The organism is Streptosporangium sp. NPDC002721 (genome assembly GCF_042888905.1).
GTDB lineage: Bacteria > Actinomycetota > Actinomycetes > Streptosporangiales > Streptosporangiaceae > Streptosporangium.
In genome coordinates, this window is the sequence record NZ_JBIAQI010000016.1 from 173015 (window position 1) to 255419 (window position 82405).

At 70.7% G+C, this 82405-nt stretch carries 70 protein-coding genes, 1 other RNA gene and 1 pseudogene (1 of these 72 only partly in view); 35 read left to right on the forward strand and 37 right to left on the reverse strand.

What is annotated here, in order from left to right; translation table 11 throughout:
- Window positions 1-86, forward strand: the 3' portion of a protein-coding gene (locus ACFYWM_RS23935) for a VOC family protein (protein ID WP_389917655.1). The gene continues 343 nt to the left of window position 1, outside the view; the window shows 86 of its 429 coding nt (coding positions 344-429); the start codon falls outside the window, past its left edge; its stop codon occupies window positions 84-86.
- A gap of 326 nt (window positions 87-412) precedes the next feature.
- Here the strand turns inward: ACFYWM_RS23935 and ACFYWM_RS23940 are convergent, their stop codons facing one another.
- Entirely contained in the window at window positions 413-868 is a 456-nt protein-coding gene (locus ACFYWM_RS23940) for a hypothetical protein (protein WP_389917656.1), read from the reverse strand.
- 212 nt (window positions 869-1080) lie between these two features.
- Here ACFYWM_RS23940 and fxlM point away from each other — a divergent pair, with 212 nt between their 5' ends.
- Window positions 1081-2253, forward strand: a complete 1173-nt coding sequence (fxlM, locus tag ACFYWM_RS23945) for a methyltransferase, FxLD system (protein WP_389917657.1) — start codon at window positions 1081-1083, stop codon at window positions 2251-2253.
- 197 nt (window positions 2254-2450) lie between these two features.
- Here fxlM and ACFYWM_RS23950 read toward each other — a convergent pair whose 3' ends face one another.
- On the reverse strand, window positions 2451-2876 hold the full coding sequence (locus ACFYWM_RS23950; protein WP_389917658.1) for a MarR family winged helix-turn-helix transcriptional regulator: 426 nt from the start codon (window positions 2874-2876) through the stop codon (window positions 2451-2453).
- A gap of 86 nt (window positions 2877-2962) precedes the next feature.
- On the opposite strand from ACFYWM_RS23950, the gene ACFYWM_RS23955 reads away from it, so the two are divergent.
- On the forward strand, window positions 2963-3784 hold the full coding sequence (locus ACFYWM_RS23955) for an SDR family NAD(P)-dependent oxidoreductase (protein WP_389917659.1): 822 nt from the start codon (window positions 2963-2965) through the stop codon (window positions 3782-3784).
- A gap of 135 nt (window positions 3785-3919) precedes the next feature.
- Here ACFYWM_RS23955 and ACFYWM_RS23960 read toward each other — a convergent pair whose 3' ends face one another.
- The 3 genes from ACFYWM_RS23960 to ACFYWM_RS23970 form a co-directional block, all read right to left on the reverse strand.
- A complete protein-coding gene (locus ACFYWM_RS23960; protein WP_389917660.1) occupies window positions 3920-4201 on the reverse strand; it encodes a tyrosine-type recombinase/integrase in 282 nt (93 codons plus the stop codon).
- Window positions 4161-4298: a hypothetical protein gene (locus ACFYWM_RS23965; protein ID WP_389917661.1), complete on the reverse strand. Its 138-nt coding sequence runs from the start codon at window positions 4296-4298 to the stop codon at window positions 4161-4163. Before ACFYWM_RS23965 ends, ACFYWM_RS23960 begins: the two co-directional genes overlap by 41 nt.
- Before the next feature lie 374 nt (window positions 4299-4672).
- Window positions 4673-5398: a FadR/GntR family transcriptional regulator gene (locus tag ACFYWM_RS23970; RefSeq protein ID WP_389917662.1), complete on the reverse strand. Its 726-nt coding sequence runs from the start codon at window positions 5396-5398 to the stop codon at window positions 4673-4675.
- 201 nt (window positions 5399-5599) lie between these two features.
- Here ACFYWM_RS23970 and ACFYWM_RS23975 point away from each other — a divergent pair, with 201 nt between their 5' ends.
- Genes ACFYWM_RS23975 through dgoD form a run of 9 tightly spaced genes read left to right on the forward strand, consistent with a single transcriptional unit; the run spans window position 5600 to window position 15417 of the window.
- Entirely contained in the window at window positions 5600-7888 is a 2289-nt protein-coding gene (locus ACFYWM_RS23975) for a beta-galactosidase (protein ID WP_389917725.1), read from the forward strand.
- Window positions 7888-8517 (forward strand): bifunctional 4-hydroxy-2-oxoglutarate aldolase/2-dehydro-3-deoxy-phosphogluconate aldolase, encoded by a 630-nt coding sequence (locus ACFYWM_RS23980; RefSeq protein ID WP_389917663.1) that lies wholly within the window; start codon window positions 7888-7890, stop codon window positions 8515-8517. Before ACFYWM_RS23975 ends, ACFYWM_RS23980 begins: the two co-directional genes overlap by 1 nt.
- Window positions 8510-9232 carry a sugar kinase gene (locus ACFYWM_RS23985; RefSeq protein WP_389917664.1) on the forward strand — a complete coding sequence of 241 codons (723 nt, stop codon included), beginning with the start codon at window positions 8510-8512 and terminating at the stop codon, window positions 9230-9232. Before ACFYWM_RS23980 ends, ACFYWM_RS23985 begins: the two co-directional genes overlap by 8 nt.
- Window positions 9229-10443 carry an ABC transporter substrate-binding protein gene (locus tag ACFYWM_RS23990; RefSeq protein ID WP_389917665.1) on the forward strand — a complete coding sequence of 405 codons (1215 nt, stop codon included), beginning with the start codon at window positions 9229-9231 and terminating at the stop codon, window positions 10441-10443. Before ACFYWM_RS23985 ends, ACFYWM_RS23990 begins: the two co-directional genes overlap by 4 nt.
- Entirely contained in the window at window positions 10440-11369 is a 930-nt protein-coding gene (locus ACFYWM_RS23995) for a carbohydrate ABC transporter permease (RefSeq protein WP_389917666.1), read from the forward strand. Before ACFYWM_RS23990 ends, ACFYWM_RS23995 begins: the two co-directional genes overlap by 4 nt.
- Window positions 11366-12214 carry a carbohydrate ABC transporter permease gene (locus tag ACFYWM_RS24000; RefSeq protein ID WP_389917667.1) on the forward strand — a complete coding sequence of 283 codons (849 nt, stop codon included), beginning with the start codon at window positions 11366-11368 and terminating at the stop codon, window positions 12212-12214. The genes ACFYWM_RS23995 and ACFYWM_RS24000 overlap by 4 nt, the downstream gene beginning before the upstream one ends.
- A gap of 9 nt (window positions 12215-12223) precedes the next feature.
- On the forward strand, window positions 12224-13483 hold the full coding sequence (locus ACFYWM_RS24005) for a cellulase-like family protein (protein WP_389917668.1): 1260 nt from the start codon (window positions 12224-12226) through the stop codon (window positions 13481-13483).
- Entirely contained in the window at window positions 13480-14238 is a 759-nt protein-coding gene (locus ACFYWM_RS24010) for an SDR family NAD(P)-dependent oxidoreductase (RefSeq protein ID WP_389917669.1), read from the forward strand. Before ACFYWM_RS24005 ends, ACFYWM_RS24010 begins: the two co-directional genes overlap by 4 nt.
- Window positions 14239-14271: 33 nt before the next feature.
- Window positions 14272-15417: a galactonate dehydratase gene (gene dgoD, locus ACFYWM_RS24015; RefSeq protein ID WP_389917670.1), complete on the forward strand. Its 1146-nt coding sequence runs from the start codon at window positions 14272-14274 to the stop codon at window positions 15415-15417.
- Window positions 15418-15556: 139 nt separating this feature from the next.
- Here dgoD and ACFYWM_RS24020 read toward each other — a convergent pair whose 3' ends face one another.
- Window positions 15557-16393 (reverse strand): SMP-30/gluconolactonase/LRE family protein, encoded by an 837-nt coding sequence (locus tag ACFYWM_RS24020; RefSeq protein ID WP_389917671.1) that lies wholly within the window; start codon window positions 16391-16393, stop codon window positions 15557-15559.
- A gap of 108 nt (window positions 16394-16501) precedes the next feature.
- Here ACFYWM_RS24020 and ACFYWM_RS24025 point away from each other — a divergent pair, with 108 nt between their 5' ends.
- The 3 genes from ACFYWM_RS24025 (at window position 16502) to ACFYWM_RS24035 (ending at window position 19250) form a co-directional block, all read left to right on the forward strand.
- A complete protein-coding gene (locus ACFYWM_RS24025; protein WP_389917672.1) occupies window positions 16502-16957 on the forward strand; it encodes a DoxX family protein in 456 nt (151 codons plus the stop codon).
- 378 nt (window positions 16958-17335) lie between these two features.
- Window positions 17336-18343 carry an ATP-binding cassette domain-containing protein gene (locus ACFYWM_RS24030; RefSeq protein WP_389917673.1) on the forward strand — a complete coding sequence of 336 codons (1008 nt, stop codon included), beginning with the start codon at window positions 17336-17338 and terminating at the stop codon, window positions 18341-18343.
- A 145-nt stretch (window positions 18344-18488) separates the two neighbouring features.
- Window positions 18489-19250 carry an ABC transporter permease gene (locus ACFYWM_RS24035; protein ID WP_389917674.1) on the forward strand — a complete coding sequence of 254 codons (762 nt, stop codon included), beginning with the start codon at window positions 18489-18491 and terminating at the stop codon, window positions 19248-19250.
- Window positions 19251-19468: 218 nt separating this feature from the next.
- Here the strand turns inward: ACFYWM_RS24035 and ACFYWM_RS24040 are convergent, their stop codons facing one another.
- The gene (locus ACFYWM_RS24040; protein WP_389917675.1) at window positions 19469-21454 is read right to left on the reverse strand and encodes a glycosyl hydrolase family 28-related protein; all 1986 of its coding nucleotides are present in this window, start codon (window positions 21452-21454) and stop codon (window positions 19469-19471) included.
- Between the two features lie 657 nt (window positions 21455-22111).
- Between ACFYWM_RS24040 and ACFYWM_RS24045 the strand changes: the two genes are divergently transcribed.
- Window positions 22112-22408 (forward strand): hypothetical protein, encoded by a 297-nt coding sequence (locus ACFYWM_RS24045; RefSeq protein WP_389917676.1) that lies wholly within the window; start codon window positions 22112-22114, stop codon window positions 22406-22408.
- A gap of 74 nt (window positions 22409-22482) precedes the next feature.
- Here the strand turns inward: ACFYWM_RS24045 and ACFYWM_RS24050 are convergent, their stop codons facing one another.
- A complete protein-coding gene (locus ACFYWM_RS24050; RefSeq protein ID WP_389917677.1) occupies window positions 22483-22614 on the reverse strand; it encodes a bacteriocin in 132 nt (43 codons plus the stop codon).
- Window positions 22615-22843: 229 nt separating this feature from the next.
- Between ACFYWM_RS24050 and ACFYWM_RS24055 the strand changes: the two genes are divergently transcribed.
- Window positions 22844-23956, forward strand: coding sequence for a PucR family transcriptional regulator (locus ACFYWM_RS24055; protein ID WP_389917678.1), 1113 nt, complete (start codon window positions 22844-22846; stop codon window positions 23954-23956).
- 37 nt (window positions 23957-23993) lie between these two features.
- On the opposite strand, the gene ACFYWM_RS24060 is transcribed toward ACFYWM_RS24055, so the two are convergent.
- The 4 genes from ACFYWM_RS24060 to ACFYWM_RS24075 all read right to left on the reverse strand — a co-directional run bounded on the left by ACFYWM_RS24060 (window position 23994) and on the right by ACFYWM_RS24075 (window position 28769).
- Complete coding sequence (locus tag ACFYWM_RS24060; RefSeq protein ID WP_389917679.1) at window positions 23994-25406, reverse strand: carboxylesterase/lipase family protein; 1413 nt, start codon at window positions 25404-25406, stop codon at window positions 23994-23996.
- Window positions 25407-25542: 136 nt separating this feature from the next.
- A complete protein-coding gene (locus ACFYWM_RS24065) occupies window positions 25543-26418 on the reverse strand; it encodes an alpha/beta hydrolase family protein (RefSeq protein WP_389917680.1) in 876 nt (291 codons plus the stop codon).
- Between the two features lie 407 nt (window positions 26419-26825).
- Window positions 26826-28187: a sensor histidine kinase gene (locus tag ACFYWM_RS24070; protein WP_389917681.1), complete on the reverse strand. Its 1362-nt coding sequence runs from the start codon at window positions 28185-28187 to the stop codon at window positions 26826-26828.
- A gap of 177 nt (window positions 28188-28364) precedes the next feature.
- Window positions 28365-28769 carry an SDR family oxidoreductase gene (locus ACFYWM_RS24075; protein WP_389917682.1) on the reverse strand — a complete coding sequence of 135 codons (405 nt, stop codon included), beginning with the start codon at window positions 28767-28769 and terminating at the stop codon, window positions 28365-28367.
- Between the two features lie 277 nt (window positions 28770-29046).
- On the opposite strand from ACFYWM_RS24075, the gene ACFYWM_RS24080 reads away from it, so the two are divergent.
- On the forward strand, window positions 29047-31443 hold the full coding sequence (locus ACFYWM_RS24080; RefSeq protein WP_389917683.1) for an ATP-binding protein: 2397 nt from the start codon (window positions 29047-29049) through the stop codon (window positions 31441-31443).
- 35 nt (window positions 31444-31478) lie between these two features.
- Here the strand turns inward: ACFYWM_RS24080 and ACFYWM_RS24085 are convergent, their stop codons facing one another.
- From ACFYWM_RS24085 to ACFYWM_RS24100, 4 genes are read right to left on the reverse strand one after another with little or no spacing between them, the layout of a single operon-like run.
- The gene (locus ACFYWM_RS24085) at window positions 31479-32000 is read right to left on the reverse strand and encodes a GNAT family N-acetyltransferase (protein ID WP_389917684.1); all 522 of its coding nucleotides are present in this window, start codon (window positions 31998-32000) and stop codon (window positions 31479-31481) included.
- Window positions 31994-32854, reverse strand: coding sequence for a phytanoyl-CoA dioxygenase family protein (locus ACFYWM_RS24090; protein WP_389917685.1), 861 nt, complete (start codon window positions 32852-32854; stop codon window positions 31994-31996). The genes ACFYWM_RS24085 and ACFYWM_RS24090 overlap by 7 nt, the downstream gene beginning before the upstream one ends.
- A 38-nt stretch (window positions 32855-32892) precedes the next feature.
- Window positions 32893-33480, reverse strand: coding sequence for a DUF6879 family protein (locus tag ACFYWM_RS24095; protein ID WP_389917726.1), 588 nt, complete (start codon window positions 33478-33480; stop codon window positions 32893-32895).
- 13 nt (window positions 33481-33493) lie between these two features.
- Window positions 33494-33634, reverse strand: coding sequence for a hypothetical protein (locus tag ACFYWM_RS24100; protein ID WP_389917686.1), 141 nt, complete (start codon window positions 33632-33634; stop codon window positions 33494-33496).
- 693 nt (window positions 33635-34327) lie between these two features.
- Here ACFYWM_RS24100 and ACFYWM_RS24105 point away from each other — a divergent pair.
- Both ACFYWM_RS24105 and ACFYWM_RS24110 read left to right on the forward strand, forming a co-directional pair.
- Complete coding sequence (locus ACFYWM_RS24105; protein ID WP_389917687.1) at window positions 34328-35227, forward strand: hypothetical protein; 900 nt, start codon at window positions 34328-34330, stop codon at window positions 35225-35227.
- Window positions 35228-35255: 28 nt separating this feature from the next.
- The gene (locus ACFYWM_RS24110) at window positions 35256-39749 is read left to right on the forward strand and encodes a hypothetical protein (RefSeq protein WP_389917688.1); all 4494 of its coding nucleotides are present in this window, start codon (window positions 35256-35258) and stop codon (window positions 39747-39749) included.
- 243 nt (window positions 39750-39992) lie between these two features.
- On the opposite strand, the gene ACFYWM_RS24115 is transcribed toward ACFYWM_RS24110, so the two are convergent.
- The 5 genes from ACFYWM_RS24115 to ACFYWM_RS24135 all read right to left on the reverse strand — a co-directional run bounded on the left by ACFYWM_RS24115 (window position 39993) and on the right by ACFYWM_RS24135 (window position 46068).
- Window positions 39993-40607 (reverse strand): FMN reductase, encoded by a 615-nt coding sequence (locus ACFYWM_RS24115; RefSeq protein ID WP_389917689.1) that lies wholly within the window; start codon window positions 40605-40607, stop codon window positions 39993-39995.
- Entirely contained in the window at window positions 40604-41686 is a 1083-nt protein-coding gene (locus tag ACFYWM_RS24120) for a CE1758 family FMN-dependent luciferase-like monooxygenase (RefSeq protein WP_389917690.1), read from the reverse strand. The genes ACFYWM_RS24115 and ACFYWM_RS24120 overlap by 4 nt, the downstream gene beginning before the upstream one ends.
- A gap of 288 nt (window positions 41687-41974) precedes the next feature.
- The gene (locus ACFYWM_RS24125) at window positions 41975-42535 is read right to left on the reverse strand and encodes an NADPH-dependent FMN reductase (protein ID WP_389917691.1); all 561 of its coding nucleotides are present in this window, start codon (window positions 42533-42535) and stop codon (window positions 41975-41977) included.
- Window positions 42536-42710: 175 nt separating this feature from the next.
- Window positions 42711-44945: a BTAD domain-containing putative transcriptional regulator gene (locus ACFYWM_RS24130; RefSeq protein WP_389917692.1), complete on the reverse strand. Its 2235-nt coding sequence runs from the start codon at window positions 44943-44945 to the stop codon at window positions 42711-42713.
- 292 nt (window positions 44946-45237) lie between these two features.
- Window positions 45238-46068, reverse strand: a complete 831-nt coding sequence (locus ACFYWM_RS24135) for an alpha/beta fold hydrolase (protein WP_389917693.1) — start codon at window positions 46066-46068, stop codon at window positions 45238-45240.
- 379 nt (window positions 46069-46447) lie between these two features.
- On the opposite strand from ACFYWM_RS24135, the gene ACFYWM_RS24140 reads away from it, so the two are divergent.
- Entirely contained in the window at window positions 46448-47425 is a 978-nt protein-coding gene (locus ACFYWM_RS24140; protein WP_389917694.1) for a sigma-70 family RNA polymerase sigma factor, read from the forward strand.
- Between the two features lie 352 nt (window positions 47426-47777).
- Here ACFYWM_RS24140 and ACFYWM_RS24145 read toward each other — a convergent pair whose 3' ends face one another.
- The 7 genes from ACFYWM_RS24145 to ACFYWM_RS24175 all read right to left on the reverse strand — a co-directional run bounded on the left by ACFYWM_RS24145 (window position 47778) and on the right by ACFYWM_RS24175 (window position 54941).
- Complete coding sequence (locus tag ACFYWM_RS24145; protein WP_389917695.1) at window positions 47778-49418, reverse strand: alpha/beta hydrolase; 1641 nt, start codon at window positions 49416-49418, stop codon at window positions 47778-47780.
- A 349-nt stretch (window positions 49419-49767) separates the two neighbouring features.
- Complete coding sequence (locus tag ACFYWM_RS24150) at window positions 49768-50145, reverse strand: GntR family transcriptional regulator (protein ID WP_389917696.1); 378 nt, start codon at window positions 50143-50145, stop codon at window positions 49768-49770.
- Window positions 50145-50957, reverse strand: coding sequence for a hypothetical protein (locus ACFYWM_RS24155; RefSeq protein WP_389917697.1), 813 nt, complete (start codon window positions 50955-50957; stop codon window positions 50145-50147). Before ACFYWM_RS24155 ends, ACFYWM_RS24150 begins: the two co-directional genes overlap by 1 nt.
- A 358-nt stretch (window positions 50958-51315) precedes the next feature.
- Window positions 51316-51710, reverse strand: an RNA gene (gene rnpB / locus ACFYWM_RS24160) — RNase P RNA component class A.
- Between the two features lie 233 nt (window positions 51711-51943).
- A complete protein-coding gene (locus ACFYWM_RS24165) occupies window positions 51944-53344 on the reverse strand; it encodes a bifunctional RNase H/acid phosphatase (protein WP_389917727.1) in 1401 nt (466 codons plus the stop codon).
- 23 nt (window positions 53345-53367) lie between these two features.
- On the reverse strand, window positions 53368-54108 hold the full coding sequence (locus ACFYWM_RS24170; protein ID WP_389917698.1) for a zinc ribbon domain-containing protein: 741 nt from the start codon (window positions 54106-54108) through the stop codon (window positions 53368-53370).
- Window positions 54105-54941: a Nif3-like dinuclear metal center hexameric protein gene (locus ACFYWM_RS24175; protein ID WP_389917699.1), complete on the reverse strand. Its 837-nt coding sequence runs from the start codon at window positions 54939-54941 to the stop codon at window positions 54105-54107. The genes ACFYWM_RS24170 and ACFYWM_RS24175 overlap by 4 nt, the downstream gene beginning before the upstream one ends.
- Before the next feature lie 230 nt (window positions 54942-55171).
- On the opposite strand from ACFYWM_RS24175, the gene ACFYWM_RS24180 reads away from it, so the two are divergent.
- The 5 genes from ACFYWM_RS24180 to ACFYWM_RS24200 all read left to right on the forward strand — a co-directional run bounded on the left by ACFYWM_RS24180 (window position 55172) and on the right by ACFYWM_RS24200 (window position 61001).
- Window positions 55172-56611 carry a flavin-containing monooxygenase gene (locus ACFYWM_RS24180; protein WP_389917700.1) on the forward strand — a complete coding sequence of 480 codons (1440 nt, stop codon included), beginning with the start codon at window positions 55172-55174 and terminating at the stop codon, window positions 56609-56611.
- 129 nt (window positions 56612-56740) lie between these two features.
- On the forward strand, window positions 56741-57772 hold the full coding sequence (locus ACFYWM_RS24185; RefSeq protein ID WP_389917701.1) for a dipeptidase: 1032 nt from the start codon (window positions 56741-56743) through the stop codon (window positions 57770-57772).
- Window positions 57773-57922: 150 nt separating this feature from the next.
- Complete coding sequence (locus ACFYWM_RS24190) at window positions 57923-59065, forward strand: hypothetical protein (RefSeq protein ID WP_389917702.1); 1143 nt, start codon at window positions 57923-57925, stop codon at window positions 59063-59065.
- Window positions 59062-60162 (forward strand): o-succinylbenzoate synthase, encoded by a 1101-nt coding sequence (menC, locus tag ACFYWM_RS24195; protein WP_389917703.1) that lies wholly within the window; start codon window positions 59062-59064, stop codon window positions 60160-60162. Before ACFYWM_RS24190 ends, menC begins: the two co-directional genes overlap by 4 nt.
- Window positions 60163-60398: 236 nt before the next feature.
- Window positions 60399-61001, forward strand: coding sequence for a TetR/AcrR family transcriptional regulator (locus ACFYWM_RS24200; protein ID WP_389917704.1), 603 nt, complete (start codon window positions 60399-60401; stop codon window positions 60999-61001).
- Here ACFYWM_RS24200 and ACFYWM_RS24205 read toward each other — a convergent pair.
- The 3 genes from ACFYWM_RS24205 to ACFYWM_RS24215 form a co-directional block, all read right to left on the reverse strand.
- Window positions 60946-61878, reverse strand: a complete 933-nt coding sequence (locus ACFYWM_RS24205; RefSeq protein WP_389917705.1) for a DMT family transporter — start codon at window positions 61876-61878, stop codon at window positions 60946-60948. The two genes, ACFYWM_RS24200 and ACFYWM_RS24205, sit on opposite strands and share 56 nt — an antisense overlap.
- A gap of 165 nt (window positions 61879-62043) precedes the next feature.
- Window positions 62044-63315, reverse strand: a complete 1272-nt coding sequence (locus tag ACFYWM_RS24210) for an MFS transporter (protein ID WP_389917706.1) — start codon at window positions 63313-63315, stop codon at window positions 62044-62046.
- A 170-nt stretch (window positions 63316-63485) separates the two neighbouring features.
- The gene (locus ACFYWM_RS24215) at window positions 63486-64952 is read right to left on the reverse strand and encodes a condensation domain-containing protein (protein WP_389917707.1); all 1467 of its coding nucleotides are present in this window, start codon (window positions 64950-64952) and stop codon (window positions 63486-63488) included.
- A 473-nt stretch (window positions 64953-65425) separates the two neighbouring features.
- Here ACFYWM_RS24215 and ACFYWM_RS24220 point away from each other — a divergent pair, with 473 nt between their 5' ends.
- Complete coding sequence (locus tag ACFYWM_RS24220; RefSeq protein ID WP_389917708.1) at window positions 65426-66022, forward strand: copper resistance protein CopC; 597 nt, start codon at window positions 65426-65428, stop codon at window positions 66020-66022.
- Complete coding sequence (locus ACFYWM_RS24225; protein WP_389917709.1) at window positions 66019-67050, forward strand: copper resistance D family protein; 1032 nt, start codon at window positions 66019-66021, stop codon at window positions 67048-67050. Before ACFYWM_RS24220 ends, ACFYWM_RS24225 begins: the two co-directional genes overlap by 4 nt.
- On the opposite strand, the gene ACFYWM_RS24230 is transcribed toward ACFYWM_RS24225, so the two are convergent.
- On the reverse strand, window positions 67008-68168 hold the full coding sequence (locus ACFYWM_RS24230; protein ID WP_389917710.1) for a hypothetical protein: 1161 nt from the start codon (window positions 68166-68168) through the stop codon (window positions 67008-67010). The genes ACFYWM_RS24225 and ACFYWM_RS24230 overlap by 43 nt on opposite strands.
- 262 nt (window positions 68169-68430) lie before the next feature.
- On the opposite strand from ACFYWM_RS24230, the gene ACFYWM_RS24235 reads away from it, so the two are divergent.
- Together ACFYWM_RS24235 and ACFYWM_RS24240 are read left to right on the forward strand one after the other, a co-directional pair.
- Window positions 68431-71148 (forward strand): CocE/NonD family hydrolase, encoded by a 2718-nt coding sequence (locus ACFYWM_RS24235; protein ID WP_389917711.1) that lies wholly within the window; start codon window positions 68431-68433, stop codon window positions 71146-71148.
- Complete coding sequence (locus tag ACFYWM_RS24240) at window positions 71145-72122, forward strand: ABC transporter permease (RefSeq protein WP_389917712.1); 978 nt, start codon at window positions 71145-71147, stop codon at window positions 72120-72122. Before ACFYWM_RS24235 ends, ACFYWM_RS24240 begins: the two co-directional genes overlap by 4 nt.
- Before the next feature lie 128 nt (window positions 72123-72250).
- Here ACFYWM_RS24240 and ACFYWM_RS24245 read toward each other — a convergent pair whose 3' ends face one another.
- A complete protein-coding gene (locus ACFYWM_RS24245) occupies window positions 72251-72418 on the reverse strand; it encodes a hypothetical protein (RefSeq protein WP_389917728.1) in 168 nt (55 codons plus the stop codon).
- 257 nt (window positions 72419-72675) lie between these two features.
- Between ACFYWM_RS24245 and ACFYWM_RS24250 the strand changes: the two genes are divergently transcribed.
- Complete coding sequence (locus ACFYWM_RS24250; RefSeq protein WP_389917713.1) at window positions 72676-74784, forward strand: ATP-binding protein; 2109 nt, start codon at window positions 72676-72678, stop codon at window positions 74782-74784.
- A 96-nt stretch (window positions 74785-74880) separates the two neighbouring features.
- Here the strand turns inward: ACFYWM_RS24250 and ACFYWM_RS24255 are convergent, their stop codons facing one another.
- Both ACFYWM_RS24255 and ACFYWM_RS24260 read right to left on the reverse strand, forming a co-directional pair.
- Complete coding sequence (locus ACFYWM_RS24255) at window positions 74881-75852, reverse strand: 4-epi-cubebol synthase (protein ID WP_389917714.1); 972 nt, start codon at window positions 75850-75852, stop codon at window positions 74881-74883.
- A gap of 71 nt (window positions 75853-75923) precedes the next feature.
- Window positions 75924-76316 (reverse strand): ankyrin repeat domain-containing protein, encoded by a 393-nt coding sequence (locus ACFYWM_RS24260; RefSeq protein ID WP_389917715.1) that lies wholly within the window; start codon window positions 76314-76316, stop codon window positions 75924-75926.
- Window positions 76317-76418: 102 nt separating this feature from the next.
- Here ACFYWM_RS24260 and ACFYWM_RS24265 point away from each other — a divergent pair, with 102 nt between their 5' ends.
- Both ACFYWM_RS24265 and ACFYWM_RS24270 read left to right on the forward strand, forming a co-directional pair.
- Window positions 76419-77327, forward strand: coding sequence for a proteasome assembly chaperone family protein (locus tag ACFYWM_RS24265; RefSeq protein WP_389917716.1), 909 nt, complete (start codon window positions 76419-76421; stop codon window positions 77325-77327).
- Window positions 77320-78414, forward strand: coding sequence for a Gfo/Idh/MocA family oxidoreductase (locus tag ACFYWM_RS24270; RefSeq protein WP_389917717.1), 1095 nt, complete (start codon window positions 77320-77322; stop codon window positions 78412-78414). The genes ACFYWM_RS24265 and ACFYWM_RS24270 overlap by 8 nt, the downstream gene beginning before the upstream one ends.
- Window positions 78415-78444: 30 nt before the next feature.
- Here the strand turns inward: ACFYWM_RS24270 and ACFYWM_RS24275 are convergent, their stop codons facing one another.
- On the reverse strand, window positions 78445-79242 hold the full coding sequence (locus ACFYWM_RS24275; protein WP_389917718.1) for a tyrosine-protein phosphatase: 798 nt from the start codon (window positions 79240-79242) through the stop codon (window positions 78445-78447).
- Between the two features lie 160 nt (window positions 79243-79402).
- On the opposite strand from ACFYWM_RS24275, the gene ACFYWM_RS24280 reads away from it, so the two are divergent.
- Window positions 79403-80275: a hypothetical protein gene (locus ACFYWM_RS24280; RefSeq protein WP_389917719.1), complete on the forward strand. Its 873-nt coding sequence runs from the start codon at window positions 79403-79405 to the stop codon at window positions 80273-80275.
- Between the two features lie 215 nt (window positions 80276-80490).
- Here the strand turns inward: ACFYWM_RS24280 and ACFYWM_RS24285 are convergent, their stop codons facing one another.
- Complete coding sequence (locus ACFYWM_RS24285) at window positions 80491-81768, reverse strand: RNA-guided endonuclease InsQ/TnpB family protein (protein WP_389917720.1); 1278 nt, start codon at window positions 81766-81768, stop codon at window positions 80491-80493.
- Between the two features lie 23 nt (window positions 81769-81791).
- Here ACFYWM_RS24285 and tnpA point away from each other — a divergent pair.
- Window positions 81792-82124, forward strand: a pseudogene (tnpA, locus tag ACFYWM_RS24290) (IS200/IS605 family transposase); the annotation flags it as partial.
- Between the last annotated feature and the right edge of the window lie 281 nt (window positions 82125-82405).

Here is an 82405-nt window from a genome sequence, read left to right on the forward strand (position 1 = left end):
CCGTCGAGGTGCGGACGGCGGAGGAGAACGGCGAGTATTGGACGGTGATGACCGACCCCGAGGGCAATGAGTTCTGCCTGCAGTAAGCATGCATTTCTACGCATACATCCTGCTGGTGGACGCATAGATTCATCGCTGTCCGGCTCCGTCCCCCGAATGCCGGACGGCGGTCCACGCTCCCAGGGCCGGAGGTGGAGGGCGGCCGATTCCGCCCTCCACCCACCCGGGCCCCGCGCCGGGTGTCCGTCCGTGTTCACCAGGCCGACGCCGGCCGCTCCCCGATCCGTGCCACGCGCGGCAGGTGTTCGTCCGCGTCCACCAGGCTGACGTCGATCACTCCCCACCCCGCGTCACACGTGGCGGGTGTCCGTCCGCGTTCACCAGGCCGACGCCGACCGCTCCCCGGCCCGTGTCACGCGCGGCGGGTGTGCCTCATCGTCCAGTTGGTCTCCCAGGTCTTCTCCCCGTCCGCGGAGAACGCCTGCTCCCACAGGGCCGAGGTCGGCGTGATCTCCGACCAGGTGTATCTCATCCGGATGGGCCTGCCGTCGCGGGTCTCGTCGCCGTGGAACACGCCCTTGCCGTCGGCGAACCTGCCGAAGACGGGGCTGTGCATGACCCCGGTCTCGCTGTCGACCCAGTAGATCGCCCACAGTTCGCGCGCGACGTCGAAGGTCCGTATCGACGCCCCCTTGAAGCCCTTGGTGGGGAAGGTGATCTCGTCGAAGACGCCCGCGCCGTCGAAGAAGCCGTGGCAGACGGCGACGCTGGGGAACTCCTCCCACTCGTCCTCCCCGCTCAGCGGTTTGAGGAGCCTGCGGTTGTCTATGTCCCAGGTGCCGTGCAGGAAGTCGAAGTCGCTGTTCATGCTGGGATGTTAGAGCCGTTTCCCCCGCATTCTCAGCCGATCGGGCACGAAGATCTCCCGCCCGTGCGGGCGTTGCGTGGTCCCCGCATGCGGGGTACCGTCACGGCCCTCGGGCTTCGTTTTTCCGTACGACGCCTGACGCAGCGACATTTTTCGCCTGACGGGGCATATAGCTCAGGCCACCACATACGCACACGGCATGGAGGTCGGCGATGACTGAGTGGCACGCGTTACGGGAAGAGCTGGTCGCGCAGGTACGCGCGCGCGGGATCAGCGAGGTCGTGGTCGACGCGTTGCGGGCGGTGCCGCGCCACGTGTTCCTGCCGGAGCTCTCGGCGAAGACCGTCTACCAGGACGACGCGATCGTGACCAAGCGCGACGCGGAGGGCCGTCCGATCAGCTCGTCCTCCCAGCCGGCGATCATGGCTCTGATGCTCGACCAGCTCGGCGTGGAGCCGGGGCAGCGGGTGCTGGAGATCGGCACGGGGACTGGCTACAACGCCGCCCTGCTCGCCCATCTGGTGGGGCCGGAGGGGCTGGTGGTGAGCGTCGACATCGACCCCGACCTGGTGGCGGCGGCCGGGGAGCATCTGGCGGTCGCGGGCCACCCCGAGGTGAGGCTGGTGTGCGGCGACGGCGCCGAGGGGTTCTCCCCCGAGGCCCCCTACGACCGGGTGATCGCGACCGTCGGCGTGTGGGATCTGGCCCCGGCCTGGCTGGACCAGCTCGCGCCCGGCGGGCGCCTCGTCGTCCCGCTGGACCTGCGGGGGGTGCAGCGCTCGGTGGCGATGGAACGGGACAACGGGCACTGGACGAGCCGTTCGGTGCTGCCCTGCGGGTTCATGCGGATGCGCGGCCCCTTCGCCGGTCCGGAGACGACGCTGGTGCTGGACCGGGAGTCCGACCTGGCGATCTCGCTGCCCGAGGCCGGCGAGATCGGCGACGTGCTGGGGGCGCTCGACGGGCCGGTGGTCGAGTTGTCCACCGAGATCAGCGCCAGCCTCTCCCAGCTCCTCGACGGATTGAGCCTGTGGCTCGCGGTGCACGAGCCCCGCTGGTGCACGATCTCGGAGGCACGGCCCGGGTGGCTGGCCTCGCCCCCGCTCGACATGACGGGGTTCAGGATGGCCGTCGGCATCGTCGAGCGCGACAACCTCTGCCTGCTGGAGCCGTCCCCCGACGGGACCCTGATCGCGCGCGGCCACGGGCCGGACAGGATGCGGCTGGCCCGCGAGATGGTCGCCCACATCCAGGCGTGGGACATGGCGGACCGGCCCATGACGACGGGCCTGCGCATCGACGCCTACCGGGGCGACCCGCCCGACGGCGGGCTGCTCATCCGCAAGCGCCACACCACGCTCGCCCTGTCCTGGAAGGACCTCTGACCGGCGTTCCCCCGTTTACGCGCCGCTGCGCCTGTGAGCTGTAGGTGGCGGCTGTGAACGATAGATGGCGGTTCGGAATCATCGACAGCGTAGGGGCCGCCGGTTTCTGCCCAACATGCTGTGCTTTGTCATTTTCTTTGCGCGACTCGGGATTAGTGCGGTCGGATCGCTGTGGGCTGGAGGAGTTATCTCTGGCCTTATTCGCGGGTGCGGCTCAGGACCCGCTGGAAGATCTCGGCGAGGCGGCGCAGGTCCTGCGGGTCGCAGTCGGCGAACGGGGTTTCGGCGAGCGTCACGCCGATGACGCGCTCGCGTACCCGCCGGCCCTGCTCGGTCAGCACGACGACCCGGGAACGCCGGTCGCCGGGGTCCACCACGCGCTCGACGTATCCGCGATCGGTCAGCTGGGTGACGACGAAACTGAGGTTGGGCGCGTTGCAGAACAGCCGGCCCGCCAGCACCCTCATCGACGGGGCGGGCTCTCCGGGATCGATCGCCCACAGGGCCTGCGCGGTCGCATGTGTGACCCGAAGCTCCTCAAGTGCCCTGGCGATGCGGTCACTGGTCAGCATGAAGACCTCGTGACTGGCCCGCACCACCTGCTCCAGCGCCTGGTTCGTCATCCCGCGAGGATAGCAGTTTGCTTCGAGTCTCGAAGCTGTTAGCCTGCTTTTGGTTCGAGACTCGAAGCAAATGAGGTGGGGCAGTCATGTACAGGTACCGCGGTGTCACCGCACTCGTCACCGGCGCGTCAAAGGGACTCGGCGCCGCCTACGCGCACGAACTCGCCCGGCGAGGGGCCCATCTCGTGCTCGTGGCCCGCTCCGGCGACGCGCTGCGCCGGGTCGCCGACGAGATCCGCACGGCACACCAGGTCCAGGTGACCCCCGTGACGGCCGACCTCGCCGACCCCGGCGGGGTGACGGCTCTGATCGCGGAGTTGGACCGGCAGGGCCGTACCGTCGATCTGCTGGTCAACAACGCGGGCGCGGGTGCCGTCGGCCCGTTCCTGAGCACCTCGCTCCAGCGGAACGTCGATTCGGTCGAGCTGAACATCACCGCCCTGATGAGCCTGACCCACGTGCTCGGCGGCCGCATGGCCGAGCGGGGGAACGGCGGAATCATCAACGTGGCCTCCACGGCCGCCTTCCAGTCGATGCCGTACCAGGCCAGCTACGCGGCGACGAAGGCGTTCGTGCTGTCGTTCACCGAGGCGCTCGCCGAGGAACTTCGCGGCACGGGAGTCCGTGTCATGGGAGCCCACCCCGGAGCCACCGACACGGGGTTCTTCGACCACTCCTCCGCCACCATGAACCCGGCCTTCACCGACGCGCCCGAAGGCGTCGCGGCCAAGACCTTCGACGCCTTCGCCAAGGGCGCCGTCAACTCCTACCCGGGGCGTACGATCAACAGGGCGGGGACGTGGGCCCCTCGCGCACTGCCCCGCACCACGGTCACCCGGCTGACCGGGCGCCTGAACCGGAGACGGGGCCTGCACCGCGCCCACGACATCGACAACGCGCGGCACTGAGATCGATCACCTGGCAATCGCCGCCCAGCGACCCGCTCAGACGCCCCGATCGGGTCTGAAGAGATCTTCGAGCGCGGGGTACGGGATGTCGGCAAGACTCGTGTCGCCAGGTACACGCGCTTGGGTTCGCCCAGCTCAGCGGTGCATCCATTGAGCGGTGAGGAGGTGGCTGACGGCGTCTTCGAGGTCGGCGCGGGTGGGCAAGATGTAGCGCCGGGTGGTGTCGTGCCGGGCGTGGCCGAGGATTTCGGCGGCGGCGACGATGTCGACGCCAGCGCGGAGCAGGTCGGTGGCCAGGGCGTGTCGGAGGATGTGGGCACGGACAGGGCGGGAGTGCCTGTTTCGTCGAGGACGCCGGCGTGGGTGGCGAGTTCGTTCATGACTGGTCGACCGCCTGGGTGGACAGGCGGCCGCCACGGCGGTTCACGGTGATCCGGTCGATGCGCCAGTGGCCCGCGGTGCGCGTCAGCTGGATCTCGCCGGCGGCGCCGTTGGCCCGCTTCCCCGGGGTCACGGCGATGGCGCCTCTTCCGCACCTGGAAGGACGATGACGAGCCGCGCCCACGACAAGGTCATCGTGGCCACCGGAGCCGCCCGCCGTTGAGGCAGAGCCCTGGCGGGCGCCGAAGGAGGCCGAGGCGCTCACCGCGCGAGCCTCCCACAAGGCATGTCACGGATGACCCGATGCGCCTCGATCAAGACAAAACCAATCACAAGCGCGCCGATCGACGCTTCCACAACACCCCGGGCCAACCTGGGGAGAAAAATCGGTGCCAAGTTCCTGAAAACCTGAGCGACTCAGACCAGGCCAGCTGCCGAAACGGGGCCGAGTAGCGAGAAAAGTCGCACGCACGCATCACGCCACGCCTCCGGCATCCGGCCGGCCGGTCAGCCCGCCGCGGACTCCTGCTCGGGCGCGTGCATCGTCTTGGCGATCTCGACGTCCTCGATCGACTTCTCGATGAGGGCGCGCATCGCCATCTCCGCGGCCCTGGCCTTCCTGCGCCGTACGGCCAGCAGGACCTCGGCGTGCTTGTCGGCCGACTCGCTGGTCAGGGTCGTGTGGACGAACTGGTCACGCAGCCGTAGGCCCACTTCGATCACCACGGACATCTGGGTGAGCAGTTCGTTGTGGGCGGCGTGCAGCAGCGCGGTGTGGAAGGCGAGGTCGGAGTCGATCTGGTGCTCGAGATCGCCCGCGGAGACGCGCATGGCGGAAAGGGCGTCCTCGAGGTCGGCGAGGTCCCTGTCGGTACGCCGCTCGGCGGCCAGACGGGCCACGGTGGGTTCCACGGTGAGGCGGACCTCGCCGAGCTCGTCGAGGAAGGCGTCGTCGACCCGGTGGGCGAAGCGCCAGCGCAGGACGTCGGCGTCCAGGAGCGCCCACTCGGTGCGGGGGGCGACGAAGGTGCCGCGCCTGGGGCGTGCGCCGACCAGGCCCTTGGCGGCCAGGACGCGGAGCGCCTCGCGGACGGCGGTGCGGCTCACGCCGAACTGCTCCTGGAGGGCGGCGACATCGAGATCGTCGTCAGGTGACAGTTGTCCGCCGACGATGGACGTGCCCAGGCTGACGACCACCCGGTCGTGAGCTCCCGTGCGGACGCTGCTTTCCATGGGGTGAATCATGTCATGCCCCTGGAGGGCATCCCGCGCCTCATCCGGCCTCCCCGATTGACCCAACACCATCAATAGTAGTATTTATTTTCTCTATAGTAGTACTGTTTGACCATGACATCTGACAGGGAGACGGTGAGGGCGGTGTTGCGACTCAGTGTTCCGGAACATTTCGAAGAGCCCCGGGCGGGACATCTGGCGATGGGCGAGGAGCCGGGGCGGCCGGATGCCCTCACGGTGAACTCACGCCATCTGAGCAGGGGCGGAGTGCCGTGGTTCCCCATCATGGGTGAGTATCACTTCAGCCGCTACCCCTGTGCCGAATGGCGCGAGGAGCTGCTGAAGATGCGGGCCGGCGGGGTGGGCGTCGTCGCCGCGTACGTCTTCTGGAACATCCACGAGGAGGTGCGCGGCCGGTACCTGTGGGACGGCGACCGCGACCTACGCCGGTTCGTCGAGCTGTGCGCGGAGGCGGGGCTCGACGTGGTGGTGCGCATCGGGCCGTGGGGGCACGGTGAGGCCCGGTACGGCGGTTTTCCCGACTGGTTGATGGCGGCCGACTGCGAGCCGCGCACCGACGACCCCCGTTACCTGGCCCTGGTCCGTCCCTGGCTGGAGCAGATCGGCGCCCAGCTGCGGGGGCTCACCCGCGCCGGCGGCGGGCCGATCGTCGCGGTCCAGGTGGAGAACGAGCTGTACGACCAGCCCGGTCATCTCCTGACGATCAAGCGGCTGGCCGGGGAGTGCGGCATCGACGCCCCCCTGTGGACGGCGACCGGCTGGGGGCACGCCCAGCTGCCGCCCGGCGAGGTGCTGCCCGTCTTCGGCGGCTACTCGGAGGCGGCGTGGGACACCGCGCACGACGGGTGGCCCGCCCAGAGCCGGGCGCACTACTTCTTCGGCCCCGGCCGCGACGACGACTCCATCGGCGCCGACCTTCGCGAGACGGGCGCCGCTCCCGGAGAAGCCACGGGCCGGCCCGCTTCGGCGGCCGGCGGGGAGGAGCACCTGGCCGACTACCCCTTCGCCACCTGTGAGCTGGGGGGCGGCATGTACACCTCCTACCACCGGCGCGCGATCGTCGCGGCCCGCGACCTGGCGGCGCTCGCCCTGGTGAAGCTGGGCAGTGGCTCCTCCTGGCAGGGCTACTACCTCTACCACGGCGCCTCGCAGAAGATCGGCGAGCTGTCGACGCTGCAGGAGTCGCACGCCACGGGCTATCCCAACGACTGCCCGGTGGTGAACTACGACTTCCAGGCGCCCCTCGGCGAGTACGGCCAGTTCCGCGACTCCTACCGGCACCTGCGCCTGCAGCACCTGTGGCTGGCCGGCGACGGGGCCGCCCTGGCGACGATGAGCCTGGTCATGCCGGACGACGCGCCGTCCGACACCGCCGACCGCGCGTCGCTGCGCTGGGCGGTGCGCTCCGACGGCGAATCCGGTTTCCTGTTCGTCAACAACCACCAGCCGGTCGAGACGCTGCCCGCGCACGACGACGTCCGGTTCGCGATCACGATCGGCGGCCGGGAACTGCTCGTGCCGTCGCGGCCGGTGTCGATCCCCTCCGGCGGCTACTTCGCCTGGCCGCTGAACCGGCCCCTGGGGAGCACCCTGCTGCGCTGGGCCAGCGCGCAGGTGGTCTGCGTCCTGGACGGACCGGAGCCGGTGCTCGTGCTGACGCGGACGGCGGGCCTGCCGGTCGAGCTGGCACTGGACGCGGCGACGGTCACCTCCGTCGACGGTCCCTCGACGGTGACGCGCCTGGACGACGACGTCCTCGTGTCGGACCTCGTCCCCGGCCTGGACCGCCTGCTGCGGATCACCGCGCCGGACGGCAGCAGCGCTTGCGTCCTGGTCCTCGACGAGGACGCGGCGCTGGCGGCGGTCCGCGCGCGGGTGGCGGGCCGGGACCGGCTGGTGGTGTGCGACAGCCCGGTGGTGCCCGACGGCGGCCGGCTGATCGTCTACGGTGAGGCTCCCCTCCAGGTCTTCCCGCCCCTGGACGTTCCCCTGGAGGCGGGCAGGGCCCGCCCGCCGGTCCCGGCCGAGGTCACCCACGTCGCCAAGGCCGGCCCGCCGCGGGCACCGGTGATCGACGAGGCGACCGGGCGCGCGTCCGCGCCGGTGGACGCGGACTTCGACGACGCGGCCGTCCACCACGTCACCGTGCCGGAGAGCGCGTTCGAGGGTGAGGAGGAGCTCCTCCTGCGCCTGGACTGGACCGGCGACGTCGGCCGCGCCTACATCGGCGGACGGCTCGTGGCCGACCAGTTCTGGTACGGCCCCGTCTGGGAGATCGGCCTGCGCCGCTTCCGCGACGAGGTCGTCGAGCACGGACTGGAACTGCGGTTGCTGCCGCTGGGGCCGGACGCGCCCGTCTACTTCTCCCCCGAGGTCCGCCGGGACGTCGGCCCCGAGGGGCTGGTGGAGCTGAGGTCGGCCCGGCTGGTACCGGTGACGCGCACCGTCGTCCCCGTGGCGGAGGCCTGATGAGCGTCCTGGAACGGGCGCTGGAGGCGTGCCCGATCATCGCGATCATCCGCGCGGACGGCGTCCGCCACGTCCCGGCGGTGCTCGGCACGCTGGCCGCCGGGGGGATCCGGGCCGTGGAGCTGACCCTCACGACCCCCGGCGCGCTCGGCGCGATCCGCGAGGCCACCACGAACGGGCCGCCGGGGCTGGCCCTGGGGGCGGGCACCGTCCTGGACGCCGAGGGCGCGCGAGCCGCGGTGGAGGCGGGCGCGGCCTACCTCATCACCCCGGCGGTGCTGCCCGAGGTGATCGACGAGGGACGGCGGCTGGGGGTCCCCGTGCTACCGGGGGCGATGACGCCCACGGAGATCCTCTCCGCCCATCGGGCCGGGGCGGCGATGGTCAAGGTGTTCCCGGCGCGCGAGGCGGGCGGCCCCTCCTACGTGCGGGCGGTACGGGCGCCGCTGCCGGACATCCCGCTGGTGCCCACCGGCGGGGTGGGCCTCCAGGACGTCCGCGCCTATCTGGAGGCGGGAGCCCGGGCCGTCGCCATGGGGGCGCCGCTGCTGGGCACCGCCTGCGCCGACGGCGACCTGGTGGCACTGGCGGCACGGGTGCGCCAGGTGACGGAGTACCGGCGTGACTGAGTTCGACCTGGTCACCCTGGGTGAGGCGATGGCCGTCGTCCGGGGCGCGGACGTCGGCCCGCTGCGGCCGGGTTTTGCCGCGCGGCTGTCGTTCGCCGGAGCCGAGGCCACCGTCGCGATCGCGATGAGCCGCCTGGGCCATCGCGCCGCCTGGTGCGGACGCCTGGGCACGGACCCGGCGGGCGACATGATCCTCGGCGGGTTGCGCGGGGAGGGGGTGGACGTCTCCACCGTCGGGCGGGAACCGGACGCGCCGACCGGCCTGCTGACGCGCCACCAGCGCGTCGCCGGGCGGACCACGGTGACCTACTACCGCCACGGCCAGGCGGGATCGCGCCTGGCACCGGGCGATCTGCCCGGATCGCTGCTGGGTTCGGCACGCCTGCTGCACGTCACCGGCATCACGCCGGCGCTCGGCGAAACGGCCGCCCGGGCGGTGGCCGAGGCCGCGGGGCTGGCCAGGGCGGCGGGCGTCACCGTGTCGTTCGACGTGAACTACCGCTCGAGGTTGTGGCCGCCCGGGAAGGCGGGACCGGTCCTGGCCGAGCATGCTGCTCGACACGCCCCTCCGGCGAATCCCCCATCCTCGAAGGAGTTCCAGATGACCGACGTATCGCGTCGCGTGTTCCTGCGCCGGACCGCGGCGGTCGGTGGCGGCCTGCTCGCCTCGGCCGCGCTCGCCTCTGCGGCGGGGAGAGCGGCTCGGCACCGGTGAGCACGGGCAAGGTCGAGCTGAACGTGTGGACGCACGACCCCGGTTACGTGAAGACCTTCACCGAGTACGCCAAGAAGCTCACCGACGCCCCGGGCGGCAGGTACGACTACACGCTGAAGTTCACCAACGCCGACAGCGAGGCGCTGGTCACCCGCATGATCTCTACCGGCGCGGCGGGCCGGGGAACGCCCGAGATGATCGGCATCGTCATCAGCGTCTTCCCGCGCGTCATGGCCGACGGCATCGGCGAGCAGTTGCTGGCACCGCTCGACGACCTGATCGCGCCCGTCAAGGACGACCTGCTGCGCACCGCGCCGTACACGATCGACGGGAAGGTGTACGCCCTGGAGTCCGACACCTGCCTGAGCGTCCTGTGCTACCGCGAGGACGAGTTCGAGAAGAACAAGATCCCCACCGACGTCGCGACGTGGGAGGAGTTCGCCGAGATCGGCGCCAGGCTGCACGAGAAGACCGGCCAGTCCCTGGGCATGGTCTCCACCGGTGACAACACCTCGATCACCAACCAGTACCTGCAGCTGCTGCTCCAGCGGGGCGGCGGCTACTTCGACCGGTCCGGGCAGCTCGTCCTCGACTCCCCCGAGGCGGTCGAGGTCCTGGAGTTCATGGCCAAGGGCGTCGCCAGCGGCTTCCTGATCGCGTTGCCCGACCCCTACGGCGCCCCCAACACGGCGGCGCTGAAGAACGACAAGCTCATCGCGACGGTCATGCCCAACTGGTACAACGTCTACGGCCTGCAGGCCAACGTGCCCGAGCAGAAGGGCAAGTGGAAGATCCGCAACCTGCCCGGGTTCGCCGGCGGCGGCCACATCTCCTCGGCCCTGGGTGGCACCGGCTTCGCCGTCCTCAAGGACAAGCCGGGCACCGCGGCCACGCTGGAGCTGCTCAGGCAGACCTACCTGACCCCCGAGGGCCAGATGGTGCGCTTCGAGAAGGGCGGCTTCCTGCCCACCCTCAAGTCGCTCTACAACGACCGGAAGCTGCTGGCCACCGAGGACGCCTACCTCGGCCAGCGCCTGTTCGACGTCTACACCCCGGCCGCGGCCGACAGCCCGACGTTCTACCAGAGCGAGAAGCTCAGCGTGCTGATCGAGGCGCTGGGCGGCCCGGTGCTGGAGACCCTGCAGGGCAAGAGGAAGGCCGCCGACGCCGTCAAGGAGGCCGTGGCCGCCTTCAAGAAGAACGGCGGATGAGGGTGACGGCGGTCCGCGAGGTCCGGGCGCGGCGTGCGGTCGTGCCCGCACGCCGCGTCCGGAGAGGTGGGTTCGCGCCCTATGCCTTCATCCTCCCCTTCTATCTGCTGTACGGGTTGTTCCTGCTGATCCCGATCGGCGTCGGCGTCTACCTGAGCCTCACCGAGTGGGCGGGCCTGGGGACCCCGACGTGGGTCGGCCTGGAGAACTACCGGCGGCTGCTGGGGGACGACAGCTTCAGGGTCGCGGTCGGCAACACGGTCCTGTACGTCGTCTTCTCCGTCGGGGTCGTCGTCCCGGTGTCGCTGCTCATCGCCCAAGCGCTCAACACCCGCAACCTCCGTGGCCGCGACTTCTTCCGGCTCACGTTCTTCCTGCCGGTCGTGCTGTCGCCGATCATCATCGCCCTGGTCTTCACGCTCATCTACGACCGTGAGTACGGCCTGCTCAACGCCGCCTTTCGCGGCTTCTTCGGCTGGGGCGGCATCGACTGGCTCGGGGAACCGAGCTGGGCCAGGCTCAGCGTGATGCTGCTGGTCCTGTGGCGCTGGACCGGCTACCTGACGATCTTCTTCCTGGCCGGGCTGAAGAACATCCCGCGCGAGTTCTACGAGGCCGCCTCCATCGACGGGGCCGGCCGGGCGCGCACGTTCTTCAGCATCACCCTGCCGATGCTGCGCCCCATCACCGCGTTCGTGGCCGTGACCGTGATGGTGGGCACCGCCCAGATCCTGGAGGAGCCGATGCTGCTGACCAAGGGCGGCCCCGGTGAGGCGACGCTGTCGGTCGCGATGTTCATCTACCGCGAGGCGTTCACCCGCCGGCAGCTCGGCTACGCCGCCGCGGCGGGCGTCGTCATGTTCGTGATCGTCTTCCTCGTCGGCCGTACGGCCAACTCGGTGTTCGGCGTGGGGAGGGAAAGATGAACCGCGGCCGTCCCCGCGAGGGGCGTCTCTCCGGGGGGCGCGGGCTCGTCTACGTCTTCCTGATCATGCTGGTGGTGCTGTTCGCGCTGCCGCTGCTATGGGCGCTGACGTCGTCGTTCAAGCCTCGCGGCGACATCTTCTCCTATCCGCCCCAGCCGCTGCCGATCCCGTTCACCTGGGACAACTACACCCGGCTGCTGGAGACGCAGCCCTTCTGGGGCTGGTTCCTGACCAGCACGGTCGTCGCGGTCGTCTCCACGGCGGTCTCGGTGTTCGTGTGCGCGCTGGCCGGGTTCGCGTTCGCCAAGTACCGGTTCCGGGGCAAGCGCTTCCTGTTCGACGTGATGTTCAGCTCGATGGCGGTGCCGTTCGCCGTGATCGTGGTGCCGCTCTTCGTGCTGCTGATCAAAGCGGGTGTCACCAACGTCTACTTCTCGCTGATCGTGCCCTGGCTCGCGCCCGCGTTCGGCATCTTCATGATGCGCCAGTACGTCGAGCAGTCCGTGCCCGACTCGATCCTGGAGTCGGGGCGTCTCGACGGCGCCTCGAAGTTCGGGGTGTTCCTGCGGATCGTGCTGCCCCTGCTGCGGCCCGCGCTCGGCGCGCTCGGCGTGTGGAGCTTCCTCAACAGCTACAACAGCTTCTTCTGGCCGCTCATCGTGGTGTCGGACCCGGCCCAGTACACCCTCCCGCTCGGCATCCAGGCCCTGTACGGCGCCGAGAGCCGGCAGGTGGACATGGTGCTCGCCGGTTCCGTGCTCGCCGCGATCCCCAGCCTGATCATGTTCCTGCTGCTGCGCAAGCAGCTCCTCGACGGCCTGACGGCGGGGGCCGTCAAGTCTTAGGAGAGACCCATGCCCATCCCCTCCCACCTGCCCGAACGCCTCGCGATCACCCTCTGGGACTTCATCTGGTACACCCGGACCGGCCCTGGCGAGCCCTTCGCCGACCTCGACGCCGCGTTCGCCCAGGCCGTCGCCCGCGGGTACAACACGGTGCGGATCTGCGCGATGCCCTACCTGCTGTTCGGCTCCGGCCTGGACACCGGGACGCTCACCTTCTCCCCCCTCGGCGAGTACGGCCGGCGCACCCGCTGGTACGACGTGCGCCACCGCACCGTCCTCGACGGCCGCCGTCACCTGCTCGCGCTGTTCGAGGCCGCGCGCCGGCACGACTGCCACGTGATCGTCTCCTCGTGGGAGTACCAGCAGAGCTCCGCCTTCCTCGACGACCCGTCCTGGTACGAGGCGCTGCGCGCGGTACCGGCGGCCGGGCGGGCGAACGCGCTCGCCGACGCGCTCGCCGATCTGGTGGACTTCCTCGGCGAGCACGGCCTGGCCGACCGCGTCGCCTTCGTGGAGCTGCACAACGAGATCCAGTCCACCTGGCTCACCGAGGCCCTGGAGCCGGGCGAGACACCCGTGCTGGGACTGCGGCCCCACCTCGAGGAGGCGATCGGCCGCTTCAAGGCGCGCCGCCCCGACGAGCTGGTCACCGTCAACTACGCCTGGGTGCCGGTCGGCGAGATGCGCGGCATCCCCGCCAACCTCGACGTGGCCGTCTTCCACCCCTACGTGTACGGCGTGATCGACGAGCTGATCGACACCTTCGCCCTGCGCGACACCGGCAGGCCGTTCCCGCAGGAGCGCGCCTTCCGCGAGCTGCTGCGCCCCGACGCCCCGCCGCTCGCGGAGTGGGGCCCGGACCAGGAGTGGCGCGCCTCGGCCACCGTCGTGCCGGCCCGCGAGATCTACCTGCACGACTGGTGCGACCCCGAACGCTTCGACCGGTGGCTGTACGACCGCTACGCCTTCTACCGGTACGGCATGGCCGAACGCCTGCGCATCTGGATCGACGCCGCCGCCGACCACGCGGCGGCCGCGGGGGTGCCGCTCGTGCTGGGTGAGGGCTACGTCGGCTACACCCCGCTGCTGGGCACCTTCGAGGAGGGGCCGGTCGGCCGGGCGATCTGCCTGGAGGCGATCGGGCACGCCGTGCGCGTCGGGGCCTGGGGCGCCGTGGTGTGCTCCAACGCCGCCCCCCACCATCCGATGTGGCAGGACGTCGAGCTGCAGGTCACCGGCACCCGCCTGCTGACGGGCGCCCGCTCGTGAACCGCTTCTCCGGTAAGACGGCCCTGGTGACGGGCGCGGCCTCGGGGATCGGCGCCGCCACCGCGCGGCTGCTGGCCGCGCAGGGCGCGCGCGTGCTGCTGGTGGACATCGCCGACGAGGCCGGTGAACAGGTCGCCGCGGAGATCAACGGCTCGGGGGGCGAGGCCGCCTACCTGCACGGCGACGTCGGCTCCGCCGCCGCGTGGACGGCGGCCCGCGACGAGGTCGCCCGCCGGTTCGGCCGGCTCGACGTGCTGCACGCCAACGGCCCCGGGCGGGTGGTGGACGCCCGCCCGCTCCACGAGATGCCCGAGGAGGACTGGGACCGGCAGATCGGCGTGTCGCTGAAGGCCGCCTACCTGGCCGCGCACACCTTCTGCCCGATGCTCGCCGGGAACCGGGGCGCGATCGTCATCACCTCCTCGGTGCACGCCCACACCGGGGTCCCCGGCTGCGGCCCGTACGCGGCGGCCAAGGGCGGCCTGCAGTCCCTGGCCAGGCAGCTGGCCGTCGACTACGCCCCCGACGTCCGGGTGAACGTCGTCGTGCCCGGTCCGACCATGAGCGCCGCCTGGGACGCGATCGGCGCCGACGGCAGGGCCGCGACCGTACGGGAGACCCCTGCCGGCCGTTTCGGCCGCCCGGACGAGGTCGCCGCCGCCGTCGCCTTCCTCGCCTCGGACGAGGCCTCCTTCATCACCGGCGCCTGCCTGAACGTGGACGGCGGCTGGAGCGTCTCCACCTCCTCCTCCTGACCCCCTCCGAACGGAAACGGAAGTCCCAACCCCATGAAGATCGTGTCCATGGACACTTTTCTCGTCCCTCCGCGCTGGCTCTTCCTGCGGATCCGCACCGACGAGGGCATCACCGGCTGGGGCGAGCCGGTCGTCGAGGGCCGGGCCGAGACGGTGCGCGCCGCCGTCTCCGAGCTGAGCGACTACCTGATCGGCGAGGACCCGCTGCGCATCGAGGACCACTGGCAGGTCCTCACCAAGGGCGGCTTCTACCGGGGCGGGCCCGTCCTGTCGAGCGCGGTGGCCGGCATCGACCAGGCCCTGTGGGACATCGCCGGCAAGGCGGCCGGCCTGCCGGTGCACGCCCTGCTCGGCGGCCCGGTCCGCGACCGCGTGCGCATGTACGCCTGGATCGGCGGCGACCGGCCCGCCGACGTCGCCGACCTGGCCAGGGCACAGATCGCCGCGGGCTTCACCGCCGTGAAGATGAACGGGAGCCCCGAGCTCACGCCGATCGACACCCCCTCCCGCACCCGCGAGGTGGTCGAGCGGGTCGCCGCCGTGCGCGAGGCCATCGGCGAGGACAACGACGTGGTCGTCGACTTCCACGGCCGGATGTCGACGGCGATGGCACGGCGGCTGCTGCCGCTGCTGGAACCGCTCATGCCGTTGTTCGTCGAGGAGGCGGTGCTGCCCGAGCACAGCGGCAACCTGGCCGAGCTGGCGCGCGGCACCGCGATCCCGCTGGCCACCGGCGAGCGCCTCTACTCGCGCTGGGACTTCCGCGACGTGCTGCCCGCCGGCATCGCGGTCGCCCAGCCGGACGTCAGCCACGCCGGCGGGATCTCGGAGGTCCGCCGGATCGCCGCGATGGCCGAGGCGTACGACGTGGCGATGGCCCCCCACTGCCCGCTGGGCCCGATCGCCCTGGCGGCCAGCCTGCAGCTGGCGTTCGCGACGCCGAACTTCCTGATCCAGGAGCAGAGCGTCGGCATCCACTACAACCAGGGCAACGACGTCCTGGACTACCTTCTCGACCGGACACCCTTCCACTTCGAGAACGGGTACGCCGAGCGCGGCACGCTGCCCGGCCTGGGCATCGAGATCGACTCGGACGCGGTGGAACACGCCGCCGAACGCGGGCACCGCTGGCGCAACCCCGTCTGGCGCCATCACGACGGCTCGTTCGCGGAATGGTGAGAACGTTCTTGGAACAGTGAGAACGTCCGCGGAACGGTGAGAAGGGGCGCGGCCACCCCGGCGGCGCCCTTCACCGTCCCCCCTACCAGGTGTCGAACGCCGAGAGGCTGTTCAGCGCCCGGTGCGGGGAGCCGTCGCGTCACCCGGCGAACGGCAGCACCGCGAGCCCGCGAACGCCCGGTCGAGCGCGGAAGAGCGCCCCCGCGGCGGGCTCGGGTTCGGCGAGCCCGAACCGTGAGGTGGTGACGTACAGCTCGTCCAGGGCGTCGCCGCCGAACGCGCAGGCGGTGACCTGTCCGGCGGGCACCTCGATCCGCTCGTCCAGGCGCCCGCCGGGGGTGTACCGGTGCACCGCTCCCCCGCCCCACAACGCCACCCACAGGCCCCCCTCGGCGTCGACGGTCAGGCCGTCCGGGGAACCGTGGGCGGGGTCGACGACGACGGCGGTCCTACGGTTCGACAGGCCGTCCCGCGCGTCGTGGTCGAAGGCGTCCACCCGGCCGGTCGGCGTGTCGACGTAGTACGCCGTGCCGCCGTCGGGGCTCCAGGCCAGGCCGTTGGAGATGGTCACATCCGCGAGGACGGCGCGCACCCGGCCGTCGGCGTCCAGCCGGAACAGCCCGCCCCGCCCGGGGGCCGCGTCCCAGGCCATGGACCCGGCGTAGAAGCGGCCCTGGGGGTCGCAGCCGCCCTCGTTCATCCGCACGCCGGGACCGAGCACGTCGATCCGCCGCTTCACCGCCCCGTCCGCGTCCAGCAGGAGGAAGCCGCGCTCCACACCGGCCACCATGCCGCCACCGGCGCGCGGCCGGATGACGGCGGCGACGGTGTCGAGCCGCGTCCGCTCGACGGCGTGGCGGCGGTCCCGCTCTCCCCCGGGTGGCGGGCGAGGCGAGCCCGCCCCACGCTTCGAGCGCCCGGGGCGCCCCGGGGTTCCGGGCGCTCCGGGTGTTCCTGGTGTTCCTGGCGGCGTCAAATCTTGACAGGGGATCGCCAGGACACGCGTGCGGGCGCGTTCACGGGCCGCGGCGGTGCGAGGCTGGCCGGGGGATCAAGCCTCGCACCGCGAGAACAGGGGGACTCGGTGAAGATCGACCGATTCGGCGGGCCGGTGCTCTCGCTCTTCCGCATGGTGACGGGCTTCCTCTTCCTCTGCCACGGCGTGGCGTCGATGTTCGGTGTCTTCGGCGGCAACCCCGCCACCGGCCAGGCCGTCGACTTCGCGTCCTGGCCCGGCTGGTGGGCCGCGCTCGTCCAGGTGCTCTGCGGCGGGCTCGTGCTGGCCGGGCTCCTCACCCGTCCCGCCGCGATCCTCGCGTCCGGCTCGATGGCGTACGCGTTCTTCGTGGTGCACCTGCCGCAGGAGCTCCTGCCGCTGCGCAACGGTGGCGAGCCGTCGGCGATGTTCTGCTGGTCGTTCCTGCTCGTCGCCGTGCTGGGCCCCGGCCCCTGGGCGCTCGACAGCCTGCTCCGGCGCCGGCGGGACGACTCCCCGGAGCCCGGCCCCGCCCACGTCCCCGCGCGTTCCGGGGGGAACTGACCACCGGACGGGGGAACCGACCACCGGCCGCCCGGGACCCCGGCTCGCCGGGATCGGGCCGGCTCACGGCGGAAATCCGCATCTTTTTCGTCTCTTTCGCGGGATTCGCGAAAAGCCCACGTCAGCGCGTGCGAACCGGCTGGGAACGAAGTCCGGCGAGGCCGTACGACATCCCGCGTGTGGGTGCGTTTCCGCAGGTCAGGCCAAACATGAACGCACCTTTCACGTTTGCCAAACCCGGATCGCGTGGTCAAGGATGAGGCATCTCCAACCGAGCCCCTGACCAAGGGCTTGTTCAGCATGCCACCCAACGAAACTCCCCGGCCAGGGGTCTGTTCGGCATGCCTCCACCGCTCACGCCCACCCCAGGAGGGGACGATGATCCATGCCCGAGGGCTGACCCGGCGATTCAAGATGAAGAAGGGAAGCGTCGACGCCGTACGCGGCCTCGACATCGATGTGGAAGCCGGGCAGCTGGTCGCCTTCCTCGGCCCCAATGGCGCCGGGAAGTCCACCAGCCTGCGCATGCTGACCTCGCTGCTTCCGCCGACGTCGGGAACCGCGATCGTCGCGGGCCGCGACGTCGTGTCGGACCCGGCGGGGGTCCGCGCCCGGATCGGGTACGTGGGCCAGAAGAACGGCGCGGGCGAGAACTTCCGCGTCCGCGACGAGCTGGTGACCCAGGCGCGCTGCTACGGGCTCCGCCGGACGGAGGCGCACCGGCGGGCCGACGAGATCCTCGGCATGCTCGACCTGGAGTCGCTGGCCACCCGCAAGCCCGGCACCCTGTCGGGCGGCCAGCGCCGCCGCCTCGACATCGCCCTGGGGCTCATCCACCGGCCCGAGCTGCTGTTCCTGGACGAGCCCTCGACCGGACTCGACCCGCAGAGCCGCGCCAACATCTGGGAGCACATCCTGCGGCTGCGCGAGCTGCACGGCACGACCCTCTTCCTGACCACCCACTACCTGGAGGAGGCCGACAGCATGGCCGAGCGGGTGGTGATCATCGACCACGGCCGGATCATCGCCGACGGGACGGCCGAGCGGCTGAAGGGCGACCTGGCCGGCGACCGCGTCACGATCACCGTCCACGACGAGCCCGCGGCGACGAGGGCCGCCGGGATCGCCGAGCGGATCGCCGGTCCCGGCGCGGTCACCGTCGACGGGACGACGGTGCGGCTGCGGGTGCCCCACGCGGGCGCGGCGCTGCCGGAGTACCTCCGGTCGCTGGAGTCGTCCGGGGTGAAGGTCGGCACCGCCGAGACCACCCGTCCCACGCTGGACGACGTGTTCCTCGCGCTGACCGGCCGCAGCCTGCGCGAGGGCGACGAGACCGGCGAGATCGGCGAGGCCGGTGAGCTCCCGGGCGGCGTGGGTGGTGTCTGACCGTCCCCGCTCTCTCCCGTCTCTCCCGCCCTCCCCCGAGATTCCCCGAGATTCCCCCTTCCCCTCCTCCGAGATCCCCTCCCCCGCGATCCCTCTCTCCCCGACCGATTCTCTGTCGGCCCTCAGCGGCCGGAAAGGTCACACCGTGAGCGTGAAGTTCCTCCGTGACACCGGAACCGTCTTCTCCCGCGAGTTCGCCCCCGTGCTGCGCGAACCCCTCGGCCTTCTCTTCACCATGGGCCAGCCGTTGCTCTTCCTGTTCCTGTTCGGCCCGCTGCTCGGGGGGACACGGAGCTTCGACGGCCAGGAGTCGCCGTGGCAGTGGTTCGTGCCCGGCATCCTGATCATGATGTGCCTGACCGGCCCGATGATGGCCGGATACTCCCTGCTGATCGACCTGATCGGCGGTTCGATGGAGCGCATGCTGGTCACCCCGCTGAACCGCACGGCGATGCTGGTCGGCCGGACGATGAAGGAGTTCGCCATCCTGCTCGCCCAGGCCGTGCTGATCATCGTCCTCGCGGTGCCGCTGGGCTTCCGCCCGCACCTCACGGGCGTGCTGGCCGGCCTGGCGGTGCTGGTCGTGTTCGGGGTCGGCCTGGGCGCGCTCTCCTTCGCCCTCGCGATCGCGTCCAGCCCGGGTGGCGACCTGTTCTACGGGGTCACCCAGATGGTGATGTTCCCGCTGATGCTGCTGTCGGGCGTACTGCTGCCGACGGACTACGGGCCGGGGTGGCTCCAGACCGTCGCCGCGCTGAATCCGGTCTCCTACGTCGTCGAGGCGGAGCGGGCGCTGTTCTCCGGCCGCTTCGCGGACATGTCGGTGCTGTACGGGACGCTCTGCGCCTGCGTCGTCGCGGCGGCGGGCCTGGCGGTCGGCACCCGGGCGATGCGCCGCGCCTTCTGACGCTCCGGCCGGGGTCCCGCGACGCGTCCGGTCAGGGTCCCGCGACGCGTCCGGCCGCCCGTCGTGGCGGCGGCGAGCCCCGGTGGGGTACGGAGAGAACCTCCGCGAGGCACAGGGAACCTTGACGGGGTACGGAGAACGGCCGGCCGCCCGGGGTCTCCCCCGGACGACCGGCCGGTCAGGTCAACGACTCCGCAGATGAAGCTTCGCCGCCGAGGTCACCACGGGGACGGCGCCGGCGGCGCGACGACCGGCGGGCGGTCGTCACAGGTGATGGTGTTCGGCAGCATCCACGGGGCGAGCCAGGCCCCGGTGGTGCCGCCGCCGTCGTTGCCGCCGAGGTCCGTCAGCGAGAACTCCGAGCCGGTGGGCGGGAAGTTGAACGAGCCGCAGTTGTTGACGCCGACCGCGCCGACGTTGCGGGCGTCCACGTTCTCGAAGGAGGCGGACCCCTTCACCCGGGCGCTGACCACGGAGGTGCCGGTGCCGTCGACCCTGATGTCCTTGAAGTGGACGTTCGTGATCGAGTAGAGGTCCTTCACACCCCAGTCGCTGACCAGCATGATCGCGTTGTAGGTGTTGTCGAGGAAGTGGTTCCCGACCACCTGGATGTCGGCCTCGATGTTCTTGTCGAGCGCGTAGAGCCAGATGGCGCCCAGGCCGATGTTCCAGTTCAGCTCGTACGTTCCGGCCCGGACCGTGGTGTTGTCCTTGATCGACAACTGCCCGGCGAACGCCTCGGCGCCGAAGCGGGAGCCGACGTGGATGCCGCTGCCCTCGCGGATCGGGTCGGCGACGAGGTTGTTGGAGATCGTGTTGTCCGTGCCGCCGTAGACGGCGATGCCGTTCGCGAGGGTCGGCGTCTGCACGGTGTTGCGGTCGAACGTGTTGCGGGCGTTGGCGATCTTCTCCGACCACAGGGCGAGACCGTCGTCACCGGTGTTGCGGGTGAAGTTGTTCGACACGACCGAGTCGGTGACGCCGCCGTGGAAGTTGAGGGCGTCGGCGATCTGGTCGACGATGATGTTGTTCGTGATCTTCAGGTTCTTCATCGGCCCGTCGAACCACATGCCCACCTTGGTGCGGTGGATGTAGAGGCCGTCGACGGTCGAGTCGCTCAGCGCCCCGCCGATGCCGTTCACCTGGTCGGTGTCGATGCGCTCGCGGACGTCACCCTCGATCGCGAAGCCGGACAGGTGCACGTTCCTGCTGCCGCCGTCCGCCGCGTCCTTGCCGTAGAAGCCGACGCCGGTGTGCACCGAGCCGTCGGGGGCCGGGGACGGGAGGGCGACCTCCTTGCCCTTGATGATCGTGTACCAGTTGCCGGCGCCCTCGATCGTCACGTTGTCGACGATGATGTGGCGGTTCACCTGGTAGACGCCCGGCGGGATGTAGACCTTGAGGCGGTTGCGCTTGGCGAAGGCGATCGCCCTGTCGATCGCGTCGGCGGAGTCGCGCCTGCCGAGCGGGTCTGCGCCGAAGGCCAGCACGTTCGCCGCGACGAGCCTGACGTGCGGCGCGCCGACGAGCTCGGAGTCGAGCAGGTCGATGACCGTCCAGGCCGCGTTGCTCCCGGCCGGGACCGTGAGCCGCACCTTGTCACCCGCGCGGTACGTCTTGCCGAGCAGGAGACGCTGCTCGTCGTAGAAGTGGGTGGGACGGAACGGCTTGGTGATCGTCGGGGCGGGCGTCGTGGCGTTGGGCACGCAGGCGCACTCGGTGATCCACCAGTCGGGGTGCAGCAGGTCGGCGTTCGGGTCGTTCGTGAACGGATACTGGTTGTACAGCCACGAGTACTGCGAGGTGAGGGTCAGCACCTTCTTGCCCCCGCCGTTCACCGTGACGTTCAGCGGCGCGGTGATGCCGCCGCCGTTGGGGGCGTCCGGGATGCTGTAGCGCACGGTGATCGCGTTGGCCGTCTTCGGCAGCGTGAACTCGACGTGCTGCCCCGGCGTGAGCCTGACCGCCCTGCGGCCCGACGCCTCTCCCGCCAGCGTGTACGCGGCGCGGTCCGGGCCGATGGCCGTGCCGTTCGTCACGGCGTTCTCCGCCTCCTGCTCGGCGAAGGCGACACTGGCGCCCCGGCCCGCGACGAGCGACGGGTCGAGGGCGGCGCGCGTCACCACGGGAGCCGCCGTCCCGCCCGTGCCCGCGAGAGCCGGGGCGCCGGGCACGACGCCGAGGCCGACGGAGAGCGCGATCACCGCCGCGATCCCCGCCGATGCCCTTCGCGGTGGCCTGCCGGTCCGTCTCGACACAGCTCCTGTGATGCTCCGTGACATCGGATGCTCGTTTCTCTCGGGGGGTGAACACCTGAAGGCGCTCGGGGCGGAGCGAACGCCACGAGGGTGAGGTGACAGTAGGACTCCGATGCCTCGTTCCACAAGGCTCCTGCGAAATAGTTTCGTAATCTTGCTCTGTTGCTTCGGATACCTCGTAGATTCTTGCAGCGCCTGTCATGGGTCATTGCGGTGTTTCGCAATGCACGACCTGCCGCGATACGAAGTGAAGCACGCCCCCGAGGGTCGTCAAGGATCACGGGCCCTGACTCGGCCCCGAATCGCGCCGGACCCGGACCTCCGTCCCGAGCCGCACGGGAGTACTCACCGTCCGGGGTCGCGCGGGGCATTCACCGTCCCGAACCGCACGGAGTCGCGCGAGGCGGGGGACGCGGCCTCCGGCGCGAGGGGACGCGAGGGGACGCGAGGGGACGCGAGGGGACGCGAGGGGGAAGGTGGCGGTCGGCGACTTCACGACCGGCACATTTTGACGCTGTCCACCAACGGACACATCGGGTTGTCGAACGATCACTCTGGGTAGGCCGTCGTGGCGCGCCCCCAAACCATCATGAAAGGGTTCCTATGACCTACCCCCGCACGACCGCCGTCCGCCTTGCCGTGCTTCTCACGGCCCTCGTCCTGCCGCTGCTCGTGCCGGTCACGGCTCAGGCGGACAGCCACTACGTCTGCGCGGACGGGACCCGCTTCCAGGTCTCGGCGATGCTCGGCTTCCACGTCCTGGCGACCGGCTGCACGGGCGGCGGGCAGGAGAGCCCGGTGACGATCGTCGTCTCGTCGGGCCCCTACGCGGGCGAGCATTTCTGCGAGCAGCTGCTGTTCCAGAGCCCGGAGCTGGTCAGTGCCATGCGGTGCGTCTGACTCCCCGCTCCCGGCACGGTCCTTCCGAGGTGTGGGGGGCGCCCGTGCGAGCGACCCCCCACGGCCACCGGTGGTTACGGCAGAGCCGAGATGACGGCGTCACGCCAGTCGTAGTTCATCCAGTCGTAGTTCGGGGGCATACCACCGGTGACGGCGGCGAGCTCGCTGTCGTCGAGCTGGTGGGCGTTCAGGTCGAAGTCCTTCATTTCAGCTGGTTCCTTTCCGGTTGAATCGTGCTCACCCAAGGTCGCAGGGGTCACTTGTGAAGCTCTTGTGATCCACTGTTGGTGGCTCGCCCAGTGGCTCGCCCAGTGGCTTGTCCAGCGGCTTGTCCGGCGGCTTGTCCGGCGGTTTCTCCCGTGGCTTCTCCATCGGCCGGTTCGGCGTACGGAGCGGTGATTGACGGCGGGGTTTGGGCGATGTGACGATTCGCCGGTGTCCGATCTACACGCCCGGATGGCCTCGCGGGCCGGTGACCACATCGCGGCCGTGGTCGCGCGCTGCTCGGCGGAGGTGCCGTTCTACGGGGCGCTGCCGCGCCGGACACTCGACGGCGAGGTGACCCGGTCGATCGCGGCGGTGCACGGCCTGCTGCTGCGGGCACTGCGTGACGACGGCGCGATGGGCCCGGGTGACCTGACCCGGCTCATCGAGTGGTCGGCGCGCCGGGCCGAGGAGCACGTACCCCTGGAGGCCGCGATCGCCGCCTACCTGATCGGCGCCGAGGTGTGGTGGCAGGCGCTGACCGAGAGCGCGAAGCCCGAGGAACTGGCCGGAGCGGGCGCGAGCCTGCTCTCCTGCCTGCACGCGGCCATGCCCGCCGTCGTGCTCGCCCACCTGCACGCCCAGGAGGACATCCACAGCGAGGCCAAGCGGATACGGCGGACCCTGCTGACCGCGCTGCTGACCGGCCGGCCGTACGAGGAGGCGGCGGAGGCGGCGCGGGTCGTGGTGACCGGCGAGCACGAGGTGGTGGCGTTCGCGTTCGCGTCGAACCCGCCGGCCAGGTTGGTGCAGTCCTCGCTCGACGCGCACACGGGCATCCCGGTGCTGATGGACCACGTCGCCGGGATCGCGCTGCTGCCCGGCGGATCCGACCTGCCGGGCCTGGTGGCCAGGCTCACGGAGGAAGTGGGGCAGCCCGTTCTCGCCGCCGCCGCCGTGGCCGCCGGACCGGCGGCCGTCCCGTCGGCGGCGGAGGAGGCGGGCCGCGTGCTGGAGCTCGTCCAGCGGCTCGGCCGTCCGCCCGGGTTCTACCGCCTGGACGACGTGCTGCTGGAGTATCAGCTCGCGCGCCCGGGTGACGGGCTGGTCCGGCTGGCGGCCAAGCTCGACCCGCTGAAGGAGCACCCGTACCTGCTGGAGACGTTGCGCGTGTTCGTCGACCACGGGTACAACCGCCGCCGGACCGCGCTGGAGCTGTGCATCCACCGCAACACCCTGGATTACCGGTTGCACCGGGTGCGCGCGCTGACCGGGCTGGACCTCGCGGTCCCCGCCGAGGCGCGCCTGCTGCAGGCGGCGCTCATCTCCAGGGATCTCACCTGACTCGTTTGCCTCACCTGGCTCGCCTGTCTCACCTGTTTCACCTGGATCTCTGGAGCCACACGCGCAGTTCCTCCTCCCGTGGCGCGAGGACCGTACCCGTGCCGGGATAATCGAAGACCATGACGGGCCGGCGCGCGTCCCAGGCGGGCCAGCCAGGGTCTCCGGAGGTGGCGAAGGCCACCCAGGCACGGTGCATGGCGTCGGCCAGCGGCTGGGGGGCGCCGGGCCCGGTCAGTTCCTCGCCGGCGCGCAGGGTGTCGAAGACGAATCCGATCTCCAGCGCGTGGCACGCGCCGAGCCCCATTACGGGCGAACGCCAGGCGAACTCGTAGACGAACGTCCGGGACGGCCGCGAGTCGGCCAGCCGGTTGAGGGGCCCGCGCAGCAGCAGGTCGGTCGCCATCTCGCCGAGGATCTCCCCGGGCGTGGCCCCCGGCCGGGTGGCCCGGTACAGCCGCGCCACCCGCCCCGGGATCCGGAACCTCAGCAGTGCGAGCCGCAGAGTGAGAGCGCTGATCCGGTCCACCGTCCCGGTCGGTACGAACCACAACCGGTACTCCTCCCGGTTGCAGCCCAGCAGCAGATCGGCCTCGGGGGGTGGCGGGTCGGCGGGCACCACGTCGCCGTCGACCACGATGTGGAAACCCGGCCCGCCGCCGATGGGGTCGGACCTGCCGACCACCGTGGCCTGCGCGTCCAGCAGCCGCTCGCGCTCCACCGCCGCGAACGCCTCGGCCGTGGCCGGTACCCGCAGCGCCTTCGCCATCGATCTCACGATCTTCGCCCCCTCGCCGCGCGACACCGTGTGCGGCGGGCCGCTCTGCAGGACGGCCCGGCGGAACAGGCCGGCCGCGCGGGGGCTGGTCATCAGGGCCGCGATGCCGATGGCTCCGGCGGACTCCCCGCACACGGTGACGTTGCCCGGGTCCCCGCCGAAGGAGGCGATGTTCTCCCTGACCCAGGTCAGGGCCGCGATCTGGTCGAGCAGGCCGCGGTTGTCCGGCGCGTCGGGGAAGACGCCGAACCCCTCGACCCCGAGCCGGTAGTTGATCGAGACGAGGACCACGCCGTCGCGGGCGAACGCCCTCCCGTCGTAGAGCGGCAGGCTCGCCGAGCCGTTGCGCATCGAGCCCCCGTGGATCCAGACCATCACCGGCAGCCCCTCCGCACCGGAGGCCGGGGTCCAGACGTTGAGGTTGAGACACTCGTCGCCGGGGATGTCCGGATCGGGGATGAGCCGGTCGAGAGGCGGCCGGTAGGGCCTCTTGGGAGCGGTCGGCCCGTACTCCAGCGCGTCGCGCACCCCCTCCCAGGGCTCGACGGGGGCCGGGGCGCGGAAGCGGTGGGCGCCGAAGGGCGGGGCGGCGTAGGGGACGCCGAGGAAGGTCGCGACCCCGTCCTGGACGCGGCCCCGGACCTTGCCGTGCCGGGTGGTCGCGATGATGTCCATCTCGGTCCTTTCAAGGGGGGAACGGCGGGCCGCCCTTGACCGTGGCGGGGCCAGGGGCGGGCGCTACGGGGATCGGGACGCCACGGGTCACCTTGGGTCACCTTGGGTCACTGTGGACGCGATCTCCCGGGCCGGGTCAGGGGGCGGTGGCGGGGATCTGGGTGGCCAGGGCGTTGCGGCGGACGTCGGACCAGGTACGGGTGTCGGTGCAGATGCCGCAACCGGCACCGAAGAACTGGCCGCGAGCCGTCTGGTCCCCCATGAGGTGCAGGCGGAACCAGGCGGTCGTCGGCGCGGCGAACGGCCCGGCCCCGCCCACCACGGTGAAGTGGTCGGCCCCGCGCAGTTCCCCGTAGATGGCCGGGATGTGGCCCGCGGCGTTGTAGAAGGCCCTCACCAGCGCGGGGAAGACGATGCTGTCGCGCTGGCCGGCCAGCAGGAGCGCCGGGCCGCGTACGGCGTTGATGTTGGCCAGCGGTCCGGGCTGGATGGGCAGGATGGTGTCCACGCGCGGGTCCGCGCCGACGACGATGGCGGCCGCGCCCCCCTGGGAGTGGCCCGACGCGCCGATGCGCTCCAGGTCGACGCGGTTGTGGAAGATGCTGCTGGAGTCGGCGTTCCTGCGGGTGAGCAGGTCGATGCCGGCGCGCATGGAGATGCCGAGGTTGGACTGCGGGGTGTTGGCTGCGGCGACGACGAAGCCGTGGCTGGCCCAGTGCAGCAGCAGGTCCCGGTAGACGACCGGGAAGGCGAAGGTGCCGTTGCCCCACACGATCACCGGATGGCGGCGGCCGCTCTGGGCGATGTCGCGCGGGTAGTACAGGGTGGTCACCGCCCCGACCTCCACGGCGGTGGCGTAGGGGCCGGAGGCACCGAAGTCGGCGGCGGCCGACGCGGCGCCCGTAGTGGCGCCCGTCGTGGCGGTGGACGCCGAGGCGGCGTTCACACCGGCCGGGGCGGACAGGACGAGGGCGATCGAGGTCAGCGGGACGAGCAGTTTTCTCCACAGCACGGCGAACTCCTGACGCCACGGTGAACCGGAGGTTTCGTCCGGCTCACACCTTGTTTGATCGCACATCCTGAAGGAGGAACCGTCGGCCGTCTCTCCGCAATCGCGGCAATCACCGACGCCGGAGTTTGTGTGATGTTCCGACCACCACGGGAACGAGCGAGGAACGCCCCCGCTCACGCACGGCGAAACGCTCACATACGGCGAACTACTCGCGTACGGCGAAACGCTCGCGTACGGCGAAACGCTCGCGTGTGGCGAACTGCTCGCGCACGGCAAGTCACTCACGCACGACGCGTCACTCACGCACGGCTAGGCACCCGTGTCCTAGCAAGGCACCCGTGTTATAGCAAGGCACCCGCGGTCGGCGACGGCCCGTGGGGCGTGGGGCGTGGGATCAGACGGCTCGGCTACGAATCGTCGTCGTCCGGCGGGACCCAGGGAAGGCGCAGGACGAAACGGGCGCCGCCGGAGGGGGAGGTTTCGACCTGGAGTGTCCCCTCGTGGGCGTTGGCGATGCTGCGGGCGATGGCCAGGCCGAGGCCCGTACCTCCGCGGTCGCGGCTACGGGCCGCGTCCAGCCGGGCGAACCGTTCGAAGATCCGTCCCCGGTCGGCCTCGGCGATGCCCTCCCCGTCGTCGTCGACGATGACCTCGGCGCTGCCGCCGACCGCCCGCACCTCGATGACCACCGCCTCCCTGGCGTGCCGCTCGGCGTTGTCCAGCAGGTTGGTGACGGCACGGCCGACCTGGCTGTGGACGGCGTCGACGGACACCTCCGGGGCGAGTACGAGTCGCACCTTGTGCGGATCCGCCCGCCGTGAGACCTCCGCCCGTACCAGCGTCGCCAGATCGATCCTTTCCCGGAGCTTGGGCGGGCTGCATTCGAGATTGGCCAGCAGGAGCAGGTCGGTGATGATCGCCTGCAGCCGGTTGAGGTCGGACAACGAGTGCGCGAGCAGCTCGTTCAGGTCGGTCTCGCCAGGGTGCAGCTGGGCCTCCTCCAGCTGGGCGCGAAGCCCCGCCAGGGGGGTGCGCAGCTCGTGGGAGGCATCGGCGGTGAACTGCCGCTGGCGTTCCATGGCACCCTCCAGTCGGGCCAGCGTGCGGTTGACGCTGTCCGCCAGCTCATGGATCTCGTCGTCGCCGGGCGATACGGGCACCCGGCGATCGAGGGAACTCGCGTTGATCTCGTCGAGTTCGGCTCGGACCGCGGTCACCGGCCTGAGGGACACGGTGACGATCCGGTAGCCGATGTAGGTGATGGTGCCGGCGAGCACCGCCATGCCCCCGCCGACCGCCGCCGCCAGCAATGGATCGACCAGCGGGGGAACCATGGGTGAGGCGCTGTAGACGACCCACTTCTCTCTTCCCCGGTGGGCCCACTGCGCGACCACGATGTCGCATTCGCCGATGAGGAAGGCACCGCCGCACACGACCGATTCGGCGACGTTCGTGCCGTCGGGCGTGAACGTCGCCATAGGCGGTTTGCCGAACAGGCTCGGGGTCGAGGCGATGACCTTGCCCCGCGAGTCGACGACCTGCAGGCTGCGGGACCGGCGCTGCGCCAGGGGGTACTCCAGGCGGTCCCGCTCCAGCTGCACGGCCACCCGGCCACCGGCGGCGGTGACCTCCTCGACGAGGGAGTCGGTGACGAAACGGTTGATCGCGAACATGAGGACCGCGGCCACCAGTGAGCACAGCGCGACCGCCACCACGCCGGTGAACAGGGTGATGCGAGTTGTGATCGAGATTCGCCGTCCTGTGCCCATCCTCCAGGTTCCCCCTGGCCAGTGGACCATACGGGCCGCCCGGCTCCGTGAGGGGGGGTGGGATATCGGCCTCAGGGGCCGCCCGAGCGGCCCCCAGACGCGCGAGCCGTCGCGTCATACCGATGATGTCGGCGTTCGCAGCAGCGTGCGCGACCGCTGGGGAGGCCCCGCCGACGATCATGCCGGACACGGACGCGACGTCGATGATGACGCCGCCCCCGCGCCGAGCCGGGTCGGCCAGGCGAGCTTCGACGCGAAGAAGGGGACGTCGAGTTCGCCGGCCATGGTCACCCGCCAGTCATCGGCCGGGAGACCAAGAAATCGGCCATCGAAGCAGAATGTGGCATGACCGCGTTGTTCGCAGACCACGTCGAGCCCGCCACAGGCGGGCGCGGCGTCCTCGACGACCTGCCGCGCCTGTTCCGGATCGGTGAGATCGACCGGCGCGATGCGCGTCATCTCACCGCCGTCGCGACCTACGAGTCCGATCGGCTCATTGTCGGCATCGGCCTGGATGCCGTACCCGACGACCTTCGCGCCCTCTCTGGCGAGGATCAGCGACGCGGCCCGGACCTCCCTCACTGCCGGTGACCAGCACCGCCTTCCCGTCAGGCGCTCCCGTGGAGCTCCTTCTGGTCCGTGGTTCGTCCGCGTGGTGACTGCGCGCTCCAGCGCGTCCCGATAAGCCAATGAATCATTCTGATACTTATCCGCAATAATTAACATGCTTTGAATGACATTGACAGTTGTTTGACACTCATGACGGCAACGACCACGCAACAGAGCCGACGGTGTTGACATTCCCCTGGCCCTGAAGTAGGCCATATCTTGAAGTGCAACCTAGTGATGGGTGGGCCGTATGCCGGACGCTCGGAGAAATCTGGGTCCCGATGGCAATCATTCACATCTCTCGGGTGGCGCCGGTGATGTGGTGCAGGCCCGCGATATCAGCGGTGGGGTTCACTTCCACTACGGTCCCGGATCTCGGGGGGCACCGCCTCAGCAGCTTCCCAGAGGTATAAGAATCTTCATCAACCGTCTGGCCGATCTCGGTCGGCTTGACGAACTCATCGCCGGCGGGCAGGCCGACGGAGATGCGGCCGTCGCGTGTGTGATCACGGGAACGGCAGGTGTTGGGAAGACCTCGCTGGCACTGCATTGGGCGCACCGGGTGCGTGAGCAGTTCCCCGACGGGCAACTTTACATCGACCTGAGGGGGTACGATCCGGGCCCTCCTGTGACGCCCGATCAAGCACTGGAGCAGTTCCTGCTGGCGCTGGGCGTACCGGCCACAGTGATCCCGAATGACGTGGAAATCAAATCCAGCTTGTATCGGTCAATACTCGCCGATCGCCAGATGCTAGTTATTCTTGACAATGCAGGAACGGTGGGGCAGGTCAGGCCATTGATGCCGGGCACCAGCCGCAGTCTGGTGATCGTGACCAGTCGCAGCCGACTGTCCGGACTCATCGTTCGTGACGGTGCGCACCGAACGACCCTGGAGACGCTGACGGAGTCCGAATCCGTCGAGCTGCTGGCCGCGACCACGGCCGACTACCGATCCGGCGACCAGCCTGCGGAGATCGCCGAGCTGGCACGACTGTGCGCTTACCTTCCGCTGGCACTGCGCATCGCCGCGGAACGCGCGGCGAGTCGCCCGGCCATGCCACTCAGCGAGTTGATCGCGGATCTACGTGACGAGTCTGAGCTGTGGAGCGCGTTGTCGACGGGAGACGAAGGGGAGGCCGATGCCGTTCGTACCGTTTTTGCCTGGTCATACCGTGCGCTCCCCGAGGGCGCCGCCCGTCTGTTCTGCCTCCTCGGTCTCCATCCCGGCAGCGAGTTCAGCCAGACCGCCGCGGCTGTCCTGGCAGGTAACGAGGCCGTCCGGGTGCGCAGCTCTCTCGACGTTCTCACCGGAGCCTACCTACTGGAGAGCAAGGGATCCGGCCGCTACCGGTTCCATGACCTGCTGCGCGCCTACGCGGTGGACCGTGCTCGGTATGAGGTTTCCCAGGCCGAACAACTCGCCGCCGTCGAGCGTGCCTGCTCTTGGTATCTTCACTCGGCTCACCGATGCGCGCTCGCTCTCGCTCACGACACGACACTCCTTTTCACACTCGACGCTTCTCCGCAATTCGTGCCGTTGACTTTCGAAGATCATGTCGAAGCAGCTCAGTGGTACGAAACAGAGAGGTCCAACCTGGTAGGCGCGGTGCGTGCCGCCTTCGGAACCCGTCTGCTGCGGCTCACCTGGCAGCTCGCCGTCGTCACGGAAAGAATCTACTCGAGCTACAACCATTTCCAGGACTGGCGCACCACCTCGCTGATCGGGCTACAAGCCGCACGAGAGCTCGGCCGCCGCGAGGAAGCGGTCATGTGCGAGAGTCTCGGGCGGCTCTGCCGTATGACACTGGAACTCGACAAGGCCGCCGAGTATCACCGGAACGCGATCGCCATACACCGTGAACTCGGCGACTTGCCCAGCGCCGTCAAAGCCCTCAACGGTCTCGCCTGGGTTCACCTGTTCGCTCATCGGCTTCAGGACGCCAGGGCCACGTTGGAGGACGCGCTCTCCATGGCCCGCCTGGTCGGCGATGACTACTGGATCGCGACCATTCACTACAGTCTCGGCTACTCCCACCTTCAACTGGAGCAACCGGGTGAGGCGAGCGTCCACCTTGAAGAGTCGTTGAACACCTTCCGCGCGCTTGGAGACCGCCTCTATGAGTCGATGGTGCTCACCGCCTTCAGCCTGATGTACCGTGATCGCGGAGAAACCGAGCGCGCGCTCGCCACGGCCCATGAAGCGGTGGAGATCTCCCACGAGATGGCCAACAAACTGTGGGAGGGAACCGCCCTGCTCTATCTGGGCAAGGCTCAGCGCGCGACCGGACGAGCCGATGAGGCGCTCGTCTCCTACCAGCATGCCGCGGTGTCCTTTCGCCAGGAAGGCGACCTGAGCCGTGAGGCCATGGCTCTCGACGGAACCGGCCTGGCGTATATGGATCTCGCCCGGCCCTCAGATGCCGTCGACTTTCACCGTCACGCCGCGTCCATGCACCGACAGGTCAGTGACCGCTGGAAACTCGCCAGGAGTCTTGGACACCTCTCGGACGCCCTGAGAGCACTCAAATCCCATGACGAGGCCGACCGGCACCGGCAGGAGGCCGTTCTGCTTCTCGCCGGCTTTACCGACACCAGATCCGAGTCACTCCGGGCCCGGCTTGACGCGGCCACCGGAGGATCGGTCTAGAAGCGTGTCGCGGTCCGGAGGGAGGCCCCTGTCCGCTAATCCAAGGCCGGCGTGACATCGCTACGGAGGAGCGAATAGATCAAGTGGTCGTGCCAGCGTCCTTCGCGCCACTGCGGGGCGCGCAGAACACCTTCCCGGAGGAATCCGGCCCGTGTCAGCATCTTCTGCGACGACGTGTTGCCGGTGTCGGTTATGGCTTGAATCCTCCATGCTCGGGTGTGGTCAAAAAGATAGCGGGTCAGCTCTTTCAAGCAATGGTTACCGATACCACGGCCTCGTTCCTCGGCATGAACATGCAGCGCGACCTCCCAACACCAGGAGGTCTCGGGAAGCCCCCACTCCCGGCGGAACCAGAAAACGCTTCCGACCACCCGGCCGTCCAGCACCGCGGTCAACCGCCCACCCGACGGACCGATGGCTCCCATCTCCGCCAGTCCTCGCCCTGGCTGACTGAAACCGAACCACTGGTAGTCGCCTGCTCCTGCACGAGTGGAATAGGCGCGTTCGAAAATCGGCAAGTCAGCTTCCTCCAGCGGGCGAAGGCGTACGTTCACCACCGGAACTCACCCAGGAGTTCTCTTGTTTCCGCGTCTCCCGCGTCTCCTGTGCCTTCCGTGCCTTCCGCGCACACGAGCTTCTCGGTCAGCCGCCGATCCGGGGGCACACCGCGTCCGACGTCGGCCCTGAGCCAAGAGGGGACGTAGCCGAGCAACAGCAGCCTGCGAAATCCGGCCGCCGGGGTCGACGGGACGGTTCTGTGCCAGAGATTCGCATGGATCAGCACAGCGTCGCCCGGTTCGAAGAACAGCTCGACCTGGCCTGGCTGGTGGCTTTGGTCCCCGAGCGGGATCCTCAGACCGGCGTTCAGATGCGAACCCGGAATGAGACACAGGGCACCCTCCTGCTCAGTGATGCGGTCCAGATAGATGAGGCAGTGAATCTGATGGGGGAAACAGAACAGAGGCGGGAGGGGATCGGGAATCACCGGTAGGTGGCCGTGCCACGGAACCGCGACGCCTTCACAGCCCGCGTGGTTCAGCCGAGCCTCAAGATCGATCCATCTCTGCGGGCCGAGCAGCAATCTGGCGATGGACAACACCGGCTCAAGACGGAGCAGCGGATGAAATACCTCGTCCTTTTCAAGCAGCGATCGGATATAGCTACTCATACCCGGCAGACACTCAGCGTCCGGATGGTCCGCTTCGGCCTGCGCCAAGTGAAGCACGGCCGCACCAAGGACCTCGGCCGTCTGCTGGTTCAGGAGTCGCCTGCGGACCTGGTATCCGGATCGGACGAACTCATCGAGTTCCTCACGACTGGCCACGGTCTCGACAGAACGTATCGGATAGTCGTTGACCTGATCGTTGAGCACGAAATCGGTCTGCAGCCCCGCCCTGCCCTCAGCGCGCATACGCTCACTTCCCTCTGCGAGCGCGCACGAGTGCGGGCTCAGCGGTATGGAATCGCCAGTTCGCTGCCACGGATCATGGCCAACAGCCGGGAAAGAGGAAATGATTTATCCCGAAATTTCGTCCATGCGATCCGGGCCTGCTCCAACCTCACAGGATCGTCGTTCCTGTTGATGTAGAGAAGGCAACCTTCGGCGTCGTAGCTCAGGTCGACAACTTTCTCGTCGTCGAAAATCCATGTGTCTGTGTAGGTGACGTCAGGGACGTCCTCCCGGAAGATGAACCTGATATCCTCACCGGCAGCAGCGTTGACCGCGTAGTACCAGTCGATCTCGAATTGGAGGTACGGGGTCAGTGCGTGGTCGATGATGTGCACTCTTCCCATATATTTCCCAGCGCTTACATTGGCACGAATGTTCGCCGCCCACTCCTCGTTCCTGGCAGGCGGCAGCAGCGCCCCGGTCATGTAGAGTTCGTAGTTCTCACGCTCGTCTTCGACCCTGTAGACGGCAAGTGTCTCGATTCGCGTCGCCGAAGACTTGAACGTGGTGAAGAGATTTCCGAACTGATCCGCATTCAGAATGATAAGAAGCGCCCCGATCCATGAAGAGTTGGTTTGATGCTGTATCCCCGGATGCCGGCTACTCCGCGGTGAGTGCCCGTTCCAAGATGTAACGGGGGATCTCGACGGCGTTCTCTCCCGGTGGAAGATTCAGGCCCACCCGCTCCGGGTCGACGGAGAACCCCTGCACCACTATGGTCTTGTTCTCGGTCTCGTACACTGCGGGGCAAGGACCATTTCCACAGCCGGACCCCCCGATCAGTCTGAGTGTCATAGATTTTCCCCTAAGCCCACCGATGTATTTTCTCTAGCTTTGCACATCTTTCCCTTCGGGGCGTCAACGAATTCACCTTGAACGCATCTTCACACAACGTCCGTATTGGTGATTACGTCAGACCAAAATGGATTTTTCCGACAAACAAATCACGCTGCGGCTTGTCATATTACGAGCTTGAGATGCCCCTTCCCACGTTAAGTGGGTTTGGCGCATCCGCCGGGCCACCCTCATGTGAAACATGAGCAGGTGACTCACCATTGTAGAGGCGTTGCGATGCTGTTCGACCAGACCACTCGCCGATGATTCCTCGCTCATCACCAAAAGGCTGGGTCCTGTTATACCGTGCCGTCGTCAACATGTCGCGTTCACCGCCGGACCACGCGGCTGGAACACATCGGCTTCCGCCCGCCTCACGAGGACCGAGCCCGAGTAACCGATCCTCAGGCGGCTGAGCGGATCAGGGCGCGCCGCCGGCGCCGCCCCATCCACGCCGCCCCGCCACACCAAGCCGACCCGGCCGAACCCGGGGTCACATCAGGTCATGAACAACGCCTGATGGCCCAACTCCGAGCTTCGATCTCAGTAATAATGGCTATCGGGTGATAGGTGCGTTATCTCTGACGAAAGGGTTGAACGTTGACGGCCTCGCGCATCGTGGGTATTCACGGGATCAACCAGCACCGAAAGATCCCCAAAGAGCTCCATCGGGCATGGCGGAACGGAATCAAGGCCGGCTTAAGAGCAGTCCGCGCCGACGCACCCGACGATTTCGACTTCACCTTGGTGTATTACGCCGACGTGCTGGAAGAGCGCCGAGCCGACTGGAAGGGGTACGGCGACGAGCAGATCGACGCGGCGAGGGAGCCCGAGGTCGCCGAGCTGGTCGTCGAATGGCTCACCGCACTGGAGAATTCCGCTGCACCTGGCGCGCGCAAGGGTGATCGCGTGGGCATCCCGCCCACACCGCGGTCGGTGCAGTGGGCGGTTCAGCGCTTGGCCGCCAGTCCTGCCCTGCAAGGGCTTGGCGAGGGCGGGGTCCGCCGGCTGGCCAGGCACATGCATGCGTACCTCGCCCATGACGAGGCGCGAGCGGCCGTTCAGCGACGCGTGGACGAGCAGGCCGGATCCGAGCCGATCACCCTTCTGATCGGGCACTCGATGGGCTCGGTCGTCGCATACGAGTGGCTGTGCCGCGAGGGCGGCGGGCGGGCGAGAACGCTGCTCACGCTGGGGTCTCCGCTCGGTTCCGCACCCGTCGTCCGCCGGATCCTGCCTCCACCGGACGCCCCCGGTCAGGGCGAGAGCGACGGCGGGTTCCCTTGGCGGGACACGCTGTGGTGGAACGCGGCGGGTCTGCGGGATCCGATCGCGTGGCCGAAGCGACTGGCGAGCGTGTTCGGCACACGGGTACACGATGTGGTCGTCCCCACGAGGCTGAACGCGCACGGCGCGCGGACCTACCTGCGCAGCGGTGCGGTGGGGGACCTGGTGACCCGTTGCCTGGATCCCGGGTCCGACCCCGAGGGCGACCGGTGAGTCCGCCGTGGGGATTCCAGCCGACGGAGTGACACGGTGGCTCGTGGTGATCGCCACCGGACGGTACGCGGACGAGAACTTGCCGGACCTGAAGGACATCGGCAGCGAGATCACGGACGTCCTCGCGGTGTTCGCCGCCCTCGGGTACCCGGAGTCCCGGCAGCGGGTGCTCCTGAACGAGAAAGCCGCCGACATCCGTGAACGCCTTGGCGCCTTCCTGGCCGAGCGCGGGCCCGACGACGCGGTTGCGATCTACATAACCGGCCATGGCGAGGTGTGGGACTCCCCGGCCGGTGCGCGGCTCCGCCTGCATACCACCGAGTCCCGCTGGGGCCTTCTGCCAGGCACTCTGGACATCGCCGCGCTGCTGGAGGGGCTGGCTGGAGGCGACGCCACCGAACGGCTGCGCAATCTGCTCCTCGTCATCGACGTGTGCGGGGCCGGAGCCGGTCTTGGAGCGGCCATCGAGGATTTCCGCACCTATCTGCAGCCCCTGCACCTGGAGGCCGATGCCGGCGCGGGCGCGTACGCGGTGGCCACGGCACGGGCCGCGGACCTGGCGACCGTGTCGTCGTTCGCGCGTCCGCTGCGCGCGCTCATCGAGGCGGCGGACATCGCCCCTCGCGCCCAGGCGTACCTGGAGCTCGGTCCGCTGGTACAGAGAGTGCGGGCGAGCTTGGAGGACCAGGTGGTGGAGACGGTGGTGACCGGGCAGTCCGGACCGAACCTGTGCCTGCCCAATCCGCGGCACCATCTCGGCGGTGTGGACTGGCGTGAGATGGAGGAGTGGTGGGAGCCGCGGGCGCGCGGCGCGGTGCCGGGAAGGGCCAGGTGGGACCAGGAGTCGCAGTGGCGGTTCACCGGTCGCGTAGACGTGAACCGGCGGTTGACGGCGTGGCTCGCCGATCCGCAGGACGTCCCCCTCCTCGTCCTCACCGCCGCGCCGGGTTCGGGGAAGAGTACGGTTGTCGCCCGGACCGTCGCGCTGACCGTCCCCGACTTCCGGCGCGCGTACACGGCGGCGTCGCGGGATCCGCAGGAGACCGTCCCCGCCGACACGGTGGTGTTCCGGGCCGCCGTCTGGGCGCGGGCCGCGTCCGTGGACAAGGTACGCGAGAGGATCACCCGGGCGCTGGGGCTGGAGTCCTGGACCGACCTCGCCACGCTGGCCGCACCCCGCGACGGCGCGCCCCCCGTCATCGCACTCGACGCGCTGGACGAGGCCGAAGAACCAGTCCAATTGGTGCGTCAGGTGCTGCGCCCGCTCACCTTCGCCGCCGTGCGGGGCGCGGTACGACTGCTGGTGGCGACCCGGCCGCATCCCGCGCGCGGGGACCGGGGCGAAGAGGACCTGATCACTCCACTGACGTCCGCCGGAAAGCACCTGCTGATCGAGCTCGACAAGGCGGCGTGGCTCTCACCCGGTGACATCGCTGACTACGTGGAGCTGCTGCTGACCGAACCGCCTTCGGCCAACCGCCGGAGTGTCTACAGCGGCGCCGAGGCGGCCCGGCAGCGCAGACGACTGGCCCGCAGCATCGAGAGGAGGGCCCGGCACTCCTTCCTGCTCGCCGCTCTGGTCGCACGCCGCCACAGCCGCGACCTCACCCCTGCCGATCCGCGGAGCCGCCGGTGGCTGCGGCAGTTTCCGCGTGACATCGGAGAAGCCCTGAAAGCCGACCTGGAGGCGGCGTACGGGCATGACAGTGAGCGCGTCTACGACCTGCTCCGCCCCCTGGGCCACGCGCTGGGAGCGGGCCTGACCCGGGAGGTCGCCGGGGCCGGGGAGCAGGATCTGTGGGCCGCGCTCGCCACCGAACTCGGCGACGGCGGCGAGCGGTTCGGCGCCGCCGACATCGACCGGTTGCTGCGCGACCGGGCCGGCACCTACCTCATCGCCAGTACCGACGCCGGCGGATCCGTCGCCTACCGCTTCCACCATGAGGCGCTGGCCGAGCACTTCGCCCCCGCGGAGCGGCGCGTCGAGGACCACCGGCGGATCACCGAGACACTTCTTGGCCTCCTTCCGCTGAGGGACGGGTATCCGGACTGGTGGCGCGTGTGCGGCTACACGACTCGGTCCCTGCCGGAACACGCCCGGCAGGCCGGTGTCCTAGCCGACCTGCTCGGTGGCGGCCGCAACGCACACATGATCGTCGTGTGCGACCCGGCCGCCGTGCACGCGGCCCTGGGCGGAACCGACCGGCCGGAGCTGCTCGCCATACGCGACATGCTCCGGTCCCAGCTGCACCGGCTCACGACGATGCCTCCGGAGGAGCGCGCGAAAGTCCTTGCCGCGCTGGCCCTGGCCTCCCCGCGTACGCGTGCCCTCGGTCACGCCCTCGTACCCGCGGGCACCCGTCCCCGCACCGCGGTGGCCGCCATCCACCCGGCCGGCGAGTATCTTGTGCTGAGCCCGTTGACCCCTCCTGAGCAGGGGTGGCCGATGGCCGCCTGCGCCGAACAGGACGGGCAACGGCTCTTCGCCACCGGCGAGGGGCCTTTCGTCCAGTTGTGGAATCCCCAGACCGGGACGCCCGTCGATCTGTTGAGCGAGCACGGCGGCGCGGTCAAGATACTTCGGTCGTTCCTCGATTCCGATGGCTTCCCCGCACTGGCCGTGGCCGACGACACCGGCAAGATCACCGTTTGGGACCTGGGTCTGCGCTACCGTCCCCGGTACGAACTGACGCTGCGAGCGGTTTACGAACTCGTCGCCGGACGCTCGGCCGAGGGGCGGGCGTTTCTCGCCGGAAGAGATCTGTGTGGTGTGTGGACGTGGTTTCCCGGCGGTGAGGACGAGGTTCGGTATCTGGACACGGACGAAGGCCTGATCACCGGTCTCACGATCGTCTCGCCCCCGTCGGGGGACCTCCTCGTGGTCGCCGGCGACAGCCACGTCCAGTTCTGGGAACCCGGCAACCGTGAGGCGGGCGCCGCGCACCAGATGCCCGACACCGGGATCGTGACCCTGACCGGAGCCGGCGAGTGGGCCGTCGCCGCAGAGAACCCCCGCGGGCACCGATTCTGGCTGCTGCGCCCGACCGGTGAGGAGCCCGCCGAACTGTCCGTGCCCGGACGAGAGTCGACGTTCGCGCTCTGCGTCGAGTATGTCCGGGGGCAGCGAGGCTCGTTGATCGCCACCGGTTACTCGGACGGGACCGTGGCACTCTGGCCGAACGCCGACCGGGAGCCGCCCGTCCTCCTGCAGAGCAGCGGCCCGTCCATTCGTCTCACCGCGGCGGCGAACGCGACCGCCACCTCCACCGCGCTGCTCGCCGTCGCCGACGCCGACAACAACGTGCACGTGTGGGACGTGGACAGGCAGAGATTCTGGACGACGTTGTCGTCTCCCGAACCGATCACCGATCTCGTGCTGGGCCGCTACCGCGACGGGGGCGCCTACGCGGCCGTGCAGACGGACAGCTCCGTACATGTGTGGCCCGTGGCCGAGACCGAGCACGTCAACACCCCGGACCTCCACCGGGGCAGGGTGACCGACCTCGCCTGGACACGCACCCGTGAAGGCCTCGTCGTGGCCACTGCGGGAACGGAGGGGACAATCCGCATCTGGGACGAGGACGGCAGCGGTCGCACGGCCCTTCCCTCAGGTTCCCGGCCTGACGACACCGCCCGCCTGAACATGTACCAGGCCCGGGACCGGATCCACGTGGTCCACACCAACGAGCACGGAGGACAGGACTTCGATCTCTCCACAGGGCCCTATCCGCTGCGAATCCTCAACGAGGACGTGACGGATTCGGCGCTGGTGTCCCTCCCCGACGGCCGCGCCGTCCTAGGTCTGCTGATCGGCTCACAGGTCCGTCTGCTGGAGGCCGAGTCCGGGCGGGTCGTGACCGAGCTCCCCGGCGACGAGCAGCGGTTGTACCGACTGGGGCTGGGGACGGCCACGGACGGGCGGCTGCTGGTGGCTGCCGGTGGCGGCTGGGGCGTGACATGGCTCTGGACCGTGCACCCGGACACCGGCGAGGCGGCGGGGCATCGATTGTCGGGCAACCGGGGCGAGGTGACCAGCGTCAGGTTCGGCAGGGCGGCGTCACGCGACTACCTTCTCACCGGCTGCCGGGCCGGGAAGGTGAACCGCTGGGAAATCGACCAGCCCGGGTCGCCCTTCGCCCTGTTCGACCGGCCGGGGGCACGCGTCATCGACCTGGCCTGCGTCACCGGGGAAGACGGCCTCCACGGGTACGTGACCGTATCCTACGTACCCACGGGGAGCGATGGTGACATCGCGGTGCGGTGTCTCACCACCGGAGAGGCGATCCCGATCGTCCCCGAATCCGCTGAGGGCCCGGTCTCCGTCCTGTCCTCCTCCGCACCGGGCGCCGCCGTGGCCAGGGTCTGCTCGGTCCGGGGCGAGGCGGTGGACATCCTCCGGATGACCCCGGATGTCGTTCACCGCGCCCGGTGGCCCCTGCCCGTCGCACCAACCGTGGTACGGCTGGCCGGTGACCGCCTGCTTCTCGCGGGAGCGGGTGGCTTCCTGGCTCTGGACCTGTGAACCCGCCCTGCCGTCCGGTGACACGCCCCGGCGGAGGGGTGTTGTCACAGGACGGCGATGTCGACATGGGTGCCGCGCATGCGCGAGAACGGAGCGGCGGAGGTTTCCCGTTCGCCGCCGAGGCCGACGCTCCGGCGCGCGCACAGAGGGCGAGAGGCCGGGCTGGACGATCAGCTCCCGGGCGGCGGCCCTGACACCGTAGATGTCACCGGCGAACCCGGAACTCCCTCGTCAGGAGCTTCTTCAGCTGGGAGGGAGCAGCCTGCTGAACGGCTCCGGGGAGTCGAAGGGATCGTCGGGGGCGGGCGGGTCGCGGCGGTCGACCTCGCGGGCCAGTTCGGCGGCCGCCCGATGGACTCGCCGGGCCAGGGAGACCTCGGTGACCCCGGCGACACCCCAGTCCTCGGGGCCCGCGAAGACCCCCGTCGGGACGACCGCAGCCCGCAGGTAGGAGAAGAGGGGCCGTAGCCCGTGCTCAAGCACCAGCGAGTGCCTCGCCGTACCGCCGGTCGCGGCGATCAGCACGGGCTTGTCGATCAGCACCGTGTCGTCGAGCACGTCGAAGAACATCTTGAAAAGCCCGTTGTACGAGGCGGTGAAGGTCGGCGTCACCGCGATCAGCCCGTCGGCGCGCGCGACCTTCCGGAGCACCCGCTCCAGTTCCTCGGACGGGTAGCCGACGACCAGGTTGTTGACCAGGTCGTGGCCGTGGTCACGTACCTCAATCGTGTCGATCTCCACCTTCGCGCCGAGCCGTTCCAGCTCTCGGCGCGTCGCCTCGGCCAGCCGGTCGGCGAGCAGCCGCGTGGACGAGGGCTGCCGCAGCCCCGCGGCCACCACCGCGATGGTGCGCCTCACCGTCCGGCCTCCTTCGCCGCCCTCAGGGAGGCGTGCGTGGGCGCGTCCGGGACCCGCGCGGGCCGGCCGGCGGCGAACTCCTTGCGGAGCACCTGGGCGATCTCCCCGAGCTGTTCGATCTGCCGCAGCACGACCGCGCGCGGAACCCCCATCGCGTCGACGTTGAAGAGCTGCCGCTGGTAGTCGCCACCGGCGAACTCCCGGAACTCCAGCGTCCGCTCGATCACCTGCTGCGGGCTGCCGACGAGCAGGGCGGTGTCCCGCGTCGTCTCCTCCAGCGACGGCCCGCCGCCGTAGACCGGGGAGGCGTCGTAGTACGGGCGGAACTCGCGGATCGCGTCCTGCGAGTTCTTCCGGACGTACAGCTGGGCGGCGAGGCCGACGATCGCCTGGTCCGCCGGGCCGTGGCCGTAGTGCTCGAACCTCCGGCGGTACAGCCCGACCATCTGCCGGACGTGCCGCTTGGGCCAGAGCACGTTGTTGTGGAAGAACCCGTCACCGTAGTACGCGGCCTGTTCGGCGATCTCCGCGCTGCGGATCGAGCCGTGCCAGACGAACGGGGGTACGCCGTCCAGCGGCCGCGGCGTCGAGGTGAATCCCTGCAGCGGGGTCCGGAAGCGGCCCTCCCAGTCGACGACCTCCTCCTGCCAGAGCCTGCGCAGCAGCGCGTAGTTCTCGACGGCGAGGGCGATCCCGTCCCGGATGTCCTTGCCGAACCAGGGGTAGACCGGCCCGGTGTTGCCCCGGCCCATCATCAGGTCGACCCGGCCGTCGGCGAGGTGCTGGAGCATCGCGTAGTCCTCGGCGATCTTCACCGGGTCGTTGGTGGTGATCAGCGTGGTCGAGGTCGACAGGATGATCCGGCTCGTCCTGGCGGCGACGTGGCCCAGGATCGTGGTCGGCGACGAGGGCATGAACGGCGGGTTGTGGTGCTCGCCGATCGCGAAGACGTCGAGCCCGACCTGCTCGGCCACCTCGGCGTACTCCAGTACCGCCTTGATCCGCTCGTGCTCCGTGACGGGGCGGCCGGTGGCCGGGTCGGCCACCACGTCCCCCACCCCGAAGATCCCGATTTGCATCTTTTTCCCCGTTATATCGGCATTTGTTGTTGACCGGCCCCCGGCATGGCCGCGCTTTCCCGGCCGTGCCGGTCGGTCGCGGACACCGCGGTTCCCGGGCCGTACCGGCCGGCCGTGAACCGCGTTCCCCAGCAGGTCCGGCCAGCCGTGAACCTCGCGCAGCCCGGCCGTGAACACCGTGCTCCCCCGGCGGGTCCGGCCGGCCCCGGACACCGCGCCCCCGTCGGACCCTGTCGGCCCCCGTCGGCCCCCGTCGGCGGGGTGCCTCGGATCAGGCCGCCCTGAAGATCAGGCCGCCCTGACCTGCGCGAGGGCGTTGCTCCAGGTGACGACCTGGTCGAGCATCGTGTTGACCTCCGCGACGTGGTAGTCGGCGGGGGTGAACTCGCTGTAGTTCTTGAAGTCCGTGATCAGCGACAGCGCGACCTGGGCGCGCACGGTGGCGACCTTCAGCTCGGCCATCACCAGGCGCAGGTGCTCGACGGCGCGGGCGCCGCCGACGGAGCCGTAGCTGACGAAACCGGCCGCCTTGTCGTTCCACTCCGCGAACAGGAAGTCGATGGCGTTCTTCAGCGCGCCGGAGGTGGAGTGGTTGTACTCGGGCGTGACGAAGACGAAACCGTCGAACGACGCGATCTTCTCCGCCCAGGCCAGCGTGTGCGGCCTGCTGTACCGGCCGAACGCCGGCGGCATCTCCTCGTCCAGGTGCGGAAGCTTGAAGTCGGCGATGTCGACCAGCTCGAACTCGGCGTCGTGGCGCTGTCCGGCGATGTCGAGCACCCACCTGGCCACGGATTCGCCGACCCGGCCCGGACGGGTGCTGCCGATGATGATCGCGATCTTGGGCATGAGGTCCCCTCAGAGGTTGCGCGCGGACGTCCCGCGCCGGCGGCGGGAGTCCCCGCGCCGACTCTGAGCCTGGTACCTCGGCGTAAATTTTTTGTTCACGTTTTGTGCAGCGCCGGCCGACCCCTCTCACCAGGGAAGACGCACCGGAGGGAAGACGCGACCCAGGGAGGCGTGCCTACCTCGCCGGACGGCCGTGGAGCTCTCCTATGCCCGCCTGCCCGATCATGTCGGCCAGCCACCGTGCCGGCGCGTCGCCGATCCCGGCGGCCTGCGAGGCGATCTCCAGCAGGTTCTCCTCCTCGTCCCGCATCCAGGCGCGGGCCGCCTCGGCGCTGCCGAACTCCGGCCCGGCCGGCGTGGTGCCCTCGGCGGCGCGACGGGAATCGACGGCCAGACCTCCGACGGCACGACGGGAACCGACGACCGGGTCTCCGACAGCACGACCGGGACCGGTAAGCGGACCTCCGACGACACGGCCGGGTCCGGTGGCCAGCAGGGCGTCGCGCAGCGTGGCCGCGTAGAACCTCGCCAACCTGGCCAGCGCGGCGTGGCAGGCGGCCTCCCCCTCCTCGTGCCACGCCCGGGCGCGGGCGTACTCGCGGATCGGGTTGTGGAAGCGGTAGCGCTCGCCGGCGGTCTCCACGAGGTGAAGATCGGCGAGCGACTCCAGCAGGCTCTCGGCCTGGTGCGGCGCCAGATCGAGCACGGCCGCCGCCGCGGCCAGCGAGAGGTCGGCGGCCCGCGGCACGGCCAGCAGCCGGAGCGCCCGGGCCTGCTTCCGGGGCAGGTCGCGCACCGTGGACTCGTACCTGCCCTCGATCATCCCGCACTCCTCGAACCCCCACTCGGGGTCGTGGCCGCGGACTCCCAGCCTCCTCACCGCGGTCGCCAGGCTCCAGTCCGGCCGCGACGCCAGGCGGGCCCCTGCCGCGTGGACCACCTGCGGCAGGCCCGCGGTGAGCTCGTACAGGCGACGGAGTTCGCCCGGCTCCGCCTCGATCCGCTCCGCGCCCAGCGTCCGCTCCAGCAGCGCGCGCGCCTCCGCCTCCGAGAACGGGTCGAGCTTGGTCCAGCGCGCGTGGGACAGCCCGAACAGCCGCCGCTGGGCGGTTATGACGACCGCGGCCCCGCCCGGACCGGGCAGGAGCGGCCGTACCTGGTCCACGTCGCGCGCGTCGTCCAGCACCACCAGCGACCGGCGGCCGATGGTCAGCGACCGCCAGAGCGCGGCACGCTCGCCGGAGGACTCCGGTGGTACGGCGACCCCGGCCGCGCGCAGCAGGGCCGCGAGGGGGTCCCCCGGCGCGCCCAGGTCGATGAAGAACTGGCCGTCCGGGAACTCGCCGGCCAGCCTGTGCCCCAGGTGGACCGCGAGGGTGGTCTTGCCGATGCCGGGAAGCCCGGCGATGCCGACCACCGGCACCTGCGTGTCGGAAGCCTCCAGCATCCCGGCCAGCCGGCGCACCTCGCCGGACCTTCCGACGAACTCCGGCAGATCGGGCGGCAGTGATTTGGGAGCCTCGATCGTCTCGGCCCCACCGTGCCGTATCCCGGCCACCGCCGTTGGCTCGGTCACCGCAGGCCCGGCCGGCCCCGGCGCGGCCAGCGAGGGGTCCGAGGCCAGGATCCGCCGCTGCATCTCCCGCAGCTCCGGTCCCGGATCGAGCCCCAGTTCGTCGGTGAGCAACTTCTGCGTCTCCTGGAACAGCGCGAGCGCGTCCGCCTTCCGTCCCGCCCGGTACAGCGCCAGCATCAGCAGCTCGCGTGCCCGTTCCCGCAGAGGCTGCTCGATCACCAGCGACGCCAGCGACGCCCCGGCCTCCGCGTGCCGCCCCAGCCGCAGGTCGGCGGCGGCCAGGTCCTCGATCGCCGCGTACCACAGCTCGATCAACCGGGTGCGCTCGTTGTCGGCGTATCCACCCGGTACGCCGGCCAGCGGGGTGCCTTTCCAGAGGTCGAGGGCGGCACGCAGCTCGGCCGCCTCCGTCTCGTGGTCACCGGCCCGCCGGGCGTCGTGAGCGGACCTGACCCTCCGCTGGAAGTCGGCGAGATCGAGGGTCCCGGCCGTCACCGGCAACGCGTAACCACCGGCCACGGACTCGATCACCACGGCCGCCGTACCGTCCCCCAGGACCCTGCGAAGCCGCGAGACGTAGGACCGGATCATCCCCGCCGCGGCGGGCGGCGGCTCCTCGCCCCAGATCGCCGAGATCAACTGGTCCTGCGACGTCACCGCCCCCTCGCGCAGCAGCAGGACGCCGACGAGCGCACGCTGCTGGGGCGCGCCGAGATCGACCTCGGCCTCCCCGCGCCACGCCCGGACCGATCCGAGCAGCTCCCACCGCAGACCTCCGGTCCCCGCGCGTCCACCTTGCGAACCACCTGAGTGATGAACTCGATACGTGGACACGCTGCCTCCCGTGAGTCTGCATGTGGATCAGTGAGGAAAGGCCGCCCCTCCGACGGCGCATAGCCCCCATAGAACGCCCTGGCCTGCGCTTATCATCCGCCTGCCCACCGGAGTACGCGAAACGCGGGGACGGGCGGGGACCCGTCGGCCGGACCGGCTGAACCTTCGCCGGGTTCCACCGTTGCCTGCCCGCGCTCGCCGAGGCCGGCAGCGACCTGATCGTCGAGCATGTGATGGACGGCACCCCGCCCGGCGGCCGCCCCTGTGAGGCCGCCGGGCGGGGTGAACCGGCTCAGCTCTCCCGATCTAGGAAGGCGAGGGTGGCCGCCGCGAGAAGCGGGGACAGGAAGATGTCGTAATGCGTGAGGCCGGGCAGGATCGCCAGGGCGTGACCGCCTTCGAGCCGGGCCTCGCCCGTCCAGCCGCCGTCGCGCAGGCCGCCGTCGAGGAGCTTGAAGACCTCGACGTAGTGGCTCGGCGGTGCCATGTCGGCGTCGGCGGCGACCACGAGCGTCGGCACCTGGAGGCCGCGAACCTCCTCGGAGAAGTCGAAGTCCTTCGCCATCGCCTCGCCGATCTTGTCGAGCAGCCGCGGGAAGTCCTCGGGACGAGGCGCCACCCGCTGGTAGAGCTCGTACATCGGGGTGTCCTTCATGTATTCGGCCGCCGCCCCGCTCATCTGCCCCTGCTGCTGGAGCAGCTCCGGGTAGGTGGCCTCGCGGCTGATGTTCGCCGAGACCGTGACCAGGCGCCCCACCTTCTCCGGATGGTTGATCGCGACCTGGAGCGCCACCCCGCCGCCGAGGGAGTAGCCGACCACGTCCGGCTTGCTCAGGCCGAGGTGGTCGACGAGCGCGGCGATGTCGCCGGCCATCAGCCGGACGTCGAGCGGCCGGTCGACGTCGGCGGTCCGGCCGTGCCCCTGCAGGTCGACGACGATGACCCGGTGGTGGCCGGCCAGGGTGGGAAGGATCGGCCCGAACATCTCACCCGAGCCGAGACCTCCGTGCAACAGGATCATCGGGTGTCCCGTCCCGTACGTCTCGTAGTACAGGTTGATTCCGTTGACGTCGGCGTACTGCCCGGAACCGGCGCTTTCGGCGGTCCACTCCGTGGCGGTCATGATGACTCCTCGTCGTACTTCCCGGTCGGCTTGACACCCATACAGACCGGACGGGCACCGGGAACTCATCGCCGGCGGGACGACTTTTCGAGCACGCCCGGAGGCGGCCACATCATGAGACACCCAGCGAGGCTCGGCCGACGGCAGGGCTCGCCCGACGGCGAGGTACGGCCGACGGCGGGGTGAGCATCCTTGACGGACGTGAGGGCGCCCCCTGCCAGAAGGTGAACGGGGGCCGAGGACGGGCCGCCACCTCGTCCGTCGAAAACCCCGAGGACCCCGAAGACCCCGGGAACCCCGAGAACCCGAGAACCCGAGAACCCGGGAACCCCGAGGACCCGATGTCGCCGACGAGGGATGCTCCGCTAGGTTCGTCAGGGTGAACGACGCGGCGACCAGCGAATCGATCGAGTCGCGGCTGGAGGCGTACCGGCCCGAACTGACCGGCCACTGCTACCGCATGCTGGGGTCCGCCTTCGAGGCCGAGGACGCCGTACAGGACACCCTGGTCCGCGCCTGGCGGGGTTTCGACCGGTTCGAAGGGCGTTCGACGCTGCGCTCCTGGCTGTACCGGATCGCGACGAACGTCTGCCTGAACATGCTCGCCGGCACCCAGCTGCGGGTCCGGCCCATGGATCTCGGCCCGGCCGGGTCCGGTCGTGCCACCGACCCGGGCGAGCCGCGTCCCGACCAGGTCTGGGTGGGCCCGGTCCCGGACGGCCGCGTGCTGCCCGAGGGTACCGACCCGGCCAACGTGGTCGTCGAGCGCGAGTCGATCCGGCTGGCGTTCGTCGCCGCGCTGCAGCACCTGCCGCCCCGGCAGCGGGCCGTGCTGATCCTGCGGGAGGTGCTGGCCTGGTCGGCCCGGGAGGTGGCCGACCTGCTCGGCACCTCGGTACCCGGCGTCAACAGCGCGCTCCAACGGGCCCGGGCCACCATCGCCACCGCCGACACCACCGCCGACGTCTACGATCCGCTGGACGACGAGCAGCGGGCACTGCTCACGCGCTACGTGAAGGCGTTCGAGGAGTACGACCTCAAGGCGTTGACGACGCTGCTGCACGACGACGCGACGCTGTCGATGCCGCCGTTGCCGCTGTGGCTGCGCGGCCACGACGACATCTCCGCCTGGATGGCCGGTACGGGCAGCGGCTGCCGCGGCTCGCGCCTGGTGCCGGTGGTGGCCAACGGCATGCCGGCGTTCGGGCAGTACCGCCCCCGCGCCGACGGCTCCGGGCACGACCCGTGGGCGCTGGTCGTGCTGGAGATCTCAGCGGGACGGATCGTGGCCGTCGACAACTTCCTCGACACCACCCGCCTGTTCCCGCTCTTCGGGCTGCCGGCCCACCTGGGGTGACGTCCCGGTCAGTCCGCCGCCACGTGGCGAACGTGGCGCGGGGACCGCTCGCCGTCAGAAGCGGGCGGGGGCCGGCCGTGACTGTCCCCGCACCGCTTCGACGGGTGGCGTCCGGCGTCGCCCACCACCGCCCGCAAACGCGGTGTGCCCTCGGCCGGATCCCTTGAGAAGCGAGCAGCAGTGCCTGAACGCGAGACACGTTCAGGCACTGCCGGATCCGCCGGCGGACGCCGTCCGGACCGCTTCTCCGGGCCCCCTCCGCCGTCTCAGGGCGCTCTCGGCACCCGCGCCGGCGAGGTCCCGTGCTCGCCCCTCCGATCCACCGGCGTACGGCGGTCCAGGGGCGACGGCCCTACAGCGGCCCCGCCGGGGTTATGTACAGCGAGGGCGTGGAGCGGGCGGTGGCCCGCGACGGGGCCGGGCAGAAGCGGTCCCGCCCGGGCAGTTCCCCGGTGGCGAGGAAGACGGCCATCGCCTCGTCGGCGCAACTGCCCAGCCCGATGACGCCGTGGCCGCCCTGGTCAACCGTGATCATGACTGCCCGCCGCCCGAGCGTGCCGCGCAGGCCGCGCGCGCTCACCAGGGACGTGGAGGGGTCGCGGGTGTTCTGCACGATCAGCACGTTGCGCGGCCCGCGATCGGTGACCGGCACCGGCGGCTCCACCGGCCGGCTGTGCCAGGCCACACACGGCCAGAGGTTCGACGGCATGCCCGCCGTCACCGGCCACGCCCGCCGGTCGGCCGCGACCTGCCTGGCGTGCAACGCCACGCTGCGCGGCCAGGCCGCGTCGTCGCAGATCACCGCGTAGAGCGCGGCGACCTGGTTGTCCACCGGTATCCCCGTCCTCGCGGTGTCACCGTCGCCGGCCCTGCCGGCGGAGCCCGGCCGACCCGGTCGCGCCAGGACGGCGGGGTCCAGGGTGGCTCCCGAGGCGGCGTCCGCGAACTCCCGCCACACCTCGGCTATGGAGGGGAAGTAGCCGTCGAAGTAGAGCCCCGACCGGGTGATCTCGCGCAGGGCGTTGCCGTCGAGCGGAGGGCCGCCGGGGTTCGGCACGGGTTGCCGGTCGAAGGTCGCGGTCAGCCGGTCGTAGGTGCGCCGTACCTCCTCAGGTGTCGCGCCGAGGTGGTAGACGGCGTCCCGCTCGGCCGCGAAGGCGAGGAAGTCGGGCAGGCGCTCGGCGACCGCCTGGTTCCAGGTCCGCCACATGTCCCGCCACACCCGGTTCGGATCGGCTGCGCTGTCCAGCACGATCCGATCGCCGCGTCCCGGGAACAGCGAGATGTAGACGGCTCCCAGGTAGGTGCCGTAGGAGATGCCGAAGTAGGACAGTTTCGGCTCACCGAGCGCGGCCCTGATGCGGTCCACGTCCCGGGCCGTGTTGGCCGTGGTGATGAACGGGAGCAGATCGCCGGAATGCTCGGCGCACGCGGCCGCGGTGTCCCGTGCGAAGGCGAGGTTGCGCTCGATGCCGCCGTCCGGCGCCGGGTAGGGCAGCACCCGCGTGAACTCCCTCATGGGATCGTCGATCCCGCAGGTGACCGGGGTGCTGTGGCCGATCCCTCGCGGGTCGAACCCGATCAGGTCGTACTGGTCCAGGACCTCCGGCGGCAGGACGACCGCCAGCTGGCTGGGCAGGTCCAGGCCCCTGCCGCCCGGGCCGCCCGGGTTGGACAGCAGGATCCCGCGGCGCACCCCGGGGCGCGCCGTACTGATCCGGGAGATCTCGATCTCGATGCTCCGCCCGCGCGGGGCGCGGTAGTCCAGCGGCACCCGCAGGGTCCCGCACTGCTGGCGTGGGTCGCGCCTGATGCCGGACTCCACCGGCGGGCACTCACCCCAGACGGGAGCGGCGACTCCCCCGGTCTCGGCCACCGCCGGCTCCGGCGTGCCGATCCGGGCCCCGGCCGACGTGGGCGCGCTCACCGCCAGGGTGGCCACCGTCGCCACGGCGACGAACAATGTCAGGCCTGATCGCAGACTTAATCGCACTGGTACCCCTTTCGAAAGGAACGACTGCTTTCTCGATGACTGTGAAATCGGCACCGCCGGGTACGCGAGCCGGTCGGACTCCCGCGCCTTTCACGAGCCGGTTTCCTCTCCGGCAACCGGAACGGGCGGTCGCCGTCCGGTCGCTGTCGCCTTGCGTGAGCCACACCGAGATCGAGATCACCGCGGAGTCGGTGCGAGATTTCCAAAGCGTCCGACACTTCGAACACGTGCCGGGAGGCACGGCCGGGTGCCCGGTGACGTGACCTTCGCGGCCGGGACGCGGCCGGGTGGCGGTCATGGCGAGGCCAGGGCGCGGCCGGGTCGCGGTCATGACGAGGCCGGGTCGCGGTCATGACGAGGCCGGTGCCGTCGCGCCGGAGGTCAGGGCCGCCTGCACGATGCGGATCGCCTCGCCCGGGTCGATGCCGAGACTGGCGATCACGACCGCGTAGTCGGCGGCGGCCCGGCGGGCCCGCTCCAGGCCCTCCTCGCCGGCGGCCGACACGAACGAGCCCGCCCGGCCGCGTGTCTCGATCAGCCCCGCCTCCTCCAGCTCCCGGTAGGCCCGGCCGACCGTGTTGACGGCCAGGCCGAGGTCGGCCGCCAGGTGGCGGATGGTCGGCAGCCGGGCGCCCACGGCCAGCGTGCGCTCCTGGATCTGCCGGGCGAGCTGGGCGCGCAGCTGCTCGAACGGCGGCACCGGCGAGGCCGCGTCGATGACGATCATCAGACGCTCATGACCCGCCGGGCCACCGTCACACTCGGCGGCATCCTGGACTGAAGGACGACGAACCCGACCGGGACCAGGAGCAGGTAGGCGACCGCGGCCACGCTCCACCAGCCGGGCGCGGTGCCGAACAGCAGCACCATGGGCAATGCCAACTGCATGTTCGGCATGGTGCGGTCGCGGGCGTCCTCGACGCGCATGATGACGTCGGCGGTGAGCGACTCCTCGTCCTGTGCCACGACCGGGCGCCGTAGCAGGTGGTGCAGCTGCATGGCGGTGATGGCCGTCACGCCGAGCAGGCCGATCAGCAGCACGACGGCCAGCTGCCGCACGGTGGGGTCGGGAACGGCCAGCGCGCTGCCGGCCAGCACCATCGCACCGGCGAACGTGACCGCCACGAAGACGGCGTACGACCGGCCGAGCAGGGCCCGCCAGCCGGGCTGGGACAAGTGGGCGGCCCTGCGAGACAGCGTCGCGCCCGCCCGCCGGTCGACGCGCCGCACCCACCGGTCGAGCAGCGACTGCGCCAGCAGCAGCCCGACCACCAGCGCCGCGAGGACCAGCTGCGACAGCGGGCGATCCGGCGGCAGGCCGCCGAAGGCGGACCTGGCGGCGAGCGCGCTCGCGATGATCAGCACGCCCGGGACGACCAGAGTGGCGAGGCGGGCGCGTCTGCGGACCGCCAGCCGGCTGGCCAGCAGCGAGGTCGGCCGGGCACCGGCCAGGTCGCGCCGGGCCAGCCACTCGCCCGCCCGCTGCAGATCGGCCTCACGCACCGGCGGACCGGCGTCCGGCAACGGATCGCGGGTCATGACGCCTCCTTTGTCGCAAGTTTTGTAGCAACATAGTGCGTCAAAGCTTGCGACAAAGTCAACGCCTCACAGGTTCTCGCCGTCTCCGCGGCACGAGCCCCGGCGCGATTCGAACCGGCCACGACCGGCGGACACGGACAGAGGGTGCGCCGACGGGTCCGCTACCGGAACGAGAAGGGCGAGCAGCACAAGCGCAATCTCGGAGAAGAAGGCCGACACCGACCGCTTCGGCGTGACACGTCGCGTGGCCGGACCAGGTACCAGGCGCACGCGAGAACGTGGCCGACCTCACGACTGCGTGGGCCGGGAATCTCGGCGACCTATGGAGGGCTTCACGGTAGGTCAGAAGAGAATAGGGCGGACGAGTCGGCCTGTAGGCCGGGTTTTGTTCTTCACTTGCGTGAAGAGGCGACCATCCATCTAGGGCCGACGTTGCCGGCGGCCTCAAGCGGTCTACCCGCGCGGCTCGGGCGAGCAGCCCTCAGGCGTCGCGCGCGGGACGCTCCGGGGAGCGCCCCTTCTTGACCTTGCTCCGGGTGGGGTTTACCGAGCCGCCCACGTCACCGTGGGCGCTGGTGGTCTCTTACACCACCGTTTCACCCTTACCTCGTCTCGCGACGAGGCGGTCTGTTCTCTGTGGCACTTTCCCGCGGGTCACCCCGGGTCGGCGTTACCGACCACCCTGCTCTGTGGAGCCCGGACCTTCCTCGGCGGGTCTCAGAAGAGACCCGACGCGGCCGCCCGGCCGGCTCGTCCGCCGTGTTCCAAGCCTAACGGTTCCCAAGTGGACTCCAACCGAGCGGCAAGTCGTCCGCGCTGAAATATGGATCAAGCGCGACACGACGGACGAGCACCGGGAGAAACGATGAGAGCACCGACGACCGGTGGGACGACCGCCCCCGCACGCCGTGGCGAGGGGTGCGGTGGCGTACGGGTGCTTCACCGCCTCGGCGGCCGAGGTCTGTCGTGGACGTGAGACCGCCGGTTCAGCGCAGGTGCGAGGTGTCGTTGAACGCCTTCACCACCGCGGGACCGTCGGCGTAGTACTCGATCAGGGACAGGGCTGACAGGTCGAGATGCATGCGGTACAGCGCGCCGAGGGGAGCGAGCAGCGCGAACCGCAGCAGCATCTTGATCGGCGTGACGTGGGAGACGGCGAGGACCGTCTTGCCCTCGTAACGCTCGACCAGCATGTCCCCGGTCGCCTGGACCCGCCGCGCCGCCTCCCCGAAACTCTCCCCACCCGGCGGCGCGGCGGACGGGTCCGCCAGCCACGCGGCGAGCTCGTCGGGCCAGCGACGCTGGATCTCCGTGAACGTGTGGCCTTCCCAGTCTCCGAAGTCGGTCTCCCGCAGCCCTTCCTCGACGAGGACCTCAAGCCCGGCCCTGGCCGCGACGATCTCCGCGGTGGCACGGGCGCGCCTGAGCGGCGAGCTGACGATCACCTGGATGCCGTACGGCTTCGCGGCCAGTTTGGCCGCCGCGGCCTCGGCCTGGGCGACGCCGTTGGGCGTGAGCTCGGGGTCACCGAGCCCGGAGAACCTGCGCTCGACGGACAGGGGCGTCTCACCGTGCCGGAGCAGGTACAGCGAGGTCGCGACGGAGGTGGGTGCGCGCCAGCCGGTGCCCGGACTCGTCGGGGTGGCGGTCCGGGCCGCTCCCTCACGCGTACCGGTTCCGCTGCCGTCCCCTTCACCGTCGGAGCCATCGACCCCATCGACCCCGCCGACCCCGCCGACCCCGGGGGCGCCGGTGTCGAAGTTGTCGGTGTCGAAGAGGAGGAGGTCCTCGGCGGGAGCGGTGGGGGTGGCGGGGGGACCGCTCTTGGGAGTGCCTCTTTCCGAGGTCCCGGTTCCGGAGGTACGGCTTCCCGAGGCTCTGGTTCCGGAAGTACCTGTTCCGGAGGCACCGCCGCCCGAAGCCCTGCCGCCGGGTGCTTCTGGAACCGAGGAGCCCGAAAGGGTCCAGGGGCGGCCCTTGGCGGCGGCGTCCATGGCCTCGTTGGCCAGGCGGTCGGCGTCCTTGTTCCTCTCGCGAGGGATCCAGCGCCAGGTCACCTTCAGGCGCCTGGCGAGGGCCGCGGCCTCCAGGGCGAGCGGGCGCAGGCCCTCGTTCTTGACCTTCCAGCGGCCGGCCATCTGCTCGACGACCAGCTTGGAGTCCATCCGGACCTCGACCTTCGCGCCGTCGCCCGCGAGGTCGAGGAGGGAGGTCAGGCCCGCGATGAGCCCGCGGTACTCGGCGACGTTGTTGGTCTGGGTGCCGATCGACGCGGCGGTCTCGACCAGCACCTGGCCGTCGGCGGCGTCCTTGACCACGGCGCCGTAGCCGGCCGGGCCCGGGTTGCCCCGCGACCCGCCGTCGGCCTCGATGACGTACGAGGTCACAGAGGTCGCGGAGGTCACAGGGCTCACAGACCGGACTCGGCGGTACGGACGAGGATCCGGCGGCACTCCTCGCAGCGGATGACCTCGTCGTGGGAGGCCGCCTTGATGCGGTTGATCTCGGCGATGGACAGGCTCGTACGGCAGCCGAGGCAGCGGGCTCCCTGGAGCATCGCGGCGCCCACCCCGGACTGCTCCTTGAGCTTGCCGTAGAGGGTGAGCAGGTCGGCCGGGATGTCCTCGGCGACTCCGGCGCGCTTGCCCTGGAGCTCGTCCTTCTCCTTGTCGATCTCGGCGAAGGCCGCGTCCCTGCGGTCCTCTGCGGTGCCGCGGGTGCCCGCGAGCTCGTCGCGCTCGGACACGAGCTTGGTGACCTGCGCGTCGGCCGCCTCGCGGCGCTCCATGATCTCCAGCACGACCTCCTCCAGATCGCCCTGCCTGCGCTTCAGGGAGACGATCTCGGACTGGAGGCTGGCCAGGTCCTTGGGAGAGGACACCTGTCCGGAGTCGAGGCGCTTCTGGTCGCGCTCGGCGCGGGTGCGGACCGAGTCGACGTCGGCCTCGGCCTTGGTCTGCTCGCGGGCGAGGTCGCCCGACTCGGTCTCGGCGGCGATCACCTGGGTGGCGATGCGGGCGATACGCCCGGAGAGCTCGTCGATCTGTGCCAGCTCGGGCAGGGTGCGGCGGCGATGGGCCAGCCGGTCGATGGCGGAGTCGAGTTCGGCCAGGTCAAGCAGACGCTTCTGGGCCGCAGGGGCTGCTTTCACGTGAAATCCTCGCACTTTGCTGTTGTGTTCCAGGCGTCCGTGACCGTCTCGGATACGCGCGTCTCAACAGTAATCCCCTTCGCGGCCGACGCGGACGCGAGATGATACGCCGCGTCGGCGAGCCAGGGCCATTCGGTGGCCCAGTGGGCCGCGTCGATCAGCGCGGGGCCGTCCGAGGCCTCCATGAACTCGCTGGCCGGGTGGTGGCGCAGGTCGGCGGTGAGGAAGACGTCCACCCCGGCGGCGCGGGCCGTTGCGAGGAGGGAGTCTCCCGATCCCCCGCTGACCGCGATCCGCTGGACGTGGCGGCCGGGGTCTCCGGCGACCCGCAGGCCGCCCGCCGTGGCGGGCAGCCCCCGGGCGGCCCGCCGGGCGAACTCGGCGAGGGGGACGGGGGCGGCCAGCGAGCCGACGCGGCCCAGGCCGCGCCGGGGGTCGTCGGCGGAGGGACTGAGGGGGACGAGCGGGCCGGTCAGGCCGACGGCGCGGGCGAGCGCGTCGGAGACGCCGGGGTCGGCGACGTCGGCGTTGGTGTGGGCGGTGAAGAGCCCGATGTCGTTCTTGATCAGCGTGTGGACCAGGCGGCCCTTGAAGGTGGTGGCCGCGACACTCGTGGTACCGCGCAGGTAGAGCGGATGATGGGTGACGACGAGGTCGGCACCCCAGTCGAGGGCCTCCTCGGCGACGGCGGCCACCGGGTCGACCGCGAACAGGATCCGGCGCACCTCGGCGGAGGGATCCCCGCAGACGAGCCCGACGGCGTCCCACGACTCCGCCCATCGCGGGTCGTAGCGGGACTCCAGCTCTGTGACGATGTCGGCAAGCGTAGGCACGTGCGCAGACTATCGGCCCGTCCCGGACGACCCGTCACGGTCGCTTGCCGGTGATTCCCTCCGTCGCTTTCGGGTGATCCCGGCCGTCGTTTTCCGGTGGTCCCCGCCGTCGCTTGCCGGTGATTCCCGCCGCGGCTTTCCGGTGATTTCCCCAGTGATTGCCCCCGCGGCTTCCCCGGCGCGGGCGGATCGCCTAGCGTAAGTGGACACTGACACCCGGAGGGCGTGCCATGAGGCCGAATGTCGCGATCATCGGTGCCGGATTCGGCGGACTGTGCATGGCCATCCAGCTGGAGAAGGCCGGCGTCCGCTCGTACACGATCTTCGAGAAGGGTGACAACGTCGGGGGGACCTGGCGCGACAACACCTATCCGGGGGCGGGCTGCGACATCCCCTCGCATCTCTACTCCTTCTCCTTCGAGAGATACTCCAGCTGGACACGCCGCTACGCCGCGCAGCCGGAGATCCTGAGCTACCTGGAGGGGTGCGCCGACAAGTACGGCCTGCGTCCCCACCTCCGGCTGAACACCGCGGTCACCTCCGCCACCTTCGACGAGTCGCTGGGCAAATGGCGGGTCCGCACGGCGGACGAGGAGGAGTTGTTCGACGTGGTGGTGTCGGCCGTGGGACAGCTCAACCGGCCCCAGCTGCCCGACATCCCGGGAATGTCGGCGTTCGACGGCGCGTCCTTCCACTCCGCGCGCTGGGACCACTCCGTCGACCTGGCGGGCAGGCGGGTGGCCGTGATCGGGAACGGGTCCTCGGCGGCGCAGTTCATCCCGAAGGTGGCCGAGGTCGCCGGGCATCTGGACGTCTTCCAGCGGACCCCCAACTGGGTGATCCCCAAGCCCGAGGCCGCCTTCGGCCCCCGCATGCGGACGGCCTTCCGCCTCGTGCCGTTCCTGCAGCGCGTCTACCGCGAGTGGAGCTACCGGTACGCGGAGCACACCCTCTACCCGGCCCTGGCCGGGGGCTGGACCAAGGACCTGCTGCCCAAGCACGCCCTCGAACACCTGCGCGCCCAGGTCCCCGACCCGCTGCTGCGGGCCAAGCTGACCCCCGACTACCCGCTCGGCTGCAAGCGGGTCGTCGTCGACAGCGGCTTCTATCCCGCGCTGACCCGCCCCGACGTGGACGTCGTCACCGACCGGATCGTCCAGATCCTCCCCGAGGGCGTGGAGACCGCCGCCGGACTCCGCGAGGCGGATGTGATCGTCTACGCGACCGGCTTCGAGACCTCCGGTTTCCTGTCCTCCATCGAGGTCACCGGGCGCGAGGGACGACACCTGGCCGAGGAGTGGAAGGACGGCGCGGAGGCGTACCTGGGCATCGCCGTGCCGCGCTTCCCCAACCTGTTCATGCTCTACGGCCCCAACACCAACCTCGGCCACAACTCGATCGTCTTCATGCTCGAATGCCAGGTCCGCTACATCATGGGCTGCCTGGCGCACCTGACCTCGCGCGGGCCGATGGAGGTACGGCCGGAGGCGATGGCCACCTGGCGGCAGAGCGTCGACAAGGCCATGGAGGGCATGGTCTGGCAGGCGGGCTGCACGAGCTGGTACAAGAACGCGGCGGGCCGGGTGACCGGCAACTGGCCGGGCAGCGCGAGCGCCTACCGCCGCATCACCAGGGCCCCGCGCCCGGAGGCCTTCCACTTCGCGCGCTGACCCCGTCCACCGCCCGGACGTCCCACGTCCTCGTACGAAGTACGAAGTACGAAGGCACGGAAGCGCGAGGCGGGCCGGGTGCCGGTACGGTCGTGGCGAACGAGAGCCGTCCGCGCAGAAGGGCCAGCCGTGTCCGCCGACCTCCACAGCGACTCCGTGGTCGCCGATACCCACAACGACCTGCTGATGGCCGTCACCGCCAGGCCCCCGCACCGGTGGGCCTCCTTCTTCCGGGACCGCTGGCTGCCCCAGCTGCGCGAGGGAGGGGTGAACCTCCAGGTCCTGCCGGTCTTCATCGACGACCAGTACCGTCCCGAGGGCGCGCTCCGGCAGACCCTGCGCATGATCGAGTGCGCGCACGTGCTGGCCGAGGGCAACGCCGACGCCGTACGCCTCTGCCTGGACGGCGCGCAGGTCGACGAGGCGCTCGCCGAGGGCAGGATCGCCCTGGTCCTGGCGATGGAGAGCATGCCGGGCCTGGACGCCGCCGTCGAGCTGGTGCCGACGCTGTACCGGCTCGGGGTGCGGGTCGCCTCGATCGCGCACTGGGGCCGTACGGCGCTGGCCGACGGCAGCGGCGAGGACGCCACCGGCAGCAGGCTCACCGCGGCGGGGGTGGAGACGCTACGGGAGATGGAACGGCTCGGCATGATCTTCGACATCTCCCACCTGGGCGCCTCCGGGGTGGAGCACGTGCTGGAGCTGGCGTCCCGGCCGGTGATGGCCACCCACTCCTCGGCCCGCGCGCTGCGCGACCACCACCGCAACCTCACCGACGACCAGATCCGCGCGGTCACCGCGACCGGCGGCGTGGTGTGCGTCAACTTCCTGGCGGCCTTCCTGTCGGAGGATCCGGCCGAGTACACCGTGGACCGGCTGGTGGACCACATCGCGCACGTCGCGAGCGTGGGCGGCATCGACCACGTGGGGCTCGGCCCCGACTTCGTCCGCGAGGTCATGCACGACGTGACTCCCCCGTGCTGCGAGATGGACTACGGCGTCGACCCCTTCGCGGCCCTGCCGGGGCTGTCGGGCCCGAGCGGGCTGCCCCTGGTCACCGACGCCCTGCTCAAGCACGGCTTCGCCGACGAGGAGATCGTGAAGATCATCGGAGGGAACGTGCACCGGCTGTTCCGCGCCCAGCTGGGCAGGCCCGCTTGAGCGAGCCCGGCGAGGGGCACCACCGGAGGGGGACCCGATGACGATCCCGGCCGGTACGGGCGGCCCGGACATCGAGCGACACGTCCCGGAGAGAAACGGAACGGCGGACGACGGGCGGCCGGGCAGAGCGTCCAGAGGGGACGGGGGCGGATGACGGGTGATTCCTACGGCCGCGGGGTGCTCGTCGTGGAACTGGCCGGGATCGGCGAGTTCGAGGACGTCCTGCGGTTGTTCGACGGGATCTGGAATCCCGACCCCGCCAACCCTCCGGTCACGGTGGAGATGATGCGGGCGCTGTCGCACGCGGGCAACTACGTGGCGGGAGCGTACGAGGACGGGAGGCTGGTGGGGGCGTCGGTCGGCTTCCTGGGCGCTCCGGCCGGGCAGGTGCTGCACTCGCACGTCACCGGCGCCCTGGCCGGGCGCGGGATCGGGTTCGCGCTGAAGCTGCACCAGCGGGCCTGGGCCCTGGAGCGCGGGCTGGATCGGATCACCTGGACCTACGATCCGCTGGTACGGCGCAACGCGCACTTCAACCTGGCCAAGCTGGGAGCCCGCCCGGAGGAGTACCTGCCGTCCTTCTACGGCGCGATGAGCGACGCGATCAACGCCGGGGACGAGTCGGACCGGGTGCTGGCCGTCTGGCACCTGACCGAGCCGCACGTCCTGGCCGCCGTCCGGGGCGAGCCGCACCGGACGGTGATCCCGGCCGACGCGGCGGTCTGGCTGGACGAGCGGGACGGCGGACCGGTGCGGGGGCCCGCCGAGACGGCCGGGGCCGGTGGGGCCGGTGGGGCCGGTGGGGCCGGTGGGGCATCGACCGTGCTGGTCGCCGTGCCCCGGGACGTCGAGGCGCTGCGGCGCGCCGACCCCCGGGCGGCCGGGGCGTGGCGGGTGGCCGTACGCGAGGTGCTGGGCGGCCTGCTGGAGGAGGGAGCCCGGGTGACCGGGTTCGACCGCGAGGCGGGCTACGTCGTGGAGCGACGCCCCCGAGACGGGCTCCACCCCGCGGGGGAGCCGGACCGGCACGACACCGGGACCCCGCACGACGACGGCGCCCGGCACGAAAGCGACACCCCGCGCGACAGCACCCGACGCGATACCGAAATCATGCACAACGGGGAAACCCGGCACGACGGCGAAACCCCCGGCGCCCCCGAAAACCACGGCGACCGGCATGACGAGACCCAGCGCGCCAGAGCCCGACGTGACGGAGCTCGGCATGACACAGCTCGGCATGACAGGACCCGGCGTGACGGGATCTCGTACGACGTAGGAAAGAGAGACGCGTGAGGATCACCGGTATCGAGTTGCGGCGGGTGGCCATGCCGCTCGTCACCCCGTTTCGCACCTCCTTCGGCACCGAGACCGAACGCGACGTGCTGCTGGTGCGCGTCGTCACCCCCGACGCCGAGGGCTGGGGCGAGTGCGTGGCGATGTCCGACCCGCTCTACTCCCCCGAGTACGTCGACGCCGCCGCCGACGTGCTGCGCCGCTTCCTCGTCCCCGCCCTGCCCGCCCACACCGACGCCCATGGCGTGGGCCGCGCCCTGCACCCCTTCAAGGGCCACCGCATGGCCAAGGCAGCCCTGGAGACCGCCGTCCTGGACGCCCAGCTGCGCACGTCCGGCCAGTCCCTGGCCACCTACCTCGGCGCGGCCGTCGACCGCGTCCCCGCCGGTGTCTCGGTCGGCATCATGAACTCCGTCCCCGAACTCCTGGAGGCCGTCACCGGCTACCTGGACGAGGGATACCGGCGCGTCAAACTCAAGATCGCCCCCGGCTGGGACCTGGCCCCCACCCGCGCCGTGCGTGAGCACTTCGGCCCCGGCCTGCTGCTGCAGGTCGACGCCAACGCCGCCTACACCCTCACCGACGCCCCCCACCTGGCCAAGCTCGACCCCCTGGACCTGCTGCTCATCGAACAGCCCCTCGCCCACGACGACCTCCTGCAGCACGCCAGACTCGCCGAGAGGATCACCACCCCCATCTGCCTGGACGAGTCCATCGAGTCCGCCCAGGACGCCGCCGCCGCCATCACCCTGGGCGCCTGCTCCATCGTCAACATCAAACCCGGCCGCGTCGGCGGCTATCTGGAGGCGCGGCGCATCCACGACCTCGCCCGCGCCCACGGCCTGGCCGTCTGGTGCGGCGGCATGCTGGAGACCGGCATCGGCAGGGCCGCCAACCTCGCCCTGGCTGCCCTGCCCGGCTTCACCCTGCCCGGCGACACCTCCGCCTCCCGCCGCTACTACACCACCGACCTCACCCCGCCCTTCGAACTCCACGACGGCCACCTGAACGTCCCCGCCACCCCGGGCATCGGCGTCGACCCCATCCCCGCCGTCCTCGACGAGGTCACCACCTCCACCGAATGGATCCCCTTCTAACCCCGGACGACGGTGACGGCGGTGACGGCGGTGACGAAAGTGACGACGCAGCGGGGCACGCGACGCCGGGGTCCCCGGCCCCACCCCGTTCGCCCCCTGACCTTGACTCCCGCCCGCCGTTTCCCCCGCCACCCCGTACCGGACGGCGACCCCTCGCGGGGCGCGGGCCCTGGGTGCGGTCGCCGACCTCCGCCCCCTGCCCCTGACCGAACACCATGACCCGCTAGTGTTCCCTTGTGGCAAGGGGATTTGGGCGATTACGTCGTGAAGATCTGCTCCGGACCGCCTGCGATGTCATCGCGACCCAGGGGTTCGGTCACACGCGGACCGCGGACATCGCCCAGGCGGCCGGTGTCAGCCAGGCGCTGCTCTTCTACCATTTCGAGACCAAGGAGAAGCTGTTCGCCCAGGCCTTCGCCTACGCCGCCCAGCTCGACCTGGACGCGCTCGTCAAGGTGGAGGAGTCCGGCGGCTCCCCCCTCGACCGGCTGCGGGCCCTGCTCAAGTTCTATCCGCCCAGCGGGAGGTCCAAGTCGTGGGCCCTGTGGATCGACGCCTGGGCGGAGTCGATGCGCAACGCCGAGCTCGAGGAGATGTCTCGCAGGATCGACATGCGCTGGAAGGACACGCTCCGCGCGATCATCGACGACGGCGTGGCGGCGGGGATATTCACCTGCGCGGACCCCGAGGGGGCGACCTGGCGGGTCATGTCCCTCATCGACGGCCTGTCCACGCAGGTGACGGTCCACCGGCGGGTCCTCTCGCGGGTGCGGATGATCGAGTTCATCCGGACGGCCGCGGCGGCGGAACTGGGTCTCTCCCCCGCCGAACTGAGCTGAACAGCCCCTTGGGCAGTACGACCAGGAGCATGGCCAGCGCGATCAGCCCCCCGCCGAGGTACACGCCCACGGTGAGCGGCTCCCCGTACATCCCCACGGCGAGTGCGGTCACCCAGAGCGGCTGGGTCGACAGGATCACCGCGGCGGGCACCGGCGGGACGTGGACCTGGCCCCAGGAGCGGGCCAGGAACCCCAGGGCGCAGGCCACGATCGACAGGTGGCCGAGGATCACCCAGTCACCCGGCGCGGAGGGCAGGGTGAGGCCGTCCGGCGCGGCGAGGACCCCCGTCATGGCGGCGATGGTGCCGAGCTGGATCACCGTGACCGCGTAGGCGTTCTGCCGCGCCTCCGCGGAGTTGCCGAGCACCAGCGTGTGCGCCGCGTACAGGATCGCCGACGACAGGGTGGCGACCAGCGCGGGCAGGGCGACCTCTCCCTCCGCCGAGCCCCTCAGCAGGGTGAACGCGGTCATCGCGGCCATCGCCAGCGCCACGGCCGCCCAGACGCGGGCCGGGGTCCTCGCCCCGAGCAGGAGCAGCCCGAGAACCGGGGTGATCACCACGTACGAGCCGACCGTGAACCCCGAGACCGACGAGGGCAGATCGTGCAGCGAGACCGCCTGGGCCGTCTGGCCCACGCCGAACAGCAGGCCGAGCAGGATGCCGGTGAGCCAGGTGCTCTCCGACAGCCCCCGCAGGCTTCCCGGGCGCAGCGCGAGCAGTACGAGGGTGGCGATGCCGTACCGCTCGGTGAGGAGGTCCGCCACGGGCATGCGGACGATGAGGTCCTTCATCAGCGGGAAAGCCGATCCCCACGCGGCGCTGACGAAGATCAGAAGCACGATTCCCAGGACGGGCCGGGGAGCTACCACTGCCATACCCGAAGGGTTCCATCACCCGCAGCAACCGGAAGGTCACCTACCGGATCGGGAGTGGCATGGATACAACCCTGAGTGAAGGACGCCACACCGGTACGAGGGACCTCATACCTTCACCGGTCTTTCCGCCGGACGAACGCCGCTTCCCTGAGCCTGCGCGCAGTCTCAGGGAACCGAGCGGATCCTCCAGACGAGGACGGCGCCCAGGAGGACGAGGGCGGCCGAGGTCAGGTAGAGGACGGGATAGCCGCCGAGCCCCGCGACGATGGGACCGGCGATGGCGGGGCCGAGCACCTGGGGGCCGGAGTTGGCGATGTTGATGACGCCGAGGTCCTTGGCGCGCCCCTCGGCGGCGGGCAGGACCTGGGTGACGAGAGCGTTGTCGACCGAGAGATAGATGCCGAAGCCGACCCCCATGATCGCGGCACCGGCCATCGCCACCGGCCACTGGGGCCAGAACGCGAGCATCACCGCGGGGACCACGCTGACCAGGCCGGAGACCGTGACGAGCGCCCTGCGGCGGCCGAGCCTGTCGGAGACGACACCCGCGACGACGGTGGTGAGCACGACGGTGGCGGTGTAGATCAGGATCAGCACGAGCAGGCCGTCCTCGGCCTTCTCGCCGGGGAAGAGCCGCTCGTAGCCGACCGCGTCGGCGAGGAAGTAGAGCAGGTAGAGCGTGGCGACGGCGTTGCCCAGCTGCATCAGGAAGCGCGTCAGCCAGGCCCAGAAGAAGTCGGGGTGGCTGCGGGGGCTGATCCAGAACCCTCTCAGGAAGGCCCGGAGCTCGAAGGGCGGCCTGGCCGTGAGGCGGGGGTCGTGGGTGGTGAGAACGAAGGGGAGCACGCCGAGCGGGACCAGCGCCGCTATCAGGAAATATCCGGATTCGGTGGTGGTGGCGACCATGGTGACCAGCACCACGGCGAACACCACCCCCAGCGACTGGGGGATCCCGATCCAGCCCGAGACCTCACCCCGCTGGCCGACCGGGACGTGGTCGGGCACCCCGGCACCGAGCGCGGCCTGCATCGCGTTGAGCCCCGCCTGCGCGAGACACCATCCGGCCGTCACGCCGAGGATCGAGCCCTGCCCGGCCAGCAGGACCAGCGCCCCGGCACCGACCAGCGCCCCGCCCAGCGACCACGGGTGCCTGCGCCCGAACCTTCCGGCCGTACGGTCGGACAGCGCTCCGGCGACGGGGTTGAGCAGCATCGCGACGGCGGCCCCCACCCCGGTCACCAGCGCCAGCGACTCCTCCTTGCCCGCCGGGTCGATCGACGCCACCTGCGAGGGCAACAGCACCTGCAGCGGCCCGAAATAGGCCATCCAGAGCACCAGGTTGGCCAGCGAGATGCCGATCACCCACCGGGGTCCCACCCTGCGGGTCGGCTCGGCGAGCGCCGCCCGCGGGTCGGGGACGGGCTGGACGACGCTCATGGGACCTCACATCTCCACGTTTCCGCATCTTCACGACTCGACGCCCCCGCGCCCCGGCGGCCCCTCGGTCCCCCGACTCCTCGATCCCCCGGCCCTCCGGCGCCGCGGGCCCCGGCCCTTCGGCCCGCGGTTCCGGGCGAGGGCCCGGCCGCGTGAGGCGTGCCCGGATGCTACGCCGTTCCCCGTCCCGCCAACAGCCCCGGCCCGTCGGAGGAGTCGTCGCGGGCGGCGGGGCGCTCGACCGGGACGATGCCGCACAGCCCGGCGACCTCGTCGAGCGGGACGTCCCCGGCCACCGAGGCGACCAGCAGCGTCTCCAGCCCGCGCAGCAGCGCGTAGGCCGTGGGGCGCGGCAGGTAGGCGGTGTCGGCCATCAGGTACAGCTCGCAGGTGTTGGTGGCCGTGCCGGTGGCGAACAGGGCCGTGGCGTCCACCTCGGGCCAGGACCCGACGTGGAAGGTCCTGGTCCGCTCGGTGAGGGCGGCGATCGCGGCGGGGTCGCCCGGCGGCTCCACCGCGGGCAGGTGGGGCCAGTGGCCGGCGGCCCGCGTGTCGTTGAAGTAGGCCGACAGGTCGACGGGCCGCCCGCGCTCGCGGCCGACCTCCTCGCGCAACGCCATCATCCGGTACGGGTCGTAGTGCGCGTTCCGGTAGGCGGTCAGCGCCTGCCGGTGCCCGGCGCGGGCGGCGTCGGCGAACGTCCCCTCCGGCAGGGCGAGGACGAAGATCCCGTCCTGCACGGCGCTCCCCGCCATGGCGGCGAGCCGGGGATCGTGCCGGTTGGCCACGATGAGCTGCATGACCACCTCGCGGTGCCCGGTGAGCGCGCCGAGCAGCACCGCGCTCGCCGCGGTGAGCACGCTGGCCGTGCTCACCGACCAGCGCGCCGCCAGCACCTCGGCCGCCGCCGCGGTGGCGGCCGACTCCATGCCGACCTTGACGAACCTCGGCTCCTCCGGCTCCGTACGGGGGAAGTCGAACATGGTCAGGGGCACCCGCTCCAGGATCGAGCGCCAGTGGCGCAGCGTCCGCTCGCCGCGGGCGGCGCCCGGTCCCTCGCGCTCGACGGCGGCCTGGTCCATCGGCTGCCAGGCGGGGGCGGCCATCTCGCCGCCGGCGAGCAGGTCCCGCCAGTCGCGCGCCAGCACCTCCAGGGCCCCGCCGTCCACGGCCAGGTGGGACAGGGTGAGGGCGACCGTCCTGGGACGGCCGTCGACGGTCACGACGGCGCAGCGGAACGGCAGGTCGGCCGCGTAGTCGAACGCGGTGGCGGCCAGCCGGACGGAGAGCTCCCTGGCGGCGGCGAGCGGCCTGGCCTCCCCCGCGTCGTACACCTCGACGGCGAACCGGCCCCGGCGCGCCACGCGCTGGACCAGCCCGCCGGGCGTCTCCTCGTACGTCGTCCGCAGCGTCTCGTGCCGCTCGACGAGCACGCGCAGCGCCCCGAGGACGGTGTCGAGGTCGCGTCTGCCGTAGACGGGCAGCACCCAGGGCATGTTGAAGTACGGGTCGTCGTCGTCCAGCCAGCGGGTGAGCCGCCAGATGGCCAGCTGGCCCCAGCTGAGCGGCGACTCGCCGCCCCGCGCGCCGGAGAACTCCACGGACGTCACGCTCAGCGGCGCGGGTCCGGCCGTCATCGGGTCCGGCCGATCTCCGCGGCGGCGCCCTCGCGAGACGCCCTTTCCCATCCGTGTACCAGCGACATATCAGGCGCCTTCCGTCCGGCCCGTCGCGGCGGCACGGCGACCCCTCCGCCACGCGCGAGCGCGGCGGATCGGTAACTCGGTGACCAGGCAACTCGGCAACGCTGTTTGAAGCGAGGCTAAGGATCACGCGCCGAATTCGTCAAGGTTTCGCCGTTGTTTTCCAGCCCGATAAAACCAAACAAACTATCCCTTGATGGCTTTTACCAGATAAATCATCATATTCTTCATTTTTTGAATGTTTGTCATCCTCATAGTCATCGGCTTCACTCCCCCGGGACGAGGGCCGAGCAGGGGCACGGGCGACCCGGGGACGCGGGTGACCCGCGCGAGCGCGATTCCCGGCCGGGAGGCCGGGGTGGGAGCATGTCATTCGTCATGACGATCCCAAAGGAAGGCCACGACCGGTGAGGCGGCTACTCACGGTCCTGCTGCTCGCGTCCGCCGCGCTGCTCGGCGCGGGCGGCCCGGCACAGGCCCACAACGTGCTGATCAGCAGCGACCCCAAGGACGGTACCGAGCTGGCCACCGGACCCGAGAAGATCACACTCACCTTCGACCAGCCCGTCCGGCAGGGCTTCGCGCAGATCAGCGTGATCGGCCCGGACGGCGCGCGCTGGGAGGAGGGCAGGACCACCGTCGACAGGGCGAAGGTCAGCGTCGGCGTGAAGCCCCTTGGCCCCGCCGGGGAGTACGCGGTGGGCTACCGGATCCTCTCCTCCGACGGCCACCCGGTCTCCAGCAAGATCACCTTCACCCTGACCGTCCCCGGGCCGGGCGGCTCCTCCCAGGCTCCCGACGCCGCCGCGCCCGCCGCCTCCGCCGCACCGGTGGCCTCCGCCGAGGCGCCGCAGGGCCCCGGCCTGGGCGCCCAGGCCGCCGAGGCCGCGCAGAACGGCGGGGCCGGGATGGCCGTGCTGTGGATCGCGGGCTCCATCGTCCTGCTGGGCGGGGCCACGGTCGTGGCGATGCGCCGTACGAGGGAGCAGGGAGGCACGGGATGACCGTGACCGCCGAGCGGGCCGCCGAGGCCGGCACCGCGAGGAAGCTGGTGGTCGGCGGGCTCGTGTCCGCGGCCGTGCTGGCCGTGCTGGTCGCGACGGCACTCGCCCCCCAGGAGGAGGTGCCGGGGATCGCCATCCCCGGGCCGCTGGTCGAGTACGGGCTGCCGGTGCTGCGGGTGCTGCTGGACCTGGCGGCGGTGGCGGTGGTCGGGCTCAGCCTGCTGCCGAAGCTGCTCGGGTTCGACGACCCCGACCGCACGGAACCGGTGATGCGCCGGGCCCGGCCCGCGGCCGTCACCTTCGCCTGGGCGTGGGCGCTGCTGGCGCTCGTCGTCATCGTGTTCCAGACGGCCGAGCTGAACCCCGGGCTCGTCCCCACCCCGGGCATGATCGCCGAGTACGTCGACAGCGTCGGCGCCGGGCAGGGCATGCTCTTCAGCGCCGCCTGCGCGCTGTCCTACGCCGGGATCGGGCTGCTCGCCGTGCGGTACGGCGAGAAGGTCCCGGCCGAGCTGCGGATCGTGATCGCCCTGTTCGGGCTGCTGCCGATCCCGGTCACCGGCCACGCGGTCGACTCGGTCTGGCACGACCCCATCATGATCTCGATGGAGCTGCACGTGATGGGCGCGGCGGCCTGGACCGGCGGCCTGCTCACGGTCGTCCTGCTGGTCGCCGGGGACCGGGAGCTGCTGGCCAGGGTGATTCCCGAGTTCTCCAGGCTGGCGACCCTGGCGCTGATCGTGGTCGGCCTCTCCGGCCTGGTGAACGGCCTGGCCACGATGGCCCTCACCCCGGGCGTGGAACTGCCCGGGGCCCTGCTGACGAACGAGTACGGCCTGCTGGTCGTGGCCAAGACCGCGTGCGTGGCGCTGCTGGTCCCGTTCGCCGCCCACATCCGCTACCGCCTGATGCCGCACATCGCGGAGCGGCGGGCGACGGCGGTCGTCGGGTGGGCGGCGGCCGAGATCACCGTGATGGGGCTGGCCTACGGGGTGGCGGTCGCGCTGACCAGCGCCTCCCTGTCCTGAGCCCGTAGCGTGTGACGGCTGAACGACCACTCGGCGGCCAGCCACAGGACCGCGAGCCCGGCCCCCCCGACCAGCATGGTCGTGGGGGGCACCAGCGGCGGCGCCATGAACGTCGCCTGCTGGAAGCGCAGCGCCTGGTCGACGAGGAGGGTGGCGCCGACGGAGCCGACCAGCGCCCTGACCACGGGCATCCTGATCAGGAACGCCAGGTCGACGGCGAGCGCCCCGGCGATCAGGAAGACCGGGATCGCCGAGCGCGGGAAGTCGGCCACGGCCAGGAGCGGCCAGATCAGGGTGCGGAAGACGACGTAGGCACCGATCACGGCGGTGGCGGAGAACATCCGGCCGATCATCGCGCGGGCGTAGACGGCCACCAGGATGGCGGCCATCGCCGCGTAGAGGGGATAGAGCTGGTCGGGCACCGGCAGCGCGAAGTGCAGCGCCACGGCCCTGTCGGTCACCGGCAGGCCGATCTGCTCGGCGGCGAACTGGATCAGGATCGGCTCGGCCTCCGGCTGCCCCCGGTCCCAGGCAGCGATGGCGTACACGCCGTACTCCTGGTGCTGGGCCGGGAACCAGACGTTCTCGAAGAGGAACACGAAGAGCCCGCCGAGTACCAGCGTGCGCGTCCGCCCCGGGACCGCCCGGACGAACCAGCCCCGGATGACGCCGCAGACCATGAAGAGCGTGCCGATGTAGAGCATCAGGTGGGACGGGCTCCACGAGGTGATGTCGAGCCCGTTGATCCGGTGGTTGATCAGGTCCAGCGGGACCGCGACCAGGAAGATGCCCGTGCCCCAGCTGATGAGGCGCTGCGCGAGCCTGTCGACGCCGTAACCGGTGTAGACGTGGATGATCGTGAGGGCGAGGGCGATGGCCGTGCCGACGCTGTTGAGCAGGTGCGGCGGCGCCAGGTCGTCACGGAGCCACTTGAAGTGCCAGGAGACGTCCCAGGACGCGCCGAGCACCTTGAACGAGAAAGCCACCAGCCACCCGAGGTAGAGGAGCCTGAACAGATCCTCCGGGGTCTCCCTGCCGGCCTTCCCGCGCGTCCAATACGGCAGAGCCCACTCGATGACGGGAGTGGCTCTTCTTCGGAGGCTTTCTACTGGCTTCACGCCTCGAAATGATGCCGCTCCTTTACCTCGCTCCGCAATCGGGGACAACCCTGAGCATCGGCGCCACTTCCGCCTTCCTCCCCCGCGGGTGATCACCCGCGTCCGGCCCGCCCCTCCGCCACGGGGGCCGGCCCGCGCGTGAACGGCGGCCGACCGGCGGCTGACCAGCGCTTTAACCGCGCCTCACCGGCGTTCCAAGCGGCGGGAACCCTCCTGAGAACGGTCTCAGGAGGCTCTCAGCTCAAGTCAGTAGGCTCTCGTCATGCAACGTGGGGGAAAACGGACCGTCTGGATCGCCGCGGTCGCCGTGCTGGTCGTCGGTGTCGCGGCCTGGCTGGTGTGGCCGTCCGAGCCGGACGTACGGGCCCAAAACCAGATGATCACGGTGGTCGACGGGCCGGACGACGACCAGCGGGTCACGCTGGACACGAGCTTCTTCCCCCCGGCCGGAGGCGGCAGGGCCCCCGCGGTGCTCCTCGCGCACGGCTTCGGCGGCAGCAAGCAGAGCGTCAGGGACGCCGCCGTACGGCTGGCTCAGGACGGTTACGCCGTGCTGACCTGGTCCGCGCGGGGCTTCGGCCGCTCCTCGGGGCAGATCGCGCTGAACTCCCCCGACTACGAGGTCAAGGACGTGCGCCAGCTCGTCGACTGGGTCGCCAGGCGGCCCGAGGTCCGCCTCGACGCGGCGGGCGACCCCCGGGTGGGCGTCGCGGGCGGCTCCTACGGCGGGGCCATCGCGCTGATGGCCGCCGCCCACGACCCCAGGATCGACGCGATCGCCCCGCAGATCACCTGGTACGACCTGGCCGACGCGCTGTTCCCGAACGCCACCGGGCAGGGCCCGGAGAGCGGGGTGTTCAAGCGCATGTGGGCCGGGCTGTTCTTCAGCCGCGGCGGTCCCGCGCCGGGCGCGGCCGGCCTGGCCGCCCTCGGGAGAGGCGCGGAGGGCACCGAGGGCGAGGACGGCGAGGAGGGCGGAACCGGGGCGCCGCCCGCCCAGCCCCGGCCGCTCACCGCCGAAGAGGTCCGGTGCGGCCGGTTCCTGCCGGAGATCTGTGACATGTACCAGAAGGTCGCGGAGAGCGGCCGGGCGACGGCGGACGCGGTGGAGACGCTGCGCAGGTCCAGCCCGATCTCGGTGCCCGGCAAAATCAAGGTGCCGACGCTGCTGCTCCAGGGACAGCGCGACTCGCTGTTCACCCTGGGCCAGGCGGACGCCAACGCCAGGGCGATCGCCGCCACCGGCGCCCCGGTGGAGGTCGCCTGGTTCGACGGCGGCCACGACGGCGGCAACGGCGAGGTCGACTGGCTGCACGACAGGACGCTCGGCTGGTTCGACCGCCACCTGAAGGGGGACGGGGAGGCCGGGCCGGCGGGCGGCTTCACCGTCACCCGCGACGGCGGGCGCGACCCCGGCACCCGGCGCCCGGTCCAGCTGCACGCCGTCGCCGGCGGCTACCCGGGGCTGTCCGGCACCGGCCAGACCTCCGTACCGCTCAGCGGGCCCGGCCAGCGGGTGGCCAACCCGCCCGGCGGGTCCCCCTCCTCGATCTCCGCCGTCCCCGGCTTCGGCGGCCTCGGCGGGAACGCCACCGCGAACCTGTCGATCGACATGGCGGGCCAGAGCGCCACCTTCGACTCCGCCCCGCTGACGGCCCCGCTCCAGGTCACCGGCAGTTCGACCGTACGGGTGCGGGTGACGCCCGAACCGGCCGGTTCCTCCGCGGCGGGCGACGCCGCGCCGGGTGACACCGCGGACACCGGCTCGGACACCGCCTCGGACACCGGCGGGCCAGAGGCGGAGGCCGCCGGGACGCGTGCGGCGGCGGCAAGCGAGGTGACGCTGTTCGCCAAGCTCTACGACGTCGCGGGCGCGACGCAGGCGCCGATCCTGCCCGAGGGGCTCGTCGCCCCGGTCAGGATCGCGATCCCCGAGGGCGGCTCCGGCGAGGCCACCGTGACCCTGCCGGCCATCGACCACAGGTTCGAGGTCGGGCACCGGCTGCGCGTCGCGTTCACCACCACCGACCTGGGCTACAGCACCCCCGCCGCCCCGGCCGTCCACACGGTCGCCCTGGCCTCACCGGCCGTGAGCGTGCCCACCTACGCGACCCTGCGCACCCCCTCGACCGGCCCGGCCTGGTGGATCTGGGCGCTGCCGCTGGCCTCCCTCGCCGTCGCGGCGGCCCTGCTGCTCGCCGGGCGCCGCCGCGCCGCCGACGAGCACGACCCGGAGCTGGACTCCGTACCGCTGCGGATCCACGGCCTGACCAAGGCGTACCGCAACGGCGAGCTCGCGGTGAACGACCTGTCGTTCACCGTCGAGCACGGCCAGGTGCTCGGCCTGCTCGGCCCCAACGGGGCGGGCAAGACCACCACCCTGCGCATGCTGATGGGCCTGATCAAACCCGACGGCGGCGAGGTGCGGATCTTCGGGCACCGGGTGGTGCCCGGCGCGCCGGTCCTGTCCCGGCTCGGCTCGTTCGTCGAGGGGCCGGGCTTCCTGCCGCACCTCAACGGCCACGACAACCTGGAGCTGTACTGGAAGGCGACCGGCCGGCCCGTCGAGGACGCCAGGTTCGCCGAGGCCCTGGAGATCGCCGGTCTCGGCAAGGCCCTGGACCGCGCCGTCCGCACCTACTCGCAGGGCATGCGCCAGCGCCTGGCCATCGCGCAGGCCATGCTCGGCCTGCCCGACCTGCTCGTCCTGGACGAGCCCACCAACGGTCTCGACCCGCCCCAGATCCGCGAGATGCGCGAGGTCCTGATCCGCTACGCCAGAGGGGGCCGTACGGTCATCGTCTCCAGCCACCTGCTCGCCGAGGTGGAGCAGACCTGCAGTCACGTGGTGGTCATGCACCGCGGGCGCCTCGTCACGGCCGGGACCGTGGCCGAGCTGCTGAGCAGCCGCACCCCGGTCAACGGCTCCGGCACCCGCCTGGAAGACGTCTTCCTGGACCTGATCGGAGAGAAGGCGTGAGCGACAGCGACATCAACGGCGCCCGTGGCACCATGACCGGCGCGACGGGCGACGGCCCCGCGCGAAGCGGCCGCGTCCCGGAGCACGGAACCCCCGAGCGCGAAACCCCCGGGAGCGGGGTTCCGGAGAACGGGTCGGCGCGCGGGTACGCGCCGGGACGCACGCTGCCGCTCTCCGTGGAGATCGTCCGGCAGTTCAAGCGGCGCCGCACGCTGGTGATGTTCGGCCTGCTGCTCGCGCTGCCGTGGATCCTGGTGATCGCCTTCAAGGTCGGCGCCGGGTCCGGGCAGCCCGGCACCACGCTGCGCATCTCCGACCTGGCCACCGAGGGCGGGCTGAACTTCGCGGCGTTCGCCCTGTCGGTGTCGGCGAGCTTCCTGCTGGTCGTCGCGGTGGCGCTGTTCTGCGGCGACACCGTGGCCAGCGAGGCCAGCTGGTCGTCGCTGCGCTACCTGCTGGCCGCCCCGATCCCGCGCGACCGCCTGCTGCGGCAGAAGCTGGTCGTCGCGATGGGCTACTCGGCGGCGGCGGTGATCTGCCTGCCGGTGATGGCCCTGCTGGCCGGGACCCTCGCCTTCGGCTGGAACGACGTCCGGGTGCCGGGGACCGGTGAGACGATCGCCGCCCTGGACGTGCTGCCCCGGTTCGGGGTGGTGATCGGCTACGCCCTGGTCAGCCAGTTCGTGGTCGCGGCCCTGGCCTTCCTGCTCTCCGTCAGCACCGACTCCCCGCTGGGGGCGGTCGGCGGGGCGGTCGGCCTGGTGATCATCAGCAACATCCTGCAGGCGGTCGAGGCGCTCGGCGGGCTCAGGGAGTTTCTCCCGACGTTCTGGAACACCGCGTGGCTGGACGCCCTGGCCCCGCAGCCGGAGTACGACGGCATGCTCAAGGGGGTGGCCGTCTCCGTCACCTACTCGGCGATCCTGGTCGCGTTCGCCTTCCGCCGCTTCCGCGGCAAGGACGTGGTCTCCTAGCGGACGCCCACCGGCGGGGCCCTCGTCAGGGGGCTCCGCCGGAGAAGCGGGGTCCTCACCGGAGGCTCCGCCGGAGGGACGCGGCTCACGGCCGGTCACCTCGACCGGGCGTCACCCCCCGTAGGGCGTCACCCCCAGTGGGGAGGGCGGTCCTCCAGCAGGCGGGCGTCGTCGTCGGCCTCGCGCCACTCGCTCCAGCCGAGGTCGGTGTCGTCGGCGGTCTGGTCGGGCAGGATCGGCAGCCCGTCGTCGGCGAGATCGACGGGACGCAGGTCATCGGGTTCGCGCACTGTCACGCGCCCCATGCTAGCCACCGTCGCGGCCCGCGCCCCCCCGTCCGGGCCGAAGACCGCCCCGGCCACGGGAGGGGACCCGTCGCCGCGAGAGCCCGTACCCCTCCCCGGAGAGCCCAGCGGAAAGCCCGGCGAAAGCCCGGCGGAAAGCCCGGTTTCCCCGTGGAAAGCGGGCTTCCGTGCCCCGCGGACCTCGGGGACAGGCGAGAGCCCAGACGGTACGATGCGGTGGCAGGTTTCAGCTACCCCCGTGAGGCGCCATGACAACGCCAGCAGGATGGCGGCGAGACGGCAATCTGCCCAACGAGCTGACCAGCTTCGTGGGGCGCACCAGGTTGCTCACCACACTCCGGCAGCGGCTGGGCGAGCACCGCCTGGTCACGGTGACCGGCATCGGGGGCGTCGGCAAGTCCCGCACCGCCCTGCGGATCGCCCACCAGATGCGGGGCGACTTCAAGGACGGCGTCTGGTTCGCCGACCTGGCCCGCCTCCAGGACTCGGGGATGGTCCGCCACACGATCACCTCGGCCCTCGGGATCGCCGACCAGTCCGCCCGCTCGGCGGACGAGACGCTGGTCGAATGGCTGGGCGACCGCGAGATCCTCCTGATCATCGACACGTGCGAGCACCTGGTCGACGCGTGCGGCGCCCTCTTCGAGGACCTGCTCGGCACCGCCAGGGGGCTCACCATCCTGGCGACCAGCCGCCAGTCGCTGAACGCCAAGGGCGAGCACACGGTCACCATCCCGCCGCTCGCCGTCCCCGGCGACTCCCCGGGCGAGGACGTCTTCAGCAACGAGGCCGTGCAGCTCTTCGTCGCGCGGGCGAGCGCGGTGGTGCCCAACTTCATGCTGGACGAGAACAACATCGGCCCGGTGGCCGAGCTCTGCCGCCGCCTCGACGGCATCCCGCTCGCCATCGAGCTGGCCGCGGTCCGGATGCGCGCCCTGTCGGTGGAGCAGATCCTCGGCCTGCTGGCCGACCGGTTCAGCCTGCTCGCGGGGGCCAGCCGCACGGCGCTGCCCAGGCACCAGACGCTGCGGGCCGCGATCGGGTGGAGCCACGAGCTGTGCGAGCCGGCCGAGCGGCTGCTGTGGGCGCGGCTGTCGGTCTTCGCCGGTGACTTCGAGCTCGACGCCGCCCGCTACGTCTGCTCGGGCGACACCCTCCTGTCCGAGGACATCATGGAGCTCATCTCCAGCCTGGTGGAGAAGTCGATCCTGCTGAGCGACGGCACGCCCTCGGGGCACCGCTACCGGCTGATCGACACCCTGCGGCAGTACGGCGAGGAGTGGCTCGACAAGCTCGGCGAGACCGCCGTGATCCGGGAGAAGCACCGCGACTACTACCTGCAGCTGGCCAAGCGGAGCGAGGACGCCTGGTCCGGCGCCCGCCAGGTCTACTGGTACGTCAGGATGCGCCACGAGCACGACAACATCCGCGTCGCGCTCGACCACTGCCTGCGCACCCCCGGCGAGGTGCAGGCAGGGCTGAAGCTGCTCTCCTCCCTGTGGTTCATGTGGGTGGCCTGCGGGCTGGCCCGCGAGGGCAGGCTCTACCTGGAGAAGACCCTGGAGCTGGCCCGCCAGCCGAGCGCCGACCGGTGCAAGGCGCTGTGGGTGCTGTCCTATATCAACAGCGCGCAGGGGAACATCGCCGGCGCCATCGAGGCCGCGGAGCAGTGCAGCTCCGACGCCGTCAGGGTCGGCGACTCGGGCGCGGTCATCCTGGCCACCAAGATGCTCGGCACGGCCGCGTTCCTGCAGAACGACCTGCAGAAGGCGAGCGCGCTGCTGGGGGTGGCGATCGAGTTCCACAAGAGCGGCCGCGAGCTCAACCCGGGCCTGCTGCCCTCGATCGTCGAGCTGTCCATGGTGCTGCTCATCCAGAACGAGCCGGCCGAGGCCGAGGTGCTGCTGCGCGACTGCATCGCGGTCTGCACCCAGCGCGGCGAGCTGTGGCTGCGCTCGTACGCCATCTACGCGCTCGCCAGCGTGTACCAGGCGATGGGCCGCTCCCCCGAGGCGATGTCGAACGCGCGCGAGGCGCTGCGGCTCAAGCGCTACTTCCACGACGTGCTCGGCATCGGCCTGGCGATCGAGGTGGTGGCCAAGCAGGCGCTGGAGGAGGGGCAGGCGGCGCTCGCGGCCCGGCTGATGGGCGGCGGCCAGGCCAACTGGCGGACCTTCGGGATGCCGCAGCTGGGCTCCCCGTTCTTCAACTCCGAGCACGACCGCTGCGTCAAGGAGTGCAAGCGCGTCCTCGGCGAGGAGGCCCACGACAGGGCCTTCGCGCAGGGCAGGAAGCTGAACCTGGAGGAGCTGATCGTCCTCGCGCTCGGAGACCACGAGGACGGCCAGGTCGTGTAGGGGTGGGTCGTGCCGCGGAGGGCCGCGGGAGGCTTCGGGGTTTCGGGGGTTCCGGCGGGCTTCGGGGTTCCGGCGGGCTTTGGAGGGCTTCGGTGCCTACCGCTGCCACGCGGTCGTGTAGCGGGAGCTGGTCAGCGAGTAGTCGACGCTGCCGCTGATCCAGAACTCCAGGCCGCGTACGTAGGCCAGCACCGCCTCGGAGCCGAGCGCCTCCAGCGAGGGGCGCAGCGCCACCATGTCGGCGATGGCCCGGTTGCGCATGGCGCCGATCGCCTCCATCGCCTGCTGCCGCGAGTAGCCCCGGTGCCTGGCGAGCACGCTCACCAGGTTGTTGCGCGAGTTGGCGCCGTCGCTCTCCTTGGCGTAGGAGATGATGTCGTTGTCCCAGACGACGACGTCGTTGGCGCTCTCGGTGATCGCCTTGACGTCGGGGTGGCGCCACTCCTCGGGCGTGAGGCCGTGCCCGCTGGCGACGTCGATGAGCGCGAAGACGGTGAGCATGGCGCCGGTGCGCCGCCGCATGAAGATGTAGTCGTCCACCTTCGGCACGACGTCGGCCTCGCGGTTGGCCGCCTCCCACACCTGGGCGAAGAGATAGTCCTTGGTGACGGTGCGCCAGCGGTCGAGCTGGTCGTCGTCGCCGTACGTGGCGATCCTGGTCTTGATCTCCAGGAGTGCCCCGGCGAAGACGTCGTCGACCTCCTGCCCGGCCTCCAGGTCGTCGAGGACGGTGAACAGCCGGGGCAGGGCGCGGGTTATCTCGCCGGCGCCGCGGCCCGATTCGCAGAAGGCGTCGTCGAAGGCGAACAGCCACACGCACCAGTCGGTCGCCAGGCGGAGCGTGTGGTGTTCGGCATAGGGATACGTGCGGGCCCCCAGCCAGCCGTACTTGGCCTGGCGGTAACGCTCGACGGTCTCGGCGTCCTTCAGGATGCCCCGGTCGACGAGCCAGTCGAGAGTCTCGGTGTTGACCCTCTCGACATGGGGGTTGACCTCACTGGGGAAGGGACAGGGTAACGGGGGGATGCGGAGAGACAGGCCTGACCTACGCTTAGTAGTAGTTCCCACTCCCCAAGGATGGCCGAAGGACGCCCGTTTTCCTATACGTCAGGAAACACGTGGATATCGCGGTTTCTCACTTACTGCCCGAACCATTCCAGGTATTCGTGCTGACCGAACATGCGGGCGGCGTCCGCCGCGGAGGGGGTCCCGGCGTGCGGATCGGCCCCGGCCTCCAGAAGTGCCCTGATCACGTCGGGTTCCTTCTTGAAGACGGCGCCCGCCAGCGGCGTCTGCCCGCGGTCGTTGGCCCGGCCGGGGTCGGCCCCCAACCCGGTTAGCGCCCGGACCGTATCCGCGTGGCCGTGGTAGGCGGCGAGCATCAGCAGGGTGTCGCCCCTGTCGTTGGTGAGGTCGACCGGAACCCCGGCTCCGACGTAGGCTCGGAGCCGCTCCGTCTCGCCGGTCCTCGCCAGGTTGAACAGACGGGTCGCGAACTCCTCAAGCTCAGGGTCAGACTGCATGCGACCCATTGTGCCCCGGTAGGGTGCCGTGTGATCGCCGAGGGTAGGCGGAATTCAGCGGCCCCCCCGAGGGTTGAGCTGAAGAGACGACCGACGAAAGGCTGGAAAACGGTGTTCGACCCGACGGATCTCTACCGGCTCAGCGGAGACGTCCCTGAGCTGACCGATCCGGTGCTGCTCTACCACTTCGACGGGTTCGTGGACGCGGGCGGCGCCGGACGGCTAGCCATCGCCCACCTGCTCGACGAGCTGGAGCACCGGGTCGTGGCGACCTTTGACGTCGACCGTCTGCTGGACTATCGCTCCCGGCGGCCCACCATGACCTTCGACACCGACCACTGGGCGGATCTGGAGAGCCCCGAGCTCTCGCTGCACCTCGTCCACGACACCACGGGCATCCCGTTCCTGCTGCTCAGCGGCCCCGAGCCCGACCGGGAGTGGGAGCTGTTCACCGCCGCCGTCGGCACGCTGGTCACCCGGCTGAACGTGGGCAGGCTGGTGACCACCCACGGCATCCCGATGGCCGTCCCGCACACCCGCCCGCTGGGCGTCACCGGCCACGCCAGCCGCCCCGAGCTGGTCGCCGGCCAGACCAGCGCCTTCGGCAAGGTCCAGGTGCCCGGCAGCGTGGCCTCGCTGATCGAGTTCAGGCTCGGCGCCAAGGGGCACGACGCCCTCGGCTACGCCGTGCACGTCCCGCACTACCTGGCCCAGGCCGAATACCCCTCGGCCGCGGTGGCCGCGCTGGAGGCGGTCACCAGGAGCACCGGGCTGGTGTTCCCGCTGGACGGCCTGCGCGAGGCCGCGGAGAAGACCGACGCCGAGATCGCCGAGCAGATCCAGGCCTCCCAGGAGCTGTCCACCGCCATCACCGGCCTGGAGCAGCAGTACGACGCGTTCGCGGCGGGCTCCGAGCGCGAGAGCCTGATGGCCGAGCCGTCGGAGATGCCGACCGGCGACGAGCTCGCCGCCCAGTTCGAGGCGTTCCTCGCCGAGCGCGACGAGCAGCGCGGTGACTGACCTGCGGACCGGGCCCCCGCACGACGGCCCGTACGACGACCTGCGCGTGGGCCTCGTCGGGTACGGCGTGGCGGGGGCGTTCTTCCACGCCCCGCTGATCTCCACGACGCCCGGCCTCACCCTGTCGGCGGTGGTGACCGGTGATCCGGAGCGGGCCGCCGAGGTGTCGGGGAAGTACGGCGCGCGGGTGGTCCGTGACCCCGCCGAGCTGTGGGACTCCGTCGACCTGGTCGTGATCGCCTCCCCCAACCGCACGCACGTCCCGCTGGCGGAGGCCGCGCTGAAGGCGGGCCTGCCGGTGGTGGTCGACAAGCCGCTGGCCGCGACCGCCGCCGAGGCGCGCGGCCTGGCGGAGCTGGCGCGCGACCTGGGCCTGATGCTGACCGTGTTCCAGAACCGGCGCTGGGACGGCGACTTCCTCACGATCGGGCGCCTGGTCGCGGCGGGCGAGCTGGGCGAGGTGACCCGATTCGAGTCGCGCTTCGAGCGCTGGCGGCCGGTGCCCAAGGGCGGCTGGCGCGAGACGGGCGGGACCGAGGAGGTCGCCGGGCTGCTGTACGACCTCGGCAGCCACCTGGTCGACCAGGCCCTGCGGCTGCTCGGCCCGGCCGTCGACGTCTACGCCGAGTCGGACGTGCGCCGCTCCGGGGTCAACGCCGACGACGACACCTTCATCGCCCTCTCCCACGCGGGCGGGGCCCGCTCGCACCTATGGGTCAGCGCGGTCACCCCCCGGCTGGGGCCCCGCCTGCGGGTGCTGGGCTCGCGGGCGGGTTACCTGAAGTACGGCCTGGACGTGCAGGAGGAGCAGCTGCGCGCCGGGCTCACCCCCGCCTCCCCCGGCTTCGGCGAGGAGCCGTCCGAGCGCTGGGGCACCCTCGGCGCGGACGACGGTTCCGGCGACGCGCGCGCCGTCCCCACGGAGCCCGGCGCCTACGCCGGCTTCTACCGGGCCGTGGTGGCCTCGCTGCGCGAGGGCGCCCCGCCGCCGGTCGCCCCGGAGGAGGTCGTCAAGGCCCTCACCGTGCTGGAGGCCGCCCGCCGCTCGGCCGCCGAACGCCGGGTCGTCGCGCTGGAGGACCACTGACCGAGCGGGCGGTCCCGCTCCGGAGAACCTCTAGTCGCGCAGGCGGGCGCGGAGGGTCCGGGAGTCGGCCTCGCTCCAGCCGTGCGAGGTGAGCCATTCCAGCGGGCCGCCGAACCGGTCGTCGAGGACGCCCAGGAACTGCTCGATGTACTCGGCTCTCGGGCGGTGGTCGTCGGGCGGGCGGGTGTCGAGGTCGTCGCGGTAGGTGGCGCTGGAGCGCAGCCGCGCCAGGATGTCGTCGATGCGGTCGGCCGTGGCGACGTAGTCGGCGACGATCGCCTCGCGGGTGGCACCTGCGACCTCCAACGCGAGGGCGCAGACGACACCGGTGCGGTCCTTGCCCGCCGCGCAGTGCACGATGGCGGCCCCGTCGTCGAGGGCCACGGCGCGCAGGGCGGCCAGGACCGAGTCGGGGCGGTCGCGAAGGTAGCCGTAGTAGAACCCGGTCACCCGGAGCTCGGCGAGATCCTCCTCGACCCGCTCCGTCCAGGGCAGCACCTTGTCACCCTCGATGGTGTCCGCCTCGACGTCGGTGAGGACGCCGCCCTCGGCGAACAGGGTGTGGTGGTGGATGCTCACCTCCGGCACCTCGGTGAGCGGCCCCGGCCCCTCCAGGCGCACCTCGGCGCCCGAGCGCAGGTCGACGACGTTGCGGAGTTTCAGGTCGGTGACGAGTTGCCGGACGTCTCGTCCGGTCAGCCCCTGCAGGTTGTCGGACCGGTAGATCCGGCCGAAGCGTGTGGTCCCGCCGTCCACCGTCGCGAGCCCGCCGAGGTCTCGGACGTTGGCGGCACCTTCAAGATCGATCCAACGCGTGAAGTCGTTCATCGCCCCCGAGTTTATACGCCGCTTTACGCGCGGGCAGTTAACGCCCGGTGCCGGTTTCCGTAATCCCCGATGTCCGCATATGTCATCCGTAAATGCGCCATAGCCCCGTCCATGGGAGACAGTGGAAGGACTCGTCTGTACCCCGTCGCGAGGAGGTCGCGTGGATCCGAGGAGACGCCCCCCGCACCTGCTGATAGATCCGGCCCTGCCCGAACCGGTCTCCTCGGTCCTCCGCGCCAGCCCGCCGGCGCTGCGCGCGGCCCGGCTGGGACAGGTCCCCCGCCGGGAGGGGCCCGACCCCGTCAAACTGATCGCGATCACCGGGCTCCTGCTGCTCATGGCGAGCCTGAGCGCCACGGGAGGCTTCATCGCCGCCCTCGCCCTGATCTCCTTCTCCGTACTGCGCGGCCTGAGCGACGACCCCGAGAGCCGCCGGGAGCGGCGGCGCGTCCGGCTGGCCATGGAGCACAGGGACCGGTTCATCCTGCCGGAGGACCTCGACGGCGACTGCGGTGACCTGCTGCGCCGCACGCAGGACGCCACGGAGACGGTTCTCGCCTCCGAGATCAACCGGGCGCGGCTGCTCGACACGATCGACAACGCGGTGACCCTGCCCGACCAGACCTGGCGGATCGCCGGGAAGCTGGTGCGGCTGTCCGAGATGAAGGCCGAGCACCACCGGCTCGTACCGGGCGCGCCCCCGCCCGAGGTGGCCGAGGCCTTCACCCCCTACGTCAAGGCCCTGGAGACCGCCGAGACCTCGCTCACCAGACGGGTCCGCGCGCTGGAGGAGTACGCCAGGCAGGTGCGCAAGGCCGACGGCGTCTACCGCGCCTACCAGCAGCTCCAGGTGCTCGCCGAGCGGACCCCGCAGTACGAGGCGCTGGTCGCCGAGACCGCGGAGGACGAGCTCGTCCTCCCCGGCCTGGAGCACCTGACCGAGCAGGCCCGGCAGGTCGAGAAGCTCTTCCACGAGAGCATCGACGAGGCACGCGACGCCGCCCGGCACCTGCTGACGGCCACCGAGTCCTGACCCTCGGCCCGACCCCCGACCCCCGGCACACGGCGTGTGCTCCTGTCCGTCCGCGCGACACGGGGTTCCGGAAGACGGGCCACTTCCGCCCGTACACTCTCAGCCGTTCGCGCGGCGCAGGAGTTCCAGGGTGCGGTTCCTCCCCGCCTGGTTGCCGAGGCTGCGTTGAACTCCTCCTCGGCTTGAGGGCCGGGGATTCTCCCGTCGCGTGGCGGTTAGGCGGCGCGCGGGGGTTGACGCTTCGCAGACCGGGCAGTCCCGAGGTCTCCACGTCCTGACACCGCAGTTCCTGCGGCGTTGCGAATGTTGATCGCGGCGTTGGTGTCGGCGTGGCCGCTCCACCCGCACGCGAGGTTGGCGCACGAAAACCTGGTGCCGTCACGGGAGGCCGGGTCGCGGTGCCCGCACCGGTGGCAGGTCTGCGACGTGCCTGGGGCGGGGACCTTCACCACCAGCCCGCCGCGATCCCGGGTTTTGTACTCCAGCAGGGTGAGCGTGCGGCCCCATGCCTCGCCGGTGATGGCGCGGTTCAGCCCTGCCTTCTGCCTCACGTTGCGGCCTGGGTGCTCGATCGTGCCCTTGGCGGAGCGGACCATGTTCGTGATTTTCAAATCCTCCACCACGATCACGCTGAAGGTGTCGGCGAGTTCGGTGGTGGTGTGGTGCTGCCAGTTGAGAGCTCGGCGCTTGGCTGTCGCGCGGAGCCTGGCTATCTGGTCATAGGTGCGCATCAGCCGATGAGAAGTCGGCTGTGTGGGAGTGTGGGCGGCGCGCTGGCGGGCGGATTTCTTCTCCAGGCGGCGCAGGTGTTCACGCTCACCGCCGGTAAGCCACGGGCCGTGTTCACGCACGGTCTCGTCCGACAACGCCAAGGCGACAGTGATCCCCCGGTCGATCCCCACGGCCGGACCGGGATGGGTGTCCATGACCGCGGCGGCCATGGTCTGGGTCCGGAACACGATCTGCCAGCCGAAGGTGCCCTTGATCAGCCGGGCTCCGGTGATCTTCCCAGCCGGGCCGCTCTTGGTGAGGCCAGGCAGGTCCTTGGTCCAGCGAAACCGCACCCGCCCGACCTTGGGCAGGTTGACCGCACCCCAGCGCCGATTGACCCGCTTGATCCGCAAGTCGCGGGCCTGGGGCACATCAACGGCCAGGCGGGATCGAAGCCGTGTCTTGAACGTCGGGCGTTGGGCGGGGTGATCGGGGTTGAAGAAGTTCGCCCACGCCTGCCGGTAGGTCTTCAACACCGCCTGAGCCGCCTGGGCGGGCAGTTGGCCCATCCAGTCGATCTCACACCGAGCCGCCCGGATCGCCTCGTCACACTCCTTCACCGTCGCGAGGCGGCCCTGGCGGAAGGTGACGTACTCGTGCAGCAGGTTCCACAATGCGCGGGCGGTGTGCGCCTGGCCGTCCAGCACCGCCGCCTGGGCCGCGCTCAACTCCAGGCGCGCTACATGCGCCCGCGTCTGCTTCACCTGCTTCGCCTTCCCCACACTCTGATCGTATCGTTTGGTTTATGTCACCGAGATGGGAATCGAACCCACATGTGAGAAAGGGACGGCACGTCGTCCACACCCTCCACGCTCATTTGGTTTTTGTCACCAAATATCGGCGGGGGGCTTTCACCGACCCGATGCTGGTCCGATGCGAACAGATCATGCGAGAGGTCTGCGCCGACTTTGAAGTCGAACTTTGCGAGTTCAACGGCGCCGACGACCACGTCCATCTGCTGGTCCACTATCCGCCCAAGGTCGCCTTGTCCAAGCTGGTCAACTCACTGAAGGGAGTTTCGGCTCGGATGCTGCGCAAGGAGTTCGGCACCCACGTTCACAAATACCTGTGGGGTGGTTGCGTCCACGGAGGTGGTGTACGAGTTTCCCTAGGTAGCAGGCGTGGCGCCGTGAAATGAGGACGGCCATCGCGTGATCCTTCGAGTGCGAAGTAACAAGATCGAAGGAGAAGAAAGCGATGGCCGCAAACAACAGTGTGGACCCCGCGACCTGGTTGGCGGAGCAGATCGAGCAGGGGGATCCGGATCTGTTGCGATCCATGGTGAAGACCATGGCCGAGACGTTGATGTCGGCCGAGGCCGATGGGGTATGCGGCGCCGAGTACGGCAGTCGCAGCAGC

Coding starts and splice junctions, on each gene's coding strand:
- ACFYWM_RS24045 (WP_389917676.1), top strand. CDS start 22,112: ATGACCTACCCCCGCACGACCGCCGTCCGCCTTGCCGTGCTTCTCACG.
- ACFYWM_RS24120 (WP_389917690.1), bottom strand. CDS start 41,686: ATGCAAATCGGGATCTTCGGGGTGGGGGACGTGGTGGCCGACCCGGCC.
- ACFYWM_RS23975 (WP_389917725.1), top strand. CDS start 5,600: ATGGGCGAGGAGCCGGGGCGGCCGGATGCCCTCACGGTGAACTCACGC.
- ACFYWM_RS24000 (WP_389917667.1), top strand. CDS start 11,366: ATGAACCGCGGCCGTCCCCGCGAGGGGCGTCTCTCCGGGGGGCGCGGG.
- ACFYWM_RS24260 (WP_389917715.1), bottom strand. CDS start 76,316: ATGGGTCGCATGCAGTCTGACCCTGAGCTTGAGGAGTTCGCGACCCGT.
- dgoD (WP_389917670.1), top strand. CDS start 14,272: ATGAAGATCGTGTCCATGGACACTTTTCTCGTCCCTCCGCGCTGGCTC.
- ACFYWM_RS24070 (WP_389917681.1), bottom strand. CDS start 28,187: ATGGGCACAGGACGGCGAATCTCGATCACAACTCGCATCACCCTGTTC.
- ACFYWM_RS24180 (WP_389917700.1), top strand. CDS start 55,172: ATGAGGCCGAATGTCGCGATCATCGGTGCCGGATTCGGCGGACTGTGC.
- ACFYWM_RS24050 (WP_389917677.1), bottom strand. CDS start 22,614: ATGAAGGACTTCGACCTGAACGCCCACCAGCTCGACGACAGCGAGCTC.
- ACFYWM_RS24235 (WP_389917711.1), top strand. CDS start 68,431: ATGCAACGTGGGGGAAAACGGACCGTCTGGATCGCCGCGGTCGCCGTG.
- ACFYWM_RS24060 (WP_389917679.1), bottom strand. CDS start 25,406: ATGGACATCATCGCGACCACCCGGCACGGCAAGGTCCGGGGCCGCGTC.
- ACFYWM_RS23995 (WP_389917666.1), top strand. CDS start 10,440: ATGAGGGTGACGGCGGTCCGCGAGGTCCGGGCGCGGCGTGCGGTCGTG.
- fxlM (WP_389917657.1), top strand. CDS start 1,081: ATGACTGAGTGGCACGCGTTACGGGAAGAGCTGGTCGCGCAGGTACGC.
- ACFYWM_RS24080 (WP_389917683.1), top strand. CDS start 29,047: ATGCCGGACGCTCGGAGAAATCTGGGTCCCGATGGCAATCATTCACAT.
- ACFYWM_RS23980 (WP_389917663.1), top strand. CDS start 7,888: ATGAGCGTCCTGGAACGGGCGCTGGAGGCGTGCCCGATCATCGCGATC.
- ACFYWM_RS24210 (WP_389917706.1), bottom strand. CDS start 63,315: ATGAGCGTCGTCCAGCCCGTCCCCGACCCGCGGGCGGCGCTCGCCGAG.
- ACFYWM_RS24005 (WP_389917668.1), top strand. CDS start 12,224: ATGCCCATCCCCTCCCACCTGCCCGAACGCCTCGCGATCACCCTCTGG.
- ACFYWM_RS24250 (WP_389917713.1), top strand. CDS start 72,676: ATGACAACGCCAGCAGGATGGCGGCGAGACGGCAATCTGCCCAACGAG.
- ACFYWM_RS24215 (WP_389917707.1), bottom strand. CDS start 64,952: ATGACGGCCGGACCCGCGCCGCTGAGCGTGACGTCCGTGGAGTTCTCC.
- ACFYWM_RS24150 (WP_389917696.1), bottom strand. CDS start 50,145: ATGATCGTCATCGACGCGGCCTCGCCGGTGCCGCCGTTCGAGCAGCTG.
- ACFYWM_RS24275 (WP_389917718.1), bottom strand. CDS start 79,242: ATGAACGACTTCACGCGTTGGATCGATCTTGAAGGTGCCGCCAACGTC.
- ACFYWM_RS23970 (WP_389917662.1), bottom strand. CDS start 5,398: ATGGAAAGCAGCGTCCGCACGGGAGCTCACGACCGGGTGGTCGTCAGC.
- ACFYWM_RS23940 (WP_389917656.1), bottom strand. CDS start 868: ATGAACAGCGACTTCGACTTCCTGCACGGCACCTGGGACATAGACAAC.
- ACFYWM_RS23955 (WP_389917659.1), top strand. CDS start 2,963: ATGTACAGGTACCGCGGTGTCACCGCACTCGTCACCGGCGCGTCAAAG.
- ACFYWM_RS24190 (WP_389917702.1), top strand. CDS start 57,923: ATGACGGGTGATTCCTACGGCCGCGGGGTGCTCGTCGTGGAACTGGCC.
- ACFYWM_RS24135 (WP_389917693.1), bottom strand. CDS start 46,068: ATGACCGCCACGGAGTGGACCGCCGAAAGCGCCGGTTCCGGGCAGTAC.
- ACFYWM_RS24030 (WP_389917673.1), top strand. CDS start 17,336: ATGATCCATGCCCGAGGGCTGACCCGGCGATTCAAGATGAAGAAGGGA.
- ACFYWM_RS23950 (WP_389917658.1), bottom strand. CDS start 2,876: ATGACGAACCAGGCGCTGGAGCAGGTGGTGCGGGCCAGTCACGAGGTC.
- ACFYWM_RS24155 (WP_389917697.1), bottom strand. CDS start 50,957: ATGACCCGCGATCCGTTGCCGGACGCCGGTCCGCCGGTGCGTGAGGCC.
- ACFYWM_RS24090 (WP_389917685.1), bottom strand. CDS start 32,854: ATGCGCGCTGAGGGCAGGGCGGGGCTGCAGACCGATTTCGTGCTCAAC.
- ACFYWM_RS24205 (WP_389917705.1), bottom strand. CDS start 61,878: ATGGCAGTGGTAGCTCCCCGGCCCGTCCTGGGAATCGTGCTTCTGATC.
- ACFYWM_RS24225 (WP_389917709.1), top strand. CDS start 66,019: ATGACCGTGACCGCCGAGCGGGCCGCCGAGGCCGGCACCGCGAGGAAG.
- ACFYWM_RS24125 (WP_389917691.1), bottom strand. CDS start 42,535: ATGCCCAAGATCGCGATCATCATCGGCAGCACCCGTCCGGGCCGGGTC.